This window comes from Streptomyces sp. NPDC030814 (assembly GCF_055572155.1).
On the sequence record NZ_JBVIDX010000008.1, the window covers coordinates 105941 to 219427 of the forward strand.

The 113487-nt window shown below is 71.8% G+C and carries 99 protein-coding genes and 1 riboswitch (1 of these 100 running past the window's edge); of the genes, 55 read left to right on the forward strand and 44 right to left on the reverse strand.

Annotated elements, in window-relative coordinates:
- Positions 1-111 precede the first annotated feature (111 nt).
- Positions 112-1092, reverse strand: coding sequence for an SDR family oxidoreductase (locus ACZ43N_RS18925; protein WP_468098748.1), 981 nt, complete (start codon positions 1090-1092; stop codon positions 112-114).
- 216 nt (positions 1093-1308) lie between these two features.
- Here ACZ43N_RS18925 and ACZ43N_RS18930 point away from each other — a divergent pair, with 216 nt between their 5' ends.
- The 5 genes from ACZ43N_RS18930 (at position 1309) to ACZ43N_RS18950 (ending at position 5638) form a co-directional block, all read left to right on the forward strand.
- Positions 1309-1722 carry an SRPBCC family protein gene (locus ACZ43N_RS18930; RefSeq protein WP_468098749.1) on the forward strand — a complete coding sequence of 138 codons (414 nt, stop codon included), beginning with the start codon at positions 1309-1311 and terminating at the stop codon, positions 1720-1722.
- Positions 1723-1883: 161 nt separating this feature from the next.
- Positions 1884-2405, forward strand: a complete 522-nt coding sequence (locus tag ACZ43N_RS18935) for a DUF1453 domain-containing protein (protein ID WP_468098751.1) — start codon at positions 1884-1886, stop codon at positions 2403-2405.
- Entirely contained in the window at positions 2402-3577 is a 1176-nt protein-coding gene (locus ACZ43N_RS18940) for a sensor histidine kinase (protein ID WP_468098752.1), read from the forward strand. The genes ACZ43N_RS18935 and ACZ43N_RS18940 overlap by 4 nt, the downstream gene beginning before the upstream one ends.
- Positions 3574-4251 carry a response regulator transcription factor gene (locus ACZ43N_RS18945; protein ID WP_468098753.1) on the forward strand — a complete coding sequence of 226 codons (678 nt, stop codon included), beginning with the start codon at positions 3574-3576 and terminating at the stop codon, positions 4249-4251. Before ACZ43N_RS18940 ends, ACZ43N_RS18945 begins: the two co-directional genes overlap by 4 nt.
- Before the next feature lie 262 nt (positions 4252-4513).
- Positions 4514-5638 (forward strand): SGNH/GDSL hydrolase family protein, encoded by a 1125-nt coding sequence (locus tag ACZ43N_RS18950; RefSeq protein WP_468098754.1) that lies wholly within the window; start codon positions 4514-4516, stop codon positions 5636-5638.
- 29 nt (positions 5639-5667) lie between these two features.
- On the opposite strand, the gene ACZ43N_RS18955 is transcribed toward ACZ43N_RS18950, so the two are convergent.
- Complete coding sequence (locus ACZ43N_RS18955; protein ID WP_468098755.1) at positions 5668-6192, reverse strand: hypothetical protein; 525 nt, start codon at positions 6190-6192, stop codon at positions 5668-5670.
- Between the two features lie 224 nt (positions 6193-6416).
- Between ACZ43N_RS18955 and ACZ43N_RS18960 the strand changes: the two genes are divergently transcribed.
- Positions 6417-6980: a hemerythrin domain-containing protein gene (locus tag ACZ43N_RS18960; protein WP_468098756.1), complete on the forward strand. Its 564-nt coding sequence runs from the start codon at positions 6417-6419 to the stop codon at positions 6978-6980.
- 65 nt (positions 6981-7045) lie between these two features.
- Here ACZ43N_RS18960 and ACZ43N_RS18965 read toward each other — a convergent pair whose 3' ends face one another.
- Positions 7046-8224 (reverse strand): aminotransferase class V-fold PLP-dependent enzyme, encoded by a 1179-nt coding sequence (locus ACZ43N_RS18965; RefSeq protein WP_468098758.1) that lies wholly within the window; start codon positions 8222-8224, stop codon positions 7046-7048.
- 418 nt (positions 8225-8642) lie between these two features.
- Between ACZ43N_RS18965 and ACZ43N_RS18970 the strand changes: the two genes are divergently transcribed.
- The 9 genes from ACZ43N_RS18970 to ACZ43N_RS19010 all read left to right on the forward strand — a co-directional run bounded on the left by ACZ43N_RS18970 (position 8643) and on the right by ACZ43N_RS19010 (position 24153).
- Positions 8643-10265, forward strand: a complete 1623-nt coding sequence (locus ACZ43N_RS18970) for an acyl-CoA carboxylase subunit beta (RefSeq protein ID WP_468099050.1) — start codon at positions 8643-8645, stop codon at positions 10263-10265.
- Between the two features lie 53 nt (positions 10266-10318).
- Positions 10319-12064, forward strand: coding sequence for a fatty acyl-AMP ligase (locus tag ACZ43N_RS18975; protein ID WP_468098759.1), 1746 nt, complete (start codon positions 10319-10321; stop codon positions 12062-12064).
- Complete coding sequence (locus ACZ43N_RS18980) at positions 12061-16527, forward strand: beta-ketoacyl synthase N-terminal-like domain-containing protein (protein ID WP_468098761.1); 4467 nt, start codon at positions 12061-12063, stop codon at positions 16525-16527. The genes ACZ43N_RS18975 and ACZ43N_RS18980 overlap by 4 nt, the downstream gene beginning before the upstream one ends.
- A gap of 21 nt (positions 16528-16548) precedes the next feature.
- Positions 16549-17631 carry an alpha/beta hydrolase gene (locus tag ACZ43N_RS18985; RefSeq protein ID WP_468098763.1) on the forward strand — a complete coding sequence of 361 codons (1083 nt, stop codon included), beginning with the start codon at positions 16549-16551 and terminating at the stop codon, positions 17629-17631.
- Between the two features lie 122 nt (positions 17632-17753).
- A complete protein-coding gene (locus ACZ43N_RS18990) occupies positions 17754-18989 on the forward strand; it encodes a PucR family transcriptional regulator (protein ID WP_468098764.1) in 1236 nt (411 codons plus the stop codon).
- 167 nt (positions 18990-19156) lie between these two features.
- Entirely contained in the window at positions 19157-19798 is a 642-nt protein-coding gene (locus ACZ43N_RS18995) for a cutinase family protein (protein ID WP_468098766.1), read from the forward strand.
- 262 nt (positions 19799-20060) lie between these two features.
- On the forward strand, positions 20061-22046 hold the full coding sequence (locus ACZ43N_RS19000) for an APC family permease (protein ID WP_468098768.1): 1986 nt from the start codon (positions 20061-20063) through the stop codon (positions 22044-22046).
- 11 nt (positions 22047-22057) lie between these two features.
- On the forward strand, positions 22058-23470 hold the full coding sequence (locus ACZ43N_RS19005; RefSeq protein WP_468098769.1) for a sensor histidine kinase: 1413 nt from the start codon (positions 22058-22060) through the stop codon (positions 23468-23470).
- Entirely contained in the window at positions 23467-24153 is a 687-nt protein-coding gene (locus tag ACZ43N_RS19010; RefSeq protein WP_468098771.1) for a response regulator, read from the forward strand. Before ACZ43N_RS19005 ends, ACZ43N_RS19010 begins: the two co-directional genes overlap by 4 nt.
- Before the next feature lie 123 nt (positions 24154-24276).
- Here ACZ43N_RS19010 and ACZ43N_RS19015 read toward each other — a convergent pair whose 3' ends face one another.
- The 3 genes from ACZ43N_RS19015 to ACZ43N_RS19025 form a co-directional block, all read right to left on the reverse strand.
- A complete protein-coding gene (locus ACZ43N_RS19015) occupies positions 24277-26001 on the reverse strand; it encodes a hypothetical protein (RefSeq protein ID WP_468098773.1) in 1725 nt (574 codons plus the stop codon).
- A 111-nt stretch (positions 26002-26112) separates the two neighbouring features.
- Positions 26113-26709, reverse strand: coding sequence for a hypothetical protein (locus ACZ43N_RS19020; RefSeq protein WP_468098774.1), 597 nt, complete (start codon positions 26707-26709; stop codon positions 26113-26115).
- A 135-nt stretch (positions 26710-26844) separates the two neighbouring features.
- On the reverse strand, positions 26845-27147 hold the full coding sequence (locus tag ACZ43N_RS19025) for a hypothetical protein (RefSeq protein WP_468098776.1): 303 nt from the start codon (positions 27145-27147) through the stop codon (positions 26845-26847).
- 485 nt (positions 27148-27632) lie between these two features.
- Between ACZ43N_RS19025 and ACZ43N_RS19030 the strand changes: the two genes are divergently transcribed.
- Complete coding sequence (locus tag ACZ43N_RS19030) at positions 27633-30785, forward strand: glycoside hydrolase (protein WP_468098778.1); 3153 nt, start codon at positions 27633-27635, stop codon at positions 30783-30785.
- Positions 30786-31093: 308 nt separating this feature from the next.
- Here ACZ43N_RS19030 and ACZ43N_RS19035 read toward each other — a convergent pair whose 3' ends face one another.
- Positions 31094-31555 (reverse strand): MarR family winged helix-turn-helix transcriptional regulator, encoded by a 462-nt coding sequence (locus tag ACZ43N_RS19035; RefSeq protein WP_468098780.1) that lies wholly within the window; start codon positions 31553-31555, stop codon positions 31094-31096.
- Positions 31556-31639: 84 nt separating this feature from the next.
- Between ACZ43N_RS19035 and ACZ43N_RS19040 the strand changes: the two genes are divergently transcribed.
- The 3 genes from ACZ43N_RS19040 (at position 31640) to ACZ43N_RS19050 (ending at position 35905) form a co-directional block, all read left to right on the forward strand.
- Positions 31640-32023 (forward strand): HGxxPAAW family protein, encoded by a 384-nt coding sequence (locus ACZ43N_RS19040; RefSeq protein ID WP_468098782.1) that lies wholly within the window; start codon positions 31640-31642, stop codon positions 32021-32023.
- Between the two features lie 1231 nt (positions 32024-33254).
- Positions 33255-35273, forward strand: a complete 2019-nt coding sequence (locus ACZ43N_RS19045; RefSeq protein ID WP_468099051.1) for a galactose-binding domain-containing protein — start codon at positions 33255-33257, stop codon at positions 35271-35273.
- 26 nt (positions 35274-35299) lie between these two features.
- The gene (locus ACZ43N_RS19050) at positions 35300-35905 is read left to right on the forward strand and encodes a TetR/AcrR family transcriptional regulator (RefSeq protein ID WP_468098784.1); all 606 of its coding nucleotides are present in this window, start codon (positions 35300-35302) and stop codon (positions 35903-35905) included.
- A gap of 33 nt (positions 35906-35938) precedes the next feature.
- Here ACZ43N_RS19050 and ACZ43N_RS19055 read toward each other — a convergent pair whose 3' ends face one another.
- The 5 genes from ACZ43N_RS19055 to ACZ43N_RS19075 form a co-directional block, all read right to left on the reverse strand.
- Complete coding sequence (locus ACZ43N_RS19055; RefSeq protein ID WP_468098786.1) at positions 35939-36520, reverse strand: GTP-binding protein; 582 nt, start codon at positions 36518-36520, stop codon at positions 35939-35941.
- Positions 36507-36863 carry a DUF742 domain-containing protein gene (locus ACZ43N_RS19060; protein WP_055514287.1) on the reverse strand — a complete coding sequence of 119 codons (357 nt, stop codon included), beginning with the start codon at positions 36861-36863 and terminating at the stop codon, positions 36507-36509. The genes ACZ43N_RS19055 and ACZ43N_RS19060 overlap by 14 nt, the downstream gene beginning before the upstream one ends.
- Position 36864: 1 nt before the next feature.
- Positions 36865-37293: a roadblock/LC7 domain-containing protein gene (locus ACZ43N_RS19065; RefSeq protein ID WP_055514289.1), complete on the reverse strand. Its 429-nt coding sequence runs from the start codon at positions 37291-37293 to the stop codon at positions 36865-36867.
- Positions 37294-37341: 48 nt separating this feature from the next.
- Positions 37342-39735, reverse strand: a complete 2394-nt coding sequence (locus ACZ43N_RS19070) for a nitrate- and nitrite sensing domain-containing protein (protein WP_468098788.1) — start codon at positions 39733-39735, stop codon at positions 37342-37344.
- A gap of 415 nt (positions 39736-40150) precedes the next feature.
- Complete coding sequence (locus ACZ43N_RS19075) at positions 40151-41164, reverse strand: substrate-binding domain-containing protein (protein WP_468098789.1); 1014 nt, start codon at positions 41162-41164, stop codon at positions 40151-40153.
- 384 nt (positions 41165-41548) lie between these two features.
- Here ACZ43N_RS19075 and ACZ43N_RS19080 point away from each other — a divergent pair, with 384 nt between their 5' ends.
- Both ACZ43N_RS19080 and ACZ43N_RS19085 read left to right on the forward strand, forming a co-directional pair.
- Positions 41549-41923, forward strand: coding sequence for a DUF779 domain-containing protein (locus tag ACZ43N_RS19080; protein WP_468098790.1), 375 nt, complete (start codon positions 41549-41551; stop codon positions 41921-41923).
- A gap of 114 nt (positions 41924-42037) precedes the next feature.
- Positions 42038-43216 (forward strand): phosphodiester glycosidase family protein, encoded by a 1179-nt coding sequence (locus ACZ43N_RS19085; protein WP_468099052.1) that lies wholly within the window; start codon positions 42038-42040, stop codon positions 43214-43216.
- A gap of 21 nt (positions 43217-43237) precedes the next feature.
- Here the strand turns inward: ACZ43N_RS19085 and ACZ43N_RS19090 are convergent, their stop codons facing one another.
- From ACZ43N_RS19090 to ACZ43N_RS19110, 5 genes are all read right to left on the reverse strand, one after another.
- Entirely contained in the window at positions 43238-43432 is a 195-nt protein-coding gene (locus ACZ43N_RS19090; RefSeq protein ID WP_468098791.1) for a hypothetical protein, read from the reverse strand.
- A gap of 375 nt (positions 43433-43807) precedes the next feature.
- On the reverse strand, positions 43808-44893 hold the full coding sequence (locus ACZ43N_RS19095) for an acyl-CoA dehydrogenase family protein (protein ID WP_468098792.1): 1086 nt from the start codon (positions 44891-44893) through the stop codon (positions 43808-43810).
- Complete coding sequence (locus ACZ43N_RS19100; protein ID WP_468098793.1) at positions 44890-46074, reverse strand: acyl-CoA dehydrogenase family protein; 1185 nt, start codon at positions 46072-46074, stop codon at positions 44890-44892. The genes ACZ43N_RS19095 and ACZ43N_RS19100 overlap by 4 nt, the downstream gene beginning before the upstream one ends.
- Positions 46071-47048, reverse strand: a complete 978-nt coding sequence (locus ACZ43N_RS19105; RefSeq protein ID WP_468098794.1) for an NADPH:quinone oxidoreductase family protein — start codon at positions 47046-47048, stop codon at positions 46071-46073. The genes ACZ43N_RS19100 and ACZ43N_RS19105 overlap by 4 nt, the downstream gene beginning before the upstream one ends.
- Before the next feature lie 104 nt (positions 47049-47152).
- Positions 47153-47752: a helix-turn-helix domain-containing protein gene (locus tag ACZ43N_RS19110; protein WP_468098795.1), complete on the reverse strand. Its 600-nt coding sequence runs from the start codon at positions 47750-47752 to the stop codon at positions 47153-47155.
- Positions 47753-47829: 77 nt separating this feature from the next.
- Between ACZ43N_RS19110 and ACZ43N_RS19115 the strand changes: the two genes are divergently transcribed.
- From ACZ43N_RS19115 to ACZ43N_RS19135, 5 genes are all read left to right on the forward strand, one after another.
- Positions 47830-48789, forward strand: a complete 960-nt coding sequence (locus tag ACZ43N_RS19115) for an NAD(P)/FAD-dependent oxidoreductase (RefSeq protein WP_468098796.1) — start codon at positions 47830-47832, stop codon at positions 48787-48789.
- Between the two features lie 408 nt (positions 48790-49197).
- On the forward strand, positions 49198-50736 hold the full coding sequence (locus ACZ43N_RS19120) for an ATP-dependent DNA ligase (protein WP_468098797.1): 1539 nt from the start codon (positions 49198-49200) through the stop codon (positions 50734-50736).
- Positions 50733-51200 (forward strand): NUDIX hydrolase, encoded by a 468-nt coding sequence (locus tag ACZ43N_RS19125; protein WP_468098798.1) that lies wholly within the window; start codon positions 50733-50735, stop codon positions 51198-51200. The genes ACZ43N_RS19120 and ACZ43N_RS19125 overlap by 4 nt, the downstream gene beginning before the upstream one ends.
- Before the next feature lie 128 nt (positions 51201-51328).
- Entirely contained in the window at positions 51329-52714 is a 1386-nt protein-coding gene (locus tag ACZ43N_RS19130) for an NADP-dependent succinic semialdehyde dehydrogenase (protein WP_468098800.1), read from the forward strand.
- 25 nt (positions 52715-52739) lie between these two features.
- Entirely contained in the window at positions 52740-52979 is a 240-nt protein-coding gene (locus ACZ43N_RS19135) for a DUF6213 family protein (RefSeq protein WP_055540956.1), read from the forward strand.
- 21 nt (positions 52980-53000) lie between these two features.
- Here ACZ43N_RS19135 and ACZ43N_RS19140 read toward each other — a convergent pair whose 3' ends face one another.
- On the reverse strand, positions 53001-53663 hold the full coding sequence (locus ACZ43N_RS19140; protein ID WP_468098801.1) for a thiaminase II/PqqC family protein: 663 nt from the start codon (positions 53661-53663) through the stop codon (positions 53001-53003).
- A 311-nt stretch (positions 53664-53974) separates the two neighbouring features.
- On the opposite strand from ACZ43N_RS19140, the gene ACZ43N_RS19145 reads away from it, so the two are divergent.
- Positions 53975-55189 carry a cytochrome P450 gene (locus ACZ43N_RS19145; RefSeq protein ID WP_468098803.1) on the forward strand — a complete coding sequence of 405 codons (1215 nt, stop codon included), beginning with the start codon at positions 53975-53977 and terminating at the stop codon, positions 55187-55189.
- A gap of 39 nt (positions 55190-55228) precedes the next feature.
- Here the strand turns inward: ACZ43N_RS19145 and ACZ43N_RS19150 are convergent, their stop codons facing one another.
- Positions 55229-56455: an acyl-CoA dehydrogenase family protein gene (locus ACZ43N_RS19150; protein WP_468080414.1), complete on the reverse strand. Its 1227-nt coding sequence runs from the start codon at positions 56453-56455 to the stop codon at positions 55229-55231.
- 167 nt (positions 56456-56622) lie between these two features.
- Between ACZ43N_RS19150 and ACZ43N_RS19155 the strand changes: the two genes are divergently transcribed.
- Positions 56623-57270 (forward strand): TetR/AcrR family transcriptional regulator, encoded by a 648-nt coding sequence (locus ACZ43N_RS19155; protein WP_468098804.1) that lies wholly within the window; start codon positions 56623-56625, stop codon positions 57268-57270.
- 342 nt (positions 57271-57612) lie between these two features.
- Here ACZ43N_RS19155 and def read toward each other — a convergent pair whose 3' ends face one another.
- Positions 57613-58152 (reverse strand): peptide deformylase, encoded by a 540-nt coding sequence (def, locus tag ACZ43N_RS19160; protein WP_468098805.1) that lies wholly within the window; start codon positions 58150-58152, stop codon positions 57613-57615.
- Between the two features lie 152 nt (positions 58153-58304).
- On the opposite strand from def, the gene ACZ43N_RS19165 reads away from it, so the two are divergent.
- From ACZ43N_RS19165 to ACZ43N_RS19195, 7 genes are all read left to right on the forward strand, one after another.
- Positions 58305-59543, forward strand: a complete 1239-nt coding sequence (locus ACZ43N_RS19165; RefSeq protein WP_468098806.1) for a MurT ligase domain-containing protein — start codon at positions 58305-58307, stop codon at positions 59541-59543.
- 23 nt (positions 59544-59566) lie between these two features.
- Positions 59567-60295, forward strand: coding sequence for a type 1 glutamine amidotransferase (locus ACZ43N_RS19170; RefSeq protein ID WP_468098807.1), 729 nt, complete (start codon positions 59567-59569; stop codon positions 60293-60295).
- A gap of 291 nt (positions 60296-60586) precedes the next feature.
- Positions 60587-61612 (forward strand): 6-phosphofructokinase, encoded by a 1026-nt coding sequence (locus ACZ43N_RS19175; protein ID WP_468098808.1) that lies wholly within the window; start codon positions 60587-60589, stop codon positions 61610-61612.
- Positions 61613-61720: 108 nt separating this feature from the next.
- The gene (locus ACZ43N_RS19180) at positions 61721-62665 is read left to right on the forward strand and encodes a cytochrome c oxidase assembly protein (protein WP_468098809.1); all 945 of its coding nucleotides are present in this window, start codon (positions 61721-61723) and stop codon (positions 62663-62665) included.
- A 310-nt stretch (positions 62666-62975) separates the two neighbouring features.
- Positions 62976-64316, forward strand: coding sequence for a DUF6777 domain-containing protein (locus ACZ43N_RS19185; protein WP_468098811.1), 1341 nt, complete (start codon positions 62976-62978; stop codon positions 64314-64316).
- A gap of 17 nt (positions 64317-64333) precedes the next feature.
- Positions 64334-66256, forward strand: coding sequence for a serine/threonine-protein kinase (locus ACZ43N_RS19190; RefSeq protein ID WP_468098813.1), 1923 nt, complete (start codon positions 64334-64336; stop codon positions 66254-66256).
- Between the two features lie 13 nt (positions 66257-66269).
- Positions 66270-66425, forward strand: a complete 156-nt coding sequence (locus ACZ43N_RS19195; protein WP_107102705.1) for a hypothetical protein — start codon at positions 66270-66272, stop codon at positions 66423-66425.
- Between the two features lie 19 nt (positions 66426-66444).
- On the opposite strand, the gene ACZ43N_RS19200 is transcribed toward ACZ43N_RS19195, so the two are convergent.
- The 4 genes from ACZ43N_RS19200 to ACZ43N_RS19215 all read right to left on the reverse strand — a co-directional run bounded on the left by ACZ43N_RS19200 (position 66445) and on the right by ACZ43N_RS19215 (position 70762).
- Positions 66445-67665: a sensor histidine kinase gene (locus ACZ43N_RS19200; RefSeq protein ID WP_468098814.1), complete on the reverse strand. Its 1221-nt coding sequence runs from the start codon at positions 67663-67665 to the stop codon at positions 66445-66447.
- A gap of 156 nt (positions 67666-67821) precedes the next feature.
- Positions 67822-69567, reverse strand: coding sequence for a sodium/solute symporter (locus tag ACZ43N_RS19205; protein ID WP_468098815.1), 1746 nt, complete (start codon positions 69565-69567; stop codon positions 67822-67824).
- A 34-nt stretch (positions 69568-69601) separates the two neighbouring features.
- Positions 69602-69997, reverse strand: coding sequence for a hypothetical protein (locus ACZ43N_RS19210; RefSeq protein ID WP_468098816.1), 396 nt, complete (start codon positions 69995-69997; stop codon positions 69602-69604).
- Positions 69998-70006: 9 nt separating this feature from the next.
- Positions 70007-70762, reverse strand: coding sequence for a LytR/AlgR family response regulator transcription factor (locus tag ACZ43N_RS19215; protein WP_468098818.1), 756 nt, complete (start codon positions 70760-70762; stop codon positions 70007-70009).
- Positions 70763-70864: 102 nt separating this feature from the next.
- Here ACZ43N_RS19215 and ACZ43N_RS19220 point away from each other — a divergent pair, with 102 nt between their 5' ends.
- From ACZ43N_RS19220 to rocD, 3 genes are all read left to right on the forward strand, one after another.
- Complete coding sequence (locus tag ACZ43N_RS19220) at positions 70865-71356, forward strand: Lrp/AsnC family transcriptional regulator (protein ID WP_468098819.1); 492 nt, start codon at positions 70865-70867, stop codon at positions 71354-71356.
- 122 nt (positions 71357-71478) lie between these two features.
- Positions 71479-72300 (forward strand): dimethylargininase, encoded by an 822-nt coding sequence (ddaH, locus tag ACZ43N_RS19225; protein WP_468098821.1) that lies wholly within the window; start codon positions 71479-71481, stop codon positions 72298-72300.
- Between the two features lie 70 nt (positions 72301-72370).
- Entirely contained in the window at positions 72371-73597 is a 1227-nt protein-coding gene (gene rocD / locus ACZ43N_RS19230; RefSeq protein WP_468098822.1) for an ornithine--oxo-acid transaminase, read from the forward strand.
- Positions 73598-73862: 265 nt separating this feature from the next.
- Here rocD and ACZ43N_RS19235 read toward each other — a convergent pair whose 3' ends face one another.
- On the reverse strand, positions 73863-74576 hold the full coding sequence (locus ACZ43N_RS19235; RefSeq protein WP_468098824.1) for an SDR family NAD(P)-dependent oxidoreductase: 714 nt from the start codon (positions 74574-74576) through the stop codon (positions 73863-73865).
- A 365-nt stretch (positions 74577-74941) separates the two neighbouring features.
- Here ACZ43N_RS19235 and ACZ43N_RS19240 point away from each other — a divergent pair, with 365 nt between their 5' ends.
- Positions 74942-75673 carry a lysophospholipid acyltransferase family protein gene (locus ACZ43N_RS19240; RefSeq protein ID WP_468098826.1) on the forward strand — a complete coding sequence of 244 codons (732 nt, stop codon included), beginning with the start codon at positions 74942-74944 and terminating at the stop codon, positions 75671-75673.
- Positions 75674-75940: 267 nt separating this feature from the next.
- Positions 75941-76978, forward strand: coding sequence for an NAD-dependent epimerase/dehydratase family protein (locus ACZ43N_RS19245; protein WP_468098828.1), 1038 nt, complete (start codon positions 75941-75943; stop codon positions 76976-76978).
- 55 nt (positions 76979-77033) lie between these two features.
- Here ACZ43N_RS19245 and ACZ43N_RS19250 read toward each other — a convergent pair whose 3' ends face one another.
- The 8 genes from ACZ43N_RS19250 to ACZ43N_RS19285 all read right to left on the reverse strand — a co-directional run bounded on the left by ACZ43N_RS19250 (position 77034) and on the right by ACZ43N_RS19285 (position 84431).
- Entirely contained in the window at positions 77034-78623 is a 1590-nt protein-coding gene (locus tag ACZ43N_RS19250; RefSeq protein ID WP_468098830.1) for an alpha/beta hydrolase, read from the reverse strand.
- 152 nt (positions 78624-78775) lie between these two features.
- A complete protein-coding gene (locus ACZ43N_RS19255; protein WP_468098832.1) occupies positions 78776-79576 on the reverse strand; it encodes an urease accessory protein UreD in 801 nt (266 codons plus the stop codon).
- A 38-nt stretch (positions 79577-79614) separates the two neighbouring features.
- A complete protein-coding gene (gene ureG / locus ACZ43N_RS19260) occupies positions 79615-80298 on the reverse strand; it encodes an urease accessory protein UreG (protein WP_468098834.1) in 684 nt (227 codons plus the stop codon).
- A 270-nt stretch (positions 80299-80568) separates the two neighbouring features.
- Positions 80569-81243 (reverse strand): urease accessory protein UreF, encoded by a 675-nt coding sequence (locus tag ACZ43N_RS19265; protein ID WP_468098836.1) that lies wholly within the window; start codon positions 81241-81243, stop codon positions 80569-80571.
- Positions 81243-82964, reverse strand: a complete 1722-nt coding sequence (locus tag ACZ43N_RS19270; RefSeq protein ID WP_468098838.1) for an urease subunit alpha — start codon at positions 82962-82964, stop codon at positions 81243-81245. The genes ACZ43N_RS19265 and ACZ43N_RS19270 overlap by 1 nt, the downstream gene beginning before the upstream one ends.
- Positions 82957-83268 (reverse strand): urease subunit beta, encoded by a 312-nt coding sequence (locus tag ACZ43N_RS19275; RefSeq protein WP_055542776.1) that lies wholly within the window; start codon positions 83266-83268, stop codon positions 82957-82959. The genes ACZ43N_RS19270 and ACZ43N_RS19275 overlap by 8 nt, the downstream gene beginning before the upstream one ends.
- 10 nt (positions 83269-83278) lie before the next feature.
- A complete protein-coding gene (locus tag ACZ43N_RS19280; RefSeq protein WP_468098840.1) occupies positions 83279-83581 on the reverse strand; it encodes an urease subunit gamma in 303 nt (100 codons plus the stop codon).
- A 220-nt stretch (positions 83582-83801) separates the two neighbouring features.
- The gene (locus ACZ43N_RS19285; protein ID WP_468098842.1) at positions 83802-84431 is read right to left on the reverse strand and encodes a TetR/AcrR family transcriptional regulator; all 630 of its coding nucleotides are present in this window, start codon (positions 84429-84431) and stop codon (positions 83802-83804) included.
- A 177-nt stretch (positions 84432-84608) separates the two neighbouring features.
- On the opposite strand from ACZ43N_RS19285, the gene ACZ43N_RS19290 reads away from it, so the two are divergent.
- Positions 84609-85670 carry an ABC transporter permease gene (locus ACZ43N_RS19290; protein ID WP_468098843.1) on the forward strand — a complete coding sequence of 354 codons (1062 nt, stop codon included), beginning with the start codon at positions 84609-84611 and terminating at the stop codon, positions 85668-85670.
- 314 nt (positions 85671-85984) lie between these two features.
- Here the strand turns inward: ACZ43N_RS19290 and ACZ43N_RS19295 are convergent, their stop codons facing one another.
- The gene (locus ACZ43N_RS19295) at positions 85985-86263 is read right to left on the reverse strand and encodes a type II toxin-antitoxin system Phd/YefM family antitoxin (RefSeq protein WP_468098845.1); all 279 of its coding nucleotides are present in this window, start codon (positions 86261-86263) and stop codon (positions 85985-85987) included.
- A gap of 509 nt (positions 86264-86772) precedes the next feature.
- On the opposite strand from ACZ43N_RS19295, the gene ACZ43N_RS19300 reads away from it, so the two are divergent.
- The 4 genes from ACZ43N_RS19300 (at position 86773) to ACZ43N_RS19315 (ending at position 89452) form a co-directional block, all read left to right on the forward strand.
- Positions 86773-87414, forward strand: coding sequence for an ATP-dependent Clp protease proteolytic subunit (locus ACZ43N_RS19300; protein WP_468098846.1), 642 nt, complete (start codon positions 86773-86775; stop codon positions 87412-87414).
- 7 nt (positions 87415-87421) lie between these two features.
- Positions 87422-87739, forward strand: a complete 318-nt coding sequence (locus ACZ43N_RS19305; protein WP_468098848.1) for a hypothetical protein — start codon at positions 87422-87424, stop codon at positions 87737-87739.
- A 343-nt stretch (positions 87740-88082) separates the two neighbouring features.
- Positions 88083-88281: riboswitch (cyclic di-AMP (ydaO/yuaA leader) on the forward strand.
- A gap of 3 nt (positions 88282-88284) precedes the next feature.
- Positions 88285-88758, forward strand: coding sequence for a C40 family peptidase (locus ACZ43N_RS19310; protein WP_468098850.1), 474 nt, complete (start codon positions 88285-88287; stop codon positions 88756-88758).
- 118 nt (positions 88759-88876) lie between these two features.
- Entirely contained in the window at positions 88877-89452 is a 576-nt protein-coding gene (locus tag ACZ43N_RS19315; protein WP_468098852.1) for a DUF6328 family protein, read from the forward strand.
- Here ACZ43N_RS19315 and ACZ43N_RS19320 read toward each other — a convergent pair.
- The gene (locus tag ACZ43N_RS19320) at positions 89424-89882 is read right to left on the reverse strand and encodes an ATP-binding protein (protein ID WP_468098854.1); all 459 of its coding nucleotides are present in this window, start codon (positions 89880-89882) and stop codon (positions 89424-89426) included. The genes ACZ43N_RS19315 and ACZ43N_RS19320 overlap by 29 nt on opposite strands.
- Before the next feature lie 247 nt (positions 89883-90129).
- Here ACZ43N_RS19320 and ACZ43N_RS19325 point away from each other — a divergent pair, with 247 nt between their 5' ends.
- Positions 90130-90987 (forward strand): helix-turn-helix domain-containing protein, encoded by an 858-nt coding sequence (locus tag ACZ43N_RS19325; protein WP_468098856.1) that lies wholly within the window; start codon positions 90130-90132, stop codon positions 90985-90987.
- Between the two features lie 23 nt (positions 90988-91010).
- Positions 91011-91235, forward strand: coding sequence for a DUF397 domain-containing protein (locus tag ACZ43N_RS19330; RefSeq protein ID WP_468098857.1), 225 nt, complete (start codon positions 91011-91013; stop codon positions 91233-91235).
- Between the two features lie 57 nt (positions 91236-91292).
- On the opposite strand, the gene ACZ43N_RS19335 is transcribed toward ACZ43N_RS19330, so the two are convergent.
- A complete protein-coding gene (locus ACZ43N_RS19335) occupies positions 91293-92420 on the reverse strand; it encodes an 8-amino-7-oxononanoate synthase (protein WP_468098858.1) in 1128 nt (375 codons plus the stop codon).
- 199 nt (positions 92421-92619) lie between these two features.
- Between ACZ43N_RS19335 and bioB the strand changes: the two genes are divergently transcribed.
- From bioB to bioD, 3 genes are read left to right on the forward strand one after another with little or no spacing between them, the layout of a single operon-like run.
- Positions 92620-93855 carry a biotin synthase BioB gene (gene bioB / locus ACZ43N_RS19340; RefSeq protein WP_468098859.1) on the forward strand — a complete coding sequence of 412 codons (1236 nt, stop codon included), beginning with the start codon at positions 92620-92622 and terminating at the stop codon, positions 93853-93855.
- Positions 93848-95137: an adenosylmethionine--8-amino-7-oxononanoate transaminase gene (locus tag ACZ43N_RS19345; protein ID WP_468098860.1), complete on the forward strand. Its 1290-nt coding sequence runs from the start codon at positions 93848-93850 to the stop codon at positions 95135-95137. Before bioB ends, ACZ43N_RS19345 begins: the two co-directional genes overlap by 8 nt.
- Position 95138: 1 nt before the next feature.
- Positions 95139-95858 (forward strand): dethiobiotin synthase, encoded by a 720-nt coding sequence (gene bioD / locus ACZ43N_RS19350; RefSeq protein ID WP_468098861.1) that lies wholly within the window; start codon positions 95139-95141, stop codon positions 95856-95858.
- Positions 95859-96199: 341 nt separating this feature from the next.
- Here bioD and ACZ43N_RS19355 read toward each other — a convergent pair whose 3' ends face one another.
- Positions 96200-98494 (reverse strand): LuxR C-terminal-related transcriptional regulator, encoded by a 2295-nt coding sequence (locus ACZ43N_RS19355; protein ID WP_468098862.1) that lies wholly within the window; start codon positions 98492-98494, stop codon positions 96200-96202.
- Between the two features lie 109 nt (positions 98495-98603).
- Here ACZ43N_RS19355 and ACZ43N_RS19360 point away from each other — a divergent pair, with 109 nt between their 5' ends.
- On the forward strand, positions 98604-99290 hold the full coding sequence (locus ACZ43N_RS19360) for an esterase/lipase family protein (RefSeq protein ID WP_468098864.1): 687 nt from the start codon (positions 98604-98606) through the stop codon (positions 99288-99290).
- A gap of 172 nt (positions 99291-99462) precedes the next feature.
- Entirely contained in the window at positions 99463-100140 is a 678-nt protein-coding gene (locus ACZ43N_RS19365) for a class I SAM-dependent methyltransferase (RefSeq protein ID WP_468098865.1), read from the forward strand.
- 90 nt (positions 100141-100230) lie between these two features.
- Here the strand turns inward: ACZ43N_RS19365 and ACZ43N_RS19370 are convergent, their stop codons facing one another.
- Both ACZ43N_RS19370 and ACZ43N_RS19375 read right to left on the reverse strand, forming a co-directional pair.
- On the reverse strand, positions 100231-100605 hold the full coding sequence (locus ACZ43N_RS19370; protein WP_468098867.1) for a fic family toxin-antitoxin system, toxin component: 375 nt from the start codon (positions 100603-100605) through the stop codon (positions 100231-100233).
- Positions 100606-100609: 4 nt separating this feature from the next.
- Entirely contained in the window at positions 100610-100885 is a 276-nt protein-coding gene (locus tag ACZ43N_RS19375; RefSeq protein ID WP_468098868.1) for a toxin-antitoxin system HicB family antitoxin, read from the reverse strand.
- Between the two features lie 231 nt (positions 100886-101116).
- Between ACZ43N_RS19375 and ACZ43N_RS19380 the strand changes: the two genes are divergently transcribed.
- The 3 genes from ACZ43N_RS19380 to ACZ43N_RS19390 all read left to right on the forward strand — a co-directional run bounded on the left by ACZ43N_RS19380 (position 101117) and on the right by ACZ43N_RS19390 (position 105545).
- Positions 101117-101992 carry an ABC transporter ATP-binding protein gene (locus ACZ43N_RS19380; RefSeq protein WP_468098870.1) on the forward strand — a complete coding sequence of 292 codons (876 nt, stop codon included), beginning with the start codon at positions 101117-101119 and terminating at the stop codon, positions 101990-101992.
- A 5-nt stretch (positions 101993-101997) separates the two neighbouring features.
- Positions 101998-104568, forward strand: coding sequence for an ABC transporter permease (locus tag ACZ43N_RS19385; RefSeq protein ID WP_468098872.1), 2571 nt, complete (start codon positions 101998-102000; stop codon positions 104566-104568).
- A 98-nt stretch (positions 104569-104666) separates the two neighbouring features.
- On the forward strand, positions 104667-105545 hold the full coding sequence (locus tag ACZ43N_RS19390) for an LLM class F420-dependent oxidoreductase (RefSeq protein WP_468098874.1): 879 nt from the start codon (positions 104667-104669) through the stop codon (positions 105543-105545).
- Between the two features lie 66 nt (positions 105546-105611).
- On the opposite strand, the gene narI is transcribed toward ACZ43N_RS19390, so the two are convergent.
- The 5 genes from narI to ACZ43N_RS19415 all read right to left on the reverse strand — a co-directional run.
- Positions 105612-106382, reverse strand: coding sequence for a respiratory nitrate reductase subunit gamma (gene narI / locus ACZ43N_RS19395; RefSeq protein ID WP_468098876.1), 771 nt, complete (start codon positions 106380-106382; stop codon positions 105612-105614).
- The gene (narJ, locus tag ACZ43N_RS19400) at positions 106379-107050 is read right to left on the reverse strand and encodes a nitrate reductase molybdenum cofactor assembly chaperone (protein WP_468098877.1); all 672 of its coding nucleotides are present in this window, start codon (positions 107048-107050) and stop codon (positions 106379-106381) included. The genes narI and narJ overlap by 4 nt, the downstream gene beginning before the upstream one ends.
- Entirely contained in the window at positions 107047-108777 is a 1731-nt protein-coding gene (narH, locus tag ACZ43N_RS19405) for a nitrate reductase subunit beta (protein ID WP_468098878.1), read from the reverse strand. Before narH ends, narJ begins: the two co-directional genes overlap by 4 nt.
- The gene (locus ACZ43N_RS19410; protein ID WP_468099053.1) at positions 108777-112460 is read right to left on the reverse strand and encodes a nitrate reductase subunit alpha; all 3684 of its coding nucleotides are present in this window, start codon (positions 112458-112460) and stop codon (positions 108777-108779) included. Before ACZ43N_RS19410 ends, narH begins: the two co-directional genes overlap by 1 nt.
- Before the next feature lie 251 nt (positions 112461-112711).
- Positions 112712-113487, reverse strand: the 3' portion of a protein-coding gene (locus tag ACZ43N_RS19415) for a nitrate/nitrite transporter (protein ID WP_468099054.1). Its footprint extends 439 nt past the window's final position; only the last 776 of its 1215 coding nucleotides appear in the window; the start codon falls outside the window, past its right edge; its stop codon occupies positions 112712-112714.

The following is a 113487-nucleotide window of genomic DNA, read 5'->3' on the forward strand; positions in this document are numbered from 1 at the left end:
AGGTGGGGGGGGGGGGGGGGGGGGGGGGGAGGGGGGGGGGGGGGGGGGGGGGGGGGGGGGGGGGGGGGGGGGGGGGGGGGGTTTTTCCCCCCCCCCCCCGGCCCCGCTCTGTCAGGCGCTCCGGCTGATCCGGCGTCCGGCGGCGGCCACCCCCGCTCCGACCAGTGCGACGGTGGCCGTACGGCGCATCGCGGTGCGGCGTCGGCCGCCCCAGCCGCCGTGCACCGCGCCCTCTCCGGGCGCCGGTACGTGCAGCGCGCCATGGGTGGCCGGTGCCGCCTCGTCGTGGGACAGGTGGGTCTTGTCGGTCTGCCGCGCCATCGCCCGCTCCGCAAGGGCCGGTGACCTCCGCGCCTGGCGCACCAGGGCCTTGCCGGCGGGGCCGACGACGACCTCGCGACGCGGGTGGCGGACCAGGTCGACGACGGCCTTGGCGACCTGCTCGGGACTGTGGACGGGCGGCATGGCGAGCACCTTGCGCCCGGTGAAGTTGGCCGCCTGCTCGAAGTGCGGGGTGTCGATGGTCGCCGGCATCACCGTGCACACCTCGATTCCCTTCACGCCCTCCACCCGCAGCTGCTGCCGCAGACTCGACCCGAGCCCCTGCACGGCGTGCTTCGACATGCTGTACGGGTGGCTGTACGGCTGTGCGACGGCCCCCGCGACGGACGAGATGTTGACCAGTGTCCCGTGGCCCTGCGCCCGCATCACCGGCAGCGCGGCCCGCGCCCCGTACACATAGCCCATCACGTTGACGTCGAGGACCTTTCGGAAGTCCTCCAGCGGTACGTCCTCGAAGCGGCCGAAGGCGTTGACGGCCGCGTTGTTGACCCAGACGTCGATCCGGCCGAACTCCCGTACCGCCCGGGTGGCCAGGTCCTCGACCGCCTTGACGTCCGTCGTGTCGGTCGGCACGACCAGGGTCCGGGCCCCTCGGTGCTTCTGGCATTCCTGTGCGGTCGCCGCCAGCGCCTCCTCGCGGCGCGCGGCCAGCACCACGGCGCACCCCTTCCGGGCGAAGGCCTCCGCCGTGGCCCGGCCGATCCCGCTGGACGCTCCCGTCACCACCACCACGTGGTCCCGCAGTCGCATCGCGTACCTCCTCGCGCATCGCTGCCATCGCTGTATCCGGCGCACACTCCTTTCGCGGCGCCGCCGGCGCACGGGTACCCGAAACCGTTCAGTCACCTCAGCGGTCGGCGCCCCGGCCGCACCGGCCCGGTGGCGGATTCACCGCCGGGACCGCCGGGTACCCGGCAGGCCCACGCGCGGGTCCGCTGCGCCGAGACGGGTCGGGGTGCTGCCGCCATGACCGAGTACGAACGTTCCCGCACGATGCCCGCACAGCCTGAGCACGTGTTCGACCAGGCCGCCAACCTCGACCAGCTGGACGCCTGGATGCCGGACGCCCTGCACGTGGAGGTGGCCGATCTGCCCGCCGTCACCGTGCACGAGGACCGCACCGACGAGGACACCGACGCCCTGCTGCGCGCCCAGCGCGACCAGATGCGGCTGGAGTGGGGCACACGGGGCCGGTCGAGCTACACGGGGTGGCTGCAGGTCGCCGGCATCGGCAGCGGCGCCAGCGAGGTGACGGTCCATCTGTCCTTCTTCGACGACACCCACGACCCGGGCGAACAGGCCGTGGCCGACGCGCTCGACACCAGCCTGCGCCGCTTGGAGGAGCAGGTGCGGCTGCGTGTGGACGACACGGCGGGCTGACGCCGCGGGCGCCTTCCGAAGCCTCGACGGGGAAGACACGTGTCCATCCCTGGGTGGAGAGCACACCTCCACCCCGGATCCCCCCTGCCTCCGATCCCCCTGACCTGTGCCTCTGCCAAGTTTGAAGGAGCACAGAACTTTCCCGTTCCCCGGAGGCGACCATGTCCGAGTCCGTCCACATGTCGGTGATCGTCGCGGTCCTGGTGTGGGTGGTCGCACGGCAGTTCCTGGCGCAGCGGATCGACCGGGACCAGCGGTGGTGGGTGCTGCCCGTCGTCCTGGTGGTGATCGCGGTGCGGGAACCGGGGCTGCTCGACGGACGGCATCCGGTCGCCGCCGGGACGCTGCTCGGCGCCGAAGTGGTCGTGGGGCTGCTCACGGGCCTCGGCTGGGCGGTGACCCCTCGCGTGTGGCGGGCCCCGGACGGCTCGGTGTGGGCCAAGGGCACGAAGGCCACCGGCCTGGTGTGGCTCGGCGGGATCACCGCGCGCGCCGGGCTGTACGGCGCCGGTGCGGCGGTCGGCGTGGAGCAGGGCAGCGGCACGCTGATACTCGGGCTGGCGGTGACCCTGCTGACGCGCGACGGGCTGCTCATGCGGCGGGCCCGCCTCCTGGAGCCGACGTACCGTGATGCCGACCGAGTCGTCGCGTTCCCCGTCGCCGTCCGGAAGGACCATGTGTGAGTCGTCGTCTGGCATGGACGAGCTGGCCCTCGCGGGAGGCGCTCTCCCAGGAGGGCGCCACGCGGTACGGGCGGCTGTGCTCCTGGGGTGTACGGGTCTTCTTGACCGGCCTGCTGCTGTGGCGCGGGCTTTCCGGGCACCCGCTCCTGTCCTGGCGGACGCTGTTCGACGTGGTCGCCGTGACCTGCTGCGCCCTGGGTGTGTGGGTGTTCTTCCGGCTCACCCTCGCCCGGCGGTTGCGGGCCTCGCTGCTGGCGGTCCTCGCCGCGGCAGGTCTCGCAGTGGCGGCCCGGGCCGTGGGCTTCGAGGTGCTGGCGGTCTTGGTGTGGTGCGCCGTCGCCGTCCTGGCCCTGCGACGACTGCCGTTGGCCGCCGCCGTGCCCGTCGCCGCCCTGGCCCTGGCGGGCTACACCGCGACGGCGGACGACCACTGGCCCACGGCCACCGCGACGGGGGCCGGCCTCTGTCTCCTCGGTTACGCCCTGCGCCTGGACGCCGAGGCACGTGGCAACGCCCGCCGACTCCAGGACCGCGAACGGGCCGCCCTGGAGGCCCAGGCGGAGTCGGCAGCCCTCGCCGAACGGGCCCGCATCGCCCGCGACATGCACGACGTCCTCGCCCACAGTCTCTCCGCCCAGCTGGTCCATCTGGAGGCGGCCCGGCTGCTGATCGAGCGCCACGCCGAGCGGGGGCGGATCCTCGAACGAGTCGTCGCCGCCCGCACCATGGCTCGCGAGGGCCTGGCCGAGACCCGTCAGGCGCTGTCCGCGCTGCGCGGCGAGCCGGCCCCGGTGGAGGAGTATGTGCGCGATCTGGCCGCCCTCGCCGAGGCGAGCGCCGTGCTGGAGGTCACCGGCGAACGCCGCGAGCTGTCGGGGGAGGCCGCGCAGACGGTGCGCCGGGTGGCCCAGGAGGCCCTGACCAACGTGCGCAAGCATGCGCCCGGCGCCCGAGTGCGGCTGCGGCTGGTCTACGAGGACGCTCATGTCACCCTGGAGATAAGGGACTTCGGCGCCCGGTGCGGTCCCTGGCGGGACGGCGGCGGACTGGCCCGGTCCGGCTCGGGGTACGGTCTGCCCGGGATGCGGGAGCGGGCCGAGCTGCTCGGCGGCACCCTGGAGGCAGGACCGGACGAGGAGGGCTTCGTGGTGCGGCTGCGGGTGCCGGCGTGAACGAGGGGGCGGAGGGCGGCCGTACGGCGCGGGTGGTGGTCGCCGACGACCAGACCGTGGTGCGCGAGGGCATCGTGATGATCCTGGGGCTGCTGCCCGGCATCGAGGTGGTCGGCTCGGCGGGCGACGGCGAGGAGGCCGTACGGCTCGTCGCCGAACTCGCCCCGGACGTCGTCCTGATGGATCTGCGCATGCCCCGCTGCGACGGGGTGGAGGCGACCCGCCGAATCCGCGCCGACCACCCAGGCACCGAAGTTGTCGTCCTCACCACCTACGCCGACGACGACTCCCTCTTCCCGGCGCTTCGGGCCGGAGCGCGCGGCTATCTCACCAAGGACGCCGACGGTGACGAGATCGTCCGGGCGATCCGTGCCGTGCTGAGCGGTGACGCCGGCCTCTCCCCTCCGGTCCAGCGGCGTCTTGTGGAGCATCTCTCCCGCCCGGCCGCGGCCCCGGAGACCCTCCCCGGCAACCTGACCGCCCGTGAGACCGAGGTGCTGGCGCGCATCGCCGACGGGCTCACCAACTCGGAGATCGCCCGCGCCCTCCATGTCTCCCCGGCCACGGTCAAGACGCACATCAACAACCTCTTCGCCAAGACCGGTGTGAAGGACCGGGCGCAGGCGGTGCGTTACGCGTACCAGAAGGGCCTGACGCTCCCGCCGCAGGATTAGGGGCCCGCCGTCCGGCTCCCGGCTCCCGGCGGCTTCCGGCTCCCGGCGGCTTCCGGAAGCGAACGGCTGTGACGGAGGGGGGCGCCCCCGCCCATACGGCCCGTGACGGAGATCCGGCCCCTGACGGATATAGGCCCGTGACGGATGTCGACCAGAGGGGTTGACGGGGTCGTGTGGGGCGGTCACCTTCGAAAGCGCATGACCTGGGAGCGCTCCCACACCTCCGCGCCCCTCCGTTGTCCGCGTGTCGAAGGGATGCCACATGCACACGTCTCGGCCCTTACCCCCACAGTCGCACCTCTCCCGCAGGACCGTGGTGGCGGCCGCCGCCGCGGGTCTCGTCACCGCCGTCGTCCCCTCCCCCGCGCGGGCGGCGGCCGACGCACGGGCCGTGTTCCACACCGTGGGCCGGGTGAAGGAAGCCGGCGACGGGATGGTCCAGTACAGCTGGCCCGGCGTGTACTTCGAGGCACGGTTCCGGGGCACCGGCGTCGGGATCGTCCTCGACGACACGAACAACGACTACGACGTCCGTGTCGACGGGACGACCGCCGCCACGCTGGTCACCCCGGGCCGGACCGTGTCCTGGCTCCGCGGACTGTCCGACACCGAGCACACCGTGCGGCTCGTCAAGCGCACCGAGAGCCCGTGGGCGGTGGGACGCTTCGGCGGGTTCGTGGCGGCCCCCGGAGGGGCGATCCTCGGGGCGCCCCGGGCGCGGACCCGGCAGATCGAGTTCATCGGCGACTCGTTCACCGCCGGGTACGGCAATGTGTCGCGGACGCGGGACTGTTCGGGCAACGGCGGGGTCAACCGGAACAGCAACGCCGATCTCACGTTCGGCGCGCTGACCGCGCGCAGGCTCGACGCGGACCACCAGATCAACGCGATCTCCGGGCGCGGCATGGTCCGCAACTACAACGGCGGCGACCCGGGCGTCAGCTACCGCACGTTCTACGACCGGGCCCTGCTGAACGTGGACGGCGACGTCTGGCGCAAGCCCGACAGCTGGCGCCCGCAGGTCGTGGTGATCGGTCTCGGCATCAACGACTTCTCCACGGCCCTGCGGCCGGGCGAGCGCTGGGCCACGCAGGAGGCACTGGTCGCCGACTACGAGAGCGCCTACCACGGGTTCCTCGACCGGCTGCGTGCGCGCTACGGTCGCGGCACGTTCCTGGTGGTCTCCGCCACCCGGCCGTTCGCCGACGCCACCACGAGGATCGTGCGGGAGCGCAACCGGCGGGGCGACGACCGGGTCCGCCACTGGTTCTACGGCGACGCGGCCCTGGATCTCCTCGGCTGCGACTGGCATCCGTCGCTCAACGACCACCGGGTCCTCGCGAACCTGCTCACCGAGTTCCTCGCGGGCCTTCCGCTGCGCTGGTAGCGGGCGGCCGGGCGCGTCGCGGCCGGGGTTCAGGCCGTCAGGGCCTGTCCCGGCCGCAGTGCGTCGAGGAGGCCGGAGTGGTGGAGTCCGGCCACGGGGGCGAGGAGGTCGGGGTGACGCAGCAGCGCGGCCGCCCGGCGGTCGTGCGCGTCCGGGGTGAGCAGCCGGCGGAAGGCGACGGGGGAACCGGCGGTGTGGTGGGTGCCGGCGAGGGCTGTCACCGCGGCTCCGGCGAGGACGGGGTCGGTGAGCAGGCAGGCCGCCCAGCTGGCGACGACCTCGTCCACCCAGGTCCGCCAGGCGTGCTCGTCCTCCGACGCGTGGGCCGTCTCGCAGCCGGTGATCCAGTCGAGCCGGGCCGAGCCGCCGGGCCCGGCGACGCCCACGAGTCCGGCGTCCATCGGCGTCGGGTAGCGCAGCCATGCGGCCACGGTCACGGCCTGCCGGGCCTGCGCCTCGCAGAGGGCGGAGTCGAGCGCGCCGCCGCCCGCCGGGTAGGCGCGTGTCAGCCACTGGGCGGTCGCCGCGATGAGAGGGGAGAGATCTGCGTGCACTGGGCCATCCGTGGGTACTGGGGAGCGCGCACCGAAGAACGTAGCCGGGGACCGTCGGGACGGAAATGGCGCAGACCACGGAACGGACGTGTCCTCGGCCACAGAGGCCGGCCGACCTGACCACCAAGGGATCAATGCATCGAAAGCGGACACGAAGGGGGTTCACTGGCCCCCCTCGTACCCGTGCGGCGCAGACGGCCGGGACAGGCGGAAAGGAGCGAGTCATGGGACACGGCGGAAACGTCGTCGAGGAACTCAAGACCGACCATCGCGAGGTGGAGGAGCTCTTCGGCAAGATCGAGCAGCTGCCCTCGGGTCATTCCAAGCGCAAGGAGTACGCGGACCAGGTCATCATCGAACTGGTCCGTCACTCGGTCGCCGAGGAGGCGTACCTCTACCCGGCGGTCCGTGAGCACGTGGCCGACGGGGACGCGATCGCCGACCGCGAGCTGGAGGACCACGCCGGGGCCGAGCGCATCATGAAGGACCTGGAGCGGTGCGAGGCCGACGACCCCGAGTTCGACCGGCTGATCAGCCAGCTGATGACGGAGATCCGGAGCCATGTGCGGGACGAGGAGAGCAACCTCTTCCCCCGGATGACCCAGTCGTGTCCGGCGGAGATGCTGGACCAGCTGGGCGACAAGGTGCGGACGGCCAAGAAGACGGCGCCGACGCGACCGCACCCGTCCGCGCCGGACAAGCCCCCCGCCAACAAGATGCTGGCGCCGGGCATGGGTTTCGTCGACCGTCTGCGCGACGCGATGACCGGCCGCGGCAAGGAGTCCTGAGACACCGGACGGGGGTGGCTCCAGGAAAGGGCCCGGGGCGGCGTCGGCCGCTCCGGGCCCTGGTGTCACCCGCCGGAGGCGATGTCGGCCACCGCCTCGACCGCCAGGTCGAGTTCGGCCTCGGTGTTGTAGTAGTGCGGGGAGAGCCGGACCAGGGGATGGACGCCCCGGTGTTCGGTGTCGAACGGGGTGTGCTCGGGGACGGTGTAGGTGACGTTGATGCCGCGTCGGGCGAGAGCGGCGGCGACGTCCGCGGCGGGCACGCCGTCGACCTTGGCGGTCACGATGGCGCAGCGGTGCGCGCCGAGGTCGTGGGTGGTGACGCCGGGCAGGGCGTCGAGGCGGTCGCGCAGATACGCGCCGAGGGCGAAGGCCCGTTCGCCGATCCGGTCCAGTCCCAGGTCGAGGGCCTGGCGTACGGCGGTGTCGAGGCCCAGCACATTGGCGTAGCCGGTCTCCCAGCTCTCGAAGCGCCGGGCGCCGGGCTGCCAGATGAAGCCCCGCTCGCCGTCCCAGGTGGCGGCCTGGATCTCGATGACGTGCGGGTCCAGGTACTCCAGTGCCTCGGGCCGCACCCACAGGAAGCCGGTGCCGCGTGGGCCGCGCAGGAACTTGCGGCCGGTGGCGGTGAGCAGGTCGCAGCCGATCTCGGTGACGTCGACCGGGAACTGCCCCACGGACTGGGTGGCGTCGAGCAGGAACGGCACCCCGGCGGCGCGGGTGATCCGGCCGATCTCGGCGGCGGGGTTGACCAGCCCGCCGCTGGTCGGCACATGGGTGACGCCGACCAGCCTGGTCCGCTCGTCGATCAGCGCGGCGAGGGCGGCCGTGTCGAGCCGGCCGTGTTCGTCGTCGGGGACGACCACGACCTCCGCGCCGGTGCGGCGGGCGACCTGGAGGTAGGCGAGGACGTTGCTGCCGTACTCGTCGCGGCCGGTGAGGATGCGGTCGCCGGGTTTGAAGGTGAGGGAGTAGAAGGCGGCGTTCCAGGCGTGGGTGGAGTTGTCGAAGAGGGCGACCTCCTCGGGCCGCCCTCCCAGCAGTCGGGCGATATGGGTGGAGGTGGCGTCGATCCGTTCCCTTTCCCGTGCCGCGGCCTCGTAGCCGCCGATGGCCGCTTCCAGTTCGAGGTGGGAGGTGATGGCCGTCAGGGTCTGCCGGGAGAGCAGGCCGGCTCCGGCGTTGTTGAGGTGGATCCGGTGGGCGGTGCCCGGGGTCTCCCGGCGCAGTGCGTCGACATCCATGGGCCCATCCTTCCCGGCCCTCGGCGCTCGGTGAACTGTGCGCGCCCCGACTGGTCCACGTTCCGAGTGACGGAGATGCCGGTGTCGGTGGGCGTCTGGCCGTGGATGTCGGTGACGCGGATGCCGGAGCGTGCAGCCGGGAGCGTGCACGAGGTCGGTTCAGCTCGATGGGGTGCTGATCGGCTGCCCGGCCTGCGGTGCTCTGGGCCGTCCGGGTCAGCGCGATCGCGCGACCGACTGCAGGGTGATGTCGGCCGGGGCCGCATTCTCACCTGTCGAAGACCCGTCGTTGTCACCACGGGACTAACGCCGGGCCCACAGGACTCAACTCCCGCAAATGAACCCACGATTCCAGGGGTCTTCCGCCGTCGCGCTGCCATATTCGAAAGCCACTTCGGAGGTGGCTGTGACACTTGAGGTGACGACATCCCGGACGAGGCGGCCGGCGGAACGGACGCCGACCCGCGTGCCGGAACCCGCCGCCGGTCCGGTCGGTGCCCCCGCCGTCGAGCGGACCCCGGACCGCACCGCCGACCGCGTCGGCGACCTGGCGGAGCGCCGGGCGCTGGCGGTGGCTCCCCACAGTCCCAGGAGACGCGGTGAGTACGGCGCCCGGGAGCGGATCGATCTGCTGCTGGACGCGGGCTCGTTCACCGAGACCGGGTTGTTCGTGCGGGCCCGGCCCACCGGCGACGGCGCCCACCGCCCCTACGGCGACGGGGTGGTCACCGGGCACGGCACGATCGACGGCCGCCCGGTCTGTGTGTTCGCCCAGGACGCCACTGTCTTCGGCGGCAGCATGGGCGAGGCGTTCGGGGAGAAGACCCTTGCCCTGATGGACCTCGCACTGAAGACGGGCTGCCCCGTCATCGGGCTCAACGACGGAGGCGGCGCCCGCATCCAGGAGGGCGTCACCTCGCTCGCCCTCTACGCCGAACTGGTCCGCCGCAACGTACGGGCGTCCGGGGTGATCCCGCAGATCTCGGTCGTCCTCGGGCCGTGCGCCGGCGGGGCCGCCTACTCCCCCGCGATCACCGACTTCACCGTGATGGTGGACGGCGCCTCGCACATGTTCGTCACCGGGCCCGACGTCATCGAGACCGTCACCGGCGAACGCACCAGCGCCGAGGAACTGGGCGGCGCCCGCACCAGCAACACCGTCAACGGCAACGCCCACTTCCTCGCCGCCGACGAGGTGGACGCCCTCGACACCGTACGGGACCTGCTGTCGTACCTGCCCGCCAACAACCTGGAGCCGCCCCCGCGGTACACGCCGGGGACCGTGCCGGACGGGGCGGTTCTGGACACGGTGGTGCCGGACCGGCTCGGGCAGGCCTACGACATGCGGGACGTGCTGCGCGCGGTCGTCGACGACGGTGAACTCCTGGAGGTGCAGGAGCTGTTCGCGCCGAACATCATCTGCGCCCTCGCGCTCGTCGAGGGCGCCTCCGTCGGGGTCGTCGCCAACCAGCCGCTGCACGCCGCCGGGGTCCTCGACATCGACGCCTCCGAGAAGGCGGCGCGCTTCGTACGGTTCTGCGACGCGTTCGGCATCCCGCTGCTGACCTTCGCCGATGTGCCCGGCTATCTCTCCGGCGTCCGCCAGGAGCAGGCGGGCATCATCCGCCGGGGTGCCAAACTGCTGTACGCGTACGCCGAGGCGACCGTACCGAAGGTCACGGTGGTGGTGCGCAAGGCGTACGGCGGCGGTTACGCCGTGATGGGCTCCAAGCACCTCGGCGCCGACATCAACCTGGCCTGGCCCACCGCGCGCATCGCCGTCATGGGCGCCGAGGGCGCGGTGGGCGTCCTGCACCGCCGTGAACTCGCCGCGGCGGCCGACCCCGAGGCGCTGCGCGCCCGGCTGGTCGCCGCGTACGAGATCACGCACGGCACGCCGTACCTCGCCGCCGAGCGGGGGTACGTCGACGCGGTCATCGCCCCCCGCGACACCCGCTCCCATGTGTGCCGCGCCCTGCGCGTCCTCGGCGGCAAACGCGCCCCGATGCCCCAACGCCGCCACGGCAACATCCCCCTGTGACCGGCCCGTCCGCCCCCGCAAGCCCCGTCCCGCGACGTGAGGAGCCATGCCCGATGGACAGCCGACGTCCCCCGTTCGCACCCCCGTCCCGGAGTCTGCCGGAGTATGTGGGGCACTGGGCCACGACCACTCCCGACCGTCGGGCGCTCACGTTCGTCGACCATCCGGCCCCGCACTCGCGGGGCGTCCACCGCACGCTGACCTGGCGGCGGCTGGATCTGCGGGTGCGGGCCGTGGCCGCCCGGCTCGCCGAGGAGACCGCGCCCGGGGAGCGCGTCGCGGTGCTGTGCCCGCAGGGGACGGACTATGTCACCGCGTTCCTCGGGGCGCTCACCGCCGGGCTGGTCGCCGTACCGCTGTATCCGCCCGGGCTGCCCGGCCACGGCGACCGGCTGGCGGCCGTGCTGGCCGACGCGGGCCCGGCCGTGGTCGTCACCACGGGCCCCCTGCGGGAGCAGGTACGGGAGTTCTGCGCCGACCCCTCCGTGCGGATCGTCACCGCCGACGAGGTGCCCGACGCCGCCGCCGACGGGTGGCGGCCCGAGCCGCCGGACGCCACGGCGGTCGCCTACCTCCAGTACACCTCCGGCTCGACCCGGACCCCGGCCGGCGTGGAGATCACCCACGCCAACGTCGTCGCCAACGCCCGTCAGGCGCTCACCGCCTACGGGGCCGACACCCGCCCGGTGACCTGTGTGGGCTGGCTGCCGCTGTACCACGACATGGGGCTCGTGCTGAGCGTCGCGGCGCCGGTGGTGCGGGGGCTGCTGTCGGTGCTGATGGACCCGGTGGCGTTCCTGCACGAGCCCGTGCGCTGGCTGCGGCTGCTCGCCGCGCATCCGCGAGCGCTGAGCGCGGCGCCCAACTTCGCCTACGACTACTGCGCGTCAGCCGTCACCGAGACCCAGAAGGCGGGGCTGCGGCTGGGCGAGGTGGCCGCGCTGATCAACGGCAGCGAGCCGGTGCGGCCCGGTACGGCCGCCCGCTTCCACGCCGCCTTCGCCGCACAGGGGCTCCCGGCCGGGACGCACTGCCCGTCGTACGGGCTGGCCGAGGCGACCGTCTTCGTCAGCGCGGCCCGGCCCGGTGAATCGCTGCGCAGGTACGCGCTCGACCGTGACGCCCTCGCCACCGGCAAGGCACTGCCCGCCCGGCCCGACGATCCGAGGGCGGTGCTGCTGGCCGGCTGCGGCGCCCCGGCGGGCCAGCGGGTCCGGATCGCCGACCCGGTGTCCCGCGCCGCACTGGCGGAGGGGGAGGTCGGCGAGATCTGGGTGCAGGGCCCCAACGTGGGGCGGGGCTACCGGAATCAGGAGCGGCAGACCCGGCGGGTCTTCGGTGCCGCGTTCGCCGACCCCGACGACGGTCCGGGCGACTGGCTGCGCACCGGCGATCTGGGCACGGTCCTGGACGGGCAGTTGATCGTCACCGGCCGGCTGAAGGACCTCATCGTCGTCGACGGCCGCAACCACTACCCGCAGGACGTGGAGGCCACGGCCCAGGACGCGCACCCGGCGCTGCGGCGCGACCGGCTCGCCGCCTTCGGGGTCCCCGGCGGTGCGGGCGAGCGGGTGGTGGTCGTCGCGGAGCATGTCCGTACCACGACCCTGGCCGACCTCGACGTCCCGGCCGTGGCCCGTGCCGTGCGCGCCGCGGTCTCCGCCCGGCACGGGCTGCGCCTCGCCGACGTCGTCCTCGTCCCGCCGGGCGCCGTGCCCCGCACGTCCAGCGGCAAGGTGTCACGGGCGCTCACCCGCGAGCGGTATGTGGCGGGTGACTGGACGGAGGTCTCCCCGTGAGGGCCGTCCGGAACGTCGAGGAGGGGGAGTTGCGGCGGCTGGTCGCCGAGCGGGTGGCCGCCTGGAGCGGTGGGGCCGTGGCGGACGTGCCGATGGACCGGCCGCTCGCCGATCTCGGTATGTCCTCGCGGGACGCGGTGGTGCTCGCCGGGGACCTGTCGAGGGCGACGGGCCGGGACCTGCCGGTCACGCTGGTCTGGGAGGCCTCGACCGGTGACGCCCTGGTGGCCCGGCTGTGCGGTACGGCGCCGGAGCCGGCCCCGCGGGTCGCGCGGGCCCCCGTCGTGGCCGCGCCGGGCGAGCCGATCGCGGTCGTCGGCGTGGGCTGCCGGCTGCCGGGCGGCGTGCACGGGCCGGGCGACTACTGGCGGCTGCTGACCGAGGGCGTCGACGCGATCCGCCGCGTCCCGGAGGACCGGTGGCGTGACTTCACCGCGTTCCCGCCCGCCGACGCCCAGCCGTACGGCGGTTTCCTAGACGACATCGCCGGGTTCGACGCGGACTTCTTCAGGATCACCCCGCGCGAGGCGGCGGTCATGGACCCGCAGCAGCGTCTCCTCCTGGAGGTCGTCCGGGAGACCCTCGACCATGCCGCCGTCCCCGCCGCGTCGCTCGCGGGCACCGCCACCGGGGTCTTCGTCGGGATCTCCGCGCCCGAGTACGGGCAGCTCACCGGCGCCGACCCGGCGGCCGTCGACCCGTGGGCGCCGGCGGGTGGGGCGCTGAGCGTCGCGGCGGGCCGGCTGGCCTATGTCCTGGACACCCGTGGGCCCAGCATGGCCGTCGACACGGCCTGTTCGTCGTCGCTGGTCGCCGTGCACCACGCGTGTGTCAGTCTGCGCACGGGCGAGAGCGACACGGCGATCGCCGCCGGCGTCAATCTGCTGCTCTCCCCCACCGTGACCGTCGCCTTCCGCCGGGCGGGCGCCCTGGCGCCGGACGGGCGCTGCAAGCCGTTCTCGGCGGCGGCCGACGGCATCGGACGCGGCGAGGGATGCGCGGCCGTGCTGCTGAAACGGCTGTCCGACGCCGAACGGGACGGCGACCGCGTCCTCGCCGTCATCCGCGCCACCGCGGTCAACTCCGACGGCCGCTCCAACGGCCTGCTGGCACCCAACCCGGCCGCCCAGCAGGACCTGCTGGCCACCGCCTACGCGCGCGCCGGCCTCACCCCGTCGCACATCGACCACGTCGAGGCGCACGGCACCGGCACCCCGCTCGGCGACCCGATCGAGGCGGACGCGCTCGCCGCGGTGCTCGGCGCGGGCCGCGACCCCGACCAGCCGCTGCTCCTCGGCTCCGTCAAGGGCAACCTCGGGCATCTGGAGTCGGCCGCCGGGATCGCCGGCCTGGTGAAGACCGTACTCGCCCTGCACCACGACCTCGTTCCGCCGTCACTGCACTGTCTCGCCGAGGGCAGCTCCCTCGACGACGTACGGCTGCGGGTCGTCACCGAGCCCGAGCCGTGGCCCCGGTACGGCGGTACGGCCACCGCGGGGGTCTCCGGGTTCGGGTTCGGCGGCACCAACGCCCATGCCGTTCTTCAGGAGTGGCGGCCCGGCGCGCTGCTGCCGCCCCCGGCCGACGAGCCGACGGCACGCCTGCACGTCCTCTCCGACGTCGACGCCGTACGCGTCCGGGACACGGCGGCCCGGCTCGCCGACTGGCTGGGGACGCCCGAGGGCGGCGCCGTGCACCTGGCGGACGTGGCCCGCACGCTCGCCGGGCGCACCGGCCGGGGGCCCGTACGCGCCGCGATCGTCGCCCGTGACCGTGACGAACTGGCCGACGGGTTGCGGGCGTTGGGGCGGGGCCTGACCCACCCCCGGGTCGTGACGGGTGACCGTGACCTCGTCGGGCGGGGGCCGGTGTGGGTCTTCTCCGGGTACGGCGGTCAGTGGGCCGGGATGGGGCGTCGACTGCTGGCCGAGGAGCCCGCCTTCGCGACCGCCGTGGAGAAACTGGACGGGCAACTCGCCCCGGAGTGCGGTCTGTCACTCCTCGAACACCTCGCCTCGGACGGTCCGCTCGATCGTCTGGAGATCGCCCAGCCGGTGCTGTTCGGCTTCCAGCTGGCGCTCGCCGAGCTGTGGCGCGCGTACGGCGTCGAGCCCGCCGCCGTCATCGGTCACTCCCTGGGCGAGGTGGCCGCCGCGGTGTGCGCGGGGGCGCTGGACGTGTCGGAGGCCGCCCGGGTGGTCGCCGTACGGGCCCGGCTGCTCAGCGGGCTGCGCGGCGGCGGCATGGCGGTCGTCGACCTCGCCGACGACGAACTCGACGCGCTGGAGCGGCACTTCCCGGGCGTCCATGTCGCCGTGCACTCCTCGCCCACCCAGAAGGTCGTCACCGGCGAGGAGGCGGCGGTGACCCGGCTCGTCCGCCGCCTGGAGCGCGAAGGGCGTGCCGTGCGGGCCATGCGGGTGACCGGCGCCGGGCACTCGCCCCAAGTCGAGCCGTTGCTACCCGAGTTGACGGCATCCCTGGCCGACATCCGGGGCGGACGACCCCGCGTCCCCGTCTACTCCACCGTTCTGGACGACCCTCGGGGCGACTGCCTCTTCGACGCCGCGCACTGGGCGGCGAACCTGCGGCGACCGGTACGGCTGGACCGCGCCGTCGCCTCTGCGTCCGCCGACGGCCACGCGGCCTTCGTCGAGATCTCGCCCCATCCGGTCCTCACCGGAGCCCTCACCGACACCGCGCCAGGCGCGCTCGCCGTCGGCTCACTGCGCCGCGACGCCGACGGTTCCGCCGGGTTCCTCACCCAGCTGGCCGGTTTGCACACCGCCGGACTGCGCCTGCCGCTGCCGCCGGGCCGGGTCGCCGACCTGCCGGGACCACGCTGGCGGCATGTACGGCACTGGTGGACGGACGGGCGGGGCGGGAGCGGCGCGGCCCGGCCGACCGGGGGGACGGTCGCGGTCGCCTCCCCGACCGAAGGCAGGGGACCTGCGGCGGGCGCGGTCGACGACCGCGTGACAGGGGCGGACCTGACCGGTGCCGACGGGGGTCGCGGCGTGGGGGTGGGTGCGGCGGACCTCGGGAGCCCGGTGGGGGTGCGCGGCGCGCAGGAAGTGCGGGGCGCGGATGAGGCGGGCGGCCCGGTGGCGGTGCGCGGCAATGAGGGCGCCTCGGTCGCCGCTCGGCTGTGCCATCACATCGCCGTCGTGACGGGGCACCCGCAGGCCCGGGTCACACCGGCCACCCGCTTCGCAGAACTCGGCCTCGACTCCCTCATGGCCGTCCGCATACGCGCCGGCCTGCAACGCGACTTCGGGAGGGAACTGCCCCTGCGGGACCTGCTGGGCGCCGCGACGGTCGAGGAGACGGCGGTACGCATCCAGCAGGCCCTGGCCGAACCCGGACCGGCGACGGAACCGGCCCTCGCGGGGGCACCGACGACTCCGCCACCGACCGTGCAGGCGCCGCACCCGGCCGCACTGGACGCTCCGCACCCGCCCGTAGTACCGGCGGCTCCCCAGCCGGCCCTACAGCCCGCCGTACCGGCGTCCCAGTCGGCCCCGCCGACGACATCGCAGCCCGCCATACCGATGTCGCCGGTCGATCCGATGGCGGCCGGTCAACCGCGCCGGGCCGCGTCGGCCGACCACGGCCTCCTCTCCCCCACCCGGCGAACAGCCGCCGCGGGCCTCCCGATCCGGACCCTCCACGGCACCGGCTCCCGACCGCCGTTCTTCCTCGTCCACGCCGCCGGTGGCACCACCGATGTCTACCGGTCGCTCGTCGAACGGCTCGGCACGGCGCGGCCGGTGTACGGGCTGGAGCGGGTGGAGGAGGCGCGGACGGTGGCCGAGAAGGCGCGCCGGTACGTCGAGGCCGTGGCAGCGGTGCATCCCGAGGGACCCTGTCTGCTGGGTGGTTGGTCGTTCGGCGGCTTCGTCGCCCAGGAGGCCGCCCGGCAGCTGACGGCCGCCGGCCGGGACGTCGGGCTGGTCGCGCTCATCGACTCCGTGCGCCCCCTCCCCCAGCCGCCCGGACACACCCCGGCCGACCGGATCCGCGCCCACTTCACCGGGTTCGCCCGCCATGTCGCCGAGACGTACGGGGTGCGACTGGGGCTGCCCTACGACGAGTTGGCGGCGACGGACGACGACGGCGAGCGTGTCGACACCGTGCTGCGGGCGCTGCGCGAGGCCGCCGAGGTGCCGCCCGCCGCCCTGGAGCACCAGCGCGCCTCCTACCTCGATCTGCGGATCGGCGAGGCCCACCGGCCGGGCCGCCACGACGGGCGGGTGGTGCTGTACCGGGCCGCCGAGCCCGCCCCCCACACCGTGCGCGACCCGGCGTACGAGCGGGACGACGAGGCGCTCGGCTGGGACGAGGTGTGCCCGCGTCTGACGGTCGTCCGCGTCGCCGGCCATCACCTGTCGCTGCTGGACCCGCCGTACGTCGACGAGATCGCCGCCCATCTGCGGCGCGAGCTCGCCGAGGAGACCCGCTGAACCCGAACGAGGAGAGCCGCCATGCCCCACCGCGACACCGGGATGCCCCCGCGCCCCGCCGTAGCCTCCCCCCGGACGAGCGCCGTCCCCGAGCCCGCCGCCGCACCGTCCCGACGTGCCGTCACCCGGGCGGCCGCCGTCGGTGGTCTGGCCGCGCTGTTCGGCGCCACGGCGGGCACGGCCACCGCCCGGGCCGCCACCGGCCGCGCCGCAATCCACACCACCGCCTCCCGCGCCCTTCGAACCGTCACCACCGGCTCCGGAACGGGCGCCACCCGCCTCGGCCCCCGCACGCTCGACGTCTCGCTTCCCTCCGCCGCGCTGGGCCGCAGTGCGCCGGTGCGGCTGATCCTGCCGTCGTCGTTCGGTACGCGGCCCGGGCGGACGTACCCCGTGCTGTATCTCCTCCACGGCGCCCACGACGACTACACGTCCTGGACCCGGGAGACGGACATCGAGGCGTTCACCGAGGGCCGGGAGCTGATCGTGGCGATGCCGGACGCGGGGCCCACCGGCATTCCGACGGCCTGGCGCAGCGGCGCCGACTACGAGAAGTTCCAGCTGACCGAGGTGCCCGCACTGCTGGCCCGTGACTACCGGGCCTCCGGGGTCCGGGTCGTCGCCGGGGTCTCGACCGGCGGCTACGGGGCGATGGCGCACGCCGCCCGGCACCCGGGGATGTTCGCCGCGGCGGCCTCCTACAGCGGCATCCTCGACACGACGGCCCCCGGTGTGCCCACGCTGATGGACGCCATCGTGGCCCGTGAGAACCTGGCGCCCCTGTCGCTGTGGGGCAACCCGTTCCTGAACGCGCTCACCTGGCGGGACTTCAACCCGCGCTCCCGTGCGGTGGGGTTGCGGGGCACCGCCCTGTACGTGTCGAGCGGCAGCGGGGTGGTCGGCGGCGTGGGCGACTGGCTGCCGGAGGCGCTGGAGAGCGCGCTGTGGCCGTCCGCCCACGCCTTCACGGACACGCTCGCCCTGCTCCGGGTCCCGGTGACGACCCACTTCTACGCGGGAGGAGGACACAGCTGGGCCTACTGGAAGCGGGAGTTCGCCGCGTCGTGGCCGATGCTGGCCGGTGCGTTGGGGGTACCGGCGTGAGGGCGGTGCCGTCGGGGCACGGAACGGAGCGGAGGGGACATCCGTCCAACCCGGGACTTGTCCCTCGCCCCACGGGCACCGGCCCGAGGGTGAGCCGCTTCCGGGTGAAAGGAGGGACGGCCGTGGCTGCCCCCACCCCGCCGCACGGCGTACCGGACGGGCCCGGCGCCGCCCCCATGCCCCCCGATCTGGCCCAACTGCTGCGTGGTCAGCTGGAGGCCGTCGCCGACGAGGTGGAGGAGGAGGTGTGCCGACAGGTCCCCGAGTACGCCCGGCCGGCGGACGGGACGTACCGCGCGCACCTCAGGGCGGGGGTCGTGCAGGCGTTGACCCTGTTCGTCGACCACATCGCCGATCCCTTCGGCCAGGGCTCGGCGATCATGGCGACGTACTACGAACTGGGGCGCGGCGAGGCACTGGAGGGCCGCAGCCTGGACGCGTTGCAGTCCGCGCTGCGGATCGGCGGTCTGCACGCCTGGCGGCTGATGGGTCGCACGGCGGAGGCACTGGGCCTGGACTCCGCGGTCGTGGCGGCGCTGGGCGAGCTGGCGTTCCGGACCGTGCACGAGGTCGCCGAGGCGGCCGCCGCCGGGTTCGCGGAGGCGCGGCCGCACAACACCGACGAGCTGGAGCGGCGCCGCAAGCGACTGCTCGACCTGTTGCTGAGCGAGGGCCCGGTGTCGGCGGAGGCCGTGCAGGACCTGGCCCACGGCGCCCGGTGGTCGGTGCCGAGGCAGGTCGCGGTGGTGGCCCTCGCGGCTACGGCGGACCAGCGGGAGGCGGACCGTCCGCTGGCGGCGGCCGGGGCACTGGTGGACATGGATTCCCGGCCGCCCCGCATGCTGGTGCCCGACCCGGACGGCTCCGGGCGTTTCGGGGGGCGGGCGTTCACGATGGCGCTGCGCGGCCGGCCGGCGGCGATCGGCCCGACGGTGCCCGTCACTCAGGCCGCCCGCTCCCTGCACTGCGCGACCCGGGCGCTAGGTCTGATGGGGCGCGGCATCCTGCCCCGGCAGGGCGTGGTGCGCTGCACCGACCATCTGTCCACGCTGCTGCTGTACGGCGACGAGGCGATGCTCGCGCAGCTCCGCTCGCGGGCGTTGGCCCCGCTCGACACGGTGTCCGAGGGGCAACGCTCGCGGCTCGCGGAGACGCTGCTCGCGTGGCTGCTCGGCGGCAGCAATGTGCCCGATGTCGCGGCCCGCCTCCACATCCACCCGCAGACGGTCCGCTACCGCCTGCGGCAGCTGGAGAAGCTCTTCGGTGACGCCCTGCACGATCCGGGTGCGCGGCTGGATCTCATCCTGGCCCTGCGCGCCGAGTCGCTGCGCAACCAGGACGCCACAGCCGCGCAATGACCGCGGCGACACCCACGACCTGTCGCCCGAATGCGACCGCACTCACCTCGCCACAAAAAGGCGAGGAAAATCTGAATTCCCGGCCATAACACAGTGTCTGGCAGAGCGAATACGTTCGGGACGTCCTTTCCACGGCGCGCTTCGCGCCCCACCCGCAAAGGATCCCCATGCGTATCCGCTTGTGCCTCACCGCGCTCTCGCTCGTCGGCGGGGCCGGACTGACGACCCTCTCGACGCCTGCGGCGGCAGCCGCGGCCTGCACGGATCTCGACGTCGTGTCGGCCCGCGGCACGTTCGAGCCGGGCACGCTCGGCTTCATCGTCGGCGACCCGGTGTATTCCGCACTGCGGCAGAAAATCAGCGGCAAAAGCCTGTCCAGCTACAAGGTGAACTATCCTGCCGACCTTTCGCCCACGTCGGCCGCACAGGGCAACGCCGATCTGGTGAACCATGTCAGGAGTCAGGCCGCCTCCTGTCCGAATCAGCGTTTCATTCTCGTCGGCTATTCGCAGGGGGCCAACGTCGTCGACAACTCGATCGGGATCAGCAGCGCCGGCGCGGTCGTCGGCAGTCCCATCGTGGCCACCATCCCTGCCGCGCTCGAACCGAGGGTCTCCGCGGTGCTGTTGTTCGGCAATCCGATCCGGGCCCTCGGCAAGAGCGTCACCGGCACCTACCAGAGCCGCACCATCGACTTCTGCGCCGCCGGAGACCCGATCTGCGAGAGCGGCGGCGGTGACGTGGGTGCGCACCTCAGCTACCGGGACAACGCCGACGCGGCGGCCGCCTTCGCCGCCGGCAAGGTCTGAGCTCGCCTCCGGCCCGGTCCCCCGCGTCCGGGCCGGACGGGCGGCCGTACCGGTCGAAGACGGGGTGGACGACGCGAGCCGGCGGGTGAGCCGGCGGATCGAGACCCAAGCAGTATTCCGGGGGCGTGCCATCGCCAACGCCGGGACGGTGACGGTGTCCTGCGGGACTGTCACGCCAAGACGGCGTGAAGATCGCCGTCTGCGGCGTCAAGAACGCGCGAAGAATCGGGCCGCACCCGGATGATCGCCTTGGCTGCCGGGTGTGTCGATATCCCTCAAGCGGCTGATAGTGGGCCGCCCGCTCAGCAGTGATCGTCTGGGTGAGCAGATGCTGCCCAAGCGGATCGCCCTGCCGGTCTTTGCCAGTGACCCGTTGTCGTCGGTGGCGTATGCGACGCAGGAGATCCTGCTCGTGCTGACGTTGGGCGGGCTGGCCTGTCTGCACCTGGCGCCGTGGGTGGCGGCCGCGGTGGTGGTGCTGCTGGCGGTGGTGGTGTTGTCCTACCGGCAGGTGGTGCAGGCGTACCCCTCCGGCGGCGGCTCCTACGAGGTGGCCTCACGCAACCTGGGCCCGGGGGCGGGGCTGGTGGTGGCCTCGGCACTGATGGTGGACTACGTGATGACGGTGGCCGTGTCGGTGGCGGCCGGCGTGGACAACATCATTTCGGCGGTGCCGGCACTGGGTGAGCACCGGGTCGCGGTGAACCTGGGGTTCGTGGTGCTGCTGACCGCGATGAATCTGCGCGGGGTCCGCGAGTCGGGCCGGATGTTCGCGGTACCGACGTATCTGTTCATCGCCGGCGTGCTGGCGATGATCGTCACGGGGATGCTTCAGACGGCCTTCGGCCACCCGCCGGTGGCCGAGAGCGCCGGGTGGCACGTTCACGCCGAGCCGGGCCAGGCGGGACTGACCGGCATGGCGCTGGTGCTGCTGGCGCTGCGGGCGTTCTCCTCCGGCTGCACGGCACTGACCGGTGCCGAGGCGATCTCGAACGGGGTGCCGGCGTTCCGGCCGCCGAAGGCGCGGAACGCGGCCACCACGATGGCGGTGATGGGCGGGCTGTCGATCACCATGTTCGCCGGGATCACGACGCTGGCCCTGATCGCGGATGTCCGGTACGTCGAGGACGCCTGCCAGCTGGTGGGCTTTCCCGGCGACTGCGCGACCGGCTCGCAGCGCACGGTGATCGCCCAGCTTGCTGCCGCGGTGTTCGGCGGCACGGACACGGTGATGTTCTTCTACATCCAGGCCGCGACCGCGTTGATCCTGATTCTGGCTGCCAACACCGCCTTCAACGGTTTCCCGCTGCTGGCGGCGATCCTGGCCGAGCACCGTTACCTGCCCCGGCAGCTGCACACCCGAGGGGACCGGCTGGCCTTCTCCAACGGCATCATCATCCTGGCCGTGGTCGCCGGAACCCTGATCCATGCCTTCGAGGGGTCGGTCACCCGGCTGATCCAGCTCTACATCCTGGGTGTGTTCACCTCCTTCACCCTCTCCCAGGCCGGCATGGTCCGGCACTGGAACCGTGAGCTGGCCGAGCAGACCGACCCCGTGCAGCGGCGGCGCATCCACCGCTCGCGGGCGATCAACTCGGTGGGCGCGTGCCTGACCGCGCTGGTGCTGGTCGTGGTCCTGGTGACCAAGTTCAGCCACGGCGCCTATCTGGTGGTGATCGCCATGCCGGTGCTGTACGCGATGATGCGTGGCATCCGCCGTCACTACGATCGGGTGACCCACGAGCTGCGTCCGCAGCCGGGCGGCATCGTGCTGCCCAGCCGCACCCACGCGGTGGTGCTGGTCTCGCAGCTGCACCAGCCCACCCTGCGCGCGCTGGGCTACGCCAAGGCCACCCGCCCGGACTCCCTCACCGCACTGACCGTCGAGATCAGCGACAAGGAGGTGAGTGCGCTGCGCACCGAATGGGAGGAGCGCCGGATCCCGGTGCCGCTGACGGTGATGGCCGCCCCGTACCGGGACATCACCGGATCCGTGCTGGAGTACATCGCGCGCCTGCACCACGAGCACCCCCAGGACCTCATCGCCGTCTACATCCCCGAATACGTGGTCGGCCACTGGTGGGAGCATCTGCTGCACAACCAGTCCGCACTGCGGCTGAAGGCCCGGCTGCTGTTCCAGCGCGGGGTGATGGTGACCAGCGTGCCGTGGCGGCTGGACTCCGGCGACCGGGCGGTCCCGCAGGAGCCGGACCCCGCCGGATCCGGCGTCGGATCGAAGGTCGGCTAGCGTTTCGCGTCATGAAGGGCTTCGACCTGCCCCACGACCGTGGCCGGCGCCGAAGGGGCACAGGCCGTCGGCTGGCCGCGGCCGGCGCTGCCGCAGTGGGTCTGGCGGTCCTCACCGTGGCCCTGGTACACGTGAAGGGCTCGCTGTCGCTGGCCGGCATCGTGCTCATCTATCTGACGGCGGTGGTCATCGTGGCCGCCACCGGTGGCCTGGGCCTGGCGCTGGTGGCCGCGGTGGCCTCCGATGTGCTGGTCAACTTCTTCTTCGTCCCGCCTTACCACACCCTGACGGTCGAGAACCGGGACCTGGTCATCACCCTGGTCGTCTACGTGGTGGTCGCGACCACCGTCAGCGTCGCGGTCGACCTGGCCGCCCGGCAGCGGGCTGCCGCCGCTCGCAGCGGCGTCGAGGCCGCTTTGCTGGCCCGGATCACCGAGGCGCCGCTGGAGGAACGGCCGCTGAGCGTGGTGCTGGAGCACGTTCGGGACACCTTCGGCATGACCGGCGCCGCGCTGCTGGAACGCGCCGGCGACGGCGAACGCCGGGTCGCCGTCGCCGGCGAGCCGCCATCGGATGATCCGACGCTGTCCGCACCGGCGGGAGAGCACCTGCGGCTGGTGGCGGACGGCCCGGCCGTCTTCGCCGCCGACCAGCGCTTCCTCAGCCTCCTGGCCACGGCCGCCGCCCGCGCGCTGCAGGCCGAGCGCCTGGCCGCCCAGGCTGCCCGCGCGCGTGAGTTGACCGAGATCGACAAGCTGCGGGCCGCGCTGCTGGCCGCTGTCGGTCATGACCTGCGCACGCCGCTCGCCGGCATCAAGGCGTGTGTGTCCAGTCTGCGCGAGCCCGACCTGGAACTCACCGACGCCCAGCAGGCCGAACTCCTGGCGACCGTGGACGCCTCCGCCGACAAGATGAACGACCTGGTCGAAAACCTCCTCGCGCTCAGCCGCCTGCAGGCCGGCGCCCTGAGTGTCCACTCCCGCGCCACCGCCGTGGACGAGGTAACCGCCGCCGCCCTCCTGCACACCCTTCAGCCCCCCGGCCGTTCCCTGGAAGTCGACGTTCCCGACAACCTGCCGCCGGTCTGGGCGGACCCCGGCCTGCTGGAACGCGTCATCGCCAACCTGGTCGCCAACGCGCTCGACGCCGGACCACCCGGCCGGCCCGTTCACGTGCACGCCCGCCAGGACGGAAAGGTGATCCGCCTGCAGGTCATCGACCACGGCACCGGCGTTCCCGCCGACCAGCGAGAACGCATCTTCGCCCCCTTCCAGCGCCTGGACGATCACACCACCCGTCACGGCCTCGGCCTCGGCCTGGCCATTGCCCGCGGCTTCACCGAAGCCATGAACGGCACCCTCACCCCCACCGACACCCCCGGCGGCGGACTGACCATGACCCTCACCCTTCCCACAGCACCATGACCCGCATCCTCATCGTCGACGACGACCCCCACCTGCTCCGCGCCCTGACCATCGCCCTGACCGCCCGCGGCTACCAGACCCACGCCGCCCCCGACGCCGCCACCGCCCTGCAGTCCGCCGCCACCTCCGCCCCCGACCTGGCCGTCATCGACCTCGGCCTGCCCGACCTCGACGGCATCAACATCGTCGAAAGCCTCCGCGGCTGGTCCACCGCCCCGATCATCGTCCTGTCCGCCCGCCACGACGAAACCGCCAAGATCAACGCCCTGGACGCAGGCGCCGACGACTACGTCACCAAACCCTTCGGCATGGGCGAGCTCCTCGCCCGCGTCCGCGCCGCCCTGCGCCGCGCCACTCCCGCCGACGAACAGCCCGTGATCACCACGGCTGCCTTCACTGTCGACCTCGCCGCCAAACGCGTCACCACCGCGGTCGGCGAAGTCCGCCTCACCCCCACCGAATGGCACCTGCTGGAAGTCCTCGTCCGCCACCCCGGACGCCTGGTCACCCAACGTCAACTCCTTCAGGAGGTCTGGGGGCCCCGCTTCGAGAAGGAGACCAACTACCTGCGCGTCCACCTCGCCAACCTCCGCCGCAAACTCGAACCGGCACCCTCCCGACCCCGCTACCTCATCACCGAACCCGGCATCGGCTACCGCTTCACCCCCGACACTCCCGCCTGACTCCGCGGTTGCCACCCCGGAACCGGCGACGGCCCGCGTGCTGTGCGGGGCTTTCGAAACACCCCCTGGGTCGTTCTCACCCAGTCTCACCGGGCACCAGGTGAAGGCCGGGCTTCGGTCGGATCATCTCCCGGGGTCGCCGGCGAACTCCGTGAGGCTCGTGGAGACGGGTTCGGGCCGCCCGTCGTTCTGGGCGGGCGCGGCGGTCAGGACGTCGAGGTGCTGGTAGCCGGCGGCGATGACGGGGTCCAGGTCGGCGGGGACACGGCCCGCGAGGAGTCCGTCACCGGCGAGCACGGTGAGCGTCGGGTCGGCGGTGAGGCCGTCGGGGTGGACGACCAGCCGCTTCACCTGGCGCGAGCCGGACAGCTGGAGGTCGGTGACGAGCTTGGTCGGGAAGTACTGCTCGGTGAAGTCCAGCGGCTGCTCGGCCAGACTGCGGGCCAGTTCCTGGATGTCGGTGACCTCCTTGCCGGCGTCGGTGAACGGGGTTCCGTCGGCCGACCGGTATCCGGGGTCGTCCGGGTCACCGACCCGGTCGTAGGTGCGCCAGGTGTAGAGCGGACCGCCGGGGCGGTCGGGGATGGCCTTGTACTCGCCGCCGAACAGGCCCGGTCGCTCCTCACCGCCGTTGGCGACGGGGAAGCTCTTGTCGACGACGGGGCCGCCGTCGAAGAAGCCGACACTGCTCTGGAGGAAGGCGAGCGGTACGGAGTGGTCGTCCATCAGGGCGCCGAGCACCGCCTGGTTGGTGAGCCGGAAGTCCCGCACGGCGGGCGAGCCGGTGAGGAAGGCGGCGGTGTCCTCGGAGAAGAGGAAGCGGTTGGTCGCCTCGATGTTGGTGTTGCGGGGCAGATAACTCGGCAGGTCGGCCTCGCCGCCGGGGTCCCGCAGGGCGCCGAGGCCCGCGATGGCGAGCAGGGTCATGGTCTCGGGGTTCAGCAGCACCTGCGCCGACAGGGTGCGCGAGAGGACGCCGCTGTCGAGCCCGGCCTGGATCACGCCGTGGCCGAGGCCGATGTCCGGCAGGTTGGTGTCGCCGGGGATGCTGCCCTGGAGGTCGGCGAGCGAGGTGGACACGGTGGTGTCGAGGGCGAAGTAGCCGGCGCACTGCCGGTGTCCGGCGTCGGCGGTGGTGGCCGGGTTCCCGTCGAAGTCGGCGGTCGCGAAGTACCCCGTGATGACGCCGCCCAGCGAATGCCCGCCGCACAGGACCTTCTCGTCGCGCAGCCGGGGGTCGGGCAGTTCGGCGGTGAGCAGGTCGTACTGGTCCCGTACGGTCCGCTCGATGCCGAGCCGTGCCATCCACCCGAGGCGGCTGTTGTCGACGTATCCGGGGAAGGTGCGGCCGGCGACCGGCTTGCCCCGGTAGTAGTAGTCCACGGCGGTGTGCTGGTCGCCGGAGGCGATGCCGGTGCGGTCCTCCAGGCAGTTGGAGCGCCGGTCCAGCGCCCAGAACTCGATGTGGCGGCCCTGTGCGGCGGCTCGGGCCACTGTGTTGCGGGCGACGCTGTCAAAGGCACCGGCGCCCTCCAGGATGCCGGGCTGGGCGAGGAGGATCCGGTCGGCGTCGGCGGAGTCGGACGGTCCGTCGGCGGTCCGGTAGCGCAGGTACGACAGCCAGTCGCACGCCGCCGGCCGCGCCCCGAAGGAGGCCGGGAGCGGCACCTTCACCCGCACGACCGTCTCGGTGACCCCGTCGGCCGGGCTCGACGTCGCCACCGGGGTCTCGGTCCGCGCGGTGGCGCCCCGTGCGTCCGGAGCGGCCCCGGTGAGCGCTCCGGTGGTCAGCAGCACCGCCAGCGCGGCGCCTCGCCACGTTCTCTTCCTGCCGCGACTCGTGTTCATGGGTGGGACGGTAGGACCGCGAGGACCGCCCGCCCCGCCCTTGCTCACAACTACGCAGCGGCCGGTGGCGCCTTTGTCATCAGGCACCAACTCCCGCGGCGCCCGGGCGGGTCACAGCCCGTCGCGCACCATGGCGGCGACGATCTGGACGTGCCGGTTGGCCGCCGTGCCCGAGAACTCGTTGTCGTAGTTCAGCCCGTAGGGCCAGAAGTGGCCGCCTCCGGTGGAGATCCTCGCGCTCGCTCCGTCGAACTGCCGCACCAGCGCCGTGGCCTGCCCGCCGGTCCAGGTCCCGCCGCCGCCCAGCCGCGACCAGCCCGAGCTGGTGCCGACGCCGATGGTGTGCGCGATCTCGTGCAGGGCGGTCCGCTCGTTCATGTAGCTGCGGTTGCCGAAGCGAATGGTGCCGTTGATGTTGCCGTCGGCGGTGGGCACACCGGGGTCGTAGCGGACGGTGATGTTCTTCCCCAGGTCGCTGAGGTTGTTGTAGCGGGCCACCGCGGCGTTCATGGCCGAGGTGATCAGGTTGTACGCCGTCTGCTGGTCCTGCGTCGGGTTGGCGGCCCGTTGCAGGGTCCAGGTGATGGTCGCCGCCGCTCGCTCCTGCGCGACGGGCACGGGCTGCGGCGCCGCCTGCGCGACACCGGTCCCGGCCAGCAACGCGGCGGCCAGCGCGCCGACGACCGCCTTCTTACGGGGTGAACTCATGCGGGGTTCCTCCTGTGGGGGGGAGCCGTCGCCCGGGGTGGCGACGGTGAAGCAAGGGGCAGGCCGGGGCCGCCCGAGGGGCGGGGGAGCGCGCGACCGGCCACCACCGGACCCGCAGCCGCCCCCCGCCCTTCCCTACGGCGCCCAGGCAGCCGCCCCGACCTTCCCGGCACCGACCCCGGCCCGCACGGTCGCGGGCGCGTCGGCGGCGGAGTCCAGGGTGTAGGCGCAGTACGTACGCGGCTCGATCACGGTGCCGTGGGTCTCCCAGGCGCCGGACCCGTCGAAGACGTTGTTCCGCTGCACCGGGCGGCCCGGCCCGTTCCAGGACACGGTGACGTGCTCGGCGCCGCGCGCGATGTCCACCGCTCCGTCCGCCACGCCGGCGAACTCGTTGTGGTCGACCCGGATGGGGTGCGACTCCCGGCCCGTGCTCACGGCATCGTCCTCGGCGTCCGTGAACCTGATGTTCCGTACGACGACGTTGTGCGAACGGTGGAGCTCCAGCGCGCGTCGACGGTGGCGAAGCCGGTGGGTGACGTCTCCGCGAGCGGTGACGCCCCAGCCTCCGCCGGTGCCGTCACGGCGATCAGCGGGGTGGGCGTGAGAGTGGGAACAGCGCGTAGCGGCGACCTCATGTGGTCCCTCCCGGGGTGGGTGAGGCCTGACAAGGGGAAAGCGCTTTCCAAGTTTCACGCATGCTAATGACGTGTTTTGAGCATGTCAACGAATCGGACGACCGGAGTTCGGACGGCGTGGCAGCCGGTGCGCGATCGGTGAAGGGGTCCCGTGTCTTGACGTGTTCATTTCCGTCATCAAGCATGCCCTGAGCGCGATTCCTTCTGATCGGTTCTGTTCACCTCTGCGTTGTGGAAGGGAGTGCCGTGTCTCAACGGCATCGCATCGTCCGGACGTTGGCGCCCATGGTTCCCGTGGTCCTGAGCGCGGGCCTGGTGGCCGCGCCCCCGGCGGCCGCGGACGCGCCGGCTGCGGCGGCGCGCGACGGAGTCACCGTACGGATCGATCCGTCGTACCAGCAGCAGGAGTTCGAGGGCTGGGGCACGAGCCTCGTCTGGTTCGCCAACGCGACGGGCCGCTATCCGGAGCCCGTCCGAAGACGGCTCGTGGACATGCTGTTCGACGAGGACGGGCTCGCCCTCAACATCGCGCGGTACAACATCGGCGGCGGCAACGCCCCGGACGTCCGCAAGGACTACATGAAGACGGGCGCGACGATGGAGGGCTTCTGGAAGGCACCCGAGGGAACCACCCGGCAGGACATGGAGTGGTGGGACCCGGACAACCCCGACCACTGGAACTGGGACGCCGACGCCGGCCAGCGCTGGTGGGTGGACCAGGTCAAGGACAAGGTCACCAAGTGGGAGGCGTTCAGCAACTCACCGCCCTGGTTCCAGACCGTCAGCGGTTATGTCTCCGGCGGCTTCGACGCGAACACGGACCAGATCCGGGCGGACCGCGTCGACGAGTTCGCCGCCTATCTCGTGCGCGTCACCGAGGAACTGGAAGAGGCGCACGGCATCGACTTCGACACGATCGCCCCGCTCAACGAGCCCAACACCAACTACTGGGGCACCCAGATCGGCGGGAACGGCCAGCCCACCGGAGGCCGCCAGGAGGGCGCGCACGCGGGCCCGGCACTCCAGCAGAAGGTCGTCCGCGCGCTCGACAAGGCGCTCGACGGGGCGAGGACCGACGCCGAGATCTCGGCGATGGACGAGACCAACCCCACGATCTTCACCCAGAACTGGAACGCCTACGACGCCTCCGCGCGGGCGGCCGTCCCGCAGCTGAACGTGCACACCTACGGCACCGGGATGCGCACCAGCGCCCGGGACATCGCCAAGGGCGCCGACAAAAAACTCTGGATGAGTGAGGTCGAGGGCACCTGGGGCACGGGCACCGACTTCACGAGCATGGAGCCGGGGCTCGGCATCGCCACGCGCATGGTGGACGACATGCGTGAACTGGAGCCGTCGGCCTGGGTGTTCTGGCAGCCGATCGAGGACTCGATCCCGCAGGCCGCGGCGGGCAAGAACTGGGGCAGCATCCACGTCCCGTTCAACTGCACCGCCGAGGACACGCTGGAGACCTGCCCGATCCGGGCCAACTCCAAGTTCCACACCATCCGCAATTTCACCCATCACATCCGCCCCGGCGACCACTTCGTCAAGGTCGACGACCCCTCCAGCGTCGCCGCGGTGAACAAGTCCGGCCGTGCGGCGACCGTGGTCCACGTCAACAGCGGCACGACCGCGCGCTCCGTCACGCTCGATCTCTCGCGCTTCGGCAAGGTCTCGTCCCGGGCCACCGTCACGCCCGTGGTGACCAGCGCCGACGGCGCCCTCGTACGCGGCAACCCGGTCCGGGTGACCGATCGCTCGGCGACGCTCGACGTCCCCGCCAAGTCGGTGACCACCTTCCTGGTCAAGGGCGTCAGCGGGGTGGCGAAGGACGCCGCCCTGGTGCTGCCCGGTCATGTGTACCGGCTCCAGGGCGCCCAGAGCGGCAGGTCGCTCGCCCCGTCGGAGGACGGCTCCGGCGTCGTCCTCCGCACGAACGACAACCGCGGCGCGCGGCAGTTGTGGTCGGTGGAGCAGCTGACGCCCGGCACCGACAACCGTGAGCGGTACGCCCTCGCCAACACCGCCACCGGCAAGCGCCTCGCGGTGCGCGACAACCAGGCGGTCCTGGAGGACCCGGTGGACGGTGAGGCCCCCGCGGCCGCGCAGTGGATCATGTCGACGACCGGCGACGGCACCTGGACCTTCGTCAACGCCGCGACCGGCCGTCTGCTCGACGTCACCGGGCAGTCGTCCGCGGACGGCGCCAAGGTGTCGACGTACACGCCGACCTCGACGGCGAACCAGCGCTGGGCCGTGACCGACGAGACGGTGCTGCGGACCCGGCGGGCGGAGGTGTTCACCGTGCCGGGGCTGCGGCCGACGATGCCCAGGACGGTGACGCCGGTGTTCCGGGACGGCGCCCGCGGCTCCCTGCCCGTGGTGTGGGACCTGCCGTCGGACCGGAGGTGGAGCAGGCCCGGCACGGTGCGCGTCGAGGGCGAGGCGACCGATCCCCTGGGGCGGACCATCCGCGCGAAGGCGGTCGTGACCGTCGACACGATCGTCTCGGCGCTGCCCGGCCGCGCCAAGACCCATGCCGGCGGCGAGCCGGAACTCCCGGCCACGGTCACCGGCGTCGGCAGGAACGGCGGCCGGACAGACCTCCCCGTGACCTGGGACGCGGCCCCCGAAGGGGCGTACGACAAGGCCGGCGTCGTGACGCTCTCCGGCACCGCCCGGGTCGTCGACGGCAGCGAGGTCGAGGCCACGGTGCGCGTCCAGGTCACCGAGGCAGCGCTGACGAACATCGCACCCGACCCTGACGTCTCGGTCGGCGCCACGTTCACCGAGAGCGGCTACTCGGCGGAGCGGCTGCGCAACGGCGACCGGTCCGAAAAGGCCTGGTCCAACTGGAGGTCGGGCACCAAGAACGCCTCCGACACCATCACCTTCACCCTGCCGAGGGTCCGCGATCTGACCCGCGTCGTCGCCCACTTCCACCGCGACGGAGGCAACGTCTCCTTCCCCGAGAGCCTCAAGGTCCAGGTACGCGCCACCGCCGACGGGCCCTGGGCCGATGCGAGCGCCTCCGTGCCGGTGGGCTCCGAGGGCACACCGGTGGTCGACGTCCCCCTGGACACGGCAGCGGCGACCGCCGTCCGCGTGGTCATGACGGCCCGTCAGGGCGGCTACATCACGATGAGCGAGATCGAGGTGTACGCCAAGACCCCCGGCCGCTCGGCGGACGCCGCCGCGGCCTCCATCGAGGTGGCGGGGAAGCCGATCGCGTCCTTCGACCCGGACACGACCGCCTACCGTGTCGTCACCGGCCACCCGGGCCGGGCCGCCGTCACGGCCACGGCCCGGGATCCCTATGCGAGCGTCGCCGTGGACCGCACGGGTACCGGCGACCGGACGTCGGCCGTCGTCACGGTGACCGCCGAGGACGGCTCGCAGACCCGCAGGTACCGGATCGACCTGGTACACCGCTGAGGTCCGGCCCGTAAGGGGTTTCCGGCCGACCGGCCTTGTCGTCACCTTCCCGTCCCCTCACGGTGACGGGAAGGTGACGACGGCACCCGGGTCCGCTGTCTGGATCACGCCGACTTCGGGCTACGGCGCCCTGACTGCGCCGGTGAGCGGGGCGTGGAGCGTGCGGTTGCAAGGCGGAGGAGGGGGTCCACGCGATGAGGGTCCCCCACGCGAGGTTGTTCGAGCGTGGCTGAGTCGGCGACTGACGACAACGCGGCAGATGCGGGTGCCACGCCCGCGGCCCAGGCCTTGTGAAGCGACAGGCGGCCCTAGCGTGACTCCTCCAGGAAGGTGCGGGCCAGGTCGCCCGCGCGGCTGAACCAGTCGGTCAGCAGCGCGAGTTCGTCGGGGGTGTAGCCGCCGAAGAGGTCCGCGAGGCGCTCGTAGAACGGGCCGTAGAGGGTCACCGCCTGCTCGGCGCCGGTCGGCTGGGCGACCACCAGGACGCGGCGCCGGTCGGCCGGGTCCGGCTTGCGGGCGACGAAGCCTCGGCGCTCCAGGCGGTTGAGGACGCCGGTGATCGCACCGGTCGTGACGTGCGCGCGGACGGCCAGGTCACCGGCGGTGACCGGGGTGTCCCCCGCTTCCAGGACGTAGGCGAAGCAGACCAGGTCCGTGACGCTCAGGCCGAACCGGCGCGCGAACTCCTGCTGTCCCACGATCATCGTCGCGATCATGCGGTCCATGGCGCCGATGGCGTCCGGGACGGTGGGGCGGCGCTCGGCCTCCATTGAAATGTGCCTCCCGGGCAGGCTAGATTCCTTAGCTACTAAGATATTATAGTCCGGCGCCGGGGGCGCGAGGGGAGCAGACACATGAGTCTCTACGACGAGGGCCACACCGTGGCCGGTTGGACGGGTACCGCGATCGGCACGGTCGGTTCCGTCGCGCTCGGCATGGGCGTCTGCGGCTGGGCACCGGGCATCCCCCTGGGCATCGCCGTGTCGGTCGCCGCGCTCCTGACCACCTGGGTCCTGCACCTCGCGGGCTGGGGCAAGCCGCCGGGTCCGCGTCCGAGGGACCAGTGGGGCCTCGGCGTCCGCGACCGCTCCGCCCGCGGCGGCCACCCCGGCTGCGTCGGTTGCCGTCTGGCCGGCCGCCGGGGGCCCCGGGCGGCCGGCCTGCCCGAGACCGCCACGACGACCAGGACCGCTCCGGCCGCCACGGCCGCGGTCTCCGCCGCCGACTCGTCGTCCTGAGGCACCGGGCGCCGGCCTCCGGGACGGGACACGGGTACGGCTCCGCTCGTGGCCGGGGCCTTCAACTGCTCGCAGCCGGGCGGCCGGCTCGGAGGTGGCACCGGACGCGCTGCTTGCCCGAGGTGAAGTCCAAGCCGCCGTTGGGGATACGCATGCGGTCGTCGCGGCTGTCCTTGTTCCGGATGGTGATCCGGAGTACGTCGACGTGGTGGAGGCGGGGTCTCATGAACTTGCGGCGACTTGGTCGACGTCCGCTGAAGACGATCCGATGAATCACCTTCCGTCGATCACGGGGCAGGCGGCACCGCATCTTCGTGTGGGCCGCAGGGAACGGCGGCGAGGCAACCTGCCGTCCGCGCCGCCTCACCATCGACGTGAGGAGGACGGACGGGACCTGCGCCAGCCGTAGGGACAACAGCCCGGGCAACAGGAAGATCTCCGGGTTCCGGACCGGTCGGCTCGCGCGAGACACCGACCGCCGGGACACCGACGAGGCCGCCGCGCTGGGCGTGCCGGTGGGCATCCACGCCGACAAGGCACTCGGACGACGTGACGAGTCGTCTGCCCCGTGCGACTGCAGGGCACTTGACCCAGCGGGGTTCGCGACACCCGGCGAGGTTCCCGTCCGCTCGTCGGCGGGTGCGGATCCGACGTGGTTTCCCGCGCGGTTCCCCACGCCCCTGAAAAGCGGCCGGGGCTGCGCCCCCTGCTCTTCAGCTGAAGGGCGGGCCGCAGCCCCACCCTTCAGGGGCGCGTGGAACCGCGCGAACAGCCCCCACCCACCCGCGGTCGCCGACGAACCCGCACTCCCGAGTCGTAAGGCGCCCTCCCCGGGCGTGGAGGAGGCCCCCTGCCACTCCGAAAACACCGAAGCCGGGGATCGTCAGAGGCGACTGCTCAGGACGCACGCGCGAGACTTCGGACCCGACGACGGCCAAGGACCGGGACAAGGAACCACAAACCACAACCGGCCTGATCGGTCCGCTGTTTGACGGTACGTCACCTGGGCGCTCTACCACCCGATCCCCATCAGGTCATCCGTCCCGGACTATTGACTCGCATCACCACAGTGGCGATTCTCGTCACATCGCTTGTGCCAGCCATGACAATCGGGCCAACGTCGTGGTGTTCGCGCGTCCCGCAGGGTCTGGCCGATCGACCGCGCTTCCTCCGACCAAGGACGTGAGTGATGACCAGAACTCGACGCGCCCACCACCGACGCAGACCCCTCATGGTGCTGACGCTGTTCCTGACCGCGATGGGCATGCTGCTCAGCCCGTCGTCCAGCTCGGCGGCCACCGGCGACTGGTGGCTGCCCACCTCACGGCCGACGCCCGACTCCCAGATCAATGTGACGGGCGAGCCGTTCAAGGGCACGAACGCGGCGGGCGAGGTCCGCGGTTTCGTGGACGCCCACAACCACCTGTTCTCCAACGAGGCGTTCGGCGGCCGGCTCATCTGCGGCAAGGTCTTCTCGACCTCCGGGATCGCCGACGCGCTGAAGGACTGTCCCGAGCACTACCCCGACGGCACCCTCGCGATCTTCGACTACATCACCCACGGCGGTGACGGCAAGCACGACCCGGTCGGCTACCCGACGTTCAAGGACTGGCCGGCGTACGACTCGATGACCCACCAGGCCAACTACTACGCCTGGATCGAGCGCGCCTGGCGCGGCGGTCAGCGCGTCCTCGTCAACGACCTCGTCACCAACGGCATGATCTGCTCGGTCTACCCGTTCAAGGACCGCAGCTGCGACGAGATGACCTCGATCCGGCTCCAGGCCAAGCTGACGTACGACCTCCAGGCCTACATCGACGCCCAGTACGGCGGCACCGGCAAGGGCTGGTTCCGGATCGTCACCGACAGCGCGCAGGCCCGCGACGTCATCGCACAGGGCAAGCTGGCGGTCGTACTCGGCGTCGAGACCTCCGAGCCGTTCGGCTGCAAGCAGATCCTCGACATCCCGCAGTGCAGCAAGGCGGACATCGACAAGGGCCTCGACGAGCTGTACGACCTGGGTGTGCGCAGCATGTTCCTGTGCCACAAGTTCGACAACGCGCTGTGCGGCGTCCGCTTCGACGAGCACGGTCTCGGCACGGCCATCAACGTCGGCCAGTTCCTGTCGACCGGCACGTTCTGGCAGACGGAGAAGTGCAAGGGCCCGCAGAAGGACAACCCGATCGGCGGGGCCGCGTCGAAGGCCGAGGCGGACCTGCCGGCGGGCACCGAGGTCCCGGAGTACGACGAGAACGCGCAGTGCAACGTGCGCGGGCTCACCGACCTCGGCGAGTACGCCCTGCGCGGCATGATGAAGCGGAAGATGATGGTCGAGATCGACCACATGAGCGTCAAGGCCACCGGCCGTGTCCTCGACATCTTCGAGGCCGAGTCGTACCCGGGCGTGCTGTCCTCGCACAGCTGGATGGACCTGAACTGGACCGAGCGGGTCTACTCCCTCGGCGGTTTCGTCGCCCAGTACATGCACGGTTCGAAGGAGTTCAGCGAGGAGGCCGGGCGCACGGACGCCCTGCGGACGAAGTACGGCGTGGGCTACGGCTTCGGCACGGACTTCAACGGCATCGGCGACCACCCCGCACCGCGCGGCGCGAACACCTCGAACCCCGTGAAGTACCCCTTCAAGAGCGCCGACGGCGGCTCGACGATCGACAAGCAGACCACCGGCCGGCGCACCTTCGACTACAACACCGACGGCGCCGCCCACGTCGGCATGGTCCCTGACTGGATCGAGGACATCCGGCTCGTCGGCGGCCAGGGCGTCGTGGACGACCTCCTCCGCGGCGCGGAGTCCTACCTCGACACCTGGGGTGCCTCCGAGTCGCACAAGGCGGGCGTGAACCTCGCCAAGGGAGCCACGGCCACGGCGAGCGCGTCCGAGTCGAACCCTTTCACCAGCTACCAGCCCGGCCGGGCCGTGGACGGTGACGGCGGCACCCGCTGGGCGAGCGACTGGAGCGACGACCAGTGGTGGAAGGTGGACCTCGGCTCCACCCACACGGTCAAGCGGGTCACCCTCGACTGGGAGCGCGCGTACGGCAGGTCGTACCGGATCGACGTCTCCACCGACGGCTCGACCTGGAAGACGGTGTGGTCCACGACCTCGGGTGACGGCGGCCTCGACACGGCCAGGTTCTCCGGAGTCCCGGCCCGCTATGTTCGGATGCAGGGGGTCGACCGCGGCACCGACTGGGGCTACTCCCTCTATGAGGTCGGCGTCTACGGCGGCTGACCGCAGCACGGGGGAAAGGGAACCACATGGCACGCTTGCCGTCGGCCGAACGGCGCAGACAACTGACCGAGGCGGCGATCCGCGCGATGACCCGGGACGGCGTCCCCAGGACGACGACCCGGTCCATCGCGGCCGAGGCAGGCGTGTCACTGAGCGTCTTCCACTACTGCTTCGCCTCGAAGCAGGAGCTGATCGAGTCCGTCATCACCACCATCACCGGCCACTATGTGACGCTGGTGCGGGAGGCGATCCGGCCCCGGGAGACGCTCAGGGAGACCGTCCGGGCCGGTTTCCAGGCGTACTGGGACCACGTGTCCGCCCACCCCGGCGAGCACATGCTCACCTACGAGCTGACCCAGTACGCCCTCCGGGAGCCCGGGTTCGAGCATCTGGCGCGGCGGCAGTACGAGATGTACTGCAAGACGTACACCGAGCTGATCGAGCAGCTGCGGCACTCCATGGAGTTCGAACTGACCGTGCCGGTCCCGGTGCTGGCCCGCTACCTGGCCGCCATGACGGACGGCCTCACCCTCAACTTCCTGGTCCTGGGCGACGACACGACCTGGATGAGCATTCTCGACACGATCACCGACCACGTGTCCGGCCTGGTCAGGGCGGAGGTCCGGCCCTGACCAGGCCGGACACGCCGGCGGTGCCCTGACCGCTCAGCGGGCCGAGGTCGCGATCAGCTGGTCCAGGAGGGCGATCAGTACGTCTCGGCAGGAGGCGCGTTCACGGGCGTCGAAGAGGAGGACCGGGGTGTGCTCGGGCAGGGCCAGGGCCTCGCGGATCTCGTCCGGTTCGTAGGGGTGCTCGCCGTAGAACCCGTTGACGCCGATGACGAACGGGATCTTCCGCCGTTCGAAGAAGTCGATCGCGGCGAAGCTCGAATCGGGTCGGCGGACGTCCACGAGGACGACCGCGCCGAGCGCGCCGATCGCCAGGTCGTTCCACATGAACCAGAACCGCTGCTGCCCGGGCGTCCCGAACAGATACAGCACGAGGTCGTCCCCGATGCTGATGCGCCCGAAGTCGAGGGCCACCGTGGTGGCCTGCTTGTCGGGGATGCCGTCGAGGTCGTCGACACCGAGGCCCGCGGTGGTGAGGGGCTCCTCCGTGCGCAGGGGGACGATCTCGCTGACCGAGCCGACCATGGTCGTCTTGCCGACGCCGAATCCCCCGGCGATGAGTATCTTCACCGCGTCGGGAGCCGGGATGCCCTGTGCGGTGGGGTCAGAGGCGGCCAAGGCCGTCCCTCACTTTCTTCAGCAGGTCCAGGTCGGGAGTCCGGGAGATCAACCGCGGCTGCCGCACGGTGATCCGGCCCGCCTCCAGCAGGTCGCAGAGCATGATCGCCACCACGCTCACCGGAAGGTCGAGCCCGGTGGCCAGCTCCGCCACGACGATCGGCTTGGCGCAGAGTCTGAGGATCCGGGTGTGCTCGGGCTGCGGCCGGGCTCCGCCGACGGGCTGCGGATCCACCGCCGTCACCGTGGTGATGAGGGTGAAGTCGCTCCGACTCGGTCTGGTCCTGCCGCCGGTCAGGGTGAACGGGCGGACCAGCCGGCCCGCCGCGTCGCCTCCGTTCACCTCACTCGCCGCTGTCCGCGACGACCACACCCGCGCGCGGGGCCGCGCTGAGGTGCTCGCCGATCTTCTTCACCAGCATGTTCATCTGGTACGCCACCACACCGACGTCCGCGCCCTGCCGGGTGAGCACGGCGAGGTTGGCGCCCGGCCCGGCGTTGGTGAGGATCAGGAAGGCGTTGCCCATCTCTATGAGCAGCTGGCGCACGGGACCGCCGCGGAAGTCCATGCTGACACCCTTGCTGAGGCTCATCAGACCGGACGCGGTCGCCGCCAGCCGCTCGGCGTCGTCACGCAGGAACGCGGTGGACTTGCTGACGACCAGCCCGTCCTCGGAGAGCACGACGGCGTGGTCGACCTCGGCGACCCGGTCCACCAGTCCGGTGAGCAGCTGGTCGAGCTGGCTGTGGGTGGCGGGGATGGGGCGTGTCATCTGTGTGTCCTTCATGAGCGGGCTGCGACGGGGGAGTCGATGGGGACGTCAGGTGCCGGAGACGGGGATCCGGTCTGCCGGGTCTTCGGATGCGAATTCCTCCCCCAGTACGTACTCGGGTTCCGCTTCGTCGTCACGTGCCTGAAGTGTTCCGCGCTGGAAACCGGCGAGCGAGGAGGCGGCGCGTTCGGCCGTGAAGTCGTCGTCGTCCCCGTCGGGGCAGGGCGTCGACTCGTCCATCAGCTCGGCCGCCAGACTGGTCTGCGGCACCCGCCGGGGCAGCGGGAGCCGATCGCCCTTCGTCCGGGCCGGGGACCTTCGGCCGGCGGTTGCGGTGCCGTTCGAGACGGAGGTGTCGCGGGCCCGGGTGGGCATGGCGGACCGGTCCTCCGCTTCGGGGTCCGGGTCGGCCCGTACTGCCTCGGGCTCGGCGGCGGCGACCCGCCGGGCCACGAGGGAGGACCGTACGGGCGGGTCCTCCGCGTCGCTGCCGTCCGCCTCGGGTTCGGGGGCCTCGCGGACCACGATGTCGTGCGGGATCAGCACGATCGCGGTGGTGCCGCCGTACGGCGAGGCCCGCAGGGTGACGGCGATGCCGTGCCGGGTGGCGAGCCGGGCGATGACGAACATGCCGAGCCGTAGGTCGTCGGCGAGGGCCACCACGTCGAACTTCGGGGGTACGGCCAACTGGGCGTTGAACGCCTCGTAGTCCTCCTCGGACATGCCGAGCCCCCGGTCCTCGACCTCCAGGGCGAGACCCTTCGCCACGATCGCCGCGCGCACGCTCACGGGGCTGGGGGCCGGCGAGTACGAGGTGGCGTTGTCGATCAGCTCGGCGAGGAGGTGGATCACGTCGGCCACGGCCGGCGGGGCGATCCACACGTCGTCCTCGGTGTGCACCTCGACCCGCTGGTACTCGGCGACCTCACCGACGGCGCTGCGCAGAATGTCGATCAGCGCGACGGGTTCGGTCCAGGTACGGCCGGGCCGCTCACCGCTGATGATGACGAGGTTCTCCTCGTAGCGGCGCAGCTGGCTCGCGGTGGAGTCCAGCTCGTACAGGCCCTTGAGGATCTCCGGGTCCTGGTGCTGGCGCTCCAGCTTGTCGAGCTTGGTGAGCTGGAGGTTGACCAGGTTCTGGCTCTGCCGGGCGATACCGAGGATGACGCGCTGGAAGCCGCGCCGGGTGTCGGCGAGTTCGACGGCGGTGTGCACGGCGGTGCGCTGGGCGGCGTTGAACGCCTTGGCGACCTGGCCGAGTTCGTCGGTGCCGTAGTCCAGCGGGGCCGCGGCGGTGTCGACGTCGACCTTCTCACCCCGCTCCAGGCGGGCGACGACGTCAGGCAGCCGCTCCTGGGCGAGGCTGAGGGTGGCGGTCCTGAGGCCCCGCAGCCGCAGCGACAGGGAGCGGGTGATGCGCCAGGACATCACGATGCACAGCAGGAGCGCGGCGAGCCCGGCGGCGCTGAGTGAGCCGGCCTTGATGAGCAGCCCGCGGGCTTCCTCGCCGCTGCGGTCCAGCAGCGCCCGGGTCTGCTCCCGGATCAGCTTCTCGTACTGGACGGACAGGCTGGTCACCGCCGTGTCCCAGCGGTCCTGTGAATCGGGCAGGTCGGTCCTGCGGGACTTGCCGGTGCCGGTGGCGTGGGCCGCGAGGATCTGGTCCTCCACCGCCTGGAGGTTCTGCCAGTCCTTGTCCTGGACGATGCGCTCGACCTCGCTCTTCACCTCTCCTTCGAGGGAGGGCACCAGCTGGTTGTCGACGAGCCAGCGCCGGGCGTTGACCACCTGTCCGAAACGCTCCCGGGAGGCGACGTCGAGTTCCCCGGCGGGCCAGTTCAGGGTGAGGAGCGCGTCCTCCTGGGAGACCAGTTCCGCGGCCTGTTCGAGGGTGACGAGCGGGCCGGCCTGGGAGGTGAGGTCGCCGTCGTCGACCTGGGACAGCTCCTGGAAGGCATGGATCTGGCCGTCGATGATCTCGGTGTACTGGTCGAGGATCTGCTCGGGGGTGATGTCGGTGGGGTTGTCCACCTGGCCCCGGTAGTACTCCAGGCTGCCGGAACCGGCCATCACCGAGTACAGCCGCTCGCCGATGCGGTCCGGGGCGCCCTCGATCGCGTCCGCCTTCTCGGCGAGCCGGGCGACCGCCGCGTCCGTCTTCCTGCGCTGATCCTCCAGGGCAGCCGTGGATCTGCCTGGGGCGGCCATGTAGGCGGCGGAGAGGACGCGCTCCCGCTGGAGGGCCAGGGTGGCCTCGGTGCCCATGGCGCCGGTGGACTTGCTCAGCCCCGTCTGCGCCCGCAGCCGCAGCCCCTCGGAGAACATCTGCGTCGTCGTCATGGCCCAGCTCGCGGTGAGCGTGACGCTGGGGATGAGAGCCAGCAGGATCAGCGAGAGACGGATGGAGCCGAGACGGCGCCGGGCGCCGGTCCTTGGGGGCATCGTCGTCCTTGGGCGGTTGGCGGGGAGCGGAAGGGATGGGGGGGCGGGGCTTCGGCGACCGAGGGTGGTGGGTGGTCACCCGTCAGTACGGCGCACAGGGGATGCGCAGGATGTTATCCGCACAAGTGAAAGCTGCGTCGTGGGAGGTCGAAAGCTTGGTGTCGCCGTTACCGGACCGTTCCGGATGGTTGGATTCCGTGGTGAACCCGTGTCCGAACGGAGCGTTCCGGTTGGTGTTCGCACCGGGTGGCGAGGCGCCGTGCGCGCGGTGTGCGGGGGTCCCGTCAGCTTCGTCTCCCCGTGTGCCGTCCGCATGGCCTCCACGCGTGCCGTCCGCATGGCCTCCACGCGTGCCGTCCGCATGGCCTCCACGCGTGCCGTCCGCATGGCCTCCACGCGTGCCGTCCGCATCGTGTCAGCGCGTGCCGTTCGCCGCGAACTTCTCGATCCCGGCGATGTTCTTCTTGGTCACGAACGCGGGACCGGTGAGCACCGGCTGAACGCCGCCGCCGCTGATGTTGCCGTTGGTGCGGTAGAGCCAGAGCCCGTCCACCGCGAGGTAGCCCTGGAGGTACGGCTGCTGGTCCACCGCGAACTGCACGGCGCCGCTCTTCACGGCCTTGACCATGTCCGCGTTGAGGTCGAAGGTGGCGACCTCGGCCCGGTCCCCCGCGTCCTTGACGGACTTGACGGCGGCGAGCGCGTACTGCGCCCCTAGGGTCACGACCTCGTCGATGGTGGGGTCCTGACGGAGCTTCGCGGCGATCACCCCGGTCACCGCGTCCATGTCGGCGCCGTCGACATAGAGGTTCTCGGTCTGTCCGCCGAAGGTCTTGCGGACGCCGGCGCAGCGCGCCTCCAGGGCGACATTGCCGCGTTCGTGGATGACGCAGACGGCGTGCCGGGCGTCGCGGGCGTCCAGTTCCTTGCCGAGGGCCCGTCCGGCGACGCTCTCGTTCTGACCGTAGAAGCCGAGCAGGCCCTGCGCCCGCCAGGCGTCGATGCCGGAGTTGAGGGCGACGACGGGAATGCCGGCTCTGCGGGCCTCGGCGACCGCGCCCCGCATGGCCTGCGGTTTGGCGAGGGTGACCGCGATGCCGTCGACCTTGTCGGCTATCGCGTCCCGCACGAGTTTCGCCTGGCCGGCGGCGTCCGGGTCGCTGACGAACGTCAGGTCGATACCGTCCTTGGCCGCCGCGGCCTCGGCGCCCTTGCGGACCCGGTCCCAGAAGGCATCCCCCTCGGCCCCGTGGGCGATGAGGGCGACCTTCATCCCGCCTCCACCGGACCCGCCCGCCGCGCCGTCGCCCGCGTCGGAGTCGGTGCCGCCGAGGACGGAGCAGCCGACGACGGTGAGACAGACGGCGGCGGTGAGGGCCGCGGCGCGGAGGGCTGTGGAGAGCCGGTGTGCGGCGGGGGCTGGGTTCATGAGGGTACGGCACCTCGCTGTGCGGCCAAGGCGGAACGGCAGGGGGAGGCGAAAACGCCGCGATCACCGTCCTGACGTGCGGTGACTGGCTGACTTTCGCTGGGCGGAGCCAATCGTGTGTGACGCCCGGTAGTCAAGTGACCAACAAAATCGATGTATTGCTGTGACAGGTCGGCACTGACCCGCCCACACGTGTCAACTGCCGGGAATACCGGACAACCGGCACCGCTCCCGTCCCGTCGCGGCGCACCGTCATCACCCGCTCGCGGCCCCTTGCCGGCGGCCTGCTTCCGTTGCGCCGCCGCAACCGCTCCAGCGGTTCGCCGCAGAACTGACGGGGCGTACGCAACGTCCTCGCAACCTGATGGGGCGTTGACTGGGGCCATGGATGTGGTCCCTCGTGTAGAGCTGACCCCCGCGGCCGCCGACCTGGTCCGGCGGCTGCGGGCGGCCCACGGCCCGCTGATGTTCCACCAGTCGGGCGGCTGCTGCGACGGCAGCGCCCCCATGTGCTACCCGGACGGCGAGTTCCGGACGGGCGCGTCCGACGTCCTCCTCGCGGAGCTGGAGGTCGACGGCGTCGACGAGGCGGTGGGCTTCTGGATGTCCCGCGGCCAGTACGAGGTGTGGAGTCACACCCGGCTCATCGTCGACGTGGTGCCGGGCCGGGGCAGCGGTTTCTCCCTGGAGGCACCCGAAGGGGTGCGTTTCCTCATCCGTTCCCGCGTCGTCGGCCCGGAGCCGCCGCCCGGCCGGTAGTCGTCTGGTGCACTTCCCCTGGGCACTGGAACAGTTGACGGGACATCAGGGGGCACCTTGGCGCGTCGTGACGGACGTTTCAGAACGGTACTGACGGTTCTCGCGGCGTGGAGCGTGCTCACCGGCGCCGCCCTCGCGGGGGCGGCACCGGCCACCGGCGCGGCCTCGGTCGCCGGCCTCGGGCCGGGCGTCGCGTACACCGAGTTCGACGTACCCGCCGCCCAGGGTGTGGCGCACGCCCATGTGCTGAGCGTCGATCTGCGCGACCGACGGGTGCGCGTCCGTCTGCTGTACCCGGGGGCGGTGGCCGCGCGGGAGACCGTGTCCCGGATGGCCACCGCCGCGGGCGCCGTGGCCGGGGTCAACGGCGACTTCTTCAACATCACCGAGGTCCAGCATCCCGGTGTCACGGCCACGGGCGCGCCGGTCGGCCCGGCGATCGCCCGTGGACGCGCCCTCAAGGCCGCCGTGCCGGACGGCCAACGCTTCGGCCCGGACCTGCCGGCCGGTACGAGCACCAAGGACGTGCTCGGGGTCACGGTGGACCGTCTGGCCCGCCTCGACAGCATCGCCCTCGACGGTTCCGTCACCACCGCCGAGGGCGTCCTCCGGCTGGGCGGCCTCAACCAGTACGCCCTGCCGGTCGGCTCCGTCGGGGCGTTCACCTCCGACTGGGGCACCGTCTCCCGTATGCGGGCCGTGTGCGGCATCGACACCGACCGGGCGGCGCCGTGCAGCACCGACGTCCATGAGGTGCTGGTCGCGGGAGGCCGGGTGGCCTCCGTCGCGCCCACGCCCGGCAGCGGTGCCGTCGCACACGGCGCCACGGTCCTCGTCGGCCGCGAGGCGGGCGCCCAGCGGCTGCGCGCGCTCTCCCCCGGCGACCCGGTCGAGGTACGGCACCGTCTGGTGGCGGCGACGACCCGCACCCCGTACGCCTTCGCGCTCGGCGGCTACCCGGTCCTGCGGGCCGGCCGGCCGCTGCCGGGCCTGGACGACACGGTCTCGGCGGTGCGTACGGCCGTCGGCATCGCCGAGGGCGGCCACCGGCTGCTGCTGCTCGCTTTGGACGGCGCCCCAGCCCACCGCTCCGGCCTCACCATCGCCGAGGTCGCGGAGGTGATGCGGGGACTGGGCTCGGACGACGCGTTCAGTCTGGACGGCGGCGGCTCCTCCACGCTGGTCGCGCGTGCCGCCGGCGAGAGCGCCGTCACCGTACGGAACCACCCCAGCGCCGGCGCCGAACGGCCCGTACCGAACGGGATCGGGGTGTTCACCGGACGCCGGTGGTAGGCGGCGGCATGAGGGCCTGGCTCATGGTTTGAGGCTGCTGACGATGTCGGCCGTGGCGGTGAGCCCGTTGTGGATGGTCGGTGCGAGGCTCGTGCTCGCCATGGAGAAGCCGAGCAGGACGCAGACGGTGGCGTGCGAGAGCTTCAGCGCGCCGTTGCGCATGAAGACCACCGTCAGGATCACGAGCAGCAGCACCACAGAGATGGAAATGGCCATCGTCAACCTCCTCCGCCACGCCCACTTCGCGGCATTCGGCGGCAAGTGTGGCGTAGCGGAGGGTTCGTCCGTGCGGCTGACGTGTCCGCCGAACGTGTGGTGTCGGACGTGTCGTGGCCCCGTGGCCCGGGCGCTAGCCGAACGGCGGGCTTCACAAAGCCCGATGGGTGTCCAGGAAGGCTTCGAGGCCCGCGAGGCCGTCGGTGTCGAGGTGGTCGACGTCCGCGGCGAGCAGTTCGCCAAAGGGACCGTGCAGAGGAGGAATTGGCCGGAGCGCCGTCGTGCGGTCACCCCTCCGCGAGGGGCGTGCGGAAGAGCCGGCTTCTGGTGGGGCGGGCTCTTCCGCACGCTTACGCGGCGCTTTCCGACGGCGGTTCAGGGCGCGCCCAGGCCGACCAGTTCGGCCAGTGCCTCCCGGTGGGCGCCCGCGGTGCCGTACGCGATCGCGTCGGCCTTGGCCCGCTTGAGATACAGGTGGACCGGGTGCTCCCAGGTCATGCCGATGCCGCCGTGCAGTTGCAGTGCCTCCTCGGCCGCGTGGACGGCCACGGGTGCGGCGAACGCCTGGGCGACGGCCACCGCCACGTCGATGTCGTCACTGCCGGTGGCGAGCGCGTCGGCCGCGTTGCGGGCGGCCGCGCGCAGGTTGACGACCTCCAGCCACAGCTGCGCCAGCCGGTGCTTGAGCGCCTGGAAGCCGCCGACGGGCCGGTTGAACTGCTTGCGCTCCTTGAGGTAGCGGACCGTCTCGGTCAGTGTCCAGTCGGCGAGCCCGAGTTGCTCGGAGGCGAGCAGCCCGGCCCCGGCGCGCAGGGCCCGGCGTACGGCGGGTTCGGCGTCTCCGAGGAGGCGGCCGGGCGCCCCGTCGAGGGTGACCGTCGCCAGGGGCCGGGTCAGGTCCAGGGACGGCTGCGGGGTGACGGCCACGGCGGAGGCGTCGACCGCGTACAGGCCGCCGTCGTCGGCGGGCACGAGCAGCACGTCGGCGACGGCCGCGTCCGCGATGCCGGTCAGCTCGCCGTGCAGGGCGCCGTCCTCGAACCGTACGACCTTGTAGGCGCCGCCGGCGGCGACGTTCAGCGCTACCGCGAGGGCGCCGATCCTGCGTCCGGAGGCCAGCTCGGGGAGCAGATCGCCGGCGGCGCAGGCCAGGAGGGCCTCGGTGGCGACGACAGCACTCGTGAGGTACGGCAGGGGGGCGACGGCACGTCCCAGCTCCTCCAGGACGACGGCGGCCTCACGATGGGTGGCGCCCTGACCGCCCCGGTCCTCGGGGACGAGGAGCCCGGCGAGGCCCATGCCGTCGGCAAGCGCCTTCCACGCCGCGCGGTCGTGCGGGGCGTCGGACTCGACGCGCGCGATGACACCCGCCGCGTCGCAGTGGTCGGCGAGGAGGTCCCGGACCGCCGACCGCAGTGCCTCTTCCTCCTCGGAGTAGAGGAGATCCGGCTGTGTGCTCATCGGGCCAGGTCCTTCCAGGCGACGTCCTTGTCGGTGCGCGGCTCGGGGGGCAGGCCCAGGACGCGCTCGGCGACGATGTTCAGCAGGACCTCGGTGGTCCCGCCCTCGATGCTGTTGCCCTTGGAGCGCAGGTAGCGGTAGCCCGCGTCACGGCCGACGAAGTCGACCAGCTCGGGGCGGCGCATGGTCCAGTCGTCGTACAGCAGGCCCTCCTCGCCGCGGAGTTCGACCTCCAGGCCGCTGATCTCCTGGTTGAGGCGGGCGAAGGCGAGCTTCATGCCGGCGCCCTCGGGGCCGGGCTGTCCGGCGACGAGCTGCTGGCGCAGCCGTTCGGCGGTGAGCCGGGCCGCCTCGGCCTCCACCCACAGCTTGAGCAGTCGCTGGTGGAAATCGTGGGTGCGCAGTTCGGGCCGTTCACGCCAGGTCTTGGAGACCGGGCCGATCATGCCGCCCTCACGGGGCAGCCGCATACCGCCGATGGCGACGCGTTCGTTGTTGAGGGTGGTCTGCGCGACCTTCCAGCCATCGCCGACGTCGCCGAGGCGGCGGGAGTCGGGGATGCGCACGTCGGTGATGAAGACCTCGTTGAACTCGGCCTCGCCGGTGATCTGGCGCAGCGGCCGGACCTCGATGCCGGGGTCGGTCATGTCGCAGATGAAGTAGGTGATGCCCCGGTGCTTGGGCACGTCCGGGTCGGTGCGGGCGATGAGGATGGCCCAGCGGGCGACATGGGCGCTGGATGTCCACACCTTCTGCCCGTTGACCACCCACTCTCCCCCGTCCTCGCGGACGGCGCGGGTGCCGAGCGCGGCCAGGTCGGACCCGGCGCCGGGCTCGCTGAACAGCTGGCACCAGACCTCCTCCCCGGTCCACAGGGGCCGCAGATAGCGCCGCTTCTGCTCCTCGGTGCCGTAGGCCAGGATCGTCGGCGCGGCCATGCCGAGGCCGATGCCGATCCGGCGCGGGTCGTTGTCGGGGGCGCCCTCTGCCGCCAGATCCGCGTCCACGACGGCCTGGAGGGAGCGCGGGGCGCCGAGGCCGCCGAGGCCCTCGGGGTAGTGCACCCAGGCGAGCCCGGCGTCGAAGCGGGCGCGCAGGAAGTCCAGCCGGTCGGTGGTGGCGGGCGGGTGCGCGGCCAGCAACTCGGCGGTGCGGCGCCTCAGTTCGGCTGCGTCGGTCATGCGGCGGCTCCGTTCTCCGGTGCGGGCACCACGACGACCCGGCCGGTGGTGACACCGTCAGCGACGCGCTGGACGGCGGCCGCGGCCCCGTCGAGCGGCACCCGCTCGCTCACCAGGGGTTTGACGACGCCCCGGGCCGCCAGTTCGGTGAGCTGTTCGTGGCAGTGCTGGACCAGTTTCGGATTCTTGGTGTTGTACAGGCCCCAGTGCAGGCCGAGGATCGAGTAGTTCTTGACGAGGGCGTGGTTGAGGCCGGGGCTCGGGATGGTCCCGCTGGCGAAACCGACGACCACGATCCTGCCTTCGAAGGCCACGACCTTGGTCGACTGTGTGTAGGCCTCGCCGCCCACGGGGTCGTAGATCACGTCGGCGCCCCGGCCCCCGGTGGCTTCCTTCACGGCGGAGACGACGTCCTCGCTCCGCCGGTCCACCACCACGTCGCAGCCCAGCTCCCGGGCGACGGCGGCCTTGTCGGCGCCGCCGACGACCCCGACGACCGTGGCGCCGGCCGCCTTTCCGAGCTGCACGGCCGCGCTGCCGACCCCTCCTGCGGCAGCGTGGACGAGCAGTGTCTCCCCCGCTTCGAGGCGGGCCCGGCGGTGGAGGCCGAACCAGCCCGTCTGGTAGCCGATGTGCAGGGCTGCGGCCTCAGCGTCGTCCAGCGCGGCGGGTGCCGGCAGCAGGGCCGCGGCGTCCGCAACGGCGTACTCGGCGAAACCGCCGTGGGGCAGCGCCGGGCTGGCGATGACCCGGCGGCCGTCCTCGGTCTCACCGCAGATCTCGACGCCGGGCGTGAACGGCAGCGGCGGGCGGACCTGGTAGTGGCCCCGGGCCATCAGGACGTCCGGGAAGTTGATGTTCGCGGCGCGCACCTTCAGCAGGACCTGGCCGTCGCCGGGCGTGGGCCGCTCCACGTCCTGGAGCCGCATCACCTCGCTCGGCTCGCCGTTCTCGTGCACTTGCCATGCCTGCATGCGGTGCCTCCACGGGACAGCTTCGTCGGACCGGGGTCGACTGACATCCGCATACTAAGCGGTCGCTTGCCCTTCGGGGAACAGTCTGCGGGCAGTAGCGTGCGTCACGGGCGGGCGGGCTTGGCCCGGACGTGCATCCGCTCCCCCTGCGGCCCGAAGAGACTGAGGAACTCCGCCGGCGCCTCGCCCGCCACCCCGAACCAGTGCGGCACCCTGGTGTCGAACTCGGCGGCCTCCCCGGCGGTGAGCACCACGTCGTGCTCGCCGAGCACCACCCGCAGCTTCCCCGAGAGCACGTAGAGCCACTCGTACCCCTCATGGGTGCGCGGATCGGGGACCCGCTGCCCCTCCGGCTCGACGCGCACCTTGAAGGCCTGGAGGCCGCCCGGCTGGCGGGTGAGCGGCCAGTACGTCCGCCCGTGCCGCACGATCGGCCGGGACCGGACCCGCGGATCACCGACGGGCGGTTCGCCGATCAGTTCGTCGAGCGGGACCTGGTGGGCCCGCGCGATGGGCAGCAGCAGCTCCAGGCTGGGCTTGCGCAGCCCCGACTCCAGCCGGGAGAGGGTGCTCACGGAGATGCCGGTCGCCTCCGACAGGCCGGCGAGCGTCACCTCCCGCTCCTTCCTCAGGGCCCGCAGCCTCGGCCCGACCCCGGCGAGGACCTCGTCCGTCCCGTTCGCCGCCTCACTCTTCTCACTCATGCCGCTATTGCAGTTTCGGCAAAGACGTTTGTCAATGCGGCAGCTCTCGGGTGACGTTCTCCCTGGAGGTGGTCACCATGACCGAGCAGTACGAAGTGATCGTGATCGGCGGCGGCGCGGCCGGACTGTCCGCGGCCCTGGTCCTCGGCCGGGCCCGGCGCCGGACGCTCGTCGTCGACGCCGGGGAGCCCCGCAACGCGCCCGCCGCCCATATGCAGGGCTATCTGTCACGGGACGGCATGCCGCCGCAGGAGTTCCTGGCCGTGGGGCGCGAGGAGATCGCCCGGTACGGCGTGGAACTCGTCCGGGGCCGGGCGGTCGATCTCACCCGGAACGATCACGCGGACGACGCCGGCTTCGCGGTGACCCTGGCCGACGGCCGGACCTTCCACGCCCGGCGCCTCGTCGTCGCCACCGGCCTCCAGGACGAGCTGCCGCCGGTGCCCGGAGTCGCCGAGCGTTTCGGACGGGACGTACTGCACTGCCCCTACTGCCACGGCTGGGAGGTGCAGGACCAGGCGTTCGGCGTGCTCGCCACCACCCCCATGAGCGTGCACCAGGCACTGATGGTGTCCCAGTGGTCCAAGGACGTCACCCTGTTCCTGCACACCGTCCCCGAGACCGGCCTCTCCGACGACGACCTCCGCCGACTCGCCGCGGCCGGTGTCCGGGTGGTCCCCGGCGAGGTCGCGAGCCTGCTGACCGAGGACGACCGCCTCACCGGCGTCCGGCTCACCGACGGCACGACCCATCCCCGGCAGGTCCTCTTCGTCGCCCCGCGCCCCCTCCCCCAGACCGGTCTCCTCGAGCACCTGGGCGCCGACCTGAACGAGACCCCCTTCGGCGCCTACCCGGTCGTCGACCCGACGGGCCTGACGTCGGTCCCCGGCGTCTGGGCGGTGGGCAACGCCATGGGCTTCTCCGAACAGGTCGTCAACGCGGCCTCCACCGGCTACCGAGCAGGCGCCACGATCAACGGAGAGCTCCTGATGACAGACCTGGACGCGACGCGGCCGGCCTATGGGCTGGTCCCGTGATCCGCGGTGGATCAGCGCACGGCGTCGGATGCTGGGGGCACCTCCCGCGCCGTTCAGGCAGTGAGGGAGCATCGCAAGGCGGAGGGGCGTCCGCATACCGGATGCATGCGGACGTTCCGACAACGCGGCGAGGTGCCGTAGCCGGCGTCGTGCGCCCGCCGGGGATTACGGGAAAGCCCTGGGGAGGGGTCGAGCCAGGAGCGGGGAACGACGCCGTCGACCCGCCCGGGCACCACGGGGGCGCGGGGACCCCCGCCGGCTCATAGGGGCGCGGGGAAACCGCGCGAACGATCGGCCCGAAGGGCCGTCGAGGGGCGCGGGGAAACCGCGCGACCAGCCCCACCCACCCGCACCCGCCGGACCCCCACCCACTGGGCGCCCGGCGAAACTCCGTAGGACCATGGCTGCATGCTGTTCGCCCAGCTGGCCCGTCTGTCCCAACAGGTAGCCGCCACCTCGGCCCGCTCCCGCAAGACCGCTCTGCTCGCCGAGCTGTTCCGGGAGGCGGACGCCGAGGACGTGCCGATCGTCATCCCGTACCTCGCGGGACGTCTCCCCCAGGGCCGTCTCGGCATCGGCTGGAAGGTCCTCGACCAGGACATCGCCCCCGCCGCCGAGCCCACCCTGGCCGTACGCGACGTCGACGCCCGTCTCACGGCGATCGGCGGCGTCACGGGCACCGGCTCGCAGGCGGAACGCAGACGGCTCGTGGGCGAGTTGCTCGCCGCGGCCACCGACGTCGAGCAGCGCTATCTGTTCGGGCTGCTCACCGGCGAGGTCCGGCAGGGCGCCCTCGACGCGGTGGCCGTCGAGGGCCTGGCCGCGGCCACGGGTGCGCCGGCCGGCGACGTCCGCCGGGCCGTGATGCTCGCCGGCTCGCTGCAGACGGTGGCGCAGGCGCTGCTCGCGGACGGCCCGCCCGCCCTGGACCGGTTCCGGCTCACCGTGGGGCGGCCCGTCCTGCCGATGCTGGCGCACAGCGCCTCCTCGGTCGCGGAGGCCGTGGAGAAGCTGGGCGCCTGCGCGGTCGAGGAGAAGCTGGACGGCATCCGCGTCCAGGTCCACCGCGAGGGCCCCGACGTACGCCTCTACACCCGGACCCTCGACGACATCACCGACCGCCTCCCCGAACTGACCGCGGCGGCGCTTCGGTTGGGGGGTGAGCGGTTCATCCTGGACGGGGAGGTGATCGCGTTCGACGCGGAGGGACGGCCGCGTTCCTTCCAGGAGACCGCCGGTCGGGTCGGCTCCCGGGTGGACGTGGCGACGGCGGCCGAGCAGGTGCCCGTCTCGCCCGTCTTCTTCGACGTGCTCTCCACGGACGGCCGGGACCTCCTCGACCTGCCGTTCACCGAACGTCACGCCGAGCTGACCCGTCTCGTCCCGGAGCCGATGCGGGTCCGGCGCACCGTCGTGCGCGGCCCCGACGAGCTGGCCGGGGCGGAGCGGTTCCTCGCCGACACGCTCGCCCGGGGCCACGAGGGGGTGGTGGTGAAGTCCCTCGACGCCGCCTACAGCGCGGGCCGGCGCGGCGCCGCGTGGCTGAAGGTGAAGCCCGTGCACACCCTGGACCTGGTGGTGCTGGCCGCCGAGTGGGGCCACGGGCGCCGCACCGGCAAGCTCTCCAACCTCCACCTCGGCGCCCGCACCGCCGACGGCGGCTTCGCGATGCTCGGCAAGACCTTCAAGGGCATGACCGACGCGATGCTGGCCTGGCAGACCGAGCGGCTCACGGACCTGGCCGTCGAGGAGAAGGGCTGGGGCGTGACCGTCCGGCCCCAACTCGTCGTCGAGATCGCCTACGACGGCCTCCAGCGCTCCACCCGCTACCCGGCCGGTGTCACCCTCCGTTTCGCCCGCGTGATTCGTTATCGCGAGGACAAGACCCCCGCCGAGGCCGATACGGTCGAGACCCTGCTTGCCGCACATCCGGAGGTCGCCCGGTGACGACACCCAAGCGCAGTGCCGGCCTGCTGCTGTACCGCCGCACCCAGCACGGCGTCGAGGTGCTGCTGGGCCATATGGGCGGTCCGTTCTTCGAACGGAAGGACGCGGGCGCGTGGACCGTACCCAAGGGCGAGTACGAACCCGACGAGCCCGCCTGGGTGGCGGCGCGCCGCGAGTTCCGGGAGGAGCTGGGGGTGGAGCCGCCCGACGGGGAGGCCGTGCCGCTGGGTGAGGTGCGGCAGACGAACGGCAAGATCGTCACGGCCTGGGCGATCGAGGCCGACCTCGACCCGTCGACGGTGGTGCCGGGGACCTTCCGGATGGAGTGGCCGCCCAGGTCGGGGCGGATCCAGGAGTTCCCCGAGCTGGACCGGGTGGAGTGGTGCGACCTGGAGCGGGCGCGCGCGGTGCTGGTGAAGGCGCAGACGGAGTTTCTCGACCGGCTGCCTGAGCACTCGGACTGAGGGGCTCTTGCACTGTGCCCGACCAGGCGACCTGACCGGACGCTCATGGTGCAGGAACCCCGAGCCCGCGTTGCGGCGCGCGTCGCCGCGCGGGAAGGTCGAGGGACAGCCCACGCAGGAGGTCAGGCATGCCCATCGCGACGGTGAACCCGGCGAACGGCGAGACGCTCAAGACGTACGAGGCCCTGGGCGAGGAGGAGATCGAGCGCCGGCTCGCGACCGCCGAGCGCACGTTCCGTACGTACCGGACGACGTCCTTCGCGGAACGCGCCCGGCTGCTGCGCAGGGCCGCCGACCTCCTGGAGGAGGACACGGAGGACGTCGCCCGCGTCATGACGACCGAGATGGGCAAGCCGGTCAAGCAGGCCCGCGCCGAGGTCGCCAAGTGCGCCAAGGCGATGCGCTGGTACGCCGAGCACGCCGAGGTGCTGCTCACCGATGTGGAGCCCTCCGCCTCGGATGTGAGGGACTCCGGTGCCTCCCGCGTCCTGGTCCGCTACCGTCCGCTCGGCCCGGTGCTCGCCGTGATGCCGTGGAACTTCCCGCTCTGGCAGGTGATCCGCTTCGCCGCGCCCGCCCTGATGGCCGGCAACGTGGGCCTGCTCAAGCACGCCTCGAACGTCCCGCAGACCGCCCTCTACCTGGAGGACCTCTTCCGCCGGGCGGGCTTCCCGGAGGGCTGCTTCCAGACCCTGCTCATCGGATCCGGCGCGGTCGAGGGCATCCTGCGCGACCCGCGGGTCCGTGCCGCCACCCTCACCGGCAGCGAGCCCGCCGGCCGGTCCGTGGCCTCCGTCGGCGGCGACGAGATCAAGAAGACGGTGCTGGAGCTGGGCGGCAGCGACCCGTACATCGTGATGCCGTCCGCCGACGTCGACCGGGCGGCGAGCACCGCCGTGACGGCGCGGGCGCAGAACACCGGCCAGTCCTGCATCGCCGCCAAGCGGTTCATCGTGCACACCGACGTGTACGACGCCTTCGCCGAGCGCTTCGTCGAGGGCATGAAGGAACTGAAGGTCGGCGACCCGCTGGACGAGGACACCGACGTCGGCCCGCTCTCCAGCGAGCAGGGCCGCGAGGACCTGGAGGGTCTGGTCGACGAGGCCGTGGAGAGCGGCGCCACGGTGCTGTGCGGCGCGGAGCGCCCGGACGGGCCCGGCTGGTACTACCCGCCGACCGTTCTGGCCGACGTCACTCCCGAGATGCGTGTCCACAGGGAGGAGACCTTCGGGCCGGTCGCCACCCTGTACCGGGTCGCCGACCTCGACGAAGCGATCGCAATCGCCAACGACACGCCCTTCGGGCTCAGTTCGAACGTGTGGACACAGGACTCCGCCGAGGTCGACCGATTCGTACGTGACCTCGACGCCGGGGGCGTCTTCGTCAACGGAATGACCGCCTCCCACCCGGCATTCCCGTTCGGCGGGGTCAAGCGCTCGGGTTACGGACGTGAGCTGTCCGGACACGGAATCCGGGAGTTCTGCAACATCACCACCGTGTGGCAAGGGGCGTGAGCGTTCCGCGGTTACCATCCCCGTTGTGAACCGCGAAGTGACTCTGCCTCTGATCGTCGACGACCGCGGGACCCTTCAGGTGGCCGCCGCCGATGTCAGCAAGCTGCTGCGAACGGTGGGCGGACGGTGGCTGCACCTGGTGGAGGCGGGCGCGGACGACCTGGACGAGGACACGGTGGCCGCTCTGACGATCGAGTTGGCGAAGCTGGCCGACCGTATCGACGTGGCGTGCATCGCGCACAGCAGTGGTGCCGTGTCCGGCTGAGACGGCTCCCGCCGACGCCCTTCACAGGCGCGCGAGGGTGATCCAGAACCGGGATTCGTAGCTCTGCAGCAGTCGGCCGTGGCGCTGGGCGAGTCTCTCGTCGATCCGGCCCGCCTGCCATCCCTCCTCCACGGCCGTCCGAGCGCTCTTCTCCAGGTCGGGGGCCGGCGCGGCGAAGAGGTCGAAGAACGCGCAGGCCTCGTCGGTGAGGTCGTAGTGGTGGCGGAGGGCTTGCGCGATCAGGGCGCAGTAGCCGCCCCAGGAGGCGAAGTTGGCGGTCAGGGCGAGGACCGCGTCGGCCGGCGCGGCCTCCAGGGCGAGGCGGGCGACATACGACGGATAGGCCTGGCAGCCCGGCAGCGGTTCGTGGGCCGCCGCTCGTTCCTCGTCCACGCCGCAGGCCCGCGCGAACTCGGTCAGGTGACCGGCCGCCACCTCCTCGCCGTCCGCGAGCAGCCGGAAGAAGGCCGCGCTCGCGGGAGAATCGGTCGCCGCGCGCTGGGCCAGATGGGCGAAGGAGCGGTGATCGGAGGCGATCACCAGGTGTTGCTCCAGGGCGAGGACGGCGAGGACGGCGCGGTCGGCCGCGCCGGAGGCGATGAGCGGCAGCAGGGGGTTGTCGTCCGGGGCGGGGGCCAGTTGCGCCGTGAGGGTGTCCAGCAGTTGCCCGGCCGTGCGCGTCATTGCGTCCTCCTGTCGGTTCCGGCGGTGGCGCTGTGCCTCCTCGACCTTGGCACGGCCGCCCGGTTCGGAGTAGTGGGCGCCGGTCCGTGCGGCTTCGCCGGTCTGGAGTAGTCCGGCGCGAGATCGCCGGGCCGCCGGGTGATCGTGGGTAACCGACCGAACCAACCGAGCCCGGCCCCGGGCGCCTTCCGGACAGCGAAAGCTGCATGGCCGGATCATGCTCACCGGGCACGGCGGTCTCGCGAGCGCCGTCGTCCTGGACGCGCCGCACCGGCTGTTCGACGAGCACACGAGAGACGGCGTGACGACACATGACGACGAGCGAAGAAACCCTGGGCGCCCCTCCGGTACGGCACTGGCCCGTCCTGAATCTGACCGGGGTCGACTTCGACCCCCTGCTGGCCGAGCTGATGCGGGAGGGCCCGATCAACCGGATCCAGCTGCCCGACGGCGAGGGCTGGGCGTGGCTGCTGACCCGCTACGACGACGTACGGCTGGTGACGAACGACCCCCGGTTCAGCCGCCGGGAAGTGATCGGCCGTCAGGTGACCCGGCCGGCACCCCACTTCGCTCCGCAGCCGAGCGCGATGAGTTTCGCCGACATGCCGGACCACGCCCGGTTGCGCCGCTCGGTCGCCCCGGCCTTCACCACCCGCGGCATCGAACGCCTCCGGGCGGCAGCGCGGCGGACGCTGGAGGCGACGGTGGACGCGATGCTGCGCGACGGGCCGCCCGCCGACCTGGTCGCACGGGTGCTGGAGCCGTTCCCGGTCACCGTGACCTGCGAGCTGATGGGCGTCCCCGAGGCCGACCGCGAGGACCTGCACGCATGGACCCGGCGGTTGCTGTCGTCCGCGTCCGACGTCGAGGCCGGGGGGCAGGCACGACGGGCCATGGAGGCGTACTTCACGAAGGCAGTCGCCGAGCACCGGGACTCCGACGGTGAGGACGTCATCTCCCTGCTGGGAGCGGCCGTGGGCCGGGGCGGCATCACCGAGGAGGAAGCGATCGCGCTGGCCGTCTCCCTCCTGACCGGCGGCGAGGCCGTCACCACCACCACGGGCCAGATGCTCCACCTCCTGCTGACCCGCCCCGACCTGCTCGCCCGGATGCGTGAGGATCCCGGGCTACGGCCGCGTGCCCTCGACGAACTGCTGCGGTACATCCCGCATCGCAACGCCGTCGGCCTGTCCCGTATCGCCCTGGAGGACGTGATCCTCCACGGGGTCCGCATCCGGGCCGGCGACCCGGTCTACGTCTCGTACCTGGCCGCCAACCGGGACCCGAACGTCTTCCCGGATCCCGAGCGCGTCGACTTCGACCGCGTCCCGAATCCCCATCTGGCCTTCGGGGACGGTGCCCACTCCTGCGCGGGCGCCCACCTGGCCAGGCTGGAGATCGGGCTGATCATCGACACGGTCCTCGACCGGGTGCCCGGCCTGAGGACGGCGGCGCCGCCCGCCGAGGTCCGCTGGCGGCGCGGCGCCCTGCTCCGCGGCCCCGAGGCCCTCCCGGTCACCTGGTGACCGTGCCCCGCCCCGAGCGGGCTCGGCGAGCCCGCGGTGCTACCGGATGGACATCCCCGAGACGGTCCGGGCGATCACCAGCCGCTGGATCTCGCTGGTCCCCTCGAAGATCGTGTAAATGGCCGCATCCCGGTGCATCCGCTCCACCGGGTACTCCCGGGTGTACCCGTTGCCCCCGAGGATCTGCAGCGCCTGCGCCGTCACCTTCTTCGCCGTCTCGCTCGCGAACAGCTTCGACTGCGACCCCTCGGCGGCGGTGAACGGCCTGCCGTTGATCGCCATCCACGAGGCCCGCCACACCAGAAGCCGCGCGGCGTCCACGGACGTCCGCATGTCCGCCAACTGGAACGCGACGCCCTGGTTGTCGATGATCGGCCGCCCGAACTGCTCACGGGTCTTGGCGTACTCCAGCGCGACCTCGTAGGCGGCGCGGGCGGTGCCCACGGCCATCGCCCCCACCGCGGGCCGGCTCGCCTCGAACGTGGCCATCGCGGCGTTCTTCACCCGCTCGCCCCCCGCCTTGGCCCGCTCCCGGGCCCGCGCCAGGCGCTCGTCGAGCTTCTCCTTGCCACCGAGGAGGCAGGAGCCGGGCACCCGCACGTCCTCCAGGACGACCTCCGCGGTGTGCGAGGCGCGGATGCCGTGCTTCTTGAACTTCTGGCCCTGGGACAGACCGGGCGTGTTCGGCGGGACGATGAAGGACGCGTGGCCCTTGGAGCCGAGTTCGGGGTCGACCACGGCCACCACCACGTGGACGTTGGCGATGCCGCCGTTGGTCGCCCAGGTCTTGGTGCCGTTGAGCACCCACTCGTCCTTGGCCTCGTCGTACACCGCGCGGGTGCGCATGGAGGCGACGTCGGAGCCGGCGTCGGGCTCGGAGGAGCAGAACGCGGCGACCTTGACATCGTTGGCGTCGCCGTACATCTGCGGGATCCAGGTGCCGATCTGCTCCTCGGTGCCGTTGGCGAGGACGCCGACCGCGGCGAGGCCGGTGCCGACGATGGAGAGCGCGATGCCGGCGTCACCCCAGAACAGCTCCTCCATGGCCATGGGGATGCCGAGACCGGTGGGGTCGAAGTACTGCTGGGCGTAGAAGTCGAGGGAGTAGATGCCGACCTTGGCGGCCTCCTGGATGACCGGCCAGGGCGTCTCCTCCCGCTCGTCCCACTCGGCGGCCGCGGGCCGGATCACATCGGCGGCGAATCCGTGCAGCCAGTCGCGGACCTCTCGCTGTTCCTCGTTGAGTTCCATGGTGAACTCGGCCATGACGCCTCCAGCACTGCACTAAGATGTTACCTGCGGTAACGTGAGTCTGTTACCGGTCGGTAGGAAAAGTCAACTCCCGGGTCGACCTCGGCAGCCCGTTCGATCGTGACGTGTCCATCAGTGCTACTTTGCCCAGGCGTCACCGAAATCCGTACTGGGGGAGATACATGGACACCACGCAGTCGACCGACCGGGAACGGTCCGCCGACCGCCGTCGGCGCGAGCTGCTGGAGGCCGCGGACCGAGTGGTGCTCCGCGACGGCCCCGGGGCGTCGATGAACGCCATCGCCGCCGAGGCGGGCATCACCAAACCCATCCTGTACCGCCATTTCGGCGACAAGGGCGGGCTCTACGCCGCTCTCGCCCAGCGTCACACCGATGCCCTCCTCGACTCCCTGCGGGCCGCCCTGGACGCCCCGGCGGAGCGCCGGGAACGCGTCGAGGCGACCCTCGACACCTATCTCGCGGCCATCGAGGCCCGCCCTCAGGTGTACCGCTTTCTCATGCACCCTGCCGAGGGCGGCCAGCCGGCGGGCGACCATGGCTTCGACGTCGGCAAGCACTCCGCACCCCTCCTGCGCCGCATGGGCGAGGAACTGGGCAAGGTCATAGAGGACCGCCTCGACCTCGGCCCTGACGGCCGCCGGCTGGCCCGGGTCTGGGGCCACGGCATCGTGGGCATGATGCACGCCGCGGGTGACTGGTGGCTCGGCGAACGCCCTTGCAGCAGAGCCGAGTTGGTCCGCAGTCTGGCGGACCTCCTGTGGGGACGCCTGGCGGCGGCGGGCGACAAGGTGGGCGGCCCGGGCTTCTAGGGCCTGCCGTTTGGATCACGCCTGGGCCGCAGGGCTTGGCACGCACATCTGCCACGCTGTCGTCGGTCCCCAACTCCCCCACGCTCGAACAACCTCGCGCGGGGGACCCCCTCGCGTTGACTCCCTCCTCCGCCGTGCAGCCGCACGCACCACTCCCCGCTCACCGGCAGCCATCAAGATGCCGCAACCCGAAGTCGGCATGATCCGAACGACAGACCCCAGCGCTGCGACCGGAAAGGTGAGCCGGTGAACCCTTCCGGTCACAGCACCAGCGGGGGCCGTGCCGGAAGGGGCGCGGAGATCCGCCCGATCAGCCGCGACGCGCCCGCGCCCGCCGGCACGTCAGCGGCCCCACGGCGCCTTCGCGATCTTCCGCTGTGCACGGGAACGACGCCATCCCGAGAGCCGGTCCACGTACACCCGGCCCTCCAGGTGATCGCACTCGTGCTGGAGGCACCGCGCGAAGAACCCGGTTCCCGGCACCCTCACCCGGTCCCCGTCCACCGTGTACCCCTCCACCACGGCCTCGTCGTGGCGTTCCACTCCCGCTTCCAGGCCGGGCAGCGACAGACAGCCCTCCGGCCCGCGCAGCACGATCCCGTCCGCCGACACCAGCCTCGGGTTCACCACATGGCCGAGATGGCGCTCGTCCTCGTCGTCCGGGCAGTCGTACACGAACACCCTCAGCGCCCGGCCCACCTGGTTCGCGGCCAGACCCACGCCCCGCGCGTCGTACATCGTCGCGAACATGTCCTCCACGAGCCGCACGAGTTCCGGACCGAACTCCGTGACTTCTTCACAAGGGGCGTGCAGGACGGGGTCCCCGAGCAGTGCCAGGGGGAGAACGCGCCCTCGGGCGCCGGGAATCGAGCCGCTTCGCATGGGCGCAAGAGTACGTTCGGACCCGATATCGCCGGTCCCGTGGGTGAGACGGCCCAGGTGAGATTCGGGCGTGTGAGTGGATCTCGATAGTCTTTGGTCCACACGTTGCCGGGACTGGGCGCGGCGCTGTACGCAAGGAGGATCGAGAACTGATGGCAGGCAACTCGGACCCGCTGACGCCGCGGGCCAAGCTGGCCGTGACGGCGGGCAAGGCGGTCGCGGCGGCATCGCGTGCCGCGGGACGCGGTAGCGGATCGGTGATCGGCGGCCGGGTGGCCCTCAAACTCGACCCGGATCTACTCGCCCGGCTGGCGCAGAACCTGGACGTCGTCCTGGTCTCCGCCACCAACGGGAAGACGACCACGACCCGGCTGATCGCGGAGGCCCTGCGCGCCGCCGGCCCTGTCGTGTCGAACGCGCTGGGCGCCAACATGCCCGCGGGCATCACCTCGGCGCTCGCCGGGAACTCCGACGCCAAGTTCGGTGTCATCGAGGTCGACGAGAAGTACCTCGCCGGTGTGGCCCGGGACACCGACCCCAAGTGCATCGCTCTGCTCAACCTCTCACGCGACCAGCTCGACCGGGCCGCCGAGACCCGCATGATGGCGGAGGCCTGGCGCGAGGGCCTGGCCGGCACCAAGTCCGTCGTCGTCGCCAACTGCGACGACCCGCTGGTGGTGTGGGCCGCTTCGTCCTCCCCCAACGTGGTCTGGGTGGCCGTCGGCCAGATGTGGAAGGACGACGCCTGGTCGTGCCCGTCCTGCGGCGGTGTGATGCAGCGCCCGGGCGACGACTGGTTCTGCGGCGAGTGCGGTTTCCGCCGGCCCACGCCGAGCTGGGCGCTCTCCGGCGACCACGTCCTCGACCCGCACGGCTCGGCCTGGCCGATCCACCTCCAGCTGCCGGGCCGCGCCAACAAGGCGAACGCGGCCTCGTCGGCCGCGGTCGCCGCCGTCTTCGGTGTGCCCCCGCAGGTCGCCCTGGAACGCATGTACCAGGTGCAGGCCGTGGCCGGACGCTATGACGTGGTGCAGTTCATGCAGCGCGACCTGCGGCTGCTGCTCGCCAAGAACCCGGCGGGCTGGCTGGAGACGTTCTCGCTGATCGACCCGCCGCCGTCGCCGGTGATCCTGTCGGTGAACGCGCGCGGCGCCGACGGCACCGACACCTCCTGGCTGTGGGACGTCGACTACACGCGGCTGACCGGCCACCCGATCTTCGTCCTGGGCGACCGGAAGCTCGACCTCGCGGTGCGCCTGGAGGTGGCGGGCCAGCACTTCCAGGTCTGCGACAGTCTCGACCAGGCGGTGCAGATGTGCCCGCCGGGCCGGATCGAGGTCATCGCGAACTACACCGCCTTCCAGGACCTGCGCCGCCGCGTGGGCAACTGACCACGAGGACTCGAGGGGAACTCATGAGTGACAACAGCCTGCGGGTCGTCTGGGTCTACCCGGACCTGCTCAGCACCTACGGCGACCAGGGCAACGTACTGGTCGTGGAGCGCCGGGCCCGTCAGCGCGGCCTGGACGTGGCCCGCCTGGACGTGCGCAGCGACCAGCCCATCCCGACCTCCGGCGACATCTACCTGATCGGCGGCGGCGAGGACCGTCCGCAGCGGCTCGCCGCCGAGCGGCTCCGTCGCGACGGGCATCTGTACCAGGCGGTGAACAACGGCGCGATCGTCTTCGCGGTGTGCGCCGGCTACCAGATCCTCGGCCACGAGTTCGTCAACGACCTCGGTCAGCGCGAGCCGGGCCTCGGTCTGCTCGACGTGACCACGGTCCGCGGCGAGGGCGAGCGGTGCGTCGGCGACGTCCTCGCGGACATCGACCCGCGTCTCGGGCTGCCCCAGCTGACCGGGTTCGAGAACCACCAGGGCGTCACCCACCTCGGCCCCACCGCCCGCCCGTTCGCGAACGTGCGGCTCGGCAAGGGCAACGGCACGGGCGACGGCACGGAGGGCGCGTACAACGACACCGTGTTCGGCACCTACATGCACGGTCCGGTGCTCGCGCGGAACCCGCTGATCGCCGATCTGCTGCTGAAGTTGGCGCTCGACGTCAACGCACTGCCGCCGACCGACGACCGCTGGTTCGAGGCACTGCGCAACGAGCGGATCGCGGCGGCGACACAGCCGGCGTAGCGCATGCGCGCTCAGCGGCCGGGGCGGCGCCCGGCCGCGGTCCGCGCGCCCGGGTGAGGACGGGCCGAGGAGCCTGTGAAACGGTTCCTCAGTGCCCGTACCAAAGCCCGTCTGACACCATCGCCGCTCACGTGTGACAGCCCGTCTGACCAGGCCTCCGCTCACCTGTGCGGGGGCGTCCAGCAGGCGGACGCCCGCTACGGTCCCGCCCCCTGCCGCCGGTAGGGTGGCGGGGATTCCGCCGGACAGCGTGGTCCGGATCCTGCCCACGTTGAGAAGGTATTTCGGGCTATGCGCATTGGTGTCCTCACGTCCGGCGGCGACTGCCCCGGGCTGAACGCCGTCATCCGGTCCGTCGTGCACCGTGCCGTCGTCGACCACGGCGACGAGGTCATCGGCTTCCGGGACGGATGGAAAGGTCTCCTGGAGTGCGACTACCTCAAGCTCGACCTGGACGCGGTGAGCGGCATCCTGGCTCGCGGCGGCACGATCCTCGGCTCCTCCCGGGTCCAGCCCTCGCATCTGCGGGACGGTGTGGAGCGGGCGAAGGGCCACGTCGCGGAGCTCGGCCTCGACGCGATCATCCCCATCGGCGGTGAGGGCACCCTCAAGGCGGCCCGGCTGATGTCGGACAACGGTCTGCCGGTGGTGGGCGTGCCGAAGACCATCGACAACGACATCGCGGTCACTGATGTGACGTTCGGGTTCGACACGGCCGTCGGTGTCGCCACCGAGGCCCTGGACCGTCTGAAGACCACCGCCGAGTCCCACCAGCGCGTCCTGGTCGTGGAGGTCATGGGCCGCCACACCGGCTGGATCGCGCTCCACTCCGGCATGGCGGCCGGCGCGCACGCCATCGTCGTACCGGAGCGTCCCTTCGACATCGAGGAGCTGTCCACGCGGGTCGGCGAACGCTTCGAGGCGGGCAAGCGCTTCGCGATCGTCGTCGCGGCCGAGGGCGCCAAGCCGAAGGCCGGATCCATGGACTTCGACGAGGGCGGCAAGGACATCTACGGTCACGAGCGGTTCGCCGGCATCGCCCGGCAGCTCTCCGTCGAGCTGGAGGCACGGCTCGGCAAGGAGGCGCGGCCGGTGATCCTCGGGCATGTCCAGCGGGGCGGCACGCCGACCGCGTACGACCGGGTGCTGGCGACGCGCTTCGGATGGCACGCCGTCGAGGCCGTGCACCGCGGCGAGTTCGGCAAGATGACCGCGCTGCGGGGGACGGACATCGTGATGGTGCCGCTGGCGGAGGCGGTGGAGACGTTGAAGACGGTTCCCGAGGAACGGTACGAAGAGGCTGAGTGCGTGCTCTGAGTCGAGGGTGCGCTGTACCCGCCCCCGGTCGCGGACGCGGCCGGGGGCGGTTCTAGTCTGGTGCGGGACAGACAGCGCTCAACCCCCACGAAATCAGGAGCCGACGGAATGGATCACAGCGGGCACGGCACGGATCTCCTGCCCTTCACCCTGGGGCGGGGGCTCGGGTGGTCGGCGGACCCGTTCTTCCTGGTCGGCTGTCTGGTCGCGCTCGCGCTGTACGCGTGGGGTGTCGTCCGGCTCGTACGGCGCGGGGACAAGTGGCCGGTGGGGCGGACCGTCGCGTTCGTCGCGGGTGTGCTGCTGGTCCTGCTGGTGATGTGCACCAAGCTGAACGACTACGGGATGGTCATGTTCAGCGTGCACATGGTGCAGCACATGGTGATCAGCATGCTGGCGCCGATCCTGCTGCTGCTGGGCGCGCCGATCACACTGGCGCTGCGGGCGCTGCCGACGGCGGGCAAGGGCCGCAAGGGGCCCCGCGAGCTGCTGCTGATGTTCCTGCACAGCTGGTACATGCGGATCGTCACGCACCCGGCGTTCACCATCCCGATGTTCATCGCGAGCCTGTACGCCCTGTACTTCACCCCGCTGTTCGACTTCCTGATGGGGTCCAAGCCGGGGCACATCGCGATGATGGTGCACTTCCTCGCCGTGGGCCTGTTCTTCTTCTGGCCGATCATGGGCGTCGACCCGGGCCCGCACCGGCCGGGCTATCTGATGCGGATGCTCGAGCTGTTCGCGGGCATGCCGTTCCACGCGTTCTTCGGCATCGCCCTGATGATGGCGTCCACGCCGATGGTGAAGTCGTACGAGAACCCGCCCGCGTCGCTGGGTATCGACGCGCTCGCCGACCAGAACGCGGCCGGCGGCATCGCGTGGGCGTTCAGCGAGATCCCGTCCGTGCTGGTGCTGCTCGCGCTGCTCTTCCAGTGGTACGGCTCCGAGCAGCGGCAGGCCCGGCGCAAGGACCGGGCGGCCGACCGGGACGGCGACAAGGAACTCGAGGCGTACAACGCCTATCTGGCCTCACTCAACGCACGCAGCCGCTGAGCCCTTCCCGGGGCGGCGGGCCACTCCCTCTTTCCGCGACCTCATTTCTCCCGTTCGACCCCACGACCGCACATTCATATTTTTCTTGACGGAAAGGCTTTGACCTTCAGTAGCATGATGCGTGAGCCCCGCTTCCGCTCTGCGGGGCGTCGGGGGAAACCGCCGGGGGGAAGCGGTCATGACCATTCACGCATGCCTGCGAACGTGTTTGCGAAAAGCCGGGAAATCGGCCGTCCGCAGGACAGCCGTACTCCTGGTGGGAATGGCGGTCCTCGGCGGATGCGGTGATTCCGGGCCGACGCTGCTCCCGGTGAAGGCCGTCGCCGCCGGCGTGGCCTCCCTCGCACCCTTCTTCGACGAGGACGCCGGGCTGGGCAGGGACCAGAAGAACCTCACGTCCCGTGAGCCGCACAGCGGACTCCAACAGGGAAACGCGCCCGGTCTGTACGGGGGAACACAGAAGCGACCAAAAATCTGCGACGTCGAGAAACTCGAGAGTTTTCTCACCGATCCCGGAAACCGGGAAAGAGCTCAGGTCTGGGCCCGGATCGTGGGTGTGAAGGCCGACGGAATCAGGGATTATCTCGACGGCCTCACCCCCGTTCTCCTGCGTCACGACACCCTCGTGAAGAACCACGACTACAAGAAGGGCGAAGGCGTCCCCTTCGACGCACTGCTGGAAGCGGGCATCGCCGTACTGGTGGACGAGCAGGGTCTGCCCGCGGTGAAGTGCAGCTGCGGAAATCCGCTGCAGGCGTTCGACGACGATCCCGAGCGCATCGACGTGAAGTTCGAAAACGGCAACGACAAGTGGGACAGCTATGACGAGTCCGCCAGGGTCGTCGTCAAGCCCGCGCCCGAGCAGCTGAAGGAGATCAAGCTCGTCGACGTCGAGGACCCGGGCCGCGGTATCAGCCGGGACGTCGGCACCGCGGGCGAGTCGGACGAGACGTTCGACGCGCGGGAGCGGCGGAGCGTGCCGGAGGTGGCGGGAAAGACCTTCGGTGAGGCGAGCGCGACGCTGGCGGACAAGGGCCTCGCGGCGGTGGTCGAAGGGGACGACATGCCGCCTAGTGACGCTCCCGTGACCGGTTCGAGCCCCGGACAGGGCAGCAGGCTGGAGTTCGGTGACGCGGTGACGCTGCGGGTGGCCTGGGAACCGAGCGAGTCCCCCCGGTCGGACGGCGGCACCGACACGGACACGGACTCGCGCGGTTCCGGCTCCGACTCCGGGTCGCCCGGCACGGATGACGGCTCCGACTCCGGCTCGGACTCCGGCTCGGACTCCGGCTCGGACTCCGGTTCAGGATCGGGTTCGACATCCGGTTCGACCGGGCCTTCGGGGGAGGACGGCATCCCCTCGCCGACCGGCTCGACACCGCGGAGCACGCCGCCGACATCCCCGTCGCAGCCCACGCCGACACCCACGCCCACCCCAACCCCAACACCTACGCCGACCACCACCAGGTCGAGTGCGCCCCCTCCCCCGCCGGAACCAACCTCGACGCAAGAGAGCGATCCGCCTGTCGACCCACCCGTCGACCCGCCGATCGATCCGACGATCGATCCGACGATCGATCCGACGACAAGTGAGCCCGAACCGTCCGGCGACACCCCGTCCGAGGACCCGGCCCAGCCCGTATGGATCTGAACCCTGGGGAGTGACCGATGCAGTCAGAAGCACCGGAGTCGGGAGTCGGCCGGGTCATCGCCGACCGGTACCTCTTACTGAACCGCCTGGGCAGCGGCGGTATGGGCCGTGTCTGGCTCGCCCACGACCAGCAGCTGGACTGCGAGGTGGCGCTCAAGGAGATCGTGTTCCGCGACCCGGGCGAGGAGGAGCAGGACCGCGCCGCCCGGGTCGCCCGGGCCCGCACGGAGGCCCGGCACGCCGCCGGGCTGCGCGGCCACCCCCACGTGGTCACCGTGCACGACGTCCTGGAACACGACGAGCTGCCGTGGATCGTCATGGAGTACGTACCGGGCGCCCTGGACCTGAAGGCGCTCGTCACCCTGCGCGGCCCGCTCGCCCCCGCCGAGTGCGCCCGTGTCGGGCTCGCCGTACTGGACGCGCTGACCGCCGGGCACGAGCGCGGCATCATGCACCGGGACGTCAAACCGGCCAACATCCTGCTCGCCCCCGACCGCACCGGATCGCCGTACGCGCGTGTCCTGCTCACCGACTACGGCATCTCCGTCCAGCCCGACACCCAGGAGACCCGGCACACCCGCGCCCACATGCTGGTGGGCACCGCCGGGTATCTGGCGCCCGAGCGGGCCCAGGGCGGGCCGCCGACCGCCGCGGCCGACCTGTTCTCGCTGGGCTGCACCCTGTACTACGCCGTCGAGGGGTACGGTCCCTTCGACCGGGACTCCGATATCGCTTCACTCACCGCGATCGTCCTGGAGGAACCGCGTCCGGTGCTGCGCGCGGGCGCCCTGGAACCGCTGCTGGCCGTGATGCTGGCCAAGGACCCCGTGCACCGGATCACTGCCGCCGAGACCGAGGCGGCGCTCGCCGCGATCGTGACACCGCAGGCCCGCCCCCGCACCGAGCCGGACCTGGGCTCCCAGCCGCAATGGGCGAGCGCGGCCACGCGCACCGCGGAGCCCGAGGTGCTCGCCTCCCCGCACCCGCAAGAGACGCCCTGGCGCGCGCCCACCACAGCGCCGGGGAACCATTCCGACGGGGCCCGCGCCTCCGACCACGGCTCCGCCCGCCGCGCCCCCGGCACCCGTGCCGGAGGGCGGCGCCGTCATCACCGGGCACAGGCCCTGCTGGCCGGTATGGCCACCACCCTCGGCCTGGCCCTGCTGGTGAGCGGGGCCAGGTACGGCCTGGAGAACCTGCCGGACATCCGCGGACTCGGTGGCGGCACCGGGAACGACGCGAGGCCGTACGGAGACGCCATCGGGCTGTCCCGGGCGTTGCGGAACGGCGACTGTGTCGACGCCGTGTGGCCCGGCGTCCCCTTCAGGGACCAGCCCCGGCTGACCGTCGTGGACTGCGGTGAGGGCACGGACGGGCAGGTCATGGCCGTGTACGAGGCCGGATCCGCCGAGGACGCCCGCAGCAGCGGCGCCGCCCGGTGCGACCGGCTCACCGACGAGGCCGACGAGCGGCTCGCCGACACCCGTGGCTACGCGGTGGTGCCGACCGCCGACGGCTTCGACTCCGCCGGGCAGCGCGTCGCCTGCCTGCTGCTGGGCACCCACGGGCCGGTGCACGGCCCGATCGGGGAGCACCGGCCGATGGGCATGGTGTTCACGGACACGGCCACCATGCAGAAGCGGGACTGCCTCGACAGGCTCTCCGACAGCCGCGCCAAGCTGGTCCCGTGCGACGGGCCGCACGACGAGCAGGTACTCGCGTTCGTCCAGCTGCCCTCGGACACGAAGCTGGAGGACGCGAAGGACGATGGATCCGACATCTGCCAGAAGGAGGTGCCGCCCAAGGAATACGGCTACCCCCACGACACCTATGAGGCCGCTGTCTGGGTGGGCGACAGTGGATGGCATTCGGACACACATTTCGTCGTCTGCACCGCGATGCGCCAGGACAGGCGCACCATGGAGAAGGACGAACCATGAGGAGGGTGTCGCGATGCCCAGTTCGACTAAGGCCATGGGGGTGCTCACCGTGGGTGGGCTGGTCGCGGTGACGGCCTACACCGTGGCTCTCGGAAGCAATGGCTGGCTGTGGTTCGGATGGGTCGTCCTCGGCCTGCTGACGCTGGGGATGGTGGCATCGCGCACCTGAGACGCACGCCATGTGCTCCTCAGGCTCGGGGTATTCCCCCGTCCGGGTGTACTCCCGGCTGGTATTTGGGCAGCCGGGCAGTGATCTTCATACCCGCGCCGACCGCGGTCTCGATGACGAGGCCGTGGTCGTCGCCGTACACCTGGCGGAGCCGTTCGTCGACGTTGCTGAGGCCGATGCCGCCCGAAGGGCTCGTCTCGCCGGAGAGGATGCGGCGCAGCACCTCGGGGTCCATGCCGACGCCGTCGTCCTCGATGACGACGAGTGCCTCGGCGCCCGCGTCCTGGGCGGTGATGCTGATGTGGCTCTTGTCGAGCCGGCCTTCGAGACCGTGCTTGACCGCGTTCTCCACCAGCGGTTGGAGGCAGAGAAAGGGCAGGGCGACCGGCAGGACCTCCGGGGCTATCTGCAGGGTGACGGAGAGGCGGTCGCCGAAGCGGGCCCGGACCAGCGCCAGGTAGTGGTCGATGGCGTGGAGTTCGTCGGCGAGGGTGGTGAAGTCGCCATGTCGGCGGAACGAGTAGCGGGTGAAGTCGGCGAACTCCAGCAGGAGCTCACGGGCGCGCTCGGGGTCCGTGCGGACGAACGAGGCGATCACCGCCAGCGAGTTGAAGATGAAGTGGGGGGAGATCTGGGCGCGCAGGGCCTTGATCTCGGCCTCGATCAGCCGGGTGCGGGACTGGTCGAGGTCGGCGAGTTCGAGCTGTACGGAGACCCAGCGGGCGACCTCCCCGGCCGCGCGGACGAGGACGGCGGACTCCAGGGGGGCGCAGGCGACGAGCGTGCCGTGGACGCGGTCGTCGACCGTGAGGGGGGCGACGACCGCCCAACGGACCGGGCAGTCGAGGACGTCGCAGGTCAGGCGGAACGCTTCGCCCCGGCCGCTCTCCAGGGGGCCGGCCAGGCGCTCCATGATCTCGGTGCGATGGTGCTCCCCCACTCCCTCCCAGACGAGCACCGACTCGTGGTCGGTGAGGCACAGCGCGTCCGTGCCGAGCAGGGTCCGCAGCCGCTTGGCCGACTTGCGGGCCGTCTCCTCGGTGAGTCCGGCGCGCAGCGGGGGCGCGGCGAGTGTCGCCGTGTGCAGGGTCTGGAAGGTGGCGTGTTCGACGGGTGTGCCCAGGCCGCCCAGGCTTCTGCCGGGTCGGGTCGTTCGGCGGCCGAGCCAGAAGCCGGCCGCGAGGAACGGCAGCACCGCGACCAGGAACCCGGCCAGGAACCCGCTGACTTCACCGCTCATCGTTCACCTCCCGCATCTGGTACACCACTCGCCACCCGCGAGTTCCCGTCCACCCGCCGGTCACCGGTTCCCGTCCGGCCGCCGGCACCGCGCTCCCCCGTGGTCCGGTGCCTGCGGAACTCCCCACCGCAGGCGTCGGCCCCGTCGGTTCCCCGCTCACCTCCGCCACAGTTCGATCTCCTTCGAGACCGCTCCGGGCTGGCCGCCGACCAGTTCCTCCGGTAGGTGGAAGCGGGCCAGGATCGACGGTGTCCCGGCCGGGACCCTGCTCGGAGTGGCCAGCGAGACCAGGACCATCGTCAGGAAGCCGAGCGGGACCGACCAGAGGGCGGGCCAGGCGAGGAGGGCGTGGAAGGTGCCGGTGCCCGGGTAACCGGCCATGGTCGCCGCGACCGACAGCAGTGCCGCGCCGCCGCCGGCGAGCATGCCCGCGGCGGCGCCCGGCGGGGTCAGGCGCCGCCACCAGATGCCGAGGACGAGCAGCGGGCAGAAGGACGAGGCGGACACGGCGAAGGCCAGGCCGACCGCGTCCGCGACCGGCAGTCCGCCCACCAGGACGCTCGCCGCGAGCGGTACCGCCATGGCCAGGACCGTGCCGAGCCGGAAGTGCCGTACCCCGCGCGCGGGCAGGACGTCCTGGGTGAGGACGCCGGCGACGGCCATGGTGAGGCCGGACGCGGTGGACAGGAACGCCGCGAACGCCCCGCCCGCAACCAGCGCGCCGAGCAGATCGCCACCGAGACCGCCGATCATGCGGTCCGGCAGGAGCAGTACGGCCGCGTCGGCGTCGCCGGTGAGGGTGAGCTCGGGGGCGTAGAGCCGGCCGAGGGCTCCGTAGACCGGCGGGAGCAGATAGAAGGCGCCGATGAGGCCGAGGACGACGACCGTGGTGCGGCGGGCGGCGACGCCGTGCGGGCTGGTGTAGAAGCGGACGACGACATGGGGCAGGCCCATCGTGCCGAGGAAGGTGGCGAGGATCAGCCCATAGGTGGCGTAGAGGGGACGCTCCTCTCGGCCCTCGGCGAGGGAGGTGGACATACCGCCGTTGCTGCCGCGGTCCGCCACGGGCACGGTGTCGCCCTCGGTGAAGGTCAGCCGGGTGTCCCGCTCGACACGGTGGGTGCCGGTGGACAGGTCGACTCGTCTGCCGTCATGGCGTCGGCCGTCGATCGTGCCGGACACCGTGACGGTCAGCGGCTCGGCGAGCTTCAGGTCGAGGGTCTCGTCGACGCGGACGACTCGCTGCTCGCGGAAGGACGCCGGTTCGTCGAAGGCGTGACGGGGCCCGCCGTCGCCCTGCCAGGCGAGGACGAGGAAGAGGGCGGGGACCAGCAGGGCGGTGAGTTTGAGCCAGTACTGGAAAGCCTGTACGAAGGTGATGCTGCGCATGCCGCCGGCGGCGACGGTGGCGGAGACGACGACGGCCACGATGACCCCGCCGAGCCACTGGGGCGCGTCGGTCAGCACGTTCAAGGTCAGTCCGGCGCCCTGCAGTTGGGGCAGGAGGTAGAGCCAGCCGACGCCGACGACGAAGGCGCCCGCGAGCCGCCGTACCGTCTTGGAGGCGAGCCGGGCCTCCGCGAAGTCGGGCAGGGTGTAGGCGCCCGAGCGGCGCAGCGGGGCGGCGACGAACAGCAGCAGCACGAGATATCCGGCGGCGTAGCCGACCGGATACCACAGCATGTCGGGGCCCTGGACGAGGACGAGCCCCGCGATGCCGAGGAAGGAGGCGGCGGACAGGTACTCGCCGCTGATCGCCGCCGCGTTGAGGCGGGGGCCGACGGTGCGGGAGGCGACGTAGAAGTCCGAGGTCGTACGGGATATGCGCAGGCCGAACGCGCCGACGAAGACGGTCGCCACGACGACCAGGGCGACCGCGGGGACGGCGTAGTTCTCGTTCATGCTGTGCTTCCGGTCGGCTCGTGCACGGTGGGTCTCAGCGGTCCTCGACGAGGCGTACGAGGTCCTGTTCGTTGCGTTCGGCGCGCCGCACGTGCCAGCGGGCGAGGAGGACCAGCGGAGGGTAGATGCCGAAGCCGAGAACGGCCCACTCCAGGCCGGCGCCGTCCGGTACGGCGGCGAAGACCAGGGGCAGCGGGGCCACCAGCAGGACGAGGACGGCGAAGACCACGAGGGCCGCGCGGAGTTGGCTGCGCATGAGGGAGCGGACGTAGGTGTGCCCGAGGGTGGTCTGTTCGTCGATCTCGGTGCGCGGGCGGTGGTGGCGGGACCGTTGCGGGTACCTTCCGCCGGGGCGCAGCCGGGAGCCCGGGAGGGTGCGGCGGGGCACGCCGGTGACGACGACGCGTCGTTCGTTCGGGTCCTGGGGCATGCCGTCTCCTCAGCCGGTGGTCCGGCGCATCAGCAGATCGCGCAGTTCGCGGGCGTGGCGGCGACTGACCTGGAGTTCCACCGAGCCGACGAGGACGCTGACCGTGCCCGCGTCGAGGCGGAGCTCGCCGATGTGGCGCAGGGCGACGAGATGGCGGCGATGGATGCGGACGAAGCCGCGGGCGCGCCAGCGTTCCTCGAGGGTGGAGAGCGGGATGCGGACGAGGTGACTGCCCTGCGAGGTGTGCAGACGGGCGTAGTCGCCCTGGGCCTCGACATGGGTGATGTCGTCGACGGCGACGAAGCGGGTCACTCCGCCGAGCTCGACGGGTATCTGGTCGGGGTCGGGTTCGTGGACCGGTATCGCCGGGGCGGTGCCGCGGAGCTGGGCGGCTCGGCGTATCGCCTCGGCGAGCCGTTCGCGGCGGACGGGCTTGAGGACGTAGTCGACGGCCTTGAGGTCGAAGGCCTGCACCGCGAAGCCCTCGTGCGCGGTGACGAAGACGACGAGCGGGGGCCGGGCGAAGCCGGTGAGGAGGCGGGCTAGGTCGAGGCCGTCGAGTCCGGCCATGTGGATGTCGAGGAAGACGACGTCGATGGCCTCGGGTCCGGCGGGGCCGGACTCCAGGGCTCGGTTGATCCGGCGCAGGGCCTCGGTGGCGTCGCTGGCGCCCTCGGCGCTGCTGATCCGCGGATCCGCGTTCAGCAGGTACAGCAGCTCCTCGAGGGAGGGTTTCTCGTCATCGACGGCGAGCGCGCGCAGCATGAACCCGGAGTGTAGGAGTAATTCGTACGCCTGCACATGTCCGCGCGCCGGAGGCCTTCCGAGGGCGCGCCGTGGGCGCCGGTCGCTGGATACAGTGCCCGCATGAACAGCAAGTCCGCGGCGTTCGACGAGCTCGATCGCAAGATCATCACGGCGTTGATGGCGAACGCGAGGACCAGCTTCGCCGAGATCGGCTCCGCCATCGGTCTTTCGGCCACCGCGGTCAAGCGGCGGGTGGACCGGCTGCGGGAGACCGGGGTGATCACGGGGTTCACGGCCACGGTGAAGCCGGCGGCGCTGGGGTGGCGCACGGAGGCGTACGTGGAGGTGTACTGCGAAGGCGCGGCGCCGCCCCGGCGGCTGGCGGAGGTGGTGCGCAACCATCCGGAGATCACGGCGGCGATGACGGTGACCGGCGGCGCGGACGCGCTGCTGCATGTGCGGGCCGTCGATGTGGAGCACTTCGAGGAGGTTCTGGAGCGGATCCGCACCGAGCCGTTCATCCGGAAGACGATCAGTTACATGGTGCTGTCGCATCTGCTGCCCGAGGCTCCGGAGGCCGCCGCCACCCATGACGCACCGAACGTGCACTGAGCAGGCTCAACACGCAGCATCACTGCGTGAGCACGCAGCGCTCATCGCTTGTCGGGCGTCTGCCCCGATTCCTACCGTGGTGTCATCCCCAGCCGACACCGCAGGAAGCGGAGAGACCCTCTGTGCCCGACAGCCGTGTGCCGCGCCTTCGGCGCTTTCTCGTCTGCGAACCCAGACACTTCGCCGTGCAGTACTCGATCAATCCCTGGATGCATCCGGACACCCCCGTGGACGTCGACCTGGCCCAGGAGCAGTGGCAGGCGCTGATCCGCGCCTACCGGGACCACGGCCACACCGTGGAGACCGTGGAGCCGGTGGCGACGCTGCCCGACATGGTCTTCGCGGCCAACTGCGCGCTCGTCCTCGGCGGCCGTGTCCTCGGCTCGCTGTTCCACTCGCCCGAGAGGCGCCCGGAGTCCCTCGCGTACGAGGCCTGGTTCGAGAGGGCGGGGTACGAGGTGCACCGGGCCGAGTCGGTGTGCGAGGGGGAGGGCGACCTGGTGCCGACCGGCCGCTACCTCCTCGCCGGGACCGGTTTCCGTACCACTCGTGAGGCCCACCGCCAGGCGCAGGAGTTCTTCGGCGTGCCGGTGATCAGCCTCCAGCTGGTGGACCCGCGCTTCTACCACCTGGACACCGCCCTGTTCGTCCTGGACGACGGGGAGGGCGGCAACATCGCGTACTACCCGGAGGCGTTCTCCCCCGGCAGCCGCGCGGTCCTCGCCCGGCTGTACCCGGACGCGGTGATCGCCACTCGTGAGGACGCGCTGGCCTTCGGTCTGAACTCGGTGTCCGACGGCCGCCATGTCTTCATCTCGTCCCGCGCCAAGGAACTCGCCGACCAGCTCGACCGGCAGGGCTATGTGCCCGTCCCCCTCGATCTGTCGGAGTTCCGGAAGGCGGGCGGCGGCATCAAGTGCTGCACACAGGAGCTCCGGCCATGAAGCTGGAGACCCGGCCCCCCATCCACCGCCAGCCGCAGGCGCTTCGCCCCATGACCCAGGAGGCCCGCTCATGACCGCCCCCGTCCGTACGCGTTCGTCGGCCGACCTCATCCGTGCCGAGGAGCCGGTCCTCGCGCACAACTACCATCCGCTGCCCGTGGTCGTCGCCCGCGCCGAGGGCACCTGGGTCGAGGACGTGGAGGGCCGCCGCTATCTGGACATGCTGGCCGGTTACTCCGCCCTCAACTTCGGTCACCGCCATCCGGCGCTGATCGAGGCCGCGCACCGCCAGCTGGACACGCTGACGCTGACCTCGCGGGCCTTCCACAACGACCGGCTCGCGGAGTTCGCGGAGTCCCTGGCCGAGCTGACGGGCCTGGACATGGTGCTGCCGATGAACACGGGCGCCGAGGCCGTGGAGAGCGGGATCAAGGTGGCCCGCAAGTGGGCGTACGAGGTGAAGGGCGTCCCCGCCGACCGGGCGACGATCGTGGTGGCCGCGGGCAACTTCCACGGCCGTACGACGACGATCGTCAGCTTCTCCACCGATCCGGAGGCACGCGACGGCTTCGGGCCGTTCACCCCTGGGTTCCGGATCGTGCCGTACAACGACCTGGCCGCACTGGAGGCGGCCGTCGACGAGACGACGGCGGCCGTGCTGATCGAGCCCATCCAGGGTGAGGCGGGCGTGCTCATCCCGGACGAGGGCTATCTGCGCGGGGTGCGGGAGGTGACCCGGCGTGCCGGGTGCCTGTTCATCGCGGACGAGATCCAGTCGGGCCTGGGCCGTACCGGCCGTACGCTCGCGGTCGAGCACGAGGACGTGGTACCCGACGCCGTGCTGCTCGGCAAGGCGCTCGGCGGTGGCATCGTGCCCGTGTCGGCGGTGGTGGCGCGCCGGGAGGTGCTGTCCGTCCTGAAGCCGGGCGAGCACGGATCGACGTTCGGCGGCAATCCGCTGGCGGCGGCGGTGGGCTCGGCGGTGGTCGAGCTGCTGCGGACCGGGGAATTCCAGCAGCGGGCGGCCGAGCTGGGCCTCGTCCTGCGGGACGGGCTGACGGCGCTGGTCGGCCGGGGCGTGGTCGGCTTCCGGGCGCGCGGCCTGTGGGCGGGCGTCGACGTCGACCCGGTGATCGGCACCGGCCGCGAGATCAGCCAACGGCTCATGGGTCGCGGGATCCTCGTCAAGGACACCCATGGCTCCACGATCCGCCTGGCGCCGCCGCTGACGATCACGGCCGCGGAACTCCGCTCGGCGCTGGAGACGTTGGGGGAGGTTCTGCGGGAGGGCTCCTGATCCCGGTCCTCCCGTCGGCCGAGGTGAAGACGACACCCTTGGGGGAACGGCTGCGGACAGCCGCTCCCCCAAGGGGGAGCGGCTCCCGGTCGTGCTGCCGGTTCGGCGAACTGGTTTGTCCTCATCCCGGGGCCTCCACGCGATCCTGCGACCTCGAACCTCACCCGTCCCCCGGCCCTCCGTCGGCCGTCACGCTCCTTGAGGGTTCCGTGCCGCCGGCGCGTGGGGCCGCATCGGCCGTCGCTCGATAGTGGGTGTCCCGCCGTCAGTCGAGCGGGACGCCCGTGTGGCTCTCCAGGGTCCGGATCAGGCGGGCCTGGAACTCCTCGTCCCGTGCCGCGCGGTGCGGTGTCTGCGTACGCCGGTGGTACCAGTAGCCGCCGGTGACCGGGGTGACGTCGGGGTGGGTGGCGAGCCAGACCTGCGTCCGGTGACCGGCGGCCAGGTCGTCCGAGGCCGCGGGACCGCCCATGCGGGTGGGGACCCAGCCGGGGTCGACCGCGTGGCTGGAGGTTGCCTCCCAGCGGGTCGCGCAGGCCAGGGCGAGGGCGGTCACCCACAGCTTGGTGTCGTCGTAGGACGCCGTGCCCGCGGTCAGCCGACCCAGATCGGTGGAGCCCGTCAGGTGCATGGAGCTGCTGAGGTAGATCAGCCTGGCCGGTTTCTCCATCAGGGCCGTCAGCAGATACGGCGCGACGATGTTGACGGCGATCTCGTCGGGGGAATCCAGAACACCGGCGTTGTGGATGACGGCGTCGAAACGGCCGAACCCGGCGGCCTGACGGGCGACGGACCGGACCTCGTCCGGGTCGGCGAGATCCCCGGTGACGACGCCCTTCCACCGTCCGCCGCCGTCCGGGTCGGCGAGCCGGGACGAGGCACGGGCATGCACCACCACGTCGTGCCCTTCCTCGGCCAAGGCGTCCGCCGCGTTGCGCCCGAGCCCGCCGGCCGCCCCGGTCACCAGTACCCACGCCATGTCGGTTCCCCTCGCGTCGAGCCACATCGACCCTACGCCGGGCGCTCCGCCGGTGGGATGTACACCGGTACGCCCTCCCGCACGCCGGCCATGCCCGGCTGATCGTCTTTGCCTTTTGTGGCAGGTCGGGGCCCTCCTTACCGCCGGAACATCGGGCTACGATCAATCCTCGGCACCGCAGGACGAGGCTCACCGGCGCGCAAGCGCCTGACGCAACGTCAGTACAGTCAGCGAGGAGTCGGTATGAGTCCGATCGGACCTGCCCTCACATGGCCACACCCTCAGCACGGTCGCGTCCGCGGATGTGTGCTGTGACCTGGTGGAACACGTCCATAAAGCCGATCCGGTAGAGCGAAGGGGACGCCGTGTTCTATTACCTGCTCAAATTTGTGCTTCTGGGTCCGCTGCTGCGACTGGTCTTCCGGCCTCGCATCGAGGGCCTCGAACACGTGCCGTCGTCGGGTGCGGCCATCGTCGCGGGGAACCACCTGTCCTTCTCGGATCACTTCCTGATGCCCGCCGTCCTCAAGCGGCGCATCACCTTCCTGGCGAAGGCCGAGTACTTCACCGGGCCGGGCATCAAGGGCCGGCTGACGGCGTTCTTCTTCCGCAGCGCGGGACAGATCCCCGTCGACCGCTCCGGCAAGGAGGCCGGTCAGGCCGCGATCCGTGAGGGGCTCGGAGTGCTCGCCAAGGACGAGCTCCTCGGTATCTACCCGGAGGGCACGCGCTCGCACGACGGCCGCCTCTACAAGGGCAAGGTCGGCGTGGCGGTGATGGCGCTGAAGGCCCGGGTGCCCGTGATCCCGTGCGCGATGATCGGTACCTTCGAGGCTCAGCCGCCGGGCAAGGTCATCCCGAACATCCACCCCGTCGTGATCCGCTTCGGCAAGCCGCTCGACTTCTCCCGCTACGAGGGCATGGAGAACGAGAAGGCCGTCCTGCGCGCCATCACCGACGAGATCATGTACGCGATCCTCTCGCTCTCCGAGCAGGAGTACGTCGACCAGTACGCGGCCGTCGTGAAGGCCCAGGAGGCCGAGGCCGCGGCGAATGAGCGGAAGGAACGCAAGTTCCCGCGTCTGCCGCTGAGTTGACGCGGGCGGCGCCGAGAACGACGGCAGGCCGGGGCGGACGTCGGTGCTGCTACGTCACCGCGTCCCCCCTGCCCCGCCCCGTCCCACGCCTCAGGCCACCCGCCTCGGGACCTGGTCCCTTGGGCCCTGCCGAAGGCCCCACATCATCCCCGACTCGCCCGTCCCGCACCACTGTCACTCCCCGTCCGGCAGCCAGCGGCCGGCGGCCGGGCTCTGCCCGCAGCAGAGCACCCTCCCGCGGGAGCACCGGAACCGTACGGTCGGAGCATGAGACGCGCTGTGGTGATCGGAGCGACGGGACAGATCGGGCGTGCGGCCGTGGGCGCACTGGCGAGGGACGGCTGGGAGGTGACGGCCCTGTCGCGGGGAGGCGGCCGGGACGACGGCTGGCCCGAGGAGGTACGGGTCGGCCGCGTGGACCGCGAGGACGACACGGCGCTGGCGGCCGCGATCGGCGACGGCTGCGACGTCGTGGTGGACATGGTCGCCTACGGCGCCGAGCACGCACGGCAGTTGACCGCCCTGGCCGACCGGATCGGCGCGGCCGTCGTCATCTCCAGTGTGTCGGTGTACGAGGACGACAGGGGCCGCAGCTTCGACACCCAGGCCGAGCCGGACGGCTTCCCCGAATACCCCCTGCCCCTCACCGAGGACCAGCGCACCGTCCTGCCCGGCGAGACCTCGTACAGCACCCGCAAGGCGGGCCTCGAACGGGAACTCCTCGCCGCCGGCGACCGGTTGCCGACGACGCTGCTGCGCGCGGGCGCCATCCACGGGCCGCACTGCCGTACGCCCCGCGAGCTGTACTTCGTGAAGCGCAACCTCGACCGGCGGCCCCGTCGGATCCTCTCGTACGGCGGGCGGAGCCGCTTCCATCCGGCGAGCGTCGTCAACATCGCCGAACTGGTCCGGCTGGCCGCCGCCCGGCCGGGCTCACGGGCGCTCAACGCGGTCGACCCCGACGCGCCCGCGGTCAGGGAGATCGCCGCCGCGATCGACGCCGTCATGGGCGTCGAGACGGAGGACGTGCTCGTCGACGGCCCCGCCCCGTCGCCCACGGTGGGCGGCACACCGTGGTCCGTGCCGGCGGACGTGGTGTGCGACATGTCAGCGGCCGAGCGGGAGTTGGGCTACCGCCCGGTGGCCCGGTACGCACAGACCCTGCCGGAGACGGTCGCGTGGATCGAGAGCCGGCTGGCGGGCGGCCGGGACTGGCGGGAGGCGTACCCGAAGATGCCCACGGCGTACGGGGACCTCTTCGACTACACGGCGGAGGACGCCTGGCTGGCGGAGCGGCAGGGGTGAGCACATGAGTGAGGGGCGACCGGTCGATCCCGGTCGCCCCTCACTCATCAGTGCCCTACGGCGCAGGCGTGGCGTGCGGGGCGCACTTCACGTCGGCCTTGCCCACCTTGCCGGTGAGCAGGTAGGTGTCCACGCGCTCGTTGACGCACGCGTTGACCAGGCCGGTGACTCCGTGGGAGCCGGCCTTCGTCTCCGTGATCAGGCGGGAGCCCGTGAATCGCTTGTGCAGTTCGACGGCACCCTCGTACGGGGTGGCCGCGTCACGCTCGGACTGGACGATCAGGACGGGCGGCAGACCCTTCTTGGTCTTGACCTCGACCGGCGTGTGCTGCTTCGACGGCCAGGTGGCGCACGGCAGGTTCATCCAGGCATTGGCCCAGGTCATGAACGGGTAGTTCTTGTGCAGCCGGGTGTTGTCGCGGTCCCACGTCTTCCAGTTGGTGGGCCACTTGGCGTCGGTGCACTCGACCGCGGTGTAGACGGCGTTGCCGTTCTCCGACGCGGCGTTGCCGGCGGTGTCGCTGAGGTCCGGGGCGGCCGCGTCGACCAGCGCCTGGGTGTCGCCGGCGGCGTACTTGCTCCACACCTGAGCGGTGGGCGCCCACGCGGAGTCGTAGTACGGGGCGCTCTGGAAGAAGGAGATCAGCTCGGCCGGGCCGACGAGCCCGCCGATCGGGTTCTTCTTCGCGGTGGCGCGCAGCTCCAGCCACTTCGCCTGCACCTCGGCCCGGGTGTCACCGAGGTGGTACGTCGCGTCGTTCTTCGCGACCCACTTCGTCCAGTCCTTCCAGCGGCCCTCGAACGCGACGTCCTGGTCCAGGTTGGCCTGGTACCAGATCTTCTCGCGCGAGGGGTTCACCACGCTGTCGACGACGAGACGGCGCACATGGGTCGGGAAGAGGGTGCCGTAGACCGCGCCGAGGTAGGTGCCGTACGAGACGCCGAGGAAGTTGAGCTTCTTCTCCCCGAGGGCGGCCCGGATGACGTCCAGGTCACGCGCGGTGTTCGCCGTGGTCATGTGCGGCAGCATCGCGCCGCTGCGCTTCTTGCAGCCGTCCGCGTACGCGGCGGCGAGCCCCCGCTGCTTGAGCTTGTCGGCCTCGGAGTCGGGCACCGGGTCCATCTTGGGCGCCTTCACGAACTCCTGCGGGTCGATGCAGGAGATGGGTGCCGACTTGCCGACACCGCGCGGGTCGAAGCCCACGAAGTCGTACGCCTTGGAGACGTTGACCCACAGCGGGTTCTTGGTGGTGACCCGGCGCGGGAAGCGCAGACCCGAGCCGCCCGGGCCGCCCGGGTTGTAGACGAGGGCGCCCTGGCGCTCCTCCTTCGTGCCCGTGTTGCCGATCCGGTCGACGGCGAGCTTGATCTGCTTGCCGTTCGGCTTGGCGTAGTCCAGCGGCACGGTGACCCAGCCGCACTGGATGGGCTTCTCCAGGCCCCATGCCTCGGGGCAGTCCTGCCATGTGACGCCCTTCTTCGCCGCCTTGGCGGCGGCGATGGCGACACCCTTGGCCTCCGGGCCCTTGCCACCGCCGGTGTCCGCGGCGTTGGCCACGGGGGCGGTGACGGCGCCGGCTATCAGGGTCGCCGTGACGAGCAGTCCGGCGGAGCCGAACGCTGCCGCCCTTCTCGTCGGCCTCATACCTCTCAAGAGGGAACTCCCCGTACATCGTTGCGAAGTGTCGAATGGTCACGGGGATCCTCGTGCCTGCGAGGTGTCCGGGAACAGAGGGTCGGAACGTTCTTTACTAATCCGATAACCGGTGAGGAACGTTCCGTTGAGCGGGACGGCGGTCAGCCGCCGAGGCAGGCCAGCGCCTCGTCCAGCAGTCGCCGCAGCCGCAGCGCATCGGGCGCCAGTGCACTGACGAGCACGGCGGGCCCGGCCAGCGGAGTGAGCGCGGCAGACTCCCCCAGCACCCGGGGTTGCGGCACCTTCTCGGCGAACTCCGGTCGTACGACGACGAGTTGCCCCAGCGCACGGTAACCGCCCAGCACGGCGGGGCCGTCCCACCCGCCCGGCGCGCCCGGCCCGCAGGACACCTTCTGGTCGAGCAGCGCCCGCCCGTCCAGCCGCACGGTGAGCCGACTACTCAACCGCCCCGGCTCCTCGCCGACCCGCCCGAGCACCTGTTCCTCCCGGAACACGAGCCGGGCACCGGGCGCCAGGTCCAGTGAGGTCGACACATGGAGGTCGCTCCCCGCGGCCGAGATCAACTGCTCAGGCATCCAGCGCAGTTCGCCTCCGGCGGCGACACGGACCCGTACGTCGTAGCGGGCCTCGTCCTTGCCCTGTCCCGGCAGCGCGATGGTCGCCGCGGCGGACCCCAGGTACAGGCGGGACCCCTCCCCGACCTCCGCCTCCACGGCGAGACGGTCACCGCCGAGCGGACCGCTCATGGCCCCGACCAGCATGACCCGGGCCTCGTCACCGATCCCCCGGGTGCGTCGCAGCGCGAGCGGCCCATGACTCTCCAGCACCGGCAGGGCGGTAGCGCCGCGTCCGTCGGCACGGGCGGCGATCCGCGCGGTGGCGCGGACACCGGTCGTACTCATGGCGGGCGTACCGGGGGGCCCCGCGTCCTGCGACGTCATGGCGCCGGCACCTCGCGTGCCGACGCCTCCCGCCGCCGTCATGCCGTCCACGCCGCGAGCCGCTCACGCACCCAGGCGGCGACGTCGGTGACGCCGGCCTCGCTCCTGAGCGACTGGAACACCACCGGGAGTTCGGCGCGCTGCGCCTTGGCGTCGGCGGCCATCCGGTCGAGGTCGGACCCGACGTACGGCGCGAGGTCCGTCTTGTTGACCACGAGCAGATCTGCGGTGGTGACACCGGGGCCGCCCTTGCGGGGGATGTCGTCCCCGCCGGCCACGTCGATCACGAAGATCTGCGCGTCGACGAGCCCCTTGGAGAACGTCGCGGTGAGGTTGTCCCCGCCGGACTCCACGAGGACGAGATCGAGCGGTCCGACTTCGTCCTCCAGATCCTCGACCGCTTCCAGGTTGGCCGAGATGTCGTCCCGGATGGCCGTGTGCGGGCACGCGCCCGTCTCCACGGCCGTGATCCGCTCGGGCGGCAACACGGCCTCCCGCAGCAGGAATTCGGCGTCCTCCCGCGTGTAGATGTCGTTCGTCACGACGGCCAGGGACAGCTCGTCCCGCAGCACACGGCACAGCGCCGCCACGGTGGCCGTCTTCCCGGACCCCACGGGCCCGCCCAGGCCGATCCGCAGCGCGCGGCGACGACCGTCGGGCCGGTACGCGTCCGCGCTCACCGCGGAGGGACCAGCGTGGAGGTGGTCATGGTCGAGATGCATGAAGCGGCTCCTTGATGTTGTGGTGTGTGGTGGGTCGCCGAAGAACGTGGGTGGTTGGGTTTGTCGGGCGACCGCGGGTCGTGGGTGGTTGCTCGCGCAGTTCCCCGCGCCCCTTAGAAGCCCCGGTTTTCAGGGGCGCGGGGAACTGCGCGACCGGCCACCGACACCCGCAGCCGCCCGGTGACAACACGCCCCCGAGCTCGAAGGCGGGAGTCGAAGGGGCGCAGCCCCTGGGACGGGACGGGTAGGGGCGGCGGGGGCGCACCCCTCCTACGAGGCGAACAACCGTACGGCCCAAGCCGCATGCGCCTCCGCCCCGATCTCCAGCAACGGCCCGGAGGCCGCCGGCAGCACATCCACCCCGCCATCGACCACCCCTCGCCCCGCCTCGACGGCCTCCCCCACCACGCGGTCCATCTCGGGAGCCAGCCGCGCCACCACCCCCGTCGCGTCGAACGGATCCAGGCTCAACAACCGCACGGTCGCGCTGGCCGGCCCGCTCACGCTCTCGTACACGGAGCAGTGCGCCGCGTCCTCGGGGCCGAGCCCGGCCGCCCGCGCCGCGACCCCCAACACCACCGGCTGATGCGCGCCCTTGGGAAACTCCCCTGCCAGCCGGTCCAGTTCCCCGGACGGCCAGGTAGCCCGGGCGGCCCGCATCAGCTGCCGCCCCAGTTTGCGCGAGGCGACCCGCAGGGCGAGGGACGGTGTCCGGGCGTCGGCCGCGGCGTCGAGCGCGACCGGGTCGACGCCGAGCGCGGCCGCCGCGGCCAGCGCCGCCGACACCAGCCCCACCGTGTGCAACCGCCCCCGGCAGAAGGCCTCCAGCCCCTCCGGTCCGCTGATCAGCCCGGCCTTGACGGCCGCCTCGGCCCCGCCGGAGTGCGCGTGCCCCCCGGCGGGAAAGCGGCCGTCGGCCAGTACGAGAAGAGTCGCCCTGGACATCAGAATAGGAAGTACCGCTGGGCCATGGGCAGTTCGGCGGCCGGTGTCGCCTCCACCAGCTCGCCGTCGATGTGCACGGCGAAGCTGTCCGGGTCGATACGCACCTCGGGCCGCGCGTCGTTCTCCCGCATGTCCGCCTTGGTGACCCCCCGCGTCGACTCGATCGCGACGAACTGCTTCCCGAGCGAGAGCCGCTCCGGCAGACCGTCCTCGAGGGCGAGCGGCGCCACGAAGTTGAACGAGTTGGCGGCCGGCGCCCGCCCGATCGCCCCGTACATCGGACGCGGGAGGATCGGCTGCGGCGTCGGGATGGACGCGTTGGCGTCGCCCATCTGCGCGTACGCGATCTGCCCGCCCTTGATCACGAGCTGCGGCTTGACCCCGAAGAACGCGGGCTCCCACACCACGAGGTCGGCGAGCTTGCCGCTCTCCACGGATCCGATCTCCCGGGCGAGGCCCTGCGCGAGCGCGGGATTGATCGTGTACTTGGCGACATAGCGACGTACGCGTCGGTTGTCGGCGCGGTCGTCACCGGGCAGCGCGCCCCGTCGTCGCTTCATCACGTGCGCGGTCTGCCAGGTGCGCAGGATGACCTCGCCGACCCGGCCCATGGCCTGGGAGTCGGAGGAGATGATCGAGATGGCACCCAGGTCGTGCAGGATGTCCTCGGCCCCGATGGTCGACGGCCGGATGCGGGACTCGGCGAACGCCAGGTCCTCCGGCACGGCGGCGTTGAGGTGGTGGCAGACCATCAGCATGTCGAGGTGTTCCTCGGCGGTGTTGACGGTGTAGGGCCGGGTCGGGTTGGTGGAGCTGGGCAGCACGTGCGGCTGGGAGACCACGGTCATGATGTCGGGCGCGTGCCCTCCGCCCGCGCCCTCGGTGTGGTAGGCGTGGATGCCCCGTCCGGCGATGGCCGCCAGGGTGTCGCCGACGAACCCGGCCTCGTTGAGGGTGTCCGTGTGGATGGCGACCTGGATGCCGGTCCGGTCGGCGACGGTCAGCGACGCGTCGATGACGGCGGGGGTCGAGCCCCAGTCCTCGTGCAGCTTCAACCCGAGCGCCCCGCCCCGGATCTGGGACAGCATCGCCTCGTGGGAGACGGTGTTGCCCTTGCCGAGGAAGCCGATGTTGAGCGGGTACTGCTCCATCGCCTCCAGCATCCGGGCGAGGTGCCAGGGGCCGGGGGTGACCGTGGTGGCCTTCGAGCCCTCGGCCGGTCCGGTGCCGCCGCCGACCAGGGTCGTCACGCCGGACGCCAGCGCCTCGTCGGCGATCTGCGGGCAGATGAAGTGGACGTGCGCGTCGATGGCGCCGGCGGTGACGATCCGCCCGTTGCCCGCGATGATCTCCGTCTCGGGGCCGATGACGAGGTCGGGGTGGACCCCGTCCATGGTGTCGGGGTTGCCCGCCTTGCCGATGCCGGTGATCCGGCCGTCGCGGATGCCGATGTCGGCCTTGACGACGCCCCAGTGGTCGATGATCACCGCGCCGGTGATGACCGTGTCCGGGGTGCCGTCTGCGCGCGTAGCGCGGGCCTGGCCCATGGATTCGCGGATGACCTTGCCACCGCCGAACACGGCCTCGTCGCCGGCGAGTCCGGGACCGCCGGAACGGTCCTCCTCGATCTCGACGAGCAGATCGGTGTCGGCGAGCCGGATGCGGTCACCGGTGGTCGGGCCGAACAGGTCGGCGTACGCGGCACGCGAGATCTCAGGCATCGAGGGCACCTCCGGTCTCCCCGCGCAGTCCGGGCACGACACGGGCGCCGGTGAGCGGGACGAGTTCGACGTCGACGGGGATCCCGGGCTCGAACCGTACGGCGGTGCCGGCGGCGACGTTCAGCCGCTTGCCGCGCGCGGCGGCACGGTCGAACTCCAGGCCGGGGTTGGCCTCGGCGAAGTGGTAGTGGGAGCCGACCTGGACGGGCCGGTCGGCGGCGTTGAGGACGGTCAGCCGGGTGACCTCACGGCCCTCGTTGTACACGATCGGGCCCTCGGCGAAGAGGATCTCTCCGGGAATCACGGCAGCCCCCTCAGACGATCGGGTCGTGGACGGTGACGAGCTTGGTGCCGTCCGGGAAGGTCGCCTCGACCTGGACGTCGTGGATCATTTCGGGGATGCCCTCCATCACGTCGTCGCGGGTGAGCAGCCTGCGTCCGGACGCCATGAGTTCGGCCACCGTACGGCCGTCCCGCGCGCCTTCCAGGATGTGCGCGGTGATCAGGGCGACGGCCTCGGGGTGGTTCAGCTTCAGGCCCCGGGCCCTGCGCCTCTCCGCCACGTCCGCCGCCACATGGATCAGCAGCCTCTCCTGCTCGTGCGGGGTCAGTTGCACGGCGTTCCACCTCACATCCTCGCTCCGGACCGTGCGGGGTCCGGTTGCCTCGCCACCGGGCGAAGTCGCAGGTGGCGTGGGCGCAGGCTAATTGGGCGGCGTTTCAACGACGTTAACCGACACGGGATCCACGCACGCCGGCCGCCATCAGATCGGGCGGCCGTGGCGAGTTCGCCTCGAGCAAGGCAGGCGCCCGGTTCAGGCGCGGGACGCGCCCGGCTCAGGTCCGGGCGTCCGGGTCCTCCATGCTCATCAGCGCCTTCAGCCCCAACTCGACCACTTGGACCGGGACGTCCCCGAAGAGCGCGTACTGGGCCGCGAACCCCTGGGCGAGCGCGATCAACGTCCGCGCCACGCTGAGCGCCGGGATGTCGGCCCGCATCATCCCCGCGTCCTGGTAGGCCTCGACGATCTCGATCCACGGCTGCCGGACCTTCGCGAAGCCGTCTTTCAGCACGTCCTGCAACTCCGGGTTGCGCAGGGTCTCGGCCCAGACCTGCAACATCAGCCGTGGGTAGAGGGACTCATGGGTCTCCCCCAGCGTCGGCTGCTTGCCGAGGATCCTCCGGATGACCATGCCGATCACGACGTCCGGGGACGGCAGGGGGCGCTGGGCCGCGGCCTGCTCGAAGGCACCCCGTAGTTCACCGACCACCTCGCCGACGATCGCGGAGATCAGCTCTTCCTTGCCGCTGAAGTAGCGGTAGACGGCCCCGGCGGAGAGGTTTGCCTCCTTCAGTACGTCCTGCATCGACGTGGCGTGGAACCCGTTGCGGGCGAAGCAGCGGGCCGCGGCGTTGATGATCTGGCGGCGGCGGGCGTCCAGACGCTCCTGCGATACACGAGGCATGCCATCAAACGTAAAACGAACGTTCCTTCTTGACAAGGTGCAGCTCCGCGAGCATGGTGAAAGCAAGAAAAACGAACGATCCTTCTTTTTAGTGGGGTGGGAGCCGCTGGAGTCCGGCCGACCAGGCCCCGTTCGCCACCGCTCCCCCACCCCACCCCATCGGTATGGAGGGAAACCATGTCCGCCACGTCCACCGCACCCACGGCGGCCGAGCCCACCGCCCCGGCTGCCCCCCAGGCGCACGCGATACCCCCGAGTCGCCGAATGGTCGCCGTCATCGTGCTGGTTCCGGTCATCGCGGCACTCGCGCTCTGGGCCTTCGCCTGGCCCAACGCCCGGATCGCACCCCGCGACCTGCCGCTCGGCGTGGCGGGACCGGCGACCGCCACCGCGCAGATCGAGCAGCGCCTGGAACAGCGGGAGGGTGCCTTCGAGGTCCACCGTTACGCCGACGAGGCCGCGGCACGGGACGCGATCGAGGATCGGACCGTATACGGCGCGGTCGTCGTCACCGAGGCGGGGCCGAAGCTGCTGACCGCCTCGGCGGCGAGCCCGATGGTCGCCCAGTTGCTCCAGCAGGCGGTGACCGAGCAGGCGGCGCGAGAGGGCGCCCGGGTGACGGTCACCGACGTGGTGGCGACACCGGCGGACGATCCGCGCGGGGCGGCCTTCGGTTCGAGTGTGCTGCCGCTGGCGCTGGCCGGTACCGCCTCCGGCGCGGTGGTCACGCTGCTCGGGCTGCGCGGGGCGCGTGCGGCCGGCGCACTGACCGGGGCCGCCGTCCTGGTCGGCCTCGCCGCCACCGCCCTCGCCCACAGCTGGCTGGGCGTGCTCACCGGCGACTGGTGGGCGGAGGCCGGCGTACTGAGCCTCACCACACTCGCCGTGGGCGCCACCGTGGCCGGCTTCGCCGCCCTGCTCGGCCGGGCGGGCATCGGCCTCGGCGCCCTGCTGATCGTGTTCCTCGGCAACCCCTTCTCGGGTGCCGCCTCGGCACCCCGGATGCTGCCCGAGCCGGCGGGGACGCTGGGTCAGTGGCTGCCGCCGGGCGCGGGCGCGACACTGCTGCGCTCGGTCTCGTTCTTCGACGGCGCCGCCGCCCTCAGCCCGGCGCTCATCCTGACCTGGTGGGCTGCGCTCGGCCTCGGCGCGGTCCTGCTGGGCCCCCTGCTCAAGCGGTCCGAGAAGCCCGCCGCACCCGACACCACACCGACTCCGGCTCCGGCGCCCGCGCACTGACCGAGAGCGGACCCACGGCCGGAGCCACATGAGAATCGGCCAACCGGACGGGTCGTGCGCCCCCGCTGTAGCGGACGGGGGCGCACGACCTTTCATGCCATGGCAGACGCAGGCCGACTGCGGCCTACGGTGCCTGGACTCCGCGGGTGAGCGGGGCGTGGTGCGTGCGGCTGCAAGGCGGAGGCGGGAGTCGACGCGATGGGCTTCCCGCCCCACGCGAGGCTGTTCGAGCGTGGGGGAGTCGGCGACTGACGGCAACGCGGCAGATGCGCGTCCCACGCCCCGCGGCACAGGCGTGATCCAGACGACCGGTCCTAGGAGGCGCCCGGCCCCCGGTGCTCCGCCGTGATGCCGAACCGCTGCTGGTCGCGGGGGGCCGACGCCACCTCACGGACGCCGGAGACCGCACTGATCACCGGCTCCTCCGCGGGGTCCTGGAGCGCTTCGAGCTGCTCCAGATCGGCGGCGGAGACCAGGGCGACGAGGGGCTTGCCGTGCCGCGTCACGACGACGCGTTCGCCGCCGTAGACCACTCGGTTGATCAGATCGGCGAGCTCAGCCCTGGCTTGCGTCACCGGAATCTCGTAGGCCATGGGGTCCAGCTTAAACCGGGTCCCCCCGCCTCCCCGGAGCAGAAGATCCCATTCCGCCCACGACGTTCCGTTCGTTCGTACGATCACGACCACCTCCAACAGGAGGCGCCCAGGACAGTCGAACGGGGAGATCATGTCCAGCGTTTCCAGACGCGCACCGCTCGGATGCACAGGGACGGCGGCGTGGGGGACGGCCCTGTTCACCGGAGGGCCGGCCCGAGCGGCCGGGAGCGGGACCGCGGACGAGAGCCAGTCCCGCATCTGCCGCGCAGCGGGTCTCGGCGCTCGAGGTGGCGAACGCCCTGAACGAACTCGCCGCGAGCCTCGGCCAGCCCCGGTCACCTTCTACGCAACCCCGGCCCCCGCCCCGCTCAACTGACCCGACGCCCACCGAGACCGATCCCCGCGGAGCCGCGCCCCGCGGGGATTTTCGCTGTCAGCCGAGCACCCTCCGACAAGAGACGTACATCCTGTACATTTTTTACAGTTGTCGATCAGAGGAGGCTCCCATGCCCGCGCACCACCCGTCGGCCCGCCAGGTGCTCCCCGAATTCACCGAGCGCACCAGTGCGGGTCACCGAACGATGGATCCGTATGCGAAGTTGCTGGAAGAGCGCATCGTGTTCCTCGGGACGCAGATCGACGACACGTCGGCGAACGACGTGATGGCACAGTTCATGCACTTGGAGTACCAGTCCCCGGAGCGGGACATCTCCCTCTACATCAACTCCCCCGGCGGCTCGTTCAGCGCGATGACAGCCATCTACGACACGATCCGGTTCGTCACCTGCGACGTGGAGACCGTCTGTCTCGGCCGGGCGGGGGCGTCCGCCGCGGTGCTGCTGGCGGCGGGCACCCCCGGCAAGCGGTCCGTGCTGCCGGGCGCGCAGGTGGTGATCCATCAGCCGGCTCCGGCCGGGCCGGTCACCGGACAGGCGAGCGATCTGGCGATCCACGCGGACGAGTTGATGCGCAACCGCCGGAGCCTGGAGGAGATGCTCGTACGGCACACCGGGCAGAGCCACGAGCGGATCAGCACCGACATCGAGCGGGACACGTTCCTCGACGCGCGAGGAGCCGTGGACTACGGCCTCGCGGACCGCATCGTGCCGGGCCGCAAGGGCTCGTCGGCGCTCCCCGGCGCGAGGTGAATCGCCGATGCTTCCCCCCGAGCTGCCGCCGTTGCCCGCACTGACGTGCGCCGAGGCGGAGTTGATCGACCGCTATCTGGACGTGGTCGACCTGCTGGGCCGGATCAATCCGGCCCGCCCCGGCGACACGTACCGCGGGCTGCGGGCCGCACAGGCCCTCGTCGCCAGGGCGACGGCGCTGCGCGACGCACTCGAACTGATGCACACACGTGGCGAGAGCGAACTGCACGCCCCCACCCTCGCCCGAGCACTGCGGGTCCTGGACGGGGAACGCCGGGCGGCCCGGGTCACCCTTCCGCCGGAACCCGAGGACTCACCCGCCTGAACCGATCACCGGTCGTCCGCCGTACTCCTGACGGGACCTCCGGTCCGGGCTTCGGCCCACCGGACGGCCTACGCGGAACCACCCATCGGCCCATCCGCCCAAAGGAGTACCCGAGTTGCGCACCGCACCTACGAGAGCGCCGGAACCGGTCGTTCCGATGCTGGTACGGACGTCCTCGGCTCCTTGGACAGAACAGCCGAAAATGGTCTGTCCACCCGAACGGGCGAGTGGTGAGTAACACCACAAATCCCCGATTCCGTTGGGATTTTCGGACTTCCGTGCGTCAAGATCCCTTCCTGACGACAAGCCCCCGCCGCAGCGGCGGGGCGATCCGGGCGGACGCCGAGTCCTGCCGCCGTCCGGATGACCGGTCGACAGGAGTGGATCGGCAGGAGTGGAGGACCCAAGCACGACGGGTCGCCGGGACGGTCACGCCATGACCGGGCCGAGCAGCCCTTGGGGTGAAGCCGCGTCAGCGGCCGGGCAACTTCGCCAGCCCGAATCCGACAGGTCATCCTTCACAGGCGGCTGACGAAGGGTTGCGCATGTCTGCGCTCAATCGTGTCCCGTCGCTGTTGACCCGGGCCGGCACGGCCTCGGCTCTCACCATCGCCGCCGTCGGCGGCAGCATCATGGTCCCGGGCGTCGCAGCCGATGCCGAGGCCGCCACGGTGGCGTCGAAGGCACTCAAGGTCGCGGCTTCCAAGAAGGGCTCCCCTTACCGGTACGGCGCGACGGGCCCGAGCAGGTTCGACTGCTCAGGGCTGACGCTCTACTCGTTCAAGAAGGCGGGCAAGAAGCTGCCCCGTACTGCCCAGCAGCAGTACAACAAGACGAAGCACGTCTCCGCGAGCAACCGCAAGCTCGGAGACCTCGTCTTCTTCCACTCGGGGTCGAACGTCTACCACGTCGGTATCTACGCAGGGAAGGGAAAGATCTGGCACTCGCCGAAGACGGGTGACGTCGTGCGGCTGCAGAAGATCTGGACGAAGAGCGTCTGGTACGGCCGGGTCCGCTGACCCATCGGGGGCGGCCGGCATGACGGCCGCCCCTCGGCCGCTCCCGAGTAACCCCGAACCATCCTCCGCCCCCTCCCCGGGAGGCGTGACACGGGCCCGAATGGTTACCCGTACAGCCATGGCCGACGAACGCATCAGCCCCGATCGCAATGAGACGCCTCTCGAACGGGCCGACCGCAACTTCTCCGAGTTGCTGCAGGAGTTGCGGGTCACCCAGACGGGGGTGCAGATCCTCTTCGCGTTCCTGTTGACGTTGGCCTTCACACCGCGTTTCCCGGACCTCGACGCGGTCCAGCGCGCCACCTACGTCACGACGCTGCTGCTCGCCGTCCTCGCGGCGGCGCTCTTCACGGCTCCGGCAGCCCTGCACCGCTCGCTCTTCCAGCAGAACGCCAAGCCCACCATCGTCCGGGTCTCCTCCAGGCTGGCCAGCGTCGGCCTGTGGGTGCTGATGCCGGCCTTCGCCGGATCGGTACTGCTCGTCGTGGACGTGACACTCGGCCGGGCCGCGGGCGTCGCCGCCGGCGGTGGCACTCTCATCGGCTGTCTGCTGCTGTGGGGCCTGCTCCCGAAGCTCGTTGGGCGCTCCGGCCGCGACAGCCGTACGACGATGCCGGCGCCCCGCCGCAAGGGGGCGGTCCCCGCACCGCAGAGGGAGGACTCCGTCAGGGCTCCTGCGGACCGCCTGTCCTGACCGGCTGCACGGGCACGGTCCACGGAAGGTCGATCGCCACCGTCTTGCCCCCCTCCCGCGTGGGTCTCACGCTCAGCCTGCCGCCGCACTCGGCGGTCAGCCAGCGGATGATGACCATCCCCCGCCCGTTGTCCTGCTGGACGGCTGCGGGCAAACGTTTCGGGAAGCGGGGATGACTGTCCGTGACGCCGATGTGCAGGTGCTCGTCCCGGTCGAGGGCGAGGTCCACGGTGAACGTGGGTGACTGACCGAAGGTGTGCTGAACGGCGTTGGTGGCGAGTTCGGACACGATCAGGCGCACGGTGTCCGCGATGTCCGTGTCGCTCGGCAGACCCCATTCGGCCAGCACGGTGGCGACATATCTACGGGCCGCGGACACCGAGGCGGGATCGCTCGGCAGAGTGACGGATGCTTCCTGGTGATCTGCCATGGCGAGGCGTCCCTTTCCCACGGGACCGGTGTCCGACTGGGAGCGGATGATTCGAGTACGGTCCCGGACTGGTGCTTCGCGCCAGACTGCCACTACCTGGGCCGTCACGGGTGGCGATCCACCAAGATATGCATATATCTGTCGCTCGAAGCGGTGAACTCTCCGACGGCCGACCGTATTCGAGGGGCCTCTCGGGCCATCCTCTACCGTCACCCGACTTCGCGCGCCGGGCGGAAGGAGAACCCCCATGCAGTACGGTCCGGCGGTGCGCCGCCGCAAGCTCGGTGCCGAGTTGCGCCTCCTGCGCACCCGCGTCGGCATCACCAGTATCCAGGCCGCCCATCTCGTGGGCTGGCACCAGTCCAAGGTGAGCCGGATCGAGACGGGCGCCAGCGGGGTGAAGCCGGCGGACGTACGCAGGCTCCTCGACGCGTACGCGGTCGATGACACGGAGTTACGGGAACTGCTGCTGGCGCTGGCCGGCTCCGAGGACGGTGGCGGGCGGCACAACTGGTGGCACGCCTACCGCGGGGTGCTGCCGCCGACGTACCGCGACTTCATCAGTTTGGAGTCGCAGGCCAGCGGGATGCGCACCCTGGAGACGTCGGTCGTGCCGGGACTGTTGCAGATCCCCGAGTACGCCCGAGCGGTGACACGGGCCGCTGTGGAGGGGCTGGAAGACGACAAACTCGACGCGCTCGTGGAAGTGCGGCTCGCGCGGCAGGACGTCCTGCGCGGACATCCCCCGATGGAGCTGAGCGTCGTGCTCGACGAGGGCGTTCTGCGGCGGGAGGTCGGCGGACCCGAGGTCATGGCCCGTCAGCTGGAGCGGCTGGTCGACGCGGCGCGCCTCCCCCAGGTGAGGCTGCAGGTGTTGCCGTTCACTGCCGGGGCGCACATCGGCCTCACGGGACCCTTCGTGATTTTCTCATTTCGAAGCACGTCCGATTGGGACGTGGTTGTTCTCGACCACTTGACGAGTAGCCTCTACCTCGAGCGGAAAGAAGACCTCAGGGCTTATGTCGAGGCCTTCAACACCCTTCAGATCCACGCCCTTTCGCCCGAGGAATCGTCGGATTACATCGCCGGACTGGCTCAGGGCTAGCTTCCGGCGCGTCAGGAGGCGCCATGTCAGCTCTGCCTCGTCACGTACCCACCAGTACCGCACTGCGCGGTGTGCGTTGGCTGCGCAGCAGCCGCAGCACGGGGATGAACAACTGTGTGGAAACGGCCCGTCCCGGGTCCGGCCGGCTGGCCGGACTGGTGGCCGTGCGCGACTCGAAGAACACGGCGGGGCCCGCCCTGCTGTTCACCCCCGAGGCATGGGAGGGATTCATCACCACGCTTCGGTGAGCATCACCGACAGCGCTTTCGGTTCCGCTTCCGGCGACGCACGGCCGCGACGCCGACTCACGGTCGCGTATCGCCGATGATGTCCACGGCTCGGGAAATCTGTGCCTCGGTGAGATCCGCCCTGGCGGTCAACCGCAGCCTGGAGATGCCGTCGGGCACCGACGGCGGGCGGAAACAGCCGACGGCGAGACCCGCCGCCCGGCAGTCCGCCGCCCATCGCACCGCCTGATCCGGGGACGGCGCCCGTACGGACACCACGGCGGCGTCGGGCCGCACCGCTTCATGGCCCGACGCCGTCAGCCGTGTGTGCAGGGCCCGCGCCACCTCACGAGCCCGCGCGGCCCTGTCCGGTTCACGGCGCAGCAGCCTGAGCGCGGCGAGGGCCGCGCCCGTCGCGGCCGGGGCGAGCCCCGTGTCGAAGATGAACGTCCGGGCGGCGTTGACCAGGTGGTCGATCACCCGCGCCGGTCCGAGGACCGCACCGCCCTGGCTGCCCAGCGACTTCGACAGGGTGACCGTCACGACGACATCGGGTGCGCCCGCCAGCCCCACGGCGTACGGCGCGCCCCGGCCGCCGTCGCCCAGCACACCGAGCCCGTGGGCGTCGTCCACGACGAGCCCTGCGCCGTACTCGCGGCACGCGGCGGCCAGTCCGGCCAGCGGGGCGGCGTCGCCGTCCACCGAGAACACCGTGTCGGAGACCGCGATGGCGGGCCCCTTGGCCGTGCCGAGCGCCTTGCGGACCGCGTCCGGGTCGGCGTGCGCGACGACCTGCGTGGTCCCGCGGGCCAGCCGGCAGCCGTCGATCAGGGAGGCGTGGTTGCCCGCGTCCGACACGACCAGCGAGTCGTGCGGGGCGAGCGCGGTGACGGCCGCGAGGTTGGCGGCGTAGCCGGAGGAGAAGACGAGGGCGGCCTCGAAGCCGCAGAAGGCGGCCAGTTCGCGCTCGAGCTCGCCGTGGAGTTCGGTGGTGCCGGTGACGAGCCGGGAGCCCGTCGCCCCGCCGCCCCAGGTGCGCGCCGCCTCGGCGGCGCCCTCGACGATCTCGGGGTGGCGGGCCAGGCCCAGGTAGTCGTTGCTCGCGAGGTCGAGCAGGGGCGAGTCGGCGGGGCGGGGGCGCAGGGTCCGTACGAGCCCGGCGCGGCGGCGCGCCGACGCCTGCTCGTCGATCCAGCCGAACGCCATGAGTCCTCCGGGGGTCGCGTGGGCAGCCCTCGGTGCCGGTGCGCCATGTGGCGGCGGGCCCGGGGCTTTTGTAGGCAGTGCACAGACACTAACGGGACGACCGGTCGCTCACGATGTGGCGATACCCACACGTCGATCCGACTCTGTTGTCCGAAGTCTCCTTGGCCGGGAGCGGTCCGGTAGGACAGGATCGGCTCTCATGGACCTGCTGAACACGCTGGTGGACAAGGGGCTCCGGCGCGAGCCGCTGAGCCGTGCCGAGGCGCTCGCCGTCCTCGGCACCTCCGACGACGACCTGCTCGACGTGGTGGCCGCGGCCGGAAAGGTGCGCAGGCACTGGTTCGGGCGACGGGTGAAACTGAACTATCTCGTCAACCTGAAGTCCGGGTTGTGTCCCGAGGACTGCTCCTACTGCTCCCAGCGGCTCGGCTCGACGACCGGGATCCTCAAGTACACCTGGCTCAAGCCCGACGAGGCGTCCAAGGCCGCGGCGGCCGGACTGGCCGGCGGTGCCAAGCGGGTGTGCCTGGTCGCGTCGGGACGCGGCCCGACGGACCGGGACGTCGACCGGGTCGCGGGCACCATCAAGGCCATCAAGGAGCAGAACGAGGGCGTCGAGGTGTGCGCCTGTCTGGGTCTGCTCTCCGACGGCCAGGCCGAACGGCTGCGCGAGGCGGGGGCGGACGCCTACAACCACAACCTCAACACGTCGGAGTCGACGTACGGGGAGATCACGACCACCCACACGTACGCCGATCGGGTGGACACCGTGCAGAAGGCGCACGCGGCGGGTCTGTCGGCGTGCTCGGGCCTCATCGCGGGCATGGGTGAGACCGACGAGGACCTGGTCGACGTCGTCTTCTCGCTGCGCGAACTGGACCCGGACTCGGTGCCGGTCAACTTCCTGATCCCGTTCGAGGGCACCCCGCTGGCCAAGGAGTGGAACCTCACGCCCCAGCGGTGCCTGCGGATCCTCGCCATGGTGCGGTTCGTCTGCCCGGACGTCGAGGTGCGGATCGCGGGTGGCCGCGAGGTGCATCTGCGCACGATGCAGCCGCTCGCACTGCACCTGGCCAACTCGATCTTCCTGGGCGACTACCTCACCAGCGAGGGCCAGGCGGGCAAGGCCGACCTGGAGATGATCGCGGACGCCGGGTTCGAGGTGGAGGGGGCCGACCAGGTCACGCTGCCGCAGCACCGGGCGGCCGGAGGCGGCTGCGGGGCACACGAGAGCGCCGGGTGCGGATCGCACGAGGGCGGCGGCTGCGGGTCGCACGGGAGCGGCGGCGGATGCGGGTCCCACGAAGGGGGCGGCGTCTGCGGTTCAGCGGCCCCCGCGGCCTCCGCGTCCGCCCCGCAGGCGGGCGAGGCTCGTACGGATCTGGTCGCCGTACGCCGTCGGGGTGCCGGAACGGATCTCGCGCCCAATGCCTGAGGCGCCCGACCCGAGGGTGGCCGAGCTGCTGGACCTCGACCGGCGGCATGTGTGGCATCCCTACGGTCCGATGCCGGGCCGGGTCGAGCCGCTCGTGGTGGAGTCGGCGAGCGGCGTCCGGCTGAGGCTCGCCGACGGCTCGGGCGAACTGGTCGACGGCATGTCGTCGTGGTGGTCCGCCATCCACGGCTACAACCACCCGGTGCTCAACGAGGCCGCGCGCGAGCAGCTCGGCCGGATGAGCCATGTGATGTTCGGCGGCCTCACCCACGAGCCCGCCGTACGGCTGGCGAAGCGCCTTGTCGACATGTCGCCCGAGGGTCTGGAGCATGTGTTCCTCGCCGACTCGGGGTCGGTCTCGGTCGAGGTCGCGGTCAAGATGTGCCTCCAGTACTGGCGCTCACTCGGCCGCCCCGGCAAGCAGCGCCTGCTCACGTGGCGTGGCGGCTACCACGGCGACACCTGGCAGCCGATGTCGGTGTGCGACCCCGAGGGCGGCATGCACGAGCTGTGGCAGGGGGTACTGCCCCGGCAGGTGTTCGTCGAGGCGCCACCGGCGGAGTACGACGAGGCGTACGCGCAGCGGTTGCGCTCGGCGGTCGAGCGGCACGCCGACGAGCTGGCCGCCGTGATCGTGGAGCCGGTGGTGCAGGGCGCGGGCGGGATGCGGTTCCACTCCCCCGCGTATCTGCGGGTGCTGCGCGAGGCGTGCGACGCGCACGACGTGCTGCTGGTGTTCGACGAGATCGCGACCGGATTCGGGCGCACGGGCGCTCTGTTCGCGGCGGGGCACGCGGCGGTGACGCCGGATGTGATGTGCGTGGGCAAGGCGTTGACCGGCGGGTATCTGACGATGGCCGCGACGCTGTGCACGGCACGGGTGGCCGACGGGATCTCGCGGGGCGAGGTGCCGGTGCTCGCCCACGGGCCGACGTTCATGGGCAACCCGCTGGCCTCGGCCGTGGCGCTCGCCTCCATCGAGCTGCTGCTGGGGCAGGACTGGCTCGCGGAGGTCCGGCGGATCGAGGCGGGGCTGAGGGAAGGGCTGGCGCCGGCGCTCGACCTGCCGGGGGTGAAGGACGTCCGAGTCCTCGGTGCCATCGGTGTCGTCCAGCTCGACCACGCGGTGGACATGAAGGCGGCGACGGAGGCCGCGGTGCGCGAGGGCGTGTGGCTGCGGCCGTTCCGCGACCTCGTCTACACGATGCCGCCGTACGTCACCGGTGACGAGGACGTGGCGCGGATCGGGCGCGCGGTGTGCGCGGCGGCGCGGGAGGGATGACATGGCGATCCTGGTGGTGACGGGGACGGGCACGGAGGTCGGCAAGACGGTCGCCACGGCGGCCGTCGCCGCGGTCGCGGCGGCCGCCGGCCGCTCCGTGGCGGTGCTCAAGCCCGCGCAGACCGGGGTGCGGCCCGACGAGCGGGGTGACGCGGCCGAGGTGGTGCGCCTCGCCGGGGGCTCCGTAGCCGCGCACGAACTCGCGCGCTACCCCGAGCCACTGGCTCCCGCGACGGCGGCCCGGCGGTCGGGGCTGGCCCCGGTCCGCCCGGAAGACGTCGCCGAGGCCGCGGCCAAGCTGGAGACCGGCCACGACCTGGTCCTGGTCGAGGGCGCGGGTGGTCTTCTCGTCCGCTTCGACGAGGCGGGCGGCACGCTGGCGGACGCGGCCCGGCTGCTGGGCGCGCCGGTGCTGCTGGTCGCCTCGGCCGGGCTGGGCACGCTCAACACGACCGAGCTGACGGCCCGCGAGCTCGCCGTCCGGGAGGTGCGGCTGACGGGTGTCGTCATCGGCAGCTGGCCCAAGGCCCCGGATCTGGCGTCCCGTTGCAATGTGGCGGACCTGCCGGTGGTGGCGGGAGCGCCGCTGCTGGGGGCGGTGCCGGAGGGAGCGGGCAGGCTGGACCCCGCGGAGTTCCAGGCGCGGGCGGGAGGTTGGCTGGCGCCGACGCTGGGCGGCGTGTGGGACGCGGGGGCCTTCGCGGCGCGGGAGACCGCGTAGCGGTCGGACCTCATGGCAAGCCCCCGGAGCCGTCACCGCTGTGCCCGCCCGTTCCGCCTTGCGGAACGACTGCCCACAGCGGTGACGGCTCCGGTGTCGGGGCCCGCACGGCGCGGTGCCGACCGCCGGAACGGGATACCGAACACCCGGACGGCGGCGTACCGACAACCGGAACCGAATGCCGAACACCCGGACAGCAGCACACCGACAACCGGAACCGAATGCCGAACACCCGGACAGCAGCACACCGACAACCGGAACCGAATGCCGAACACCCGGACAGCAGCACACCGAGCCGGGGCCGGGGGCCGACTGCCCGCTTCCGTACCGTGCCGGCCGGGTCAGCCCGCCGTTTCTCCCAGCAGGCGCACCAGTTCGATCCGGGATCTGATGCCGAGGCGGGCGAAGACACCGCGCAGGTGGTGGTCGATCGTGCGGGGGCTCAGTAACAGTCGCGCGGCGATCTCCCGGTTCGTGGCGCCGTCCGCGGCCATGCGGGCAATGGTCAGTTGCTGGGCCGTGAGCCGGGTGGTGAGGTCGTCGGGGCCGTGGGCGGCGGGGGCGCGTTCGCCGAGGGCGCGGAGTTCGGCGCGGGCCTGGCCGGCGCAGTGGGGCGAACCGAAGTGGTCGAAGGCCTCCAGCGCGCTGTGGAGCCGGTCGCGGGCCTCGGTGCGGTTGCGCAGCCGCCGCAGCGCGCTGCCGAACAGCATTTCGGTACGGGCCCGTTCGAAGTCACGGGTGCCGGAGGCGTGCAGGTCGAGCGCGGTGCGGTAGTGCTCGACGGCCTCCTCCCCGGTCGCGAGCAGCGCCCGGCAGCGGGCGCTGAGGGCGAGGTCGTCGGCGCTGCGGACGGTGCGGGCCCAGCGGTCGTAGTCGGCATGCGCGGCGCGGGCCACCCGGGTGTCGCCGGTACGGACGGCGGCCTCGACGTAGTGCGGGGTGGCGAGGTGCCGGATGGCCCGGTGCCCGTGCCCGGGGCCGAAGCCGGCGAGCGCGCGCAGGCGGGCCGCGGAGGCGGCGTAGCGGCCGGTGCCGAGGTCGAGGAAGGCGAGGGCGAACATGGCGAGCGCGGCCGGGAGTCCGAGGCCCCGTTCCAGCGCGTGGGCGCGGGCTGACTCGGCGCGTTCCCGGCACACCTGCTCGTCCCCGGTGACGGCCGCGAACATCGCCAGGGCGGCCTGGAGATGGCAGGCCCCGTTGTCCTGACCGGTGGCGTACGCCTGCCGCAGGGCCTCCACGGCGGCGGCCTCGGCGGCCTTGGGGCGCCCGGTCCAGAACTCGGCGTACGCCCGGAACTCCATGGCCTGCGGCACGGTCACCGTCTCGCCCCTGGCGCGGGCGGAGGCGGCGGCGCGGGCGGTGGCGGTGAACGCGCGGGTGTGGTCGCCGAGGAGGAGGGCGGCGATCCCGGAGTGGATCAGACCGGTGGGATCACCGCCGGGACCGCAGCGTCCGGCGGCGGCTTCGAGGACGTCGCGGGCGTCGTCGTACCGTCCTTCGAACGCGGCGGCCAGCGCACCGAGGGTGCTGGGCGGCAGGATGCCGAGCCGGTCGGCGACGGCGGCGGCCTCCCGGCAGCGGCGCAGGTCCCCGGTGTAGATGGCGGCCTCGGTGGCTCGTGCCAGCAGATGGGCAGCCGTGCCCGGGTCGTGGTCGCCGCCGTGCCGCACCGTGGCGGTGAGCAGGGCGTCGAAGGCTTCTGAGGCATTGCCCGAGCGGAGGGCGAGGAGTCCAGCGAGGGCGTCGTCGTCGGTCGCGGCGACGAGCCGGCGGGCCCGGTCGCCGTCGCCAGACTGCCAGGCCTCCGCCGCGGCCCGTGCGAGCAGGGGCATGCGTTCGGCGGGGTCGGGGGTGAGGGCGGCGGCGCGTTCGGCGAGGGTCGAGGCCAGTGCGGGCTCCCCGATGGCACGTGCCACCCGCGCGGCGAGCCGGAGTTCGGCGGCGAGCCGGCGGCTGGGGCCGAGGGCGGCGGCGGCCCGGTGCCAGGAGCGTCTGGGTCTCTCGCCCTCGCCGCTGAGGACGCCGGCGAGCAGTCGGTGGGCCGCGCGGCGGTCGGCGGTGGAGGCGGACTCGTACACGGCGATACGGGTCCAGGCGTCCCGGAAGACGACGCCCTGGGCCGTGGCGTCCGCGATGCCCGCCGCGTCGGCCGCGTCGAGGGACCTGGTGTCGAGCCCGGCCGCCGTGACGGCCCGCTCGTAGGCGTGCGTCGGGATCGGGTACTGGTCGGCCGCGGCGAGGAGCAGCAGGAAGCGGGTGTCGTCGGGCAGGGTCCGTATGTCCCGCCGGTGGGCCCGCAGCAGCGCGGGGGCGAGGGCGAACGGCTCGGCGGGGAGCGGGTCCAGCCCGGTGGCCTGGCGTGGGGTCAGGGCGGCGGCGAGTTCGGCGGCGGCGCGCGGATCGCCGTGGGCGGCGTGCAGGAGACGTACGCGCACACCTTCGGACAGTGTCTGCGCGGGCACGCCGCCTGCGGACGGCAGGGGCGCGAGCAGGCCGTCCCGGATCGGCGCGGGCACGCCTTCGGACGGTGTCGGCGCGGCAGCCGACGCCGTGTTCGGGCTCGGCCGCGCGGTCATGGGGGGCGGTGGCGAGCGATGCGGAAGTCGTGGGGGGTTCACCGGAGTCACCACGCTCATCACGTTACTTGCGAGTTAACCGACCAGTAAAGACCGGCGATTTCACCGATGCGGCGCGCGTAGACCCCCCTGACACTCCAGACGAACCCCACCCGTTTCAGGAGGCTCCATGCATCGCCGCATGCGCCGTATCGCCACGGCCCTCGCGACCGTGACCACCACGCTCCTGCTGTCCCTGTCCGTCTCCGCGGTCCCCGCTCGGGCCGCGACCCACGACCCGGTCGTCTTCGTGCACGGTCTGAGCAGCTCCTCCAGCAGCTGGGACGACTGGATCGCGTACTTCAAGGCGGACGGTTACACCGCATCCGAGCTGCACTCCTGGTCGTACGACTGGGGCCAGTCCAACGCCACGACGGCGGCGCAGCTCAAGACGAAGATCCAGAACGTGCTCGCCTCGACGGGCGCCTCCAAGGTGGACGTGGTCGTCCACTCGATGGGCGCTCTCAGCTCCCGCTACTACCTGAAGAACCTCGGCGGGACGGCGTACGTCGACGACTTCGTCTCCACGGCCGGCGTCAACCACGGGACGACCGTGGCGGGTTGGTGCCGCTGGCTCTACACCTCGTGTGCCGAGATGTACACCGGCAGTTCGTTCCTGACCTCGCTCAACTCCGGGGACGAGACCCCGGGCAGTGTGTCGTACGCCAGCTACTGGTCGAACTGCGACGACGCGCTCACCCCGGACACCACCGCGATCCTCACAGGGGCCACGAACGTCGAGGTCGGCTGTGTCTCGCACGACCAGATGAACAACGACCACGGCGTCTACGAGCAGGTGCGCAACTTCATCGCCTGACCGCCCGACGGCCCGTGACACCGCCTGCGGTACGACCTGCGCCCGTCGCGCGGCCTTCTCCCCAGGGCCGCGAGGCGGGCGCCACTGCGTCCGCCCGTCGGCGCGGGACGGGTGAGCCGGTGCCCCGCGGGGGAGAATCGCGGTATCTGTCGTCCTCCTCGGGAGGTCCGTCATGATCCGTGCCGGCAAGGACGCCGTGCGTCACCCCCTGTTCGCCCGGTTCTACGCCCGGCTGAGCGTGTCGGCGGAGCCGAGGATCGGGCCGTTGCGCGACGAGCTGCTCACCGGGCTCTCGGGGCGGGTCATCGAGATCGGCGCCGGCAACGGCATGAACTTCGCGCACTACCCGCGGACGGTCGCGGAGGTCGTGGCCATCGAGCCGGAGCGTTCCCTGCGGCATTTGGCGCTGGAGACGGCCCTGCGCGCGGACGTGCCCGTGGACGTCGTGCCGGGCTCGGCGGAGGCCCTGCCGGTCAAGAGCGAGGCGTTCGACGCGGCCGTGGTGTCGCTGGTGCTGTGCAGCGTGCGGGATGTACGACGCTCACTGCGCGAGATCCGGCGGGTGCTGCGTCCCGGCGGTGAGCTGCGGTTCTTCGAGCACGGCAGGGGCGGCGGCCGGGTGATGCGCACGAGCCAGCGGGCGCTGGACCACACGGTGTGGCCCCTTTTGTTCGGCGGCTGCCATGTGTCCCGCGACCCGGTCGGCGCGATCGAGGCCGCGGCGTTCGAGATCGAGTCGGTCAGGGAGCTGCCCGTACCTCCCCGGGGCCCACGGCTGCCCAGCTCGTACCACGTACTCGGCCGGGCCCGGCGGTCCGAACCGGACGGGGACGGGGATCGCGGGGCCTAGAAGGCTCACCCAAGATCTTCATGAGCCTTCCAGGCCGTCACTCGACGCGGCGCCGGTACCGGTTCCCGGGAAGGGGCGCCGGGCTGTCGCTCACCGGCTCCACTGACGAAGCTCCTGTGCGATGTCCTGCACCGTGGCCTCGCCGCTCTTGACCAGTCTGGCCAGTTCGCGCACCTGCTCGGCGGAGGTGACGACCTTGACGCCGCTGGCGACGAGATAGCCGTAGGCGACGGCGGAGGCGAACAGCGCGTTGGAGCGTTCCAGGGCCGGGACGTGCATGAGGAGTTGGAGGAGGGAGGCGGCCCGGGCGTGCGGGGTGTCGTAGACCGGCACGTCGAAGATCTGCGCCTCGTGCCGGGCGACGGCCGCGACGAGGGCGCCCCAGTCGCTCACCTGGGGGTCTCCGGGCGTCTTCTGTTCAGCGACCATCAGCAGCCAGGCGAGGTCGATTCTGAGCTGGCTCAAGGGATCAGTGACGTCCCTCGCGCCCGCCCCCGGCTTGCACCGCCGCTCCCGACTTCGCCGGAACGGGGGCACCCCCCTCGAATTCCTCGGCGAAGACCGCCGCGTACTGCTTCATGAAGTCGGCCGCGGACTCCACGAAGGTGTGGCCCACCTCCCCGGTGTCCTGTCTGACCAGCTCCTCGATGTACCGGTTGACACTCATCCCGCGCTCCAGGGCTCGCTCCCGGGCGGCTCGCGCCGTGTCCTCGTCCACCCGTACGTTCAGCTGGGTCTTGGCCATGACTCGACGCTAGCGCCGGAGTGCTAGCGGGGCAAGGGCGCCTTCAACCCGCGCTCTTCCGGGCGGCAGCTCTCCCGGGCGGCACACCGGTGCCCCTTACACCGACATCCGGCGCCCGACCTGCGACGGAGACCGCCTCGGACTTCGGGGGGATACCCGGTGTGGACTGGATCACATTAGGCTCGTCCGAGAACGCCCGGAATGCGAACTGGTTCGAGCATGGAGGCCGTTTTGTCCACTGCTGCCGCTGAGTACTCCCTCGGCCGCGCGGAAGCCGACGGTGTCGCCGCCCGCGCCCGGGGCCTGACGAAGGCGTACGGCTCGGGTGAGACGACGGTGCTCGCCCTCGACTCGGTCGACGTGGACATCGCGCGCGGCCGCTTCACGGCGGTGATGGGCCCCTCGGGCTCGGGGAAGTCCACGCTGATGCACTGCCTGGCCGGGCTCGACACCGTGTCGGCCGGGCAGGTGTGGCTCGGGGACACCGAGATCACCGCGCTCAAGGACCGTGAGCTGACCCGGCTGCGCCGGGACCGCGTCGGCTTCATGTTCCAGTCGTTCAATCTGATCCCGACGTTGAACGCGGCCGAGAACATCACCCTGCCCATGGACATCGCGGGCCGGAAGCCCGACGAGAAGTGGCTGGACCAGGTCATCGACACGCTCGGGCTGCGGAACCGGCTGGGACACCGGCCGTCGCAGCTGTCCGGCGGCCAGCAGCAGCGGGTCGCCTGCGCCCGCGCGCTCGCCTCCCGGCCCGAGCTGATCTTCGCGGACGAACCGACCGGCAACCTCGACTCACGGGCCGGACTGGAGGTGCTGGGCTTCCTGCGCGAGGCCGTCGACCAGCTGGGGCAGACCGTCGTCATGGTCACCCATGACCCGGGGGCCGCCGCCCACTCCGACCTGGTGCTCTACCTCGCCGACGGGCGGATCGTGGACCGGATGGAGCATCCCACGGCCGAGGCTGTCCTCGAACGCATGCGCCTGTTCAGCGGGAGCGGCGCCCAGCCCGCCGGGCGCGACCCGCTCGCGACGGCGTCGGACGGGGCGGGCGCCCGCGCCGACGCGCACACCACCGGGACCACCGACCTCGACAAGGACTGAGATTCGTGCTGAAGGCGACCCTGCGGAGTTTCCTGGCGCACAAGGGGCGGCTGGCGCTCTCGGCGCTGGCCGTCATCCTGTCCGTGGCGTTCGTCGCGGGCAGTCTGATCTTCTCGGACACGGTCACCCGCACCTTCGACCGGCTCTTCGCCTCCACCTCGGCCGACGTCACCGTCGGTCCCAAGGACGACGACCTGGAGGGGCAGCTGCCGTCCGGGGCGGTGGACACCGTGCCGGCCTCGCTCGCGGAGCGGGTCGCGAAGGTCGACGGCGTCGCGGACACCCATGTCGACGCGGCCGTGGAGAACATCACCGTCGTCGACCGGGACAACGAGTCGGTGGGCCCGACGACGGGCGCCCCCACCATCGCCACCAACTGGTACCTCACCGACCGCAGCCCGGTGGAGCTGACCAGCGGACACGCGCCGGAGGGCCCCGGCCAGGCGCTGCTGGACGCGGACACCGCGAAGAAGAAGGACGTGGAGATCGGCGACACGCTCACCGTGCTGGCCGCCCCCGGGTCCTTCAAGGTGGAGGTCGTAGGCATCGCCACCTTCACCACCACCAACCCCGGTGCCGCGCTGGTCTTCCTCGACACCCCGACCGCTCAGACCCGGCTGCTGGGCGACCCGGACGCGGCCACGGGCATCTCGGTGACCGCGGCACCAGGTGTCAGCGACGCCCAGCTGAAGGAGCGGATCGCCGCCGCTCTCGGACCGGGCACGTACGAGTACCGGACCGCCGACGAACAGGCCGATTCGGCGGCGGCCTCGCTGGGCGGGTTCCTCGACGTCATCAAGTACGTGATGCTCGGCTTCGCGGGCATCGCCACGCTCGTCGGGGTGTTCCTCATCGTCAACACCTTCTCGATGCTCATCGCCCAGCGCACCCGTGAGCTGGGTCTGTTGCGCGCCCTCGGCGCCGACCGGCGGCAGGTGCGCCGGTCCGTGCTCACCGAAGCGGCGCTCCTCGGCCTGGTCGGCTCGACGCTCGGCCTCGCCGCGGGCATCGGGCTGGCCTCCGGGCTGATCGAGCTCATGGGGGCCTTCGGGATGAACCTGAAGTCCACCGAGATGGTGGTCGGCGCGGGAACGCCGATCGCGGCGTACGTCGTCGGGCTCGGCGTCACCTTCGTGGCGGCGTACCTGCCGGCGCGGCGCGCGGCGACCGTGTCGCCGATGGCGGCGCTCACGGACGCCGAGATCGCCGGGGTGGGCCGGCCGCTGAGGACGCGGGCGGTGGTCGGCGCGGTCGTCGGCGCGGCCGGCGCCGCCGCGCTCGTGGGGTGCGCGCTGTCGTCGGACACCGGCTCGGCGGCCTCGCTGCTCGGCCTGGGTGTCGTCCTCACGCTGATCGCGACCGTCATCGCGGGACCGCTCCTGGTACGGCCGGTGATCCGGGTCCTCGGCGGGGCGTTCCCGGCGCTGTTCGGCTCCGTCGGCCGGATGAGCCAGCGCAACGCCCTGCGCAATCCGCGCCGTACGGGAGCGACCGCCGCCGCGCTGATGGTGGGGCTCGCGCTGGTCGCCGGGATGTCCGTGGCGAGCGCCTCGATGACCAAGTCGTTCGACAACGAGATCGACAAGACGCTGGGCGCGGACTTCGTCGTCCAGAACCAGAACTTCCTGCCGTTCCCCCAGGAGGTCACCGACAAGGTCCGCGCCACCGAGGGCGCCGGCCTCGTCGTACGGCAGCGGTTCGCGCCCATCGCCGTCCGGCTGCCGGACGGCAAGCGGATCGAGACCACCGCCGCCGCCTACGACCCCCGGCTCGACGAGGTCGCGAACGTCACCTACGCCGAGGGCGACAGCGCGGCCGCGCTGGCCGACGGCGCGATCGGCATGGACGTGGACTTCGCACGCGAGCACGACGTGACGATCGGCGACACGGTCCCGGTGCGGTTCCCGGGCGGGAAGGACGCCGAGCTGAAGGTCGCCGCGTTCACCGACCAGGACACCGCCGACGGCTTCGGGATGCAGGGCGGCCTGTACTTCGGGACGGGCACCATCGAGCGGTACGTCCCGGACGGCCAGGACTCGGCGCTGTACGTGAACGCCGCCTCCGGGGTCGGCGCCGACGAGCTGCGCGCCGACCTGGAGCGGACGCTGGACGCGTACCCCCAGGTGCAGGTGCGTGACCAGGCCGACTACAAGGAGCTGGTCCGCGGCCAGATCGCCGTGCTGCTGTATCTGGTGTACGCGCTGCTCGGCCTCGCGATCGTGATCGCCGTGCTGGGCGTGGTCAACACCCTCGCCCTGTCGGTGGTCGAGCGCACCCGTGAGATCGGGTTGCTGCGCGCGATCGGTCTCGGTCGGCGGCAGTTGCGGCGGATGATCCGGCTGGAGTCGGTGGTGATCGCCGTGTTCGGCGCGGTACTGGGGCTGGCGCTGGGGCTGGTGTGGGGGGTGTGCGTGCAGCAGGTGCTGGCGCTCCAGGGCATGAAGGCGCTGGCGATCCCGTGGGGGACGGTCGTCGCCGTGGTGATCGGCTCGGCGGTGGTCGGTGTGGTGGCCGCCCTGCTGCCGGCGTTGCGCGCGTCGCGCATGAACGTGCTGGCGGCGATCGCGCACGAGTGACACCGGCGATGGCCGCGGGGCGTGCTGGCAGCGAGCGCGCCCGGGTGGTGTACTCACCGGGACGCCAGGCTCACATCCCCGGTCGGTGAGGAGAGTTCATGCCGCGCCCGTTCCGTTTCGGAGTCAGTCTGCTCAATCCGACCTCGGCCGAGGAGTGGCGTGCGAAGTGCCGCCGCGCCGAGCGGCTCGGCTACGACGTGATCCTGGTTCCCGACCATCTGGGCATGCCGGCCCCGTTCCCGGCGCTGGTCGCCGCGGCCGGGGCGACCGAACGGCCGCGGGTCGGCACGTTCGTGCTCAACGCGGGCTTCTGGAACCCGGCGCTCCTGGCGCGCGAGGTGGCCACGACGGACGCGCTGACCGACGGACGGCTGGAGCTGGGGCTCGGCACGGGGTACGTACCGGCCGAGCACGAGAAGGCGGGCCTGCCCTGGGGGGCTCCGCGCGAGCGCGTCGACCATCTCGTGCGCACCATCGCCGAGTTACGGCGGCTCCTTGGTTCCGAGGAACACGAGCCGCGCCCCGCGCAGCGGGCCGTGCCGCTGCTCATAGGGGCCAACGGCGACCGGATGCTGCGGGTCACCGCCGAGCACGCGGACATCGCGGCGTTCACCGGCGCCCGGCCGGGGGCGAGCGGCACGCTGGAGGCGCTGACGGCGGAGGAGCTGGACGAACGGGTCGGCCGGTACCACGAGATCGCCTCCGGCCGGGAGGAGCCGGCCGAGCTCAATCTGCTGATCCAGCTCGTGGAGTTCACCGAGGACCGTGGCGCCGCCGTGCAGCCGTGGCTCGGGCACATCCCGCATCTGAGCGAGGAGCAGGTCCTGCGACTGCCGCTGGTCCTCGTGGGGACGCTGGACGAGATCGTCGAACAGGTGCTGGCGCAGCGGAAACGGTACGGCTTCACCTATCTGACGGTGCTGGAGCCGAACATGGAGGCGTTCGCCCGGGTCATCGAGGCGCTGCGCGGCAGATGACACCGCCCGGGGGCGGGGGCCCGCGGTGCGGTCCGGCGATTCCGGTTGCCCGAGGTCACCGGCGGCTCATGATCCGGCGCGTTCCCAGCCGCGACGCGGGGCACGAGCGCCGAGCCCCGTCTCACGGCTGCGGTAGACGATGTACGGGCGGGTCAGATAGCCCAGCGGCGCGGTGACCATGTGCACGAGGCGGGTGAAGGGCCAGAAGGCGAACAGCAGCAGCGCACTGAGCGCGTGGAGCCGGAACAGCATGGGCGCCTCGGTCATCAGGGCCGGGTCGGGCTGGAAGGTGAAGATCGAGCGGAACCAGGGGGAGATCGTCTCCCGGTAGTCGTAGCCGCCGCCCACGACGTTCGCCGCCACGGTGGCGGCCAGGCCGAGCCCGATGGTCACCGTCAGGGAGAGGTACATGGCCTTGTCGTTGACGGTGGTGGCCGAGAAGACCGGGCCGACGGTACGGCGCCGGTAGATCAGGATGGCCAGTCCGCCAACCGTGGCGACGCCCGCGACCGTGCCGAGGACCACGGCCGTCACGTGGTAGGCGTCCTCACTGATCCCGGCCGCCTGGGTCCAGCTCTCGGGGATGAGCAGTCCACCGATGTGCCCGAGGAGCACGACCAGGACGCCGAAGTGAAACAGCGGGCTGCCGATGCGCAGCAGCCGCCGTTCGTACAGCTGGGAGGAGCGGGTGGTCCAGCCGAACTTGTCGTAGCGGTAGCGCCAGATGTGGCCGAGGACGAACACCGCGAGGACGACGTACGGCAGGACGACCCACAGCAGCAGGCCGCCGGTGCCGGTCTCGGCCGCCAGAATGAGGGGCTGCGCGGGGGCGGTCATCGGGGGCCTCCTCCTACGGGGTCGGGCAGGAACACCGGGGACGTGTGGGGGTCGAGGCCGACCTGCTCCTCGGGCGGCCCTTCGGCGGCCAGGCGCGCGATGGCCGCGCGGTCGTCGCCAGCGAGGGCCGGCAGGCAGGCGGAGACTGCGTCCAGGACGTGGGCCCAGGGTGAGCCGTCGTCGTTCAGGGCCAGGCGCAGGAGTTCCAGGGCCGCTCGGTATTCGGTGAGCAGGCGTGTTCCGGTGACCGGATCGGCGGCGGCGAATTCGAGGACGACGGCGAGATGGTCGGGCAGTTCGTCGTCGGCCAGGCGCCAGCCGGCGGCGGCGTAGGTCTGTTTCAGCCGCAGCAGAGCGCTTCCGCGCTTCCTGGTGTCGCCGTGGGCGTAGTAGGTCAGATAGGGGCAGCAGCGCTTGCGGTGGTCGAAGGTGGCCACGTAGGCGGCGGCCAGGTCCGCGAGAGGGGTCTGCCCGGCGTGGGCGGTGAAGCCGAGCAGGGGGCGGGCGACGGGGTCCGGCAGGGTGTCGGCGACGCGGCCTGCCAGGTCCAGGCGCTGCTCGAACTGCTCGTCGGGGTAGGCGAGCAGCAGGGACTGGGCCTGCCAGGCCGGGGAATGCCAGTCATCGATGCGGACGGCTCGTGCGCTCTTCCTGTTCAGGGCTCTCATGGTTGCGGGTCGGCCTCCTCGTTCCGGTCCTCGCCGACGCCGCTTGGGCTGCCGGAGGGACGGTCGGGGAACAGGCCGGGCGGGGAGCCCTTGCCGTCCCAGTTGAGGAGGTTGAGCCGGGTGGCCTTGTCGGTGGGAGTCGCGTGGGTGTCGGAGGTCTGGCGGTCGCGCAGGGCGCGGAAGTTCTCCACGGCGATGGGGGCGGCGCCGCCGGAGGTCTCGCCGAACGGGCCGGAGCCTCCCATTCCGGGACCACCCTCGTAGTCCAGGCTGCACTCCGTGGCGAGCTCTTCGAGCCGGTGGGCCTGTTCGGCGTGGGCGGGCGGGATGACATAGCGCTCGTCGTACTTGGCCAGGGCCAGCAGCCGGTACATGTCGTACATCTGTTCCTCGCTCATGCCGACGGCCTCGGGGATCGCGGCATCGGGTTCCCGGCCGAGATTGATGTCCCGCATGTAGGACCGCATGGCGGCGAGGCGGCGCAGGACCGCGTCGACCGGGGCCGGGTCGCCGGCGGTGAACAGCTGGGCGAGGTAGTCGACGGGGATGCGCAGGGCGTCGACGGCGGCGAAGAGGGTGTGGTGGGCCTCGGCGTCGTGGCCGGTGTCGCGTACGGCGTCGACCACCGGGGACAGCGGGGGGATGTACCAGACCATGGGCAGGGTCCGGTACTCCGGGTGCAGCGGAAGGGCCACCTTGTAGGTGTTGATCAGGTCATGGACCGGGGAGCGCTGGGCGGCGTGGATCCAGTCCCGCGGGATGCCGGCCTTCTCCGCCTGGGCGACCACCCGCGGATCGTGCGGGTCGAGGAACACCCGGCGCTGGGCCTCGTACAGGCCGGTGTCGTCGGGGGTGGATGCCGCTTCGAGGACTCGGTCGGCGTCGTAGAGGACGAGGCCGATGTAGCGCAGCCGGCCGACGCAGGTCTCTGAGCAGACGGTGGGCAGGCCGACCTCGACGCGCGGGAAGCAGAAGGTGCACTTCTCGGCCTTGCCGGTGCGGTGGTTGAAGTAGACCTTCTTGTACGGGCAGCCCGTGACGCACATCCGCCAGCCCCGGCAGCGGTCCTGGTCCACCAGGACGATGCCGTCCTCCTCCCGCTTGTAGATCGCGCCGGAAGGGCAGGAGGCCGCGCAGGACGGGTTGAGGCAGTGCTCACAGATGCGTGGCAGGTAGAACATGAAGGTCTGCTCGAACTCGAATCTGATCTTCTCGGAGACCTCGTTCAGCAGGACGTCCCGCTCGCTGGTCGCGACCGAGCCGCCGAGGTCGTCGTCCCAGTTCGCCGACCAGGAGATCTTCATGTCCTCGCCGCTGATCAGGGACTTGGGGCGGGCGACGGGGGTGTGGTCCTGCAGCGGGGCGTTCGTCAGTGTCTCGTAGTCGTAGGTCCAGGGCTCGTAGTAGTCGTCGAGGGACGGCAGCACCGGGTTGGAGAAGATCTGGATCAGTTTTTTGAACCGGCCGCCGGCCTTCAGGGCCAGGCGGCCCTTCCGGTTCAGCTCCCAGCCGCCCTTCCAGGTGTGCTGATCCTCGTAGCGGCGGGGGTAACCCTGGCCGGGGCGGGTCTCGACGTTGTTGAACCACACGTACTCGACGCCGGTGCGGTTGGTCCACGCCTGTTTGCAGGTGACCGAGCAGGTGTGGCAGCCGATGCACTTGTCCAGGTTCATCACCATGGCCATCTGGGCCATCACGCGTCCGAGGGTGCCTTCGCCACGGGGCATCAGTACGTCACCTCCTGGTCGGCGCGGCGGCGGATGACGGTCACTTCGTCCCGCTGGTTGCCGGTGGGACCGAGGTAGTTGAAGGCGTAGGAGAGCTGGGCGTAGCCGCCGATCAGATGGGTCGGCTTGATCAGCAGGCGGGTCAGGGAGTTGTGGATGCCGCCGCGGCGGCCGGTGGTCTCCGTGCGGGGCACGTCGATCAGGCGGTCCTGGGCGTGGTGCATGTAGACGGTGCCCTCGGGCATGCGGTGCGAGACGACCGCGCGGGCGGCGACGACACCGTTGCGGTTGACGGCCTCGACCCAGTCGTTGTCCCGCACCCCGGCCTTGGCCGCGTCCTGTGTGCTCATCCAGATCGTGGGGCCGCCCCGGGAGAGGGAGAGCATGAACAGGTTGTCCTGGTATTCGGAGTGGATGGACCACTTGTTGTGGGGGGTCAGGTAGCGCACGGTCACGCCCAGTTCCCCGACGTCGCCCGGGCGCGGCTCGTCGAACAGGACGTCCATGTCCAAGGGGGGCCGGTAGACGGGCAGTTGCTCACCGAGGGCGGCGATCCAGTCATGGTCGAGGTAGAAGTGCTGGCGGCCGGTGAGGGTGTGCCAGGGCTTGAGGCGCTCGACGTTGATGGTGAACGGAGAGTAGCGGCGCCCGCCCGCCTCCGAGCCGGACCACTCCGGGCTGGTGATCACGGGGACGGGGGCGGCCTGGGTGTCGGCGAAGCTGATCTGCCGGCCCTCGTGCTCGGCGGCCAGATCCGCGAGCCGCGTGCCGGTGCGGGCTTCGAGGGTGTGGAAGCCCTGCGTGGCCAGGCGGCCGTTGGTGGTGCCGGACAGCGCGAGGATCGCCTCGCACGCCTGTGTGTCATGCGCGATCGACGGGCGGCCGTCGCCCGCTCCGCCGCGCACGACGCCGTTCTTGTGGCGCAGGTAGTCCAGTTCTCTGTCCAGGCGGAAGGTGACACCCTTGGTGGTGGCGCCCAGTTTGTCGAGCAGCGGCCCGAGAGCGCCCATCTTCTCGGCGACGGCGCCGTAGTCGCGCTCCACCGTGACCAGCCTCGGCATGGTGCGACCCGGAACCGGCTCGCACTCCCCCGCCTTCCAGTCGCGCACTTTCCCGTGCGGGGTGGCCAGTTCGTCCGGTGTGTCGTGCAGCAGCGGGGCGGCGACCACGTCCTTGCGGACGCCGAGGTGGTCGGCGGCCTGGCGGCTGAACTCCCTGGCGAGGGTGTGGAAGGCGTCCCAGTCGGTGCGGGTCTGCCAGGGCGGGGCGATCGCCGGGTTGAACGCGTGGACGAAGGGGTGCATGTCCGTGCTGGACAGGTCGTGCTTCTCGTACCAGGTCGCGGCCGGCAGGACCACGTCGGAGTAGACGGTCGTGCTGGTCATACGGAAGTCCAGGGTCAGCAGCAGGTCGAGCTTGCCCTCGGGGGCCTCATCGCGCCACACCACGTCCGTCGGGCGGGCGTCCGGCGGCGCCTGGACGGCCCGGACGGAGGAGTCGGTGCCGAGCAGATGCTTGAGGAAGTACTCGTTGCCCTTCGCCGAGGACCCCAGCAGATTGGCGCGCCACACGGTCAGCACCCGCGGGAAGTTCTCCGGCGCGTCCGGGTCCTCACCCGCGAACCGCAGCCGGCCCGACCTCAGCTCCTCCACGACGTGGGCACCCACCTCACGGCCCGCGGCGTCGGCTTCGTCGGCCAGGTCCAGCGGGTTGCGGTCGAAGGTCGGATACGACGGCATCCAGCCCATCCGCGCCGACTGCGCGATCACATCGGCGGTGGTCCTCCCCGCGAACGGGCTTCCCCGGCCCGCTGGCGCCAGGGTGCCGGCGGAGAACGGGTCGTAGCGGAACTGGTCGCTGTGCAGATACCAGTACGCGGTCTGGATCATGAGGCGGGCCGGGCGGTTCCAGTCGGCGGCGGTCGCGATCGCCGAGTAGCCGGTGATCGGACGGACCTTCTCCTGGCCGACGTAGTGCGCCCAGCCGCCGCCGTTGACGCCCTGGCAGCCGGTCAGCGTCGTCAGCGTCAGAAACGCGCGGTAGATGGTGTCGGAGTGGAACCAGTGGTTGGTGCCCGCACCCATGATGATCATGGAACGGCCGCCCGACTCCTCGGCGTTGGCCGCGAATTCCCGCGCGATACGGGCTGCCCGCCCCGCGTCCACTCCGGTGATCGCCGCCTGCCAGGCCGGGGTGTAGGGCTCGGAGGCGTCGTCGTACGACATGGGCCACCGGCCGGGCAGGCCGTCGCGGGCCACGCCGTACTGGGCCAGCAGCAGGTCGAACACCGTGGTCACCAGACGGCCCGCCACCCGCCGCACCGGTACACCGCGCCGCAGCCGCCCCGCGCTGCCGTCGGGAGCGTCGAAGCGCGGCAGATCGACCGCGACGGGCGCCTCGTCGCCGCCGTCGGCGGACAGCAGGGGCCGGGTGTCGCCGAGGTCCAGGTTCCACTTGCCGGTGCCGGACTCGCCGTAGCGGTCGCCGAGGGTGCCGTTGGGTACGACCGGCCGTCCGCCGGCCGCGTCCAGCAGGACGGTGCGGAACTCGGCGTGTTCGGCCTGCGCGTACGCGCCGCCGAGGTCGGCGGCGGTGAGGAACTTGCCCGGCAGATAGGTGCCCGGCTCGTCCTCGGCCTCGTCGAGTGCGATCAGAAAGGGCAGGTCCGTGTACTTCTCGACGTAGTCGGTGAAGGAGGGCGTGGCCCGGTCGACGAAGAACTCCTTGAGGATCACATGGCCCATGGCCATCGCCAGGGCGCCGTCGGTGCCCGGCTGGGCCGGCAGCCACTCGTCGGCGAACTTCACGTTGTCGGCGTAGTCGGGTGAGACGGCGACGACCTTCTGCCCGCGGTAGCGGGCCTCCGCCATCCAGTGCGCGTCCGGGGTCCGGGTCACCGGGAGGTTCGAGCCCCACATGATCAGATATCCGGCGTCCCACCAGTCTCCCGACTCCGGTACGTCGGTCTGGTCGCCGAACATCTGCGGCGAGGCGACGGGCAGGTCGGCGTACCAGTCGTAGAACGACAGCATCGCCCCGCCGAGCAGTGAGTAGAAGCGGGCGCCGGCCGCGTGCGAGACCATCGACATCGCCGGGATCGGCGAGAACCCGGCGAGCCGGTCCGGCCCGTACTCCTTGATGGTGTGCACGTGGGCGGCGGCGACCATCTCCACCGCCTCGTCCCAACTCGCCCGCAGCAAACCGCCCTTGCCGCGCGCCTGTTTGTAGCGGCGGGCACGCTCCGGGTCGGAGACGATGTCCGCCCAGGCCGCCACCGGGTCGCCGAGGCGGGCCTTGGCCTCCCGGTACATCTGCAGCAGGACGCCGCGGACGTACGGGTGGCGGACGCGGGTCGGCGAGTAGGTGTACCAGGAGAAGGCCGCCCCGCGCGGGCATCCGCGCGGCTCGTACTCGGGTCGGTCCGGGCCGACCGAGGGGTAGTCGGTCTGCTGGGCCTCCCAGGTGATGATGCCGTCCTTGACGTACACCTTCCACGAGCACGAGCCGGTGCAGTTCACGCCGTGCGTGGAGCGCACCACCTTGTCGTGCGACCAGCGGTCCCGGTAGAAATCGTCCGCCTGCCGGCCGCCCTTTCGGTGCAGGGTGCGCAGGTCGTCGGATACTTCCGCCCGGGTGAAGAACCGGCGGCTGCGCACCAGCGCCTCCGCCAGCTCGCTGTCCATGCCTGCCCGCGTTCGTTCCGGGCTGGTCTCCGTGCTCACCGTGCCACTCCGCCCCGGGTACCGAATACCCGTTCGAATTGCGATCGGTTCGGGCTGCGCACGACTCCACGACCGCGGTCTTGGTGAGGGTCGACAGCCACACCAAGAGCAACACGTCACGCTCGCGTCGGCAAAGCCGCGTACCCCCGCTGGTGATGAGCGGGGGTACGCGGCGTGCGTGGTGTGGTGTTGCGCGGTCCCGTACGGGTGCCTTACGCGGTCGTGCCGGCGGTGGTGCCGTGCCCGCTGCGGTGACCCGAACGGGGCCGTCGCTCGCCGCCCTCGGCCGCGGCCCGCACCCCGGTGAGGGTGTAGGCGAGTGCGGCGGCGGCCACGACCGCGAGGAGCGCGAGGCCGATGGCGTACGACTCGTACGCGCCGTACAGCGAGCCCATGACCAGCGGCGGCAGGAAGCCGCCCAGGCCGCCTGCCGCGCCGACCACGCCGGTGACCGAGCCGACCTGGGCCGCCGGGGTCATCAGGGCCACCAGCGCGAAGGTCGCCCCGCTCCCCGCGCCGAGCGCGGCGGCCATGGACAGGAAGGCGACGGTGCCCACGGGCGCCAGGGGGAGGGTGAAGGACTGCACGACCGCCCCGGCGACGACCACGGCCAGCGAGCCGGCCAGCACCCGCACCGGGCCCACCCGGTCGGACAGCCAGCCGCCCATCGGGCGCATCGCCACCGCGAGGAGCACGAAGCCCGCCATGCGGTTGGCGGCGTCCGCCTGGGTGAGGCCGTAGCCGGTCTTGAGGTAGGTGGGCAGGTAGACGGAGAAGGCCACATATCCGCCGAACGCCACGGCGTACAGCGCGGACGCCTGCCAGGTGATGGGCAGCCGGGCGGTGGCGGCCAGCCGGCGGCCGAGCGACGCGGTCGGCACGGTGCGGCCGGGTGCGTCGCGCAGCAGCAGCGCGGCGGTCACGGCGTACACGGCCAGGACCGCCGCGGTGATCAGGAACGGGGTGGACATGCTGTTCGCGTCGACCA

What these genes read in the sequence shown, in the direction of transcription:
- ACZ43N_RS19095 (WP_468098792.1), bottom strand. Translation starts at nt 44,893, where the DNA reads ATGAGCACACAGCCGGATCTCCTCTACTCCGAGGAGGAAGAGGCACTG.
- ACZ43N_RS19015 (WP_468098773.1), bottom strand. Translation starts at nt 26,001, where the DNA reads ATGAACACGAGTCGCGGCAGGAAGAGAACGTGGCGAGGCGCCGCGCTG.
- ACZ43N_RS19345 (WP_468098860.1), top strand. Translation starts at nt 93,848, where the DNA reads ATGCCTGAGGCGCCCGACCCGAGGGTGGCCGAGCTGCTGGACCTCGAC.
- ACZ43N_RS18950 (WP_468098754.1), top strand. Translation starts at nt 4,514, where the DNA reads ATGCACACGTCTCGGCCCTTACCCCCACAGTCGCACCTCTCCCGCAGG.
- ACZ43N_RS19310 (WP_468098850.1), top strand. Translation starts at nt 88,285, where the DNA reads ATGTCTGCGCTCAATCGTGTCCCGTCGCTGTTGACCCGGGCCGGCACG.
- ACZ43N_RS19105 (WP_468098794.1), bottom strand. Translation starts at nt 47,048, where the DNA reads ATGCAGGCATGGCAAGTGCACGAGAACGGCGAGCCGAGCGAGGTGATG.
- ACZ43N_RS18930 (WP_468098749.1), top strand. Translation starts at nt 1,309, where the DNA reads ATGACCGAGTACGAACGTTCCCGCACGATGCCCGCACAGCCTGAGCAC.
- ACZ43N_RS19270 (WP_468098838.1), bottom strand. Translation starts at nt 82,964, where the DNA reads ATGCCTGAGATCTCGCGTGCCGCGTACGCCGACCTGTTCGGCCCGACC.
- ACZ43N_RS18960 (WP_468098756.1), top strand. Translation starts at nt 6,417, where the DNA reads ATGGGACACGGCGGAAACGTCGTCGAGGAACTCAAGACCGACCATCGC.
- bioD (WP_468098861.1), top strand. Translation starts at nt 95,139, where the DNA reads ATGGCGATCCTGGTGGTGACGGGGACGGGCACGGAGGTCGGCAAGACG.
- ACZ43N_RS19145 (WP_468098803.1), top strand. Translation starts at nt 53,975, where the DNA reads ATGACGACGAGCGAAGAAACCCTGGGCGCCCCTCCGGTACGGCACTGG.
- ACZ43N_RS19065 (WP_055514289.1), bottom strand. Translation starts at nt 37,293, where the DNA reads ATGACACGCCCCATCCCCGCCACCCACAGCCAGCTCGACCAGCTGCTC.
- ACZ43N_RS19265 (WP_468098836.1), bottom strand. Translation starts at nt 81,243, where the DNA reads ATGTCCAGGGCGACTCTTCTCGTACTGGCCGACGGCCGCTTTCCCGCC.
- ACZ43N_RS19180 (WP_468098809.1), top strand. Translation starts at nt 61,721, where the DNA reads ATGGATCACAGCGGGCACGGCACGGATCTCCTGCCCTTCACCCTGGGG.
- ACZ43N_RS19205 (WP_468098815.1), bottom strand. Translation starts at nt 69,567, where the DNA reads ATGAACGAGAACTACGCCGTCCCCGCGGTCGCCCTGGTCGTCGTGGCG.
- ACZ43N_RS19300 (WP_468098846.1), top strand. Translation starts at nt 86,773, where the DNA reads ATGCCCGCGCACCACCCGTCGGCCCGCCAGGTGCTCCCCGAATTCACC.
- rocD (WP_468098822.1), top strand. Translation starts at nt 72,371, where the DNA reads ATGACCGCCCCCGTCCGTACGCGTTCGTCGGCCGACCTCATCCGTGCC.
- ACZ43N_RS19070 (WP_468098788.1), bottom strand. Translation starts at nt 39,735, where the DNA reads ATGCCCCCAAGGACCGGCGCCCGGCGCCGTCTCGGCTCCATCCGTCTC.
- ACZ43N_RS19120 (WP_468098797.1), top strand. Translation starts at nt 49,198, where the DNA reads ATGCTGTTCGCCCAGCTGGCCCGTCTGTCCCAACAGGTAGCCGCCACC.
- ACZ43N_RS19100 (WP_468098793.1), bottom strand. Translation starts at nt 46,074, where the DNA reads ATGACCGACGCAGCCGAACTGAGGCGCCGCACCGCCGAGTTGCTGGCC.
- ACZ43N_RS19090 (WP_468098791.1), bottom strand. Translation starts at nt 43,432, where the DNA reads ATGGCCATTTCCATCTCTGTGGTGCTGCTGCTCGTGATCCTGACGGTG.
- ACZ43N_RS19315 (WP_468098852.1), top strand. Translation starts at nt 88,877, where the DNA reads ATGGCCGACGAACGCATCAGCCCCGATCGCAATGAGACGCCTCTCGAA.
- ACZ43N_RS19010 (WP_468098771.1), top strand. Translation starts at nt 23,467, where the DNA reads ATGACCCGCATCCTCATCGTCGACGACGACCCCCACCTGCTCCGCGCC.
- def (WP_468098805.1), bottom strand. Translation starts at nt 58,152, where the DNA reads ATGCGAAGCGGCTCGATTCCCGGCGCCCGAGGGCGCGTTCTCCCCCTG.
- ACZ43N_RS19170 (WP_468098807.1), top strand. Translation starts at nt 59,567, where the DNA reads ATGAGTGACAACAGCCTGCGGGTCGTCTGGGTCTACCCGGACCTGCTC.
- narI (WP_468098876.1), bottom strand. Translation starts at nt 106,382, where the DNA reads ATGACCGCCCCCGCGCAGCCCCTCATTCTGGCGGCCGAGACCGGCACC.
- ACZ43N_RS19215 (WP_468098818.1), bottom strand. Translation starts at nt 70,762, where the DNA reads ATGCTGCGCGCGCTCGCCGTCGATGACGAGAAACCCTCCCTCGAGGAG.
- ACZ43N_RS19295 (WP_468098845.1), bottom strand. Translation starts at nt 86,263, where the DNA reads ATGGCCTACGAGATTCCGGTGACGCAAGCCAGGGCTGAGCTCGCCGAT.
- narJ (WP_468098877.1), bottom strand. Translation starts at nt 107,050, where the DNA reads ATGAGAGCCCTGAACAGGAAGAGCGCACGAGCCGTCCGCATCGATGAC.
- ACZ43N_RS19190 (WP_468098813.1), top strand. Translation starts at nt 64,334, where the DNA reads ATGCAGTCAGAAGCACCGGAGTCGGGAGTCGGCCGGGTCATCGCCGAC.
- ACZ43N_RS19200 (WP_468098814.1), bottom strand. Translation starts at nt 67,665, where the DNA reads ATGAGCGGTGAAGTCAGCGGGTTCCTGGCCGGGTTCCTGGTCGCGGTG.
- ureG (WP_468098834.1), bottom strand. Translation starts at nt 80,298, where the DNA reads ATGCATCTCGACCATGACCACCTCCACGCTGGTCCCTCCGCGGTGAGC.
- ACZ43N_RS19020 (WP_468098774.1), bottom strand. Translation starts at nt 26,709, where the DNA reads ATGAGTTCACCCCGTAAGAAGGCGGTCGTCGGCGCGCTGGCCGCCGCG.
- ACZ43N_RS18975 (WP_468098759.1), top strand. Translation starts at nt 10,319, where the DNA reads ATGGACAGCCGACGTCCCCCGTTCGCACCCCCGTCCCGGAGTCTGCCG.
- ACZ43N_RS19290 (WP_468098843.1), top strand. Translation starts at nt 84,609, where the DNA reads ATGTCCGCCACGTCCACCGCACCCACGGCGGCCGAGCCCACCGCCCCG.
- ACZ43N_RS18965 (WP_468098758.1), bottom strand. Translation starts at nt 8,224, where the DNA reads ATGGATGTCGACGCACTGCGCCGGGAGACCCCGGGCACCGCCCACCGG.
- ACZ43N_RS19110 (WP_468098795.1), bottom strand. Translation starts at nt 47,752, where the DNA reads ATGAGTGAGAAGAGTGAGGCGGCGAACGGGACGGACGAGGTCCTCGCC.
- ACZ43N_RS19035 (WP_468098780.1), bottom strand. Translation starts at nt 31,555, where the DNA reads ATGGAGGCCGAGCGCCGCCCCACCGTCCCGGACGCCATCGGCGCCATG.
- ACZ43N_RS18935 (WP_468098751.1), top strand. Translation starts at nt 1,884, where the DNA reads ATGTCCGAGTCCGTCCACATGTCGGTGATCGTCGCGGTCCTGGTGTGG.
- ACZ43N_RS19005 (WP_468098769.1), top strand. Translation starts at nt 22,058, where the DNA reads ATGAAGGGCTTCGACCTGCCCCACGACCGTGGCCGGCGCCGAAGGGGC.
- ACZ43N_RS18995 (WP_468098766.1), top strand. Translation starts at nt 19,157, where the DNA reads ATGCGTATCCGCTTGTGCCTCACCGCGCTCTCGCTCGTCGGCGGGGCC.
- ACZ43N_RS19155 (WP_468098804.1), top strand. Translation starts at nt 56,623, where the DNA reads ATGGACACCACGCAGTCGACCGACCGGGAACGGTCCGCCGACCGCCGT.
- ACZ43N_RS19045 (WP_468099051.1), top strand. Translation starts at nt 33,255, where the DNA reads ATGGTGCTGACGCTGTTCCTGACCGCGATGGGCATGCTGCTCAGCCCG.
- bioB (WP_468098859.1), top strand. Translation starts at nt 92,620, where the DNA reads ATGGACCTGCTGAACACGCTGGTGGACAAGGGGCTCCGGCGCGAGCCG.
- ACZ43N_RS19245 (WP_468098828.1), top strand. Translation starts at nt 75,941, where the DNA reads ATGAGACGCGCTGTGGTGATCGGAGCGACGGGACAGATCGGGCGTGCG.
- ACZ43N_RS19165 (WP_468098806.1), top strand. Translation starts at nt 58,305, where the DNA reads ATGGCAGGCAACTCGGACCCGCTGACGCCGCGGGCCAAGCTGGCCGTG.
- ACZ43N_RS19210 (WP_468098816.1), bottom strand. Translation starts at nt 69,997, where the DNA reads ATGCCCCAGGACCCGAACGAACGACGCGTCGTCGTCACCGGCGTGCCC.
- ACZ43N_RS19150 (WP_468080414.1), bottom strand. Translation starts at nt 56,455, where the DNA reads ATGGCCGAGTTCACCATGGAACTCAACGAGGAACAGCGAGAGGTCCGC.
- ACZ43N_RS19365 (WP_468098865.1), top strand. Translation starts at nt 99,463, where the DNA reads ATGATCCGTGCCGGCAAGGACGCCGTGCGTCACCCCCTGTTCGCCCGG.
- ACZ43N_RS19255 (WP_468098832.1), bottom strand. Translation starts at nt 79,576, where the DNA reads ATGACGTCGCAGGACGCGGGGCCCCCCGGTACGCCCGCCATGAGTACG.
- ACZ43N_RS19195 (WP_107102705.1), top strand. Translation starts at nt 66,270, where the DNA reads ATGCCCAGTTCGACTAAGGCCATGGGGGTGCTCACCGTGGGTGGGCTG.
- ACZ43N_RS19360 (WP_468098864.1), top strand. Translation starts at nt 98,604, where the DNA reads ATGCATCGCCGCATGCGCCGTATCGCCACGGCCCTCGCGACCGTGACC.
- ACZ43N_RS19330 (WP_468098857.1), top strand. Translation starts at nt 91,011, where the DNA reads ATGTCAGCTCTGCCTCGTCACGTACCCACCAGTACCGCACTGCGCGGT.
- ACZ43N_RS19115 (WP_468098796.1), top strand. Translation starts at nt 47,830, where the DNA reads ATGACCGAGCAGTACGAAGTGATCGTGATCGGCGGCGGCGCGGCCGGA.
- ACZ43N_RS19030 (WP_468098778.1), top strand. Translation starts at nt 27,633, where the DNA reads ATGGTTCCCGTGGTCCTGAGCGCGGGCCTGGTGGCCGCGCCCCCGGCG.
- ACZ43N_RS19220 (WP_468098819.1), top strand. Translation starts at nt 70,865, where the DNA reads ATGAACAGCAAGTCCGCGGCGTTCGACGAGCTCGATCGCAAGATCATC.
- narH (WP_468098878.1), bottom strand. Translation starts at nt 108,777, where the DNA reads ATGCCCCGTGGCGAAGGCACCCTCGGACGCGTGATGGCCCAGATGGCC.
- ACZ43N_RS19305 (WP_468098848.1), top strand. Translation starts at nt 87,422, where the DNA reads ATGCTTCCCCCCGAGCTGCCGCCGTTGCCCGCACTGACGTGCGCCGAG.
- ACZ43N_RS19285 (WP_468098842.1), bottom strand. Translation starts at nt 84,431, where the DNA reads ATGCCTCGTGTATCGCAGGAGCGTCTGGACGCCCGCCGCCGCCAGATC.
- ACZ43N_RS19080 (WP_468098790.1), top strand. Translation starts at nt 41,549, where the DNA reads ATGGATGTGGTCCCTCGTGTAGAGCTGACCCCCGCGGCCGCCGACCTG.
- ACZ43N_RS19040 (WP_468098782.1), top strand. Translation starts at nt 31,640, where the DNA reads ATGAGTCTCTACGACGAGGGCCACACCGTGGCCGGTTGGACGGGTACC.
- ACZ43N_RS19335 (WP_468098858.1), bottom strand. Translation starts at nt 92,420, where the DNA reads ATGGCGTTCGGCTGGATCGACGAGCAGGCGTCGGCGCGCCGCCGCGCC.
- ACZ43N_RS19075 (WP_468098789.1), bottom strand. Translation starts at nt 41,164, where the DNA reads ATGAACCCAGCCCCCGCCGCACACCGGCTCTCCACAGCCCTCCGCGCC.
- ACZ43N_RS19375 (WP_468098868.1), bottom strand. Translation starts at nt 100,885, where the DNA reads ATGGCCAAGACCCAGCTGAACGTACGGGTGGACGAGGACACGGCGCGA.
- ACZ43N_RS19325 (WP_468098856.1), top strand. Translation starts at nt 90,130, where the DNA reads ATGCAGTACGGTCCGGCGGTGCGCCGCCGCAAGCTCGGTGCCGAGTTG.
- ACZ43N_RS18985 (WP_468098763.1), top strand. Translation starts at nt 16,549, where the DNA reads ATGCCCCACCGCGACACCGGGATGCCCCCGCGCCCCGCCGTAGCCTCC.
- ACZ43N_RS19175 (WP_468098808.1), top strand. Translation starts at nt 60,587, where the DNA reads ATGCGCATTGGTGTCCTCACGTCCGGCGGCGACTGCCCCGGGCTGAAC.
- ACZ43N_RS19320 (WP_468098854.1), bottom strand. Translation starts at nt 89,882, where the DNA reads ATGGCAGATCACCAGGAAGCATCCGTCACTCTGCCGAGCGATCCCGCC.
- ACZ43N_RS19235 (WP_468098824.1), bottom strand. Translation starts at nt 74,576, where the DNA reads ATGGCGTGGGTACTGGTGACCGGGGCGGCCGGCGGGCTCGGGCGCAAC.
- ACZ43N_RS19390 (WP_468098874.1), top strand. Translation starts at nt 104,667, where the DNA reads ATGCCGCGCCCGTTCCGTTTCGGAGTCAGTCTGCTCAATCCGACCTCG.
- ACZ43N_RS19410 (WP_468099053.1), bottom strand. Translation starts at nt 112,460, where the DNA reads ATGGACAGCGAGCTGGCGGAGGCGCTGGTGCGCAGCCGCCGGTTCTTC.
- ACZ43N_RS18925 (WP_468098748.1), bottom strand. Translation starts at nt 1,092, where the DNA reads ATGCGACTGCGGGACCACGTGGTGGTGGTGACGGGAGCGTCCAGCGGG.
- ACZ43N_RS19130 (WP_468098800.1), top strand. Translation starts at nt 51,329, where the DNA reads ATGCCCATCGCGACGGTGAACCCGGCGAACGGCGAGACGCTCAAGACG.
- ACZ43N_RS19050 (WP_468098784.1), top strand. Translation starts at nt 35,300, where the DNA reads ATGGCACGCTTGCCGTCGGCCGAACGGCGCAGACAACTGACCGAGGCG.
- ACZ43N_RS19355 (WP_468098862.1), bottom strand. Translation starts at nt 98,494, where the DNA reads ATGAGCGTGGTGACTCCGGTGAACCCCCCACGACTTCCGCATCGCTCG.
- ACZ43N_RS19250 (WP_468098830.1), bottom strand. Translation starts at nt 78,623, where the DNA reads ATGAGGCCGACGAGAAGGGCGGCAGCGTTCGGCTCCGCCGGACTGCTC.
- ACZ43N_RS19140 (WP_468098801.1), bottom strand. Translation starts at nt 53,663, where the DNA reads ATGACGCGCACGGCCGGGCAACTGCTGGACACCCTCACGGCGCAACTG.